Origin of the sequence: Psychrobacillus faecigallinarum (assembly GCF_014836595.1) — a bacterium.
GTDB classification, from domain to species: Bacteria; Bacillota; Bacilli; order Bacillales_A; family Planococcaceae; genus Psychrobacillus; species Psychrobacillus faecigallinarum.
In genome coordinates this window covers 807,399-922,741 of the sequence record NZ_JACSQO010000001.1, presented here as the reverse complement: position 1 = coordinate 922,741, position 115,343 = coordinate 807,399, and the positions used below count along the sequence as shown (strand labels likewise).

Here is a 115,343-nt window from a genome sequence, read left to right as displayed (position 1 = left end):
CAATTTCTCGATACTTCACTGGTAAGCAAAGAATTTTTTCAGAAATCAATTGTTTATCTTCTAAACTGATGATTTCCATTTCAGGCGATTTATTTGTACTCTTTGTTTTTGAAAAAAATTCTGTCAGGACGATATTTCTAAAAGACCAACTTCTTAACTTATCCTTACACAAGTTCACCGTGATTCTGTATAACCATGTCTTATAAGAAGACTCATAACGAAAGTTGTCTAGGTTTTCGTAACATTTTATAAATACTTCTTGTGCAATATCTTCAGCGAGTTGCTTCTGCTTCATATAAGTGAATGCTAAACGAGCTACATTTTCACCAAATTCATTCATTAACCATTCAAGTTTTTCCTCACTACTTATGTCCCTTCTGTCTTCCACTTTTATATCTTCTTTTTGAACCATCCTCTACACCCTTTCAATTGTTAGACGAAGCAAGTTCTATTTGGTTGTAAGAAATTTACCACAGAGTTTTGTTTTTTAGCTGGTTATTATTTAATATTAAATGATTATTTTTATTCAACTAAAGTAATGAAGGATTATCTAGTGTTTTATTGAACTTAATAACAGAGGCGGAGGCAAGTCTAAAAACTGTTGCCAGAAAGGAAACTAATAATGAAAAAGGTTGAAATTGATAATATCATTGGTAAATTTAAAAATGAAAATATAAAGATGGAAGGTATTACAGAACTAGGTGAGGGAGCTTGGCATAAGGTCTACAGGGTAGAGAGGAAAAACGAGGATGACCTTGTACTAAGGGTTAGGAAAAAGATAGCTTATGGGGAAATTCAAGCTTTTAAGGATATTGACTTGATTACTGAATATGAATCTGCAAAGGCTTATTACTTACAAGCAAATCAGTGTATGGATTCAATAAGTCCTTCTTTCTATGAATATTACATGGATGACTCCTTAGTTTTTAACATTGAAAGTTATATGGGTGGTGAAAAAACTTTTAAGAGCCTTGAACTTTCTGAAGCATTTGAAGTAGGAGAGAAAATCGGAAACTTTCTTAAAATAATGCACGGAAAAAATCCTGATTTAAATGGGTACGGCAATCTTGAATGGAATGGTGAGCGTCTTGAAGGAGAGTTACAACAAGAAGTAAGTCAAATTTGGCAAATGGATAATGACTTTTATATAAGAATATTAAACAAGTTGAAAGATACCAATTTATCATATAATCGCGATAAAGTTGGAAATATGATACTAAAATTAATAGAAGATAGAAGGAAATGCCCACAAAAGATATCTCTGGTCAACCAAGATGTAACACCAGAGAATCTTATATTTAATATAGATAACCTTTCTATTATTGATCCATATCCAAGATTAGATTTTGATATGAAATATGCTGGTTTTTTCGTTTTTTGTTATAACTTCCTTCTTCCAGCCTATTCAAATACGGATAGATATAAAAAACACTCTTATAATCAGTATTCAAATATATTGACACGTATTGCAGAAGGTTTTATTGAAGGCTATATAGAGGGCAATGATTATTTTTATAAGAATTTATTGGATGAATACATCTTGTGGATATTATTAGAGGCTTATGAGCACTATGAGGTATTAAATGAAGATGTCTTAAATTCTAAGGTGAGGCAACAAATGGGCGATGAAGAGATGATTAAGAATAGATTAGCACTATGCTTAAAGGAATTAGAAAATGCAGCATCTGATAATGCTTTTCCTTATTTAAATTACAAGATGGAATAGTTATGTTATCGCTAACGAATGAAGAATAAGAATAAATAATGCAAACTTTTTCACCTGCACACTCGTCTAATGTGCGAAAAGGGGGGAAGACGGTGGAAGAATTATTTGTAGCAGATGCTAAATCAACGAATTATGAGCAGCTTATCGATGAATTGATGAACACATATGGTCAAGATATATTGCAGCTAGTATATGCTTATGTACATAATGAAGCTCTGGCAGAGGATTTAACGCAAGAAATTTTTGTGAAGTGCTTCAAGGGGCTACCAACCTATACTGGGCGGTCATCCATTAAAACATGGCTGTGGCGTATTGCCATCAATCATGCCAAGGACTATTTAAAAAGCTGGTACAACCAGAACGTAAAGGTAACAGAAGATGCTATTTTAAGTAGAGCAACTATATCTTCAAGTGTTGAACAAGTCATTGTACAACAGGACGAGGATACAGAACTTACAGAGGCTGTTATGAACTTACCTATAAAATATCGTGAAGTGATCTTTTTATTTTATTTTGAAGAATTATCTATTAAGGAAATTGCAGCCGTCTTACAATGTAACGAAAATACAATTAAAACAAGGCTACGCAAAGGTAAATTATTATTAAAGGGTATATTGGAGGGGTCTGAATGGAAGAGAGATTAAAAGGATTAAAAAAAGCCATGAAAAATACTACGTTTGAGCGCCTACAATTTTCGGAGGAACTTCAGCAAAAAGTGAACGATCAAATCAGACAAATCTCTCCAGTTGCTTTAACAGAAGTAATATTACCTTTTTTAATAGAGTCAAAGACTGGTAGAGAGCTAGCAGAGATTCTACATATAACGGGAGAAAAATCTATCCTTTCTAATGAGGGCAGCATATATACCCATCTTCATCAGGCAGAACAAAACGGAATAATAGATTCCTTTTGGGCAGAAGACGGTGAAAAATATTATAGATTATCGAAAAAAGGTAAGAAACTATTGCAAAAAGAGTGTCCTTCACCATCTAATCGTTTCTCTCTTAAGCAGTTATTTCTAGAGGTGACCACCGATGAACATTAAGCAATATTTACAGTCGGTTGTAGCCCATATTCGCTCCAAAGAGGCAAAGGTCTATGTGGAAGCAGAGCTAGCTAAACATATGAAACACTCGAAAATGGCTTGGATGACAAAAGGATATACGGAAACAGACGCAGAAGATAAAGCAGCATCAGAAATGGGCAGTCCTATCGAGCTTGGTAAATCATTGAACAAGGTCCACAAGCCTAAAATAGATTGGCTACTCCTGTCTTTATTCATCGGAATATTATTTCTTAGCTTTTTGCCGATTTTAGCTTTAAATCAACCACAGTATGATTACAGATTTGGTCATATGATTCCTTTATTTTTGTCTAATCATATACTTCATATAATTCTTGGATTTGTCGTAGCTATTGTATTGATGTATTTTGATTATCGAAAGTTTGCGCAATGGGGTTATATTTTTTACGGTATAGCTTCTTTATTTATTATATTCTTGTATGTTTTTCACAACACTCAAATAAACGGTGAAGTAATGTTTGAGATAGGTTCATTAAAATTGCAGGTTTGGATGGCTATTCCGCTATACTTCATTGCCTGGTCAGCATTGTTTACTAAAGAAACCTTTGCACTATGGCAAGGGATTGTGTTAGTGTCGCTATCATTCCTTTTATTTAGCTTTATAGCAAATTTGTCGGCATTATTTATTTACAGTGTACTTGTTGGCGTGTTATTTATGTATAGTAAATTTTCTAGAAAGCAAAAAGTTATAGTAGTCGTAGCTGTGGCGACTTTAATCATTAGCTACATAATATTTATGTGGCTCAGCTATCAAAGTGGCATTATAGAGAATTATCAGATTGCACGTTTATTAGGTTATTTAAATCCAATTGCTTATGCTGAAAATGCGGGTTATATGTATGTACTGCTCTCTGATCTTCTACAAGGGGCAAAATGGTTTGGCTCTGGAACTTCCCATACCATTCCGGCAGCTCATACAGATTTGGTATTTGGACATTTAATACAATCTTATGGATTAGCCTTAGCCCTCGGGTTAGTTTTACTATTAAGCTTATTCGTTGTACGCTTTATACGAATCTCTTCTATGACAAAGCATTCCTTTGGTAGACTACTGATTATAGGATGTATTACAATTTTCTCTACACAATTCATATATACTGTTGCGATGACGCTCGGAGTAGTTCCTATTGTATCTTTGTCACTGCCGTTTCTAAGCTACGGATTTATGCCGACCGTTCTCAATTCCTTCTTGTTAGGGTTGGTTCTCAGTGTCTACAGACGCAAAAACTTTATACAGGATGTATCGTTTTCAAAATTAAATGCAAACTAATGACTTGTATAGAACAAGATGACGTGTTATTATATGTAACGTAAGTTTATACATTTCTGCTACATATGCGATTGACATCAATCGGATCGTGTAAGGTATCAGTTTCATAACCAACTCTGTTCCAGATGGTTCAGGGCGAGAGGAGAGATAGAGATGAAAGCAGGAATTCATCCCGATTACAAAGAAGCAACAGTATCATGTTCATGTGGTAACACATTCACAACTGGTTCTGTAAAATCAGACATCAAAGTCGAGTTCTGTAACGAATGTCACCCATTCTATACTGGACGTCAAAAATTCGCAGCTGCGGATGGCCGTGTTGATCGCTTCAACAAAAAATACGGAATTAAAGAAGAAACACAAAACTAATAACAAAATACCTGCAGAGCACCTAGTGCTTTGCAGGTATTTTTGTTTGTGACAATTCGTCTAAAAGAGTTTCAGGTATTCCCCTCGTATGATATAACTAGATAGAAGAAAAATACATAGTCGATAAGTAAGGAGATATATCATGGCTCAACTATTTTTTAAGCATGGCGCAATGAACAGTGGAAAATCAATTGAAATTTTAAAGGTGGCCCATAACTACGAAGAACAAAATAAACCAGTCGTTATTTTCACACCTGGTATCGACACACGTGATGAAGTCGGACACGTCTCTAGTAGAATCGGATTGAAACGAAAAGCTAATGCTATTTTTGATGACACGGACCTATTTGAATTAGTAAAAGAAATTGATCCAAAACCGTATTGTGTGCTAATTGATGAAGTGCAATTCTTAAAAAAAGAGCATGTTCTTCAGCTTACGCAAATAGTAGATGAGCTTGATATTCCGGTCATGGGCTTTGGTTTAAAAAATGACTTCCAAAACGAAATGTTTGAAGGAAGCAAATATATGTTGATCTATGCCGATAAAATCGAAGAAATGAAAACAATATGCTGGTTCTGCCATCGTAAAGCAATTATGAATCTGAGAGTAGACGAGAATGGTCACCCAGTATACACAGGTGAACAAATTCAAATCGGAGGCAATGACTCCTATTATCCGGTTTGCCGTAAATGCCATGCTAATCCTCCGCTAACTCATTGAAGTGCGTGATTAAGTAAGTAGGTATTTCATTTGAAAGCCGGGGAACCTTGCGGAGATGGCGACGAACCTTGCGGAGTTCAGCCAGATCCTTGCAGAGACGGAGACAAACCTTGCGGAAATGGTCCAGAACCTTGCAGAGAGGGTTTATTTAAACCTAAGATTGGTAAATGAGTGGGAAGCGAGCGAAATTGCATCTTCGCGAGCCTTTTAATAAATAGCGCAGTCATCTATTCACTCGTTAGCTTAAAAGCTCTTAGTATGCAGTTGAAGCAAAACAGAAAAAGTAGCAAGGACTGTACTTTTTCTTTATAATAGTACTATTAGACACATAAATGAACGAGGTGAGCTCGATGTTTGATCGATTACAATCGGTAGAAGACCGTTATAATAATTTAAATGAATTGCTTAGTGATCCAGATGTTGTCAATGACACAAATAAGCTAAGAGACTATTCAAGAGAGCAGTCGAATTTGCAGCCAACAGTGGATGCTTATCGAGAGTATAAGGAAGTAAAAAGCCAATACCAAGATGCAAAGCAAATGCTTGATGAAAAGCTTGATGCTGACATGCGTGAGATGGTAAAGGAAGAGGTAAGTGAGCTAGAAGGCCAAATCGCTGAGCTAGAAGAACGCTTGCGTATTTTATTGATACCAAAAGATCCGAATGATGACAAAAACGTTATTATGGAAATTCGTGGAGCAGCTGGTGGTGACGAAGCTGCACTATTTGCAGGTAACTTGTTCCGAATGTATAGCCGTTTTGCGGAGACGCAAGGCTGGAAGATCGATATTATGGAATCCTCGCCTACAGGTCTAGGTGGATTTAAAGAGATTATCTTCATGATTAATGGTAACAATGCCTTTTCTAAGATGAAATATGAAAATGGTGCACATCGTGTGCAACGTGTTCCGGAAACGGAGTCAGGTGGACGTATTCATACTTCAACTGCAACGGTTGCAGTACTTCCGGAAGCTGAAGAAGTAGACGTGGATATTCACGAAAAGGATGTTCGAGTAGATACTTTTGCATCTTCAGGTGCCGGTGGACAATCGGTTAACACAACGATGTCGGCCGTTCGTATGACTCATTTACCTACAGGTATTACTGTTTCAATGCAGGATGAAAAATCTCAAATTAAAAACAGAGAAAAAGCAATGAAAATTCTTCGTGCTCGTGTTGCGGACAAGTTCCGTCAAGAGGCACAAGCGGAGTATGATGCAGTTCGTAAGTCTGCAGTAGGTACCGGAGACCGCTCAGAGCGAATTCGTACTTACAATTATCCACAAAATCGAGTGACTGATCATCGTATCGGTTTGACTATTCAAAAGCTGGACCAAATTTTAGAGGGCAAGCTGAACGAAGTCATTGATGCGCTAATTTTAGAAGATCAAGCAGAAAAACTAGAAAGAATGAATGATACGAATGTCTAAGACAATCTATGAGGCCCTAAATCGGGCTTCTTCTTTTTTAGGGGAAAATAATCGTGAAAAAGAAGTAGCCCGCTATCTATTACAATTTGTCCTTGGAAAAAATTATTCGCAGCTTATAATGGCTATGTATGAGGAGATATCCACAGAAGATTTTAATACTTTCTGGAGCTATGTAGAGGAGCATACGACGGGAAGACCCTTTCAATATATTATTGGTCAGGAAACTTTTTACGACCGAGAGTTTTTAGTAAATGAGTCTGTTTTGATTCCTCGCCCAGAAACGGAAGAATTAATAGAAGAAGTAAAAAAACGCGCATCCGTAATATTTAGAGATGGGGATCCCCTGCATATAGCAGATATAGGAACAGGGAGCGGAGCAATAGCTGTAACTATTCAAAAAGAAATACCTCATTCTCTAGTAACAGCAACCGATATTTCTGAAAAGGCGCTAGAGGTTGCAAGTCATAACGCTAGGCGACTTGAGGCAACTATTAATTTCAAGCACGGAGATTTATTGCAGCCGATTATGGATGAAAAGTGGGACATAGTGTTATCTAATCCTCCTTATATTGGGCATGATGAAGCTCCATCCTTATCAGATACAGTCATCGATTTCGAGCCACATTTAGCTTTGTTTGCTGAGGAGGATGGATTACAGCTTTATCGAAAAATGGCTGTAAATCTCCCAAGTTTGATGAAAATACCAAGTTTAATAGGTTTTGAGATTGGCTATGAACAAGGAGAGGCAGTAGCAAATATGCTTCAAAAGGCTTTTCCTAATGGGAAGGTAGAGATTGTTAAGGATATCAATGGAAAAAATCGTTTTGTTTTTTGTACAAATGCTGAATAAGATATGAATCTATTGGTAACAATGTTCCTAAGGGAGGAATGTTATATGTTACCAGATTACGAGATAAAAAGAGCAACCTCAGTAGGACAAAAAATTGACGCAACAATTCTATTTGTATGGATGCTATTAGTCATTCAAACATTTTTGTTTTTGTTTATCCACGATACAGAACAAACTGAAGCGATGCGCTTTCGCTTAGTTGCAAATAGTAATACTGTCTACGATCAACAGGTAAAGAAAGAAGTACAGGAAATAATAGCTCCAATGCTTATCAATTACGAGATGAACCCAGAACAAACATATACAGAACTTGAGAAAACTGTGGAAAGCCTATCAACAAGCTTCCAAGAAAAGATGACAATTACTAAGGGGCAAACAATGTTCCCTCCTAAGGAATGGGAGAGTGGAATTGCTGCTCAAACCAATGTGGAGGCGATTGTCATTTCAATTGGAAGTGGTAGAGGAGACAATTGGTGGTGTGGTTTGTTTCCAAAGGCTTGTTATAAAGAAGAAGTAAAAGAGGAAAAGCCTAAGTTTTTTGTATGGGAATGGTTAAAAAAGAAATTTTCCACATAGTTTTCCACAATAATCTGAAAGTTATCAACATTTTGTGGATAAGAATGGAAGAAGGGAGAGATTATGCATGGATACAAAAATTTTAGCTGTGGGTAACTTATCCACAGAAGAAGCAACTTATGCACAAGCTGTTCAATTATTAGAGTCTGGCGAAGTTGTCGCTTTCCCAACTGAAACGGTATACGGCCTAGGAGCAGTTGCTACAAATGAAAAAGCGGTAGCAAAAATATTCGAAGCAAAGGGAAGACCACAGGATAACCCACTTATTGTTCATATTGGCTCTAATGAAGAAATTCATGAGTTTATTTCAGATATACCGAAAATAGCACAGAAGTGCATGGACTCATTTTGGCCAGGACCATTGACGCTGATATTACCATTAAAGCCAGGTATATTAGCGAACAATGTTAGTGCAGGGTTGAATACAGTTGGAGTAAGAATGCCTAATCATCCTGTAGCTTTAAAACTATTAAGACAACTAAAGCATCCGGTTGCCGCTCCAAGTGCCAATAGAAGTGGAAAACCAAGTCCGACGAAAGCAAATCATGTATTACACGATTTAAACGGAAGAATTCCTTCCATAATTGATGGTGGAGTAACAGGAATGGGATTAGAATCAACAGTATTAGATTGTACTAGTGAAATTCCAACTATCTTGCGCCCAGGTGGGGTTACGAAGGAAATGCTTGAGCAAGTCATTGGCCCTGTTAATGAAGCAAAGCTGACAGATCGAGCGGAAGCACCAAGAGCGCCAGGGATGAAGTATGCTCACTATGCACCAAATGCTCCTGTTTTTTTAATAGATGCGTCGTTAAATTCTATTCGTAAAGCTATTGAAAGCATACATAGAGAACAAAAAAAAGCGGCTCTAATTGCAACAGAGCAGTTCCAGTTGCCAGAGGCTGACTATTATTTCACATTAGGAAACGACGGCCAAATAGATGAAGCTGCTCATTTGTTGTATCAGGCGCTTAGAAGTTGTGACGATACGGATGCGGATATAGTACTCGTTCCAGTATTTCCGAAAACAGGAGTTGGAGCGGCGATTATGAATCGTTTAGAAAAAGCCGCAAATGGCAAATGGTATTTGGGAAATGACTAAGAAAAGCAAAAAAGACTTTTAAGTGCCATTTCTTATTACAGATACTAGAGAAAATTTAAGAGGACGATCTTGGCGTAAGTCAGGATCAGGCTTCTTCCTTAATTTTTGGTATCCTAAATTATTACCTTATAGATATTCTGGATTAATCGTATATTACATTTTTTCCTTGTTCACTTAACTTTTTTAATGATGTAAGCATATGATTTACTTCTTCGTCGGAATGTCTTTCCCATGAACTTAATTCAGCGATTATTTTCAAAGGAGATTTAGAACGATAAGAACGTGTTGGGTTTCCAGGAAATCTTTTGTCAGTTAAGTTCGGATCATTTTCAAAAAAACCTAATGGTTCTACAATATAAATTCTTTCTTTTGATTTAGATCTTGCTAATTCGGCACCCCATTTAGCAGCATCTAAGGTTGCAGTAAAATAAATATAGTTAGATTTTTTATCTTGGTAATTTGATAAGTGTTGGGCTTCTAATAAATCTCCAATTTTTAGTTCTGCTTTAGTACCATGAAAAAAAGGACCGTTATCTAGGATATCTGTTTTGTCATTCATATACTTATACACTCCTTATATTTTTAGATTTGGAATACTAGTATAGTATGGGGATTATAAAAAGAGTAGTCTATATTTAACCTGTAAGTAATGGTATAATGTAAGTAGAAAGAATGATATTGAACGACAATTACCTTTTTACCTTTTAATTAGCAATCATTTTTTTTGTGAAAAATAATACTTAAGCTTACAGTGCTGTAGCTATACAAGACCATCAACTTGATGGTCTATTTTTACGTCCAAAAACATCAATTAGATATCGGTGGTCCATTGTGTGAAATGTTACACTTAAATTAACGAAGCAGCTTAGAAGGAACTATTCGATGGAACAGAGAACATTACTTAAGATAAAAAGTCTTGCGGAGGAGACAATGAAAAAAACTCTGATTTTTATACTCTTATGTGTATCAATGGTACTTACATCTTGTGTTGGACCATATACATCGACAACGTCTTATTTGAAAATCATGGAAAAAGGTCACTCGGACAATTAGTGGATAAAAGCTTATGACCCGAATAATGACACAGAAGAAGATGCTTTTAAAATCGTTGTAAATGAAGAGATGGCTTGGAATCTAATGGAGGAAAATAAAGAATATTTTACAACTTATTCGAAAGAGGGAAATCATCCTTGGATTTTAGACCAAATAGAAGACATAAAAATTGAACCCCAAAAATGAGAAGAGAATGGTAGTTTTTATTTCGCCTTAGACTCATTATGTGTACTAGAAAGAAAGGCGCAAAAAAATTACGCCTGTAACTCAAATAGTAAAGAAGATTTTTTACTGTTCTGGGTGAAGAATATTGCAGGCACTTAACCAATTTCCAGAAGGATCTTTAAATCCAAAACCTCCAAATTCGCCTTGTAAATTTAAAGGACCAACTTCAACTTGTTTTCCTTCAAGCCACTCATATAATTCTTTTAAGGAAGGAGTATAAAAGTCAATTACGCTATGAACGATATTAGTATTTGTATTTCTGAATGATAATCCATTAATTTCTTCCGTTTCAACCAAAAAAATCGTTGGAACTCCTTTTGATTTCATAGTAAGCATAGCATTTTTTTCTCCTTGAAAGTGGACTTCGGCACCAAGGATATCGATATAAAACGCTATAGATTCTTCTAAATTAGTAACAGGTATTTCCATTGTTGCAATATGTGAAATTAAATTAGTCATAGTAGCCTCCTATGTTTTGTTTACACATATATTTTTCTACACTCAATTAAGAAATCCCTCTTAAGTTTCAAGCCTTTTATTGAACAAACGTTGCAGGATAATTGAATAAAGAAGATTGAAAGGAAAGTAATTCACAAAAAAATGGAGGTATAAAAGGTGGACATATTACTCTGGATATCTATTGGTTTCATAATAATCGGATTTGTTGTTCTCACTTCTATGAAAAAAGGTATGGAAAGTAAGCTCGATTTTATAACAGCAAATAGGGAAGAAGAGGAAAGTTTAACAAAATCTAAATCCATCATTTGGTGGATAGTGAGCACCACAGCTTGGGGAATAGTGAGTATGATCCTTATTGTTTGGTGGTTTCATAATCACTTTGGATAACTGTTGGTTCAATTGTACTTGCAAACGGGTAGCTTTACTTCAAGAAGGAGTAAAGCCTTTTTGCTGCCTTTTGAGGTGACTTTTTCATATTGAACTAACGACGTAGGTTAGTTGAAGAAGAGAGCTCTATACTATAATTGAAAAATGAATGAAAAGCCAAAGGGGGATGACAGCTTGAATATGCAATTTTTAAGTTTTTCTGAAAGACCATTTAAAGGCACTGAACTTATGATGCTCTATAAAAATGCAGGTTGGTGGGAAGAAAGAAATGAGCAAGATATTGAAGAAATGCTAAAACAAAATATATCAATTGGTGCGTGGATTGACGATAATCTTATTGGGTTCGCAAGAGCGATTTCAGACAATAAATTTAGGGCATACATTGAAGATGTAGTTATACATAATGAATTTCAACATACAGGTATAGGAACGAAACTTGTATCAAAATTGTTGGACGAACTCACTCATATTGATGTTATTAGCCTATTTTGTGGAGAAGATTTAATTTCGTTTTACGAGAAAAATAACTTTAAGTTCAGTAAGTCTCAATATGTATTGCATAGAAAATGAAAAATTTCTTCTTGAACAAACAGGTGCATTAGTGAAAGATCGTTGGGCTGCTTAGGCGGCTCTTTTTTTATTAAACTAAAGGTGCAGCAGGTTAGTTGAAGAAATAAAGAGCCTTTTAATTTGAAACAATTATAGATTCGGAACGTACTACCGTTAAGGGGGTGTCGTGATGGTAAAAAGTAATAATAAAGCAAAATTCATTACTTTATTTAGCTTAATGTTGTTCATATCAGGGTTTATGTTAGCTGCTTGTTCTCAGGAAGAGACAGAAGACGCAAATAAAGAAGTAATTAAAAAAGTTCTTGAACATCAATTTACTGGTCCTGATGAGAAGTTTGTAGAGCTAGTATGGAATCCTGAATATAAGGCTGTTGTGAATAATAAAGAAGAGAACAAAGAGTTAGATAAGTATGTAGAAGAGAATACGGTCCTTACTTTATAGATTCTTATATTAGCTCTTTCCTAGCTGCATCTGGGACCACATATCCAATTGTTGCTCACCTCTCAGGACACAAGTTAAGTCTAAATATTTAAAAAGATTTATTTAAATAAATTTAAAGTTAAATAGAAAGATTATGATTGTTGATGAAACTTGTCTTTTATTGAACTGTTGTTTTCGGATAGTTCCAAATCCTTTATTTTTTGTGCTTCCGGTAAATATATTGTAGTAGGTGTTAACTGGAATGCGAAGTTGATTGGGGTGGAAGTAGAGCCTTCTGAATTACTTGAAGAATTGGAAGAAATATGTGGAAAATAAGCTTATTGAACGAACGGGTGCTTTACATAAGGAGAAGAGCCTTATTCTTCTTAAACTAACGCAGCAGTAAGAATAACAGAGAGGTTATTTAATGTAAGATGTAATAAGCCTAATAGATACAAGTAAAATAAGCGTTGATGAATCAGATATAAAGGCAACAGAAGATAAGTTAGATGCAGTCTTCCTAGAGCAATAGAAGGAACTTTTCAAGTTAATCAATAATGCCGAAATAGGTGAATGGACACTTTATCCTATCAAAGACCATAGAAATTCAAAATAGACTTGGGATACTTTAAAACCGAGAAAAGGACTGTAAAAAAAATATGGTTACTGGGGACCAAACATGACGGTTGAGTATATTAATTTTAGTAAAAGAAAGTAGGTAAATATGAAGTATTTAAAAATAGTCTTCATAATATATACAGTAATTTGTATTATCGATGCTTTGCTATTATATAAAAAATATAGTAGAGTCCAAAAATCTCAAGAGGACATGGAACAGTTGAAAAAAACCATAAAAAGAAATTTTTTATTTTTAGTAATCTTTTTATTAATGGGGTTTATACTAATAACCCTTCGCTAATAGTGGTGGTATTTCTTATTTGTTAAAAAATTAATTTGATTCATAATGAAGCTTATAGTAATCTTATTTTTTTTGAATAATTTCCAGATATTTAGAGGGTTGTTAGATATATCATACAGTTATTCCATTAATATTATTTTTAAATTATTTATAGATATATATGACAGCAGAGTTTTAAATACGTTATTTAGAGTTTGCTTTGGATTGTTTTTTCTATTCGTAATTTGGCTTGTTCAACCTAATAGAAATAATGTGGACTATAAGATTAAAAGAGATTAATGAGGATTAATATTGTTTTATTACGTTAACATGGAACTTTGTTATTAAAGTAATGGGTGATTTACCTCAAGAAGGAGTAAAACTTTTTTCTTATTGAACCAATGCGGCAGAATAGTGAAAACTTGAATAATTATAAACAATAAGCCTGTATCTATGATTGTTTGGTAATCTAAGATACAGGTTTTGTATTTCAGTTATAATTGTAGGCATGCATTTCTATGAATATTATAAAGAAAAATTAAATATTAAACGTCGATTAGAATAGAATCTGTCTTCAATATTAAATATTTTTAAGAAATTGAACCTATTATGAATTGATAATCGTCTAATAGCAGAATTTGAAGTAGGTTGAAAGGGGGGAGTAAATTGGACAGAGAAGAAAAAGATTACATATTAGAAAAAATGATGATTGAATATGGTAATGAGTTGGTACGATTGGCATTTTCTTATGTGAAAGATACAGAGACAGCTAAGGATATGGTTCAAAATACGTTCATCAAATGCTACAAAAACCTTGATTCGTTTCGATTTGACGCACAAATAAAAACATGGCTATTTCGTATAACAATTAACGAATGTAAGGATCACTTAAAAAGTTGGAATTACAAAATGGTACAGGTAAAAAGTTTTATTAATGTAACAGCAAAGTCGATATTACCATCAACAGAAAAAACAGTTATTGATAAATACAATAATGAAGAAATAAAAGATACTATTTTTTCTCTACCAAAAGTGTATCTAGAAGTCGTTTATCTATACTATTATGATTCATTTACGACGGAGGAAATTGCCGAAGTTTTAGATATTCCAGTGAATACAGTGAAAACTCGATTGAGAAGAGCAAAACAAAGGCTAGAGTCGATGATAAAGGAGGCGGAACTAAATGGCAGATAAACGATTAAGAGATAGATTTTATAATGCGTCAGATCAAGAACTAAGGTTTACGAAAGAAGATCGTAATGAAGTATTTGAACAAATTCATAAACTGGAGAAGAATCATCATGAACAAAAGAAGTTTCATGTTTCTTCTAAAAAAATTGTTCCATTTACAGTTTCCTTATTATTGATAGGCTTGAGTATGTTCTTGTTTCTTCCATCGATTCTATCTGGAAACTTCAATAAAGAATCTAACAGCAGTAATGCAAGTGAATCAGTATTCCAGGAAGATGAGTTATTAACCACTCTATTTACGGTGAAAGATGACAATCTTAGAATTCCTCTTAACCTTTTACTTACTTATAGTAAAGATAAAAAGACGATGAAAGTTCTATCTATCCCTCGTGATACTTATGCTCCGATAGTGGATAAGAATGATGGGACTACTTCATATGATAAATTGACATTTGCTTATGCCTACGGTTCGGGAGGGGCTGAAAATGTAAGAACAACAGTTTCTAAGTTATTTGATTTACCCATCGATTATTATGCTGTTATGGATCTAGAAACTCTTTCAACGTTGATTGACTCAGTGAATGGTATAGAATACTATTTGGAAGAAGATATTCAAGTAAGAGCTATATCTAGAGTGTCATTTGAATTCGAAAAGGGGACGAATCGTTTGAATGGAGAAGAGGTTGTGGCATTAATGATGGCTGCTACAGTAGGAAAATTGGGTGAAGAAAACCAGTTAAACCTAATGAATGCGTTTATAAATCAAACATTAAACGTATTACCACAAACACAATTAAAACAATTTGCTACTAAAATAGAAGGCAATATTCCAATTGAACAATTGTTAGAGAATAAAATGGAATCTGACTTGATACAATCGGTATCATTAATCGATGGAATGAAAGATGTAATGATAGATGAGGCTTACTATATTAAATTTGAAAAAGATTTTTTAAATTCTATTTCAAAAGAGTTAACCACATTTAACTAAAAAAATTTTGGTGTATTTAGTAATTACTTACAGATGTAATTTTGTACTAAGAGAATTTAAAGGTGTATTAATTAAATGTAGATTAACGCACTTTTTAAGAGTGATGTTCAACTAAAGGGTGCTTTACTTCAAGAAGGAATTGAATAGAGGTAGAAAAGTTGAGGAGAAAGCAAATACTCTATTACCTGTTTTGGAACAGTTTTGTGATTGGGGAGAAAAAAACCGCAATAATTAACATGGAGTTAAACAAGTAGCTGTCTGTAAGGATAGCTTTTTCTTAGAACCAATGCCGCAGGTTAGTTTAATAAGTTATGTAGTGGAAACTTTATTGGTTGGTTTAACGTATTTATTACAAAGAGTTTAAATTTTTAGGTAATTAAAACGAAAAGGAGGGTGGCTTTGGAGCATAATAAATCAAATGTTGAGTATAAGAAAAAGAAACTTAATAAATTGTTAAAGATATTCATAATGATTGGTTTGTTAATTGTTGGACTTATCGGATATGGAGTTTATTGGGCTTTCTTTGATATGAATAGGTTGCCGACAGGAGAATATCTAACTGAAGAGATATCACCTGATGGAAAGTATACATTAAAAGCATATGTCATCAATGGTGGGGCAACAACATCATATTCTGTTCGTGGTGAGTTGGTATTTAATATTAAAGATAAAAAAACTAAAAATATCTATTGGAACAATCGAGAAGACACCGCTACTATTTCTTGGATGGACAATAACACAGTAGAAATTAATGGACATACGTTAGATGTGAAAAGGGATAAATTTGATTTTAGGAATCAATAATAACTCCCTTTCTAATCCAACTAACGAGAAGCTTTAGTTAACAAGGGGCTACCTGTAAGGGTAGCTTTTTCTTGTTGAACTAAAATCAAGAAAAAAATATATTGACGTTCGGAGGGGGCACTTTGTCAACAGAACGAGAAGCAATGATTAGATCCTTGAAACAACAAGTTACTCAACGTTACGAGAACGAGGTTTTAAGGGTTCTTTTCCTCACTTTTATAGGAAGTCAGAAATGGAGTACATATCCGAACTGGTGGAACAGCTAGATTAATTCACTGCTTGTTCAACTACCGTGTGCTTAGTTCAAGAAGGAGTAAAGATTTTTTCTTCTTAAACTAAAGGTGCAGTTTTAGTCTAAGATTTCGCTTTGAATATGGTAAAATATAGTTTATATTTCATTACTTGGGGATAGGGGATGTAATATGAATAAGACGGTTGAAGCTTTTAAAAATATGTTCTTGGATTTAGTTTCGATGGGTAAAGGCTTAGTATATGGATTTGTAATGATTGGATTGTTGATTTTAATTGGTGGTGCTTTATTATACGGTATTCTGTTTCTAAGAAATCTTATGTTTTAAACATTGTTTATGAATTTGAAATTAATTTCCTTGTTCAAAGAGGTGCTTAAGCAAAATATGGCCGTCGCATTTCGAAGGTATATTTTTATGTCCAAAACATTAAGTGGATCCCAGATAGCATTGTGAAATGTTACGTTAAAACTAACGGTGTAGGTTAGTTGAAGTACAATCTATAACTTTAGTACGTATTATGCATCTAATTTTTTAAAGGGGTTGTTATTGTGAAAAATAAAATCACAATAAGCTTTTTCAAACTTGCGAACAGAATAGCGTACAATGGACGGTCTTATCCGTCTATATTTATAGTAAAAGCCTCATTACTAAATAAAATTAGTAATGAGGCTTTAAGCTTAAAAAATACTATTTTTCTTCGATATAAGTCAGTGTTTTTCCAGTCAGTCCAAATAATATAGTCAAGATCGGACTAAGCAAGCAGAAAAATGCAAATGGTAAGTAGTCGAGTGTTGTAACAGCCAATACATTCGTAATGAAAATTCCACATACACTCCATGGTACAAGGGGGTTTACAACCGTACCAGCATCTTCCATTACGCGTGCTAAGTTTTTATTCGCTAAACCAACTTTTTTAAATTGTGCTTGGAATGCTTCTCCAGTCAATAAAATTGATAAGTACTGCTCTCCGATAAGTGTATTCACCCCAATTGCGGTAAAAGCAGTTGCTGCAATAACAGAACTAACTTTCTTTAGTGAACTTTCCACTTTCATCAGTAAGCTTTGAACTATGCCGAGTGTAAACAAAAGTCCACCCATACTTAAGGCAAGAAGAACAAGCCCAATCGTAAACATCATGCTATTAATGCCTCCCCTAGAAAGTAAGGAGTCTATTGCTTCAATACCTGTGCTAGATGTAAAACCATAAAATAGTATATTCAATACTTCACTAAAACTAATAAAGTGATGGAAATAGGAAATAAGTATAGCAACAACTGATGTTAAAGCTAAAGATAATATAGCAGGCACTTTCTTAATGGAAAGTATAACGAGTAAAACAAGGGGGATTAATGTATACCAATGAATCATCCCTGTTTGGAGTAGTCCTGCTTGAAATTCATTTAGTTGCTCGAGCTCTTGAAATTCTTTGTTTGGCGATAAAATTCCATATCCAATTAGCGAAATAAAGAATGCTGGGATCGTTGTCCATCCCATATTCCGAATATGTTCAAATAAATCTACCTGAACGATAGCAGATGCAAGATTTGTAGTATCTGACAGTGGAGACATTTTGTCTCCGAAAAAAGCTCCTGAAACAATGGCTCCAGCTGTAATAGCTAAAGAGATATCCATAGCACTAGCCATTCCAATAAAAGCAACACCTATTGTAGCTACTGTTGTTAGGGAACTTCCTATCGATAAACCAACGATACAAGTTACTAGAAATACAATAGCATAAAAAAAGTGTGGCGTAATAAATTGAAAGCCTAAGTGAATAAGTGTTGGAATCGTACCACCCATCATTAAGCTACTTACTAATATACCAATAAAGAAAAAGATGAAAATTGCGCCAAGGCCCGCTTTGGCACCATCTACTAGTCCTTCTTCTAGTTTATTGTAAGGTACTTTCTTCATAAGACCATAAGTTATAAGTAATAGAACTGCCAGTAAGATAGGCATATGAGGAACTGAATCAAATTTTATGATACAAAGCGCCATTATAGCGATAATCATAGTACTAAGTAGTGCCGCCTCCGCAAATGAGGGGGAGATTGTGGAACGAATACGAAACATTGTAAATCCTCCTAATAATAGTTTTTAGGAATGAAAAAAAACCTTCCAATCCCTATAGCTAGGGACGAAGGAAATCTCCGCGGTACCACCCTATTTGTCGAACAATTTGTATGTTCAACCACTTCATTAAAAACGAGTTTACTTGATTGTTGTAATTCATCTATCATGTTTACCTGAACTTTCACCAACCGTTCAGTCTCTTTGTGCTGGGTACATGCAGATTACTAGGACAATCACTCGTACATATTATGCTTTCGCGATTCAACGCTTTCAATCACTAAAGTAATTAGAATTTTATCATGTTTTACCGCACTGTCAAGAGGTATTATTTAAAATGTAGTGAGTTTCCTAGCTAACTGGAAAAAGGAAGTTGTTTTAGTTTTTATACTTATATGTTAATAACGGTTGTAAACTATTTTATTGTTTATCAACTGAAAATGGCTTTTTTTCTCCGACTTTTATTTTTTGGAATGGTCTATTAGCTGCCTTTGCGTATGATTTTTTGTTATCGTATTTTAAAATAGATAAAGTAATCTTATATTAAATATTAAGAGAATGGGGGAATTCAATTGAGTATTAAAGAAATAACGATAGTAAATAGAGAAAAGGTTGTTTCATTTTTTAAGGAGCATTGGGGAAGCACTGAAATGGTAATTTCAACAGGTGTTTATCAATGTGATACATTGGATGGTTTCATTTTTGAGGGAACTAATCAGATTATTGGTTTGGTTACTTATGTCATTAAAGATAATGAAATGGAGATTATTTCGTTAGATAGTCTCCAAGAAGGGAAAGGTATTGGATCTTCATTAATGAAAAGTGTTGAATACATAGCAAAGCAGAAAAAAATACAAGTAGTAAGTTTAGTAACAACAAATGATAATTTGAACGCTTTAAAATTTTATCAAAAAAGAGGTTACAGAATAACGTCTGTTATTCCTAACGGTGTAATCAAGGCACGAAGCTTAAAACCTTCAATACCTTTAATAGGACATGAAGGGATTCCATTAAATGATGAATTAATATTAAAGAAAATATTGTAGTTACATAAAAATTATTGAGGATTGCTTATTTATGGGATTTCTTCTTTGACTAACGGAGCTTTAGTAAAAAAGGGACATTGGAGAAAAATGAGCTTGTAGATTCATTTTCCTGCTCATTTTTTATATGTATTTATAAATAACCTATGCATCAAGACATAAATTACTTATGATTACAGCGACAGGTGGCGACTCCAGTGGGATAAGTGAGTCAGATAAGACAACACAAACGACGCGCAAGCGGCGGTGGTGGCTTATCGCTAACCCCACGGAAAGCGTCCATCCAAAGCGGAAATCTGCCATCTATTGTCCATATTTTTACGTAAAACAATTATATAGATAGAAATATATCCTTCTTTAAAAAAGGTTGTCTATAATTTGTATTCTCTTCCCTTTTTTTGCATACATTTAATTATGCAAATAGACGGGAGAGATTTTTTTGTGGACAGAAATAATAGCAGGACTCTTAATGTCGGTCGATGTACTTATCTTATTTTCTCTTGTATCATATAGAAAACAGGTTTTGACTCTTGCGGCTTGGGTGGCATCATTACATATGCTCTTCCCCTTAATAGGATATTATGCAGGTGTTTTAGTACAAACCTACTTACAGCAGGCAAGTCCTTATTTGTCAGGGGTTCTTCTTTCGTTGGTTGGACTTCAAATGGTACTATCCAAATCACCAAAAGAAACTCCGATCATGCCCCCCTTCGTATTAGCGATAGTGGCAAGTCTAGATACCTTTTCTGTGAGTATTTCATTTGGTATGCTTCAAGTGGAAAAGCTAATCTTTATACTAAGCTCTGGATTCTTCGCATTTGTCGGCGTAATAATTGCCCAGAAGATTATATTTAAAAAGACAGTGATGAACAGAGGAATCATTATGAAGCTTGCAGGTGTAGTTCTATTAACAATGGGCCTATTAACACTTCAAAACATACAATAATATCAAAGTATATTCGTAATCCAATATATAATAGAGACGAGGAATGATCGCAGTGAATATTTTATTTGTTTGTACTGGTAATACATGTAGAAGTCCCATGGCAGAGGCTATTTTAAAATCTAAAAATCTAAAAAACATACAAGTTCAATCCGCAGGTATTTATGCTTCGGACGGCGAGAACATGTCCGCTAACAGTCGTAAAGTACTAGAAAATAAAGGAGTTCCTTTTGCTCATAAGTCTTCATCTTTACAGCCGTCTACGGTTGAGTGGGCAGATCTTATATTAACGATGACTGCTGCGCATAAGCAAGCTATTATTTATGCCTTTCCAGAAGCAATTTCTAAGGTTTATATGTATAAAGAATTTGCAACTCCGGACGATATACAGGATGTAATGGATCCTTTTGGTGGGAATATAGGTATATATGAACAAACATTTGAAGAACTAAATGTATTAACAGAGGAACTAGTGAAGAGACTATAGGGGGAAAAGGGATGAAAGAAAAGAGAAAGAGGAACGCTTTTGGCATTCAAAAGAAAATTGTTCTATTTGTAACGGTACTTGCTTTAATTACTTACTCTACAAGTGCATTCTTTATTAATTATGTACAGCCTTATTTGCAATCCTTAGACATTAATATTGGAACAATTCAATTTGAAATTCTTACATATGCGTTAGGAATTTTTTGGTCAGGCCTTTTAGCTTATTTTTTCAGTGGACTTATTATCAAACCCTTATTTAATCTAGAAAAGGTTGCCACTCTTGCTTCAGAAGGAAAAATAGGAGTCGATGTGGAAGTACCAAACTCAAAAGATGAAATACAATCAGTTGCTATAGCTTTTCAAACGATGCTAGAAAACCTGCGAGAAATGGTTCAAAGTATCGAAAAGAATTTTGATAAAACAAATAAAAGTGTGCAAAAGCTTTCTGAGGAATCGTCAGTTGCCTCTGAACAAGCGGAGGCCATTGCCTCCACAATTGCTCAAATTTCTGAGGGAGCAGAGCAATCGGCAATAGCAGTCCAAGAAACTGCAGAGTCTGTCGAGGATGTTCGAGTGCTAGCATCCGAGGTAAACAAGCGTGCAGAAAAATCTTCTATACATTCAAAAGAAATGATCACAGAGCTTTCGGAGACAACAGAAGTCATACAATCACTTGTCAGTGGAATCCAAAAGATTGCAACAGGAAGTGAGTCAGCTTTAGGTAATGTCCACCAGCTGGAAGAGAATGCTGGGAAGGTGGAAAGTATTATTCAATTAGTTGGGGATATAGCAGCCCAAACTAATCTACTTGCTTTAAATGCTTCTATAGAAGCTGCTCGTGCAGGTGAGCATGGTAAGGGCTTCGCTGTAGTAGCAGAGGAAGTTCGTAAGCTAGCCGATGAGAGTGCGAAGGCTGTTCAAGGAATTTCAGAACTAATATTAGCAATCCAAACGGATGTTAAAACGGTCGTACAGCAAATGACTAACCAAGTTAGCTTTGCTGTTAGTGAAGCAAAACGAGTATCTGAGACAAACGCAGCAGTCGAAGGAATGTCTATAAAAATTCATGAAATGGCTGAGTCAGTAGTCGAGATTTCATCATTAGTTGAAAAACAGCTGACTAATATTGAAAGCACTGCTCGCCAATCACAGGATGTTGCAGCTATTGCGGAGGAGACATCAGCTGGTGCTGAGGAAGTAAGAAGTGCTACAGATGAACAAGCCCGTTCAATAGAAGAAATTGATATTTTAGCAGCTGACTTGAAGCATCAATCGGAAGATTTATTCAAGGTAATCTCTCAATTTGACCGCTCTTCCAAATAATTCATATCAAAAAGGTATGTTAAAAAAACAGATACAACTCATACTATATGAGTTGTATTTTTTTGCTCAAAAAGATGTTATGATTGGGTTGAGTACTAAACAGAAAAGAGGGAACAAGATGAAAATTGCAATTTCTTCTGATCACGGAGGGAATAATCTTCGGAAAGAAATTATTCAGCAGCTTGAAGAACTCGGTCTTTCCTATAAGGACTTTGGTCCACAAACGAATGATTCTGTTGACTATCCAGATTATGCGGCACCAGTAACAGAGGGTGTAGCTAGTGGGGAATATGATCGCGGAATTTTAATTTGTGGAACAGGTATTGGGATGTCCATTGCTGCTAATAAAATGAAGGGCATTCGCTGTGCATTAGTGCATGATGTTTTTTCTGCTAAAGCTACACGATGCCATAACGACTCAAATGTTCTCGCTATGGGAGAACGAGTGATTGGTCCAGGACTTGCCAGAGAAATCGTAGCTACTTGGTTAGCTCAAGAATTTGAAGGTGGCCGTCACGAACGACGTATTGAAAAAATTTCAGCATTAGAAAAATAAGCTTGAATAGAGGGATTTCAGATGGAAGCAAAAAATTTGTGGCAACAACAAATGGAACAGCTTCTCCTGGAAGTAGAGCAGCAAATTACTTTTTCTAAGGATGATTTGTTTGTCGTTGGCTGCTCTACCTCTGAAGTCATTGGGGAAAAGATAGGAACTGCTGGCGGTTTAGAAGTGGCTGAGGTTTTATATGAACCAATTAAGGCTTTTGCTGAACGAAATAAAATCCATCTTGCCTTTCAAGGCTGTGAGCACATCAACCGTGCTCTAACGATGGAAAGAAAAACGCAGCAGCTCTATAGACTGCCAGAGGTTTCTGTTATCCCAGTAGTTCGCGCAGGGGGTTCCATGTCTGCATATGCGTACACACAGCTTGAAGAGCCTGTAGTAGTAGAAAGCGTTCAAGCCAAGGCAGGGATTGATATTGGTCAAACTATGATTGGTATGCAGCTACAACCCGTTGCTGTACCATTACGTGTATCTATCAAGAAGGTTGGAGAAGCGATTATTACCATTGCAACAACCCGTCCAAAGCTAATTGGTGGGGCAAGGGCATTTTACGGATGATATTAGAGGAGGAACTAGTAGTGGAAAAAATTCAATCACAAGATCCAGCGGTATTTGAGGCAATGTTAGCGGAGAAAAAACGTCAACAATCAAATATTGAACTAATTGCGTCAGAAAATTTTGTTTCAGAGGCTGTAATGGAAGCTCAGGGCTCTGTTCTTACAAATAAATATGCAGAGGGCTATCCGGGCAAACGTTATTACGGTGGCTGTGAGCATGTAGATGTAGTAGAAGATATTGCTCGTGATCGTTTGAAAGAAATTTTTGGGGCAGAGCATGCAAATGTACAACCACATTCTGGTTCCCAAGCGAACATGGCGGTTTATATGACTGCTCTTCAACCAGGTGACACTATTCTAGGTATGAACTTATCTCATGGTGGACATTTAACACATGGCTCTCCTGTTAACTTTAGTGGTATTCAATATAACTTTATTGAATATGGAGTAAATAAAGAAACCGAAATGATAGATTATGAGGAAGTTCGCTCAATAGCTTTAGAGCATAAGCCTAAAATGATTGTTGCTGGGGCAAGTGCTTACTCACGTACAATCGATTTCGCTAAATTCCGTGAAATTGCAGACGAGATTGGAGCTTATTTATTCGTAGATATGGCTCATATTGCAGGTCTAGTTGCCGCTGGTCTTCATCCAAATCCAGTGCCACACGCACACTTTGTAACTTCTACAACACATAAAACTTTACGTGGCCCACGTGGTGGTATGATTTTAACTACAGAAGAATTTGCGAAGAAAGTTGATAAAACAATTTTCCCTGGTATCCAAGGCGGACCGCTAATGCACGTAATCGCTGCAAAAGCAGTTGCTTTTGGAGAAGCTCTTCAACCGGAATTCAAAGAATACCAAAAGCAAGTTGTAGCTAATGCTAAAACTCTAGCAGATAGTTTAACAGAAGAAGGTCTACGTATTGTATCTGGTGGTACAGACAACCATGTAATGCTATTAGATGTATCTGCTTTAGGACTAACTGGTAAAGTAGCAGAACATGTACTAGACGAGGTTGGTATTACTGCAAACAAAAATACTATTCCTTTTGATACTTCTAGCCCATTCATCACTTCTGGAGTACGTATTGGTACACCAGCTGTAACTTCAAGAGGTTTTGCTGAGCAAGAAATGAAGGAAATCGCTTCTATTATTGCTAAACTATTAAAAAATCACGAGGATGCTTCAGTAATTGCTGAAGCAAAAGAAAGAGTACAAGCTCTAACTGGTAAATTCCCTCTATATAATTAATTGATAATAGGGAGGCTTATGACAACATCATAAGTCTCCTTTAACTATGATTAAATAGGTTGCGCATAAGATTGTTTGATTTTATCCCAAAAGCAAATATATTCCTGCTAATCGCTTGAACCAAAGGACAACCTAAGGCTGTTGTTTCTATAAATGAAATAGACGAAATATTAAGTCCCTAGGATTAGTGGTATGATGTGTATCGTTTTTGGTATAATGACAAAGATGTAAAAACAACAAAAGGAGAGATGTTAAATGGCTAAAGTATACGTATTTGATCATCCACTGATTCAACATAAACTTACATATATCCGTGATGTGAAAACTGGTACAAAAGAATTTCGTGAGCTTGTAGATGAGGTTGCTACATTGATGGCCTTTGAAATTACGCGTGACCTTCCTTTAGAGGAAGTAGAAGTAGAGACTCCTGTTCAACTTACGAAATCTAAAGTAATTGCAGGAAAGAAATTGGGACTAGTTCCAATCCTTCGTGCAGGTATTGGAATGATTGATGGCATGTTAAATCTTATTCCAGCTGCAAAAGTAGGTCACATCGGACTTTATCGTGATCCAGAAACATTGAAGCCAGTCGAATACTACGTTAAGCTTCCTGCAGATGTTGCTGATCGTGACTTTATCTTAGTAGACCCAATGTTAGCAACTGGAGGCTCTGCAATAGAAGCAGTTAACTCTCTGAAAAAACGCGGTGCAATGAGCATTAAGTTCATGTGTCTTATTGCTGCTCCAGAAGGCGTAAAAGCACTTCAAGATGCTCACCCAGATGTTGATATTTATATTGCAGCACTAGATGAGAAACTTAATGATCATGGCTATATCGTGCCTGGTCTTGGAGACGCAGGAGATCGCTTGTTTGGAACAAAGTAAAATTGAATCTTTCTAAAAGATATTCGGTTGTTTAAGCAAAGGTAGCAATCAGCTGACTTTTCCTTTTTATAAGGGCATGTCAACTTATTATACAGATGGAAGATAAGACTGTGAAAATGTGTCTAAACGGATGATAAGTTTTAAAATTAATGAATGAAATTAATTATGAAGAATAAGTTTCTACAATATTCTTTAAAATTTGTCGATAAATTGTCAATCTAATCATCTACGTGAAGTTTTTCACTGATAGCAATTGACATCAAATAGCCCCTATTGTATGCTTACTTAGGATAATCATGATAGGGGTTTCATGCGTGGAACACTTGATGTATCAACTTTCTACTAGATTCACAGTTTTTACTTATTTCAAGGAAAACGTGAGGATACTTTTATGCGTCATTTTGACGTCCGTTACAAGGGATAGCTCATTATTCAGCGATTCTCTCACAGCTTGTCGGTTCTATAATGATAGGTATTCACAAAAAGTGGATTGATCATACTTTTGGAACCACTCCAATCTTTTAGTAAATTGTCTACTGCCTGCTTTGCGCATTGACAATCCTTACTACCATTCGAAAATATGATTCAGGAGATTAGACCAATGCTAGAAATGCAACGTATTTTTACGAGGCAAAAGAAGTGCATATTTTTTTTGCTTGCGTTATGTGTGTTAGGGTGGGCATTTACGCCGTATTCTTCCATTTTTGCAGGCTTAGCAGTAGGTTCCATATTCGGTCTGTATAATTTCTGGATACTAGTACGTAGAATGGAGAAATTTGATCGTGTGATGATGGGTGAAAAAGGTCGAGCACGCTTAGGGACAAGCTTTAGATTTGCCTCTGGTATTGCTGCCGTTGCTATTGCACTTCTTTTCCCAGATGAAATTCATCTTATCAGCACGGTTATCGGATTAATGATTCCCTATGTTCTACTTATTGTGGAACGCATTTTGTTAGTTAGAAATCAGCCATGAGTATGTGAAAGAGAGGTGAAAGAATCGTGGGACACTCAAATCCAGAGTTTGTGCTTTGGGGTATGACAGGGAACTGGTCAAACATCCTTATGTTGTTTGTAACTTCTCTAGTTGTTTTCTTAATTGCATTTATTGCAACTAGAAACTTGAAGCTTAAACCAACGGGTATGCAAAACTTCATGGAGTGGATTATGGACTTCGTGAAAGGAATTATCAAAAGTAATCTCGACTGGAAAACAGGCGGTAGATTCCATATTCTAGGGATTACATTAATTATGTTTATCGCGATAGCCAATTTGCTTGGACTTCCGTTTTCAATTTCGTATGACGGAGTACTTTGGTGGAAATCACCAACTGCGGATCCAACAATTGCAATGACACTATCAGTGATGATTATCGTTTTAACTCACTATTACGGTATTAAGATGAAAGGTTTCAAACAGTACAATATTGATACCTACTTAAAACCGATGCCGGTATTATTCCCACTTAAAATTATAGAAGAATTCGCAAATACGTTGACACTTGGTCTTCGTCTTTACGGAAATATCTATGCAGGGGAAGTATTATTAGGTCTTATTGCAGGCTTAGCAACAGCGAGCTGGTTTGGCTTTGTTGGTGCAATTATCCCAGCAATGGCTTGGCAAGGATTCTCTATCTTTATCGGTGGAATCCAAGCGTTCATTTTCGTTATGTTAACAATGGTTTATATGTCACATAAAGTGTCAGCAGACCATTAATATAACTGTTTAGGAAACTAAGCAGAAAAAATAAAAACAACATTCCAAGGAGGAAATTAAACAATGGTAGGTTCAGTTGGTCTTTTAGCAGCAGCTATAGCAGTTGGTTTAGGTGCACTTGGTGCAGGTATTGGTAATGGTCTAATCGTTTCAAAAACAGTAGAAGGTATTGCTCGTCAACCAGAAGCACGTGGAGCTTTACAAACAGTTATGTTCATCGGGGTAGCGTTAGTTGAAGCCGTGCCGATTATCGCAGTAGTTATCGCGTTCATCGTATTAAACCAATAGTATGTATAAATAAAGTCAATAATGGCGGAAACTAACTCCGCCATTCTCTTTATGAATAAAACCTGAATTAGAAAATAATAAACAAAAGTTTAAACATTATATAAGTAAGATCTCTTAATAGCGTTTGAAAGGAGTGAAACAATCGTGTCTTTTGAATACCTCGCACTTGGTGCTGGTGAGACCCATAATGGGTTAAATGTTTTGGATATTGGAGCTACATTATTCTTCTTCATCTTACTGATGATCTTATTGAAGAAAGTGGCTTGGGGTCCTTTAATGGGGATTATGACACAGCGTGAAGAGTTGATCGCGAGTGAAATCGAAGCAGCAGAAACTAGCCGCCAAGAATCTCAACGTTTACTTGAAGAACAACGTGACTTACTAAAAGAAGCACGCACAGAAGCGTTAGCGATTGTAGAAAATGCGAAGAAGCAAGGGGAAGCATCACGTGAAGAAATTATCACAACTGCTCGCTCTGAAGCTGCGCGTTTAAAAGAATCTGCTATTCGTGAAATCGATACAGAAAAAGAAAGAGCGATTGCAGCGGTACGAGAAGAAGTCGTTTCACTATCAGTACTTGCAGCAGCTAAAGTTCTTGAAAAAGAAGTTTCGGAAGAAGATAACCGTGCGCTGATCGAGGCAACGATTGCGAAGGCAGGCGAAGTTAATTGAGTAATTCAACTGCAGCAAAACGCTATGCCATCGCGTTGTTCGAACTAGCACAACAAAAAAATGAACTTCAATCGGTTGAAAATGATTTACGTGAGCTTAATGTTGTATGGAAAGGCAATAAGGATTTGAAAACATTGTTTACTTCTCCTAAGCTTTCTTTAGACAAGAAAAAAGCGCTAATCCGAGAAATCTTCTCAAACGCTAATCCAATCGTTATCAATACACTACTAGTGCTTATTGATAAGAAAAGATTACATGAAGTCACTGATATTATTTCAGAGTATATGGCACTTTCCAATGAAGCACAAGGTGTTGCAGAAGCGAAGGTCTATACAACACGCGAATTAACAGAAGCAGAACGTGCAAACGTTTCATCTGTATTTGCAAAAAATGTAGGGAAACAATCTTTACGCATTCAAAACATCGTAGATCCATCAATTATTGGTGGTATCCGCGTTCAAATCGGAAACCGCATTTACGACAGCACTCTTAGCTCTAAGCTAGATCGCTTAAAACGTAACTTGATCGGTTAATATTATGAATTATGAGAGGTGACATACATGAGCATCAAAGCTGAAGAAATCAGTGTCTTGATTAAACAGCAGATTGAGAATTATGAATCTGAGATGAAAGTTAGCGACGTTGGTACGGTTATTACAATTGGTGACGGTATCGCGCGTGCTCATGGCCTCGACAACGTCATGGCTGGAGAGCTTTTAGAATTCTCAACTGGTGTGTTAGGTATGGCACAAAACTTGGAAGCGAATAACGTTGGTATCGTTATCCTTGGACCATACACAGACATCAAAGAAGGCGATGAAGTACGTCGTACAGGCCGTATTATGGAAGTTCCTGTTGGTAAAGAATTGATTGGCCGCGTAGTCAATCCACTTGGCCAACCAGTTGACGGACAAGGTCCTATCGCAACTACAAAATCTCGTCCAATCGAAAGTCCTGCACAAGGGGTTATGGCACGTAAATCTGTTCATGAACCACTTCAAACAGGTATTAAAGCGATTGACGCTCTTGTACCAATCGGGCGTGGACAACGTGAGTTAATCATCGGTGACCGCCAAACAGGTAAAACATCTGTTGCGATTGATACAATCCTTAACCAAGCAGACCAAGATATGATTTGTATCTACGTAGCAATCGGTCAAAAAGAATCGACTGTTCGTAATGTAGTAGAAACACTTCGTAAAAAAGGTGCTTTAGATTACACAATCGTTGTAACTGCATCTGCATCTGCTCCAGCTCCATTATTATACTTAGCTCCTTATGCTGGTGTAACAATGGCAGAAGAATTTATGTTCGAAGGTAAGCACGTATTAATCGTTTATGATGATTTATCTAAACAAGCTGCTGCATACCGTGAACTTTCATTACTTCTTAAACGTCCTCCAGGTCGTGAAGCATATCCAGGGGATGTATTCTACTTACACAGCCGTCTACTTGAGCGTGCTGCGAAGTTAAATGAAACATTAGGTGCAGGTTCAATCACTGCATTACCATTCGTTGAAACACAAGCTGGAGATATCTCTGCTTACATTCCAACAAACGTAATTTCTATTACGGATGGTCAAATCTTCTTACAATCTGATTTATTCTTCTCTGGTGTACGTCCAGCGATCAATGCTGGTTTATCCGTATCACGCGTAGGTGGATCAGCTCAAATTAAAGCAATGAAAAAAGTTGCCGGTACACTTCGTCTTGACTTAGCTGCATACCGTGAGCTTGAAGCATTCTCTCAATTTGGATCAGATTTAGATGCTGCAACACAAGCTAAACTTAATCGTGGTGTACGTACAGTAGAAGTATTAAAACAAGACTTGAACTCTCCTATTAAAGTAGAAAAACAAGTTATTATTTTATACGCTCTAACACGTGGCCATTTAGATGATATTCCAGTTAAAGATATTTCTCGTTTTGAGGCTGAACTTAGTAGCTGGTTAGATTCAAACCACACAAACGTTTTAGATCATATTCGCACGACAAAAGATCTTCCTTCAGAAGAGGATTTAAACAATGCAATCTCTGCATTCAAGAAAACTTTTGCTATATCTGAATAATATCTTTGTCTAAGTGAAAAAAACAATAAGGTGGTGAAATACCAGTGGCATCTTTACGCGACATTAAAAATAAAATTACGTCAACTAAGAAAACAAGTCAGATAACAAAAGCTATGCAAATGGTTTCTGCTTCTAAATTGAACCGTGCGGAGGAAAATGCGAAAGCATACGTTCCTTACATGTCTAAAATGCAAGAGGTAGTAGGCTCCATTGCTTCAGGAACAAGTGATAGTGGACATCCAATGTTAACTCATCGACCTGTAAAGAAAACTGCATATATCGTCATTACTTCTGATCGTGGTTTAGCAGGGGCATATAACAGTAATGTTATACGTGCTGTTGCGAATGCTATTACTGAACGCCATGCTTCAAAGGATGAGTATGTAATTTTTGCAATTGGACGCATGGGACGTGACTTCTTCGTAAAACGTGGTTCAAACGTAATTGGAGAAGTGATAGGGTTACCAGACCAACCTTCTTTTTCGCATGTTAAAGAAATAGCGCGCAAAGCTGTTGGTATGTTCACGGATGGTACATATGATGAACTTTATATGTACTATAACCACTTTGTAAGTGCCATCTCCAGTGAGGTAACTGAGAAAAAGGTGCTACCGCTTACGGATATTGCAGCAGAAACTACAGGCTCAACTGCTTCTTATGAATTCGAACCTTCTAGTGAGGCGATTTTAGAAGTACTTCTTCCACAATATGCGGAAAGCCTAATTTTTGGTGCATTACTCGACGGTAAAGCAAGTGAACATGCTTCGCGTATGTCTGCTATGAAATCTGCAACAGACAACGCAACTGATTTGATTAGTAACTTAACGTTAGTATATAACCGAGCACGTCAAGCTGCGATTACGCAAGAAATTACGGAAATTGTCGGCGGTGCATCGGCTCTAGAATAGGTAAAGAAAGAAAGTAAGACAGGAGGGAACAGTAGTGAACAAAGGACAAGTACTACAAGTAATGGGTCCAGTTGTTGACGTTAAGTTTGACAACGGCCACTTACCAGCTATCTATAATGCATTAACTGTAGCGATTGAACGTCCAAATGAAGCTCCTACTACATTAACTTTAGAAGTAGCTTTACACTTAGGTGATGACTCAGTTCGTACAATTGCGATGTCATCTACTGATGGACTTAAACGTGGTGCAGAGGTATTAGATGCTGGCGCAGCAATTTCTGTTCCAGTTGGTAACGTAACTTTAGGACGTGTATTCAACGTTCTTGGTGAAGTAATTGACTTAGGAGAAGAAATTTCTACTGCTGAGCGTCGTGACCCAATTCACCGTCAAGCACCAACATTTGAAAACCTTTCAACTGAAGTTGAAATTCTTGAAACAGGTATCAAAGTAGTAGACCTTTTAGCTCCATACATTAAAGGTGGTAAAATCGGTCTGTTCGGTGGTGCCGGAGTAGGGAAAACAGTTCTTATCCAAGAACTTATCAATAACATTGCTCAAGAGCATGGCGGTATCTCAGTATTCGCTGGTGTTGGAGAGCGTACGCGTGAAGGAAATGACTTATTCCACGAGATGAGCGATTCTGGCGTTATTAAGAAAACAGCAATGGTATTCGGTCAAATGAATGAGCCACCAGGAGCACGTATGCGTGTTGCACTAACTGGTCTTACAATGGCTGAATATTTCCGTGATGAACAAGGTGCAGACGTACTTTTATTCATCGATAATATCTTCCGTTTCACACAAGCAGGTTCTGAGGTATCAGCACTTTTAGGCCGTATGCCTTCAGCAGCTGGTTACCAACCAACACTTGCTACAGAAATGGGTGCACTTCAAGAGCGTATCACGTCAACTAATACAGGTTCTGTTACATCTATCCAAGCGATCTATGTACCAGCCGATGACTATACGGATCCAGCTCCTGCAACAACATTCGCTCACTTAGATGCAACAACAAACTTAGAGCGTAAATTATCTGAGATGGGTATCTATCCAGCGGTAGATCCATTAGCTTCTTCTTCTCGTGCGCTTTCTCCTGAAGTAGTAGGACAAGAGCATTACGAAGTAGCACGTCAAGTACAATATACTTTACAACGCTACAGAGAGCTTCAAGATATTATTGCGATCCTAGGTATGGATGAATTAGGAGACGAGGATAAGGTTGTAGTTAACCGTGCTCGCCGTATTCAGTTCTACCTATCTCAAAACTTCCATGTTGCTGAACAATTTACAGGTCAAAAAGGTTCTTATGTTCCTGTTAAAGAAACTGTTGAAGGCTTCAAACAGATTCTTGAAGGAAAATATGACCATTTACCAGAGGATGCATTCCGTTTAGTTGGACGTATCGAAGAAGTTGTGGAAAAAGCGAAAAGCATGGGCGTAGAAGTATAATAAATCGGACCTGGAGGTAAAAATATGAAGACAGTTTCAGTCAATATTGTCACTCCCGACGGCCCGGTATACGATTCTGAAATAGACATGATTATCGCTAAAACAGCATCGGGTGAAATCGGTATTTTACCTGGCCATATTCCAATGGTTGCACCACTTGAAATTGGTTCGGTTAAATTGAAAAAAGATGGTAAATCAGAATTTGTAGCAGTGAGTGGCGGATTTATTGAGGTTCGTCCTGAAAAGGTTACAATCTTGGCTCAATCCGCTGAAATTGCTTCAAGTATAGATTTAGCTCGTGCTCAAGAAGCGAAGAAACGTGCAGAAGAACTACTTCAAAGTAAACAAGAATCAGTTGATTTTAATCGTGCTGAACTTGCTTTGAAGAGAGCGCTTAATCGTATCAACGCTTATGAGGGTAGATTATAATTGTTTTTTTGATAAAACGGGCAGAGATTATTTCTGTCCGTTTTTTCTTTCTTGACTGTTAAGAATGTACTTGCTTTGCTAAGTGTTTTTCCTAATTTGAGGGTCTTTAAACTTTATGGTCAGATTTGGGAGCTTTGAATTTCTTGCTATAAAAAGTGGGAGATTTTACAGTAATTTGACGAGGGTATTTTTGAAACGACAAAAACATAAACATGTTAATTGTTTTGTTGAGCAGTACATCTTCTAGGAAGGCTTTCGTTTTTAAAAACTGGAGGGAAAATAATGGGTCTTTTGACTTCAGAGCAAGCTGTTATCGCTATATTAGCTAATATCTTTTTTATCGGTATTTCTTTTTATGCATTACAAGCTCTTATGGTGGACAAATTTATTAAAAAGAATCATGTATTTCAAGCCCAGCTTTTCTTTATTTTGGTAAGTATTATGTTAGGCTCGACAGTAGCTAATTTCTTTTTAAATTTAACTTCCTGGTCTAACCAATTACAGTACTTATTTTAGTAGAAGATCCTGCATGCTCATGCAAATTATGGACAAGTTTGTATGAGCATGTAGAATCTCCTCATATTTCCTGGGAAATATGCTGTCGAATATGTTTATTACATAACATGTGGGGTAATTTATAAATATCTACACGAAAAGACTGGGTATTACGTATAATAGACTAAGAAAATTTACCAAAAGAGGACAAGAAAATAGGGTTTTCGGTGCTTGTATATAGTCGAAATACGTTGTATGATGATATTGTTTTGAAATAACAAAAAACAACACCATACATATTTCTTTTATATATTAGCTTAAGAGGATTATGAACGCGGAGGGAACTAAGTGGATAAAATTGTTGTTAAAGGCGGCCAAAGGTTAAAAGGTAACGTACGGGTCGAGGGTGCTAAAAATGCAGTATTACCTGTACTTGCAGCAGCTTTGCTCGCGACAAAAGGGAAAAATGTGATTAAAGATGTACCAACACTTGCAGATGTTTTGACGATAAATGAAGTATTAAAAAGTTTAAATACAGAAATCAAATATAGCCCAGAGCACAACGAAGTAATTATTGACTCACAGCAAAGACTATCAAGTGAAGCACAATTCGAATATGTGCGCAAAATGAGAGCGTCAATCCTTGTTATGGGTCCAATTCTTGCGCGCAATGGTTTTGCTCGAGTAGCTCTTCCTGGGGGCTGTGCTATTGGTTCAAGACCTATTGACCAACATTTAAAGGGCTTTGAAGCAATGGGTGCAGAGATTTCATTTGGTCATGGATTTGTAGAAGCGAAAACCGTTGGACGTTTAAAAGGTGCTAAAATTTATTTAGATGTACCTAGTGTGGGCGCTACAGAAAATATTATGACTGCAGCAGCTTTAGCTGAAGGAACAACGATTATCGAAAATGCTGCTAAAGAACCGGAAATCGTAGACTTAGCAAACTTTATCAATGAAATGGGCGGTAAAGTAAAAGGTGCTGGTACTGATACTATTCGTATCGAGGGAGTCGAAGAACTTCATGGCACTGAGCATCACATTATTCCAGATCGTATTGAAGCTGGTACTTTCATGGTTGCAGCAGCCATCACAAAAGGCGATGTATTAATTGAAAATGCAGTACCAGAGCATATGACAGCTCTAATATCTAAAATGCAAGAGATGGGTGTGGAAATTACTGAAGAGAACCAAGGGCTACGTGTGCGTTCTAAAGGAAACTTGAAATCAGTAGACATCAAAACTATGCCACATCCAGGTTTTCCTACAGATATGCAATCGCAAATGATGGCATTGATGATGACAGCCTATGGTACCGGTATCATTACGGAAACTGTATTTGAGAACAGATTTATGCATGTGGAAGAGTTTAGACGTATGAACGGAAACATGAAAATCGAAGGTCGCTCTGTCATGATGGATTCCCCATCTAACCTTCAAGGTGCAGAGGTAGCAGCTACAGATCTTCGTGCAGCGGCAGCTCTAATCATTGCAGGTCTAGTTGCAGAAGGCGTAACTCGTGTAACTGAACTTTACCATTTAGATCGTGGATACGTTGATTTTGACAAAAAGCTAGCAGCTTTAGGTGCAGACATCGAACGTATTGGAACAGAAAACACAGAAAAAGCAGTTCAACTCGTTTAATAATATATGTAAAGCACAATACACCTATTCGTGTATTGTGCTTTTTTTGATGTAATTTTTCACGCTGTTTTTAGGCGTTTTAAGAGTGAAAATTAACATTTTAGTATAAATGCTCATCTATAAGATTAAATAGCCTCTAAGGGGCTAAAATAGTGTATAAAGGCTACTTAAATATAAAGATTCAAATAGATTCTTATAGCATTCCATAAATTTAATAAGAATTCATGTCCATATACTATTGGTTAAATGGATGATTTCAGAAATGATAGAGTATAAACACTTTCCTATTACTCATCTGTATGACAAGAGATAGATCAAGCAGCTTTTCTATAGCTTGTCCGTCATTAGATTCTTTGTAGCTGCATATATTACCCCTATGAAACAAAACATTCTCTTAGTAATCGTATGCATCTGCCTTATGTTATTACCTTTTTTATTGATCAAAGACAGAGTGAAAGAAAAAGCTGCACCAGAAGTCGTACCGGAAACTGAAGTTGACTGTCCAATAGAAATTGAGGTGAAAGGGGTAAAGGAAAAAATTCCTCTAGAAACGTATGTATTAGGAGTAGTTGCCGCTGAAATGCCAATCACATTCCATGAAGAAGCATTGAAGGCGCAGTCTATTGCTGCTAGGACCTATGTTTTAAGAGAAACCGATTACGGAGCAAAGTCAATCGACAAGACGGTACAGAAGCAAGTGTATGTTGGTCCAGAGGAGAGAAAAAAGCGTTGGGGTGCGTCCTTTGAGGAATACGAAAAGAAGCTTCAAAAAATCGTAGCTTCTACAGAGGGAGAAATTATTATTTATAAGGATCAGTTAATCACTGCAATGTTTTTTTCAACAAGCAATGGGCAAACAGAAAGCGCGGAGAATTATAGCGGATATGCAATTCCCTATTTAGTATCAGTGCCGAGTGAAAAGGAAGAGCAATTCTCAAATAAAATGAAACAGAAATTTGAATTTACGAGTAAAGAATGGTCGGACACGTTTAAGATGAAGTGGTCTAATAATATTGGGGGTACTGTCAAAATAGCACGGACAGACTCCAATCGAGTAAAGTCAGTAGAAATGAACGGCAAAAGTTGGACAGGCAGAGAAATTAGAACTTTACTTGGATTACCCTCTACTGATTTTTCAATAGCTTTTCAAAATGATAAAGTTGTAGTGGAAACTATTGGATATGGGCACGGAGTAGGAATGAGCCAGTATGGAGCTGAGGTAATGGCTAACAATTCTGCGAAGGCTCATGATATTTTATTGCATTATTATACAGGAACCGAAATAAAAAGTTTTTCTCCATGTTTAAAATCTCCTTAATATGCCAACAATGCAATTAGAGGTGATGAAAATGAGAGAAGAACAATCTAAAAAGCCTTCTCAGAAGAAGAGTAACAGCCCGAAAAAACCTTGGTTTTGGCCACTAGTATATGCAGGTTTTTCGGTAGCATTTGTTGGAATGATTTGGGGTTATAATGTATATGTCAGCGATGATTCTGCAGAAGAATCCGAGTGGACCGATGCAAGTAATCCAGACAAAGTAACAATTGAAACGAACGCTAAAGCAGAATCTATGAAATACCCTTTCAAAGAAGCTATGCTAGATAACGTTGAAATTGTTCAGCACTACTATGATATGGAAGCAGACGAAGCGACTCGTGAGAAATCTCTACTTGTTTTTGATCAAACTTACGTAGCTAGCACAGGAGTTTCCCTAACCATGAAGAACGAGCCATTTGAAGTTGTTGCAGCATTAAGCGGAAAAGTAGAAGAAGTAAATCTTGATCCATTTGTAGGTGACGAAATCGTAATCTCTCATGCAAATGGTATGCTAACAAAATATCGCTCTGTCACTGGCATTCTAGTAAAAGCAGGAGATGTAGTGGAACAAGGACAATCCCTTGCAACTGCAGCGGAAAATGAGTGGAATCCTACTGCTGGAATCCATCTTCAATTCGAAGTATTAGAAAACGGAGTCCTTGTAAATCCGGAATCATATCTAGCATTTTAATTCATATTAGCCCTTCGCTATGCATAAAGTGGTGAAAAGTGTTCCTTTACTAACGAAAGGAAGAGTTGGTGCACGAAACGATTCGTCATAGATGCATACGTTTGGGTGAAATGGTAATTGAAACAAAGAAAACAGTTCGCGCTATTGCGAGCAAAACAGGTCATTCCAAAAGCACCGTACACAAAGACTTAACCGAAAGACTCCACCTTGTGGATCCTGTGCTGGCTAAGGAAGTCAAAGAAATCCTTGCTTACCATAAGTCAGTCAGACACCTACGAGGCGGAGAAGCTACGAAGCAAAAATGGAGGACCAAAAAGGAAGATAGGTAAGGTCGTGAAATATATTATTTCACGGCCTTTTCTTATATCCGAAATAATTCGTTGTCTGAGTAGTATGAGTAAGTCTTTACAGAATATACATAGGTCAATAAAAATAAATTAGCATCAGGAAAAGTCCATTTTAAAAGAGAGAGCGCAAGGAGGAAGGGCATTCTAATAACAGGAGAGCCTGCAACAGATTCTTTGACTTAAAAGTTGTATACTCTAAAAAGTATGAAACACTGCTTGTATAACGAAGTCCAACGTTCGGATCCCTAGGGAGTGAACTATTGCTAGGAAAGCTCTTATGGACAATTAATCCCCTTACATATGGTAACTAATTGTGGTACTTGAAAAAAATCCGTAGCTCAGGAATAGTCTTTCAAGAACACACAAATAATTCGTAACTATCAACTGAAATACTATATCTTTCAAACAGACAGCTTCCTTCTCAACTTCACCTCTAAAGTCACAACATAAAAATGAGCGTACTGACCTATAGAAGAATCGGGATAATAGTTTATAATTCGTCAAAAATTTCTAATTTCTTCATAATTTTTTCCAAAATACTCTTCAAAAAAACTGTTTTTATGACAAAACTATGATAAAATTAGAAGTTAGATACATTACGGAGTTTACAAACAAAAGTTATAGCAAGGAAGGGGAAACACTGGTAATGTTTGCAAAGGATATAGGAATAGATTTAGGAACAGCAAATGTATTGATTCACGTGAAGGGAAAAGGGATTGTGTTAAACGAACCTTCAGTGGTCGCTTTAGATAGAAATACGAATAAAGTACTAGCAGTCGGAGAAGAAGCTCGACAAATGCTAGGTAGAACCCCAGGAAATATAGTGGCTATTCGCCCGTTAAAAGATGGAGTAATTGCGGATTTTGATGTGACAGAAGCTATGCTTAAGCATTTCATTAATAAATTAAACGTAAAGGGATTCTTATCGAAGCCACGAATTTTAATTTGCTGTCCGACAAACATTACAAGTGTGGAGCAAAAGGCCATTCGAGAAGCTGCGGAGAAATCTGGTGGTAAAAAGGTTTATTTAGAAGAAGAACCTAAAGTTGCAGCAATCGGAGCAGGGATGGATATCTTCCAACCAAGCGGGAATATGGTTGTAGACATAGGTGGGGGCACAACTGATGTTGCTGTTCTATCTATGGGTGATATAGTTACCTCGGAGTCTATTAAGGTAGCAGGAGATGTGTTTGATAACGATATTCTTCAATATATCAAAAAAGAGTACAAGCTTCTAATCGGTGAACGAACAGCTGAGAATATAAAGATTGAGATTGGAACTGTTTTTCCAAACAGTCGTCATGAAGAGATGGATATCCGCGGGCGAGACATGGTTTCAGGTCTGCCAAGAACGATTACTATTAAATCTGATGAAATCGAACACGCGTTAAGAGAGTCTGTATCTGTCATAGTACAAGCTGCCAAAAATGTGTTAGAAAAAACACCGCCTGAGTTGTCCGCAGATATTATTGACCGTGGCGTTATTATCACTGGTGGCGGTGCGCTACTACATGGTATGGATAGTCTGTTGATGGAAGAATTAAAGGTTCCTGTGTTTATTGCGGAACAACCGATGGATTGTGTGGCTATTGGCACTGGAATTATGCTAGATAATATCGATAAAATAAGTAGAAGATAAGAGTGGAGGCTTCATCATGTTTCGTGGATTTAATACTGTAGCATCTGGGATGATTGCTCAACAGCGTAGAACCGAGCTGCTAACTAATAATATGGCTAATGCGAATACACCAGGCTTTAAGGCTGATCAGTCTACCATTCGTTCTTTTCCAGATATGCTGATGTCACGTCTAGGGCCAGCTAAAATTCCTACGGAGAATCCGATCAGTGGGAAAAAACTGTCAACTGTCGGTGGAATTAGTACAGGCGTTTATATGTCAGAAACCGTTGCTCTGCAAACACAGGGGCAGCTTCAGCAAACAGGCTTGAACACTGATATAGCTTTAATCGATGGAGTACTTCCAGTGGATGCAGAATCAGGGCAATCAGGTGCGCTATTTTTCCGTTTAGAACACCCAACTGAGGGAGAAGCATATACACGTAACGGAAACTTCACATTGGACGCTTCAGGTTTTTTAACGAATGCAAGTGGACTATATGTTTTAGATGATGCAGGCCAACGTATTCAATTGCAAAATGATGATTTCCGTGTAGGGGATAATGGCCAAGTTTTTGTGGATGACGTAGCGGTGGCTCAGCTAGGGGTTTCATATGCTGCTAATCCGGATCGTTTATTGAAGCAGGATAATGGTTTATATAGAACGGAAGATGGCACGGAGCTACCATCCGCGTATAATACTGGTGATGTGAGCTTTGCTACGCAACAGGGCTATATTGAAGGATCAAATGTAGACAGTGCGAAAACAATGACAGAGCTTATGTCAGCATATAGAACATTTGAAGCCAATCAAAAAATTCTACAAGCATACGATCAGAGCATGCAGAAAGCTGTCAACGAGGTTGGTCGTGTTAACTAATAACCAAGGAGGTGTGGTTGAATGTTACGCACAATGATAACAGCAACAAACACAATGTCCCAATTGCAAAATCAACTGGATATTATAGGGAATAATCTTTCCAATTCAAATACCCATGGATATAAGTCAAAAGAAGTAAAATTCCAAGAATTACTTTATCAGCAATTTAATAACGATAAATTAGATAAAACAGAGAGACAATCACCTGTTGGGATACGCTATGGAGTGGGAGCAGCACTTGCACAGTCTCAAATGAACTGGAAGCAAGGGAGCATCCAGTCTACTGGCAGAGATCTAGACTTTGCTTTTCAGGAGCCTAAGCAATATTTTCAAATCATTATGCCCGACGGACAAAATGGAGAAAAAACTGCATACACTCGTCAAGGAGCTTTCTATGTTTCTCCAATAGAAAATGGACAAATGATGCTTGTTAACGGAGATGGTTATCCTGTTTCCGACTCACAGGGACAGGCTATTACGATTCCTGAGGGAGCTTCTAGCTTTTCTGTAAATGAAAGAGGAGTGCTAACTGCAACATATCCTGATGGTACTACAGCACAAAGAGAGTTAGCTGTTTCCGTTTTGCAAAAGCCACAATTCATGGAACACTTGTCTGCGACATATATTGTAATGCCCGAGAATTTAGATGAGTTAGGTGCAAATGCTGAGGATGTAATGACCGACCTTCAAGGAGCAGACAGAGAAGAAATTTCCTTGAGCAATCAGGTTTTAGAAATGTCTAATGTAGATGTTTCCAAAGAAATGACCGATTTAATGACAACGCAGCGTCAGTATCAGTTTAGTGCTCGTTCTATTACAATCGCCGATCAAATGATGGGCTTGATCAATGGAATTCGCTAGTAAGGAGTTATTTTAATGACGGAAGAAGTAAAGGCTTCTAGCCGACAACAGCGTAGGTTAGAAAAAGTACAAGAAGAAGTAAATAAGAAAGAAACGGTAGACAATACTAAACCAACCAAGTGGGTACAAATTCGTATGTTTCCTATATGGCTGCGTATACTAATTGTTATTGCTCTTTTTTGCATATCTGCAATAGCTGGACTAATGATTGGCTATGGGGTTATAGGTGATGGTGAGCCGAAGGATGCGCTAAAATGGGAAACGTACCAACATATAATTGATATAAAAGACGGTAAATAATTGGAGGACGATTCCATGCTAACAACGGAGCAATTACAAGCTATTTTGCCTCATCGATATCCATTTTTAATGGTTGATCGTATTCTAGAAATTGAAGAAGGTAAACGAGCAGTTGGATTAAAAAATGTAACAATTAATGAAGAATTTTTTAATGGTCACTTTCCTGGCTATCCAGTAATGCCGGGCGTTCTTATTGTGGAAGCGTTGGCTCAAGTAGGAGCAGTGGCTGTGCTTCAAATTCCCGAAAATAAAGGAAGACTTGCTTTTTTTACAGGAATTGATAACTGTCGATTTAAAAAACAGGTCAAACCAGGAGACCAGCTTAAACTGGAAGTTGAGCTTACTAAGCTCCGCGGACCAATGGGCAAAGGACATGGCATAGCTACTGTCGATGGAGAGCTTGTTTGTGAAACAGATATCCTGTTTGCATTAGGTCCAGTTGCAAATAACGACTAATAAATAGTATTATTCCACTTCTTTTAAAGTATATGCGAGTATGCTGAGCATTGAAAAAAGAGGTAATAATGCCATAGGATAGTTCCTTCTTTTCTTGGATAACCTATCGTAAGTCACGTGAAGAGTGTGATGACGATATCAAGAAAGGAGGAATTTTTATGTTGAAAAAAGTCGTTCCTACTGTGGCATTATGTTCGCTTTTACTCGTTGGATGTAATAATGATGAAGCAGTACCTTCAAACAATGAAACACCAATGGGGGAATTAAACAACGGTAATCGTGTAATTACTCCATCTCCTGATGAGAACACTGGTAATAACGGAGCTGGAACTACTAATGGTGGTATGAATGAAGGCACAAACGGTAAGAATGATATGAATGGTCTTAACGATGATCTGAACAATGGTCTTAACAATGGTGATAATAATGATTTAAATGGAAATATGGATCATTCAAACATGGATGAACGTACATTTGTAGATGAGCCAGAGGTTAATGGAAATAAAGATAAATAGTCCCTTTCTGTAACTTATGGAGCGTTTTTAAATTTGAAATGGTTGATCAAACAAAAAATAGGCAACTTCTTGTATTGTAAACAAGAAGTTGCCTATTTCTTTAGGTATTAGTCAGTATGCCTATATCAATTTTCTTTGTCTTTCTTTAAGGAAGGACGCGTTTTCATATCCTTTTCGAATTGTGTTAACAATTCTTCTCCGATTAATCCATCCTCAATAAGTTCAGCAAGTAACGATTCAGCGTATTTTCTACGTGCACGCTTTAATGTTCCGCGAAGTAATACGGAAAGATGATCTCCTATTTTCTTAACGGAGTAGGTTGCCACTTCAAAATGTGCAGGCTCATTCTCGGGGTAAGAGATAACGACCTTAGCATTAAATAATTCATTGGATGTTTTTAATTCATTAAAGAAATCCTCATGCTTTTGATCAATAAATAATTCTAAAATCCAAGAACGACTTGTGTTTTCTTGATTAATTACTATGCCATCCTCTAGTAAAATCGGCATTTCATCATTATTACGGATAAGGGACACGGAAATCATTTTAAATGTTTTCATATACAATCCACCTTTTAGTAGGACTAATTAATCTTCATTATAGCATAGGGATTCTATGGAAAAAAATAATTGTGAAGATGCCAATTTCTTATTTTTGATTTTAATGAATGCGGTAAGGCGAGGAATATTCTTGAAAGCAAATAACATTATTTCATTTTGACCCGGGAAAACGACCCAAAATGAAATAACTGCGCTTTGCCAACAAATTTTCAAAGGCTTATGATATGGCTAATGAAAGGGAGGTGACAGATTGAATACAGTTTCGATAATTGGAAGAATGACGAAGGCTCCACAGCTGAAGCACTTATCTGAGGGGAGAGTGCAAACAGGATTTGTTGTTGCAGTGAGTAAGGGCTATAAGAGCGAAGAAGCTAATTTCGTGCTTTGCACAATTTGGGGGAAACTAGCTGAAACCACGGTAAAGTACTGTGGAAAGGGCTCTTTAGTAGGAATCACTGGCCGCTTGAACACAAGATCTTATGAAAAAGGGGAAGGCATAAGAGTATTTGTAACAGAGGTTATTGTGGAGGATATCAGATTTTTAGCTACCAAAAGTCGCGACGAAACCGAACAAACTAGAGAGGAAAATAAGCAAGTAGAAAGTGATTTTGAATTTCCAGCAGAACAAATAAAAAAACTTCCAGTGTAAAATTTTGAATGGCCGCAACCATCCAAATGAAACAAGAGAGAAAAAACCTGACCAGAATATGGCCAGGTTTTTGTTAACAAGATATCAGTTAGATTGAAAGAGTAAGCAAATCCTTTAGATCTGCATCCGACATTTCTGTAATCCATTGACTAGAGTGGATCAGTTCTTCAGACAATGCTTGCTTCTGTTCAAGAAGTTTGTCTATTTTTTCTTCAATTGTACCGATAGTTATGAACTTATGGACATGGACGAAATTAGTTTGACCGATACGATAAGCTCTGTCAGTTGCCTGGTTTTCGACTGCCGGGTTCCACCATCTATCCGCATGCAGCACGTGGCTTGCGGCAGTAAGGTTCAAACCAGTTCCACCAGCCTTTAAGGAAAGAAGGAATACAGGGAATTCCTTTGCCTGAAACGCCTCTACTAAATGGTCACGCTGATTTTTTGGCATGCTTCCTGTCAAGAAAGGAGCATCTATATCGAACAGCTCAGTTAGGCAATGCTGCAGCAAATGACCCATTCCGATATACTGTGTAAATATCAGACATTGCTCACCACGAGCAGCAATTTCTCCAGCGAGTGTCACAATACGAGCAAGCTTCTCAGAGCGTTCAAGCATATCTTCTGCATCATCAAATGGCTCCTTCAGATAAAGGGCCGGGTGATTACATAGTTGTTTTAGCTTGCTAAGCATTTTGAGAATAAGCCCCTTTTTCTCAAAGCCGGTTAGTGTATCAAGCTTGCTAACGGTTTCTTGAATAAGGGATTCATATAACGCTGCTTGCTCGGTAGTTAAACCACAATACTCGCGTTGCTCCAATTTTTCTGGAAGGTTTAACAACAATTCTGGATCCTGCTTGGTTCTTCTTAATAAGAACGGCTGAATTTTGACCCGGAGTTTATGCTTAACCGAGTCAGAGTTATCTCGCTCAATCGGCGCGATATAATTTTCCTGGAATTTACGGAAGGAACCCAAATAACCTTTATGAATAAAGTCGAAGATAGACCAAAGCTCGGATAATCTATTTTCAACCGGTGTTCCAGTTAAAGCAATATGATGCTTGCCTGTAAGCTTGCGAATCGCACGAGATTGCTTTGTATGCATATTTTTAATGTTTTGAGCCTCATCGAGAGTTATACTAGCCCATTCTAAATCCTCTAATGCTTCAATGTCCTGCATTGCTGTACCAAAGGTTGTGATTACTACGTCAGCTTCTTTATCAATTTCTCGGGTTCGCGCTGTGCCATAATGTGTTTGGACATTTAAAGAAGGAGCAAATTTAGCCAGCTCTTTCTGCCAGTTTCCAAGCACGGAGGTTGGACAAATGATCAAAGAAGGCGTTGTTTGTTCACCGCTTTCATGGACATGAAGTAGATATGCGATTAATTGGACTGTCTTACCAAGACCCATATCATCAGCTAAGCAGGAGCCAAATTTTTCATTTCGCATAAATACAAGCCAGTCTAAGCCCAGCTGCTGATATGGTCGAAGAGTCGTCAACAGATTGGATGAGACCTCCACAGTGGGATAACCTTTTTTCTCAGACAGCTGTTCCATCAATACTTTAAGAGATTGCTGCATTTCAAATTGGAATAATGGATCCTCATCAGATTGCTCATCATCATCGATAGCTAAAGCAATTTCCTCCGGGATTTCTCGGAATAAAAGCTCCTTCACAGTCCAATTTTCATCCTCGGACTGCTTCATCAGTTCTCGAATTTGATGCATCCACGCAGCATCTATTCGGAACCACTCATTGCCTGCCTGTATATATGATCGATTTTCAGTGACCATTTTTTGAAAATCCTCTGCAGAGATTTCCTGTCCGTTTAGAGAAAAACTCCAGTTAAATTGCAGGATTTCATTTAAGCCAGCGGCGGTTTTATAAGTATTGGCAGTCTTTGCAACAGTCTTAACACGCATTTTAGATTCTTTCAAGCTCTTCAGCCAAGATGGCAGAACAACCTCGAAACCAAGAGCCTGCAGTTTGATCAGGTCATCACGTAAAAAACGTCGCACTTCTTCATCGGTTAATGGAGAGGAGAAGAAGGTCGACAGTTCTACGGCATCTATCGAGGAGACTAGGGAAAAGATTTTTGCCTGAGTTTCTTCGATATAGGTGTTATATTCATTCCATTTATCAGGAAGAGCCTGCTTAATAGGCAATACTTTTTTTCGGAAGGATGGCGTCCAGTATACACTGCTTTTTTTCCCGCGAACGACTGTTTCTAATAACCAGGTGTCATCAAATTCATCCGGCTCGGACAGGCGCAATGCTACTAACAGATTTGGATGGGTCGATTGCGATTTTAGGGGCCAGCCGCCTTGTTGAAAGAAAGGAATGAGGGCGGGTAGGTCCTCCATTGTAAGCCCTGCCTGAAAAAGCTTTTGCTTGATAGCATTTTCAACTAGCTGCTTTCCTTTGTCCTCTATGGGAGCAGACAACTCTAAATTGTCTTCCTGTAATTCGACTGTCTTCCAAAGATCAGGTGAATTCCAAACACTTCCTGCTTCTTTAAAGGTTTTAAGCCATTGAAGCGAGGGCTCGGTAGCACCAGAGAATGTGATGAAGGGATGAGCTTCAGATGAAAAGAGTTCAATGACTTCTACTGGAGAAGCTATTAATACGTCATCCTCAACTTGTGCGTTAAGACCAAAAAAGCTTTCTCTATGATTTAAGTAGAGCGTCTCCACCCATTTTTCGATAGGCGCATCATTACATGATAGAAGAAAGCTTCCATTTGCTGCTTGATCGATATACAGGGAAAATTCTTTTGTAATAGATAAAGGTTTATTCATAATGGCAGGTTTCCTTTCTCTATTTCTTGTTGTAAGGCACGAAGACGGCGATACTTTTCACGAATACTTTCCACATAAGCATTCCAGTAATCAATTTCGTTTGCTTTCTTCGCAACCTGTTTCATTTTCTTCCAAATACGAACAGCTTGCTTATAGCTATATCTGTTTTTTTCTTGGATAAACTTCATGGCATAATGGTGGTAAAGCGGAAGAAGGACCTCTGGTGCCTCATCCTTCACTATAGATAATCCACAGGACTCAGCATATTCAAGAGATGAGTTGGCAGATTGGTGCAATGCCATCCATTCCCTATAACGTTTTTGTTCGATTAGTAAGTTGGAGTATGATTGGATTCCATATAAACCGAATGATTGATACAGTTTTTCCAGTTCCTCCGTTTTTAAACTTACTTGGTTGAATAGCAATTCTAATCTTCTAATGAGCATGACTCGAGAAGGGTTTTGCATGACTTCATTTAAATAATAAGAAATGTGAGGTAGTAATTTTCTAGCTAGCTCGTTAACTAATTCCTTGTTGGAGGAATGAATGGCCTTTTCACAAACCTCCACCCACTCCAAGAGCTGATCCTTCTCCATATGCTCAGCAGAATCTAATAGCTCATCCATCATCGATAAGGTGAGGTAAAAGTATGGAAGTACCATATTTAACGGGATTCCGTCCTCTTCAATGGTCAGCTCTTGAAGATATTTGACTTCCTGCATTCGTGCTGCTTTATCTGTTACTAAAGCTTCCCAGCAGGCTAAATATACGTGTTTCCGATAACGAACAAGGCCTTCCTCTTCAAAGTAAAAGGACCGTACGTTTTCCATCATTTGATCGAAAAAGGGATCAGCTGCAAACATTTTAGGCTTTGCAGCAAGCTGGGACAGGCTATCATCAATATCCTCTATATAATCATTTAAAAACTGGTAAACGCGATTACGCATATTAGTATCGTTGTATTCAATTAAATAAGGCCATGCGCGTGTTAGTATGGCCAGATTGACATATACATCAAAGATAGGTTGCCATTCTCGTTCAAATGGTCGAGATTTACGAACCTGGGCCTTCAAGTCATGAATAGCAAATTCTAAAAGATAAAAGCTTGTTGGCGGATAGCTGGAGATAAACTTTCTAAAAAAGTTATCCACTAGCATATCCCAGCTTTTGGGACTACGTTCATCTCGAAGTAAAGATAGCTGTAGGTGGTCTATGTTAGCTTTCCACTCCGAGATCCAAGTGGATAGGGAGTTGTTTTGTTGATATAAATAAAAAACTGCTGCGACGATATGTCTACATGGCTTCTGCATTTGGCAAGGGCAATGGATCAGGTCAACCATTGGCAAGTATCGTACCTCGATGTTAGTTACATCTCTAACCACAAAATCAATTCGATTGTCCTTTAGTGAATAATTTGCAATTGAAACCGCGCCATTACGCACAAAAAAGGTCGCTCTTCGAACGAGCTCCTCATCTTCCGTAACAGTAGGGTTAAGTTTCTCTTCAATCGTCCGCATGGACGCATCTATATATTGGTTATAATGATTGGCTAATTTTTGATACGAAGTTAGGTTCAAACAAATCTCTCCTAATGAAAAAAGGCTTTCCTTCCATTATACGTTTAATCCTGCTCGAATAAAAGCCAGAGGAGTGTAAAAGTGATTCACTAAAATAAAAAGCCTTACCTATGCTGATCATAAGTAAGGATTTTAATCTTTTTTTAATAAGCCTTTTATGTATCGTTTAAGTTCCTTTTCCTCTTTGGAAACGGATTTAATATCCATTACAAGAAGACGAAACTCTTTATAGGATGCAAGTGGGGTAACATATTCCTCCTGAAATGCTTCTATATACTTTGATCGACTTTCACGCGCCTCCAAGCCAGGATTCTTACTTTTAGAAGGCTTATCCTCCAGCATATTTAGAAAATAGTCATTCGAGATCGCATACACCTCTTTAATTTTCATAAGTAAGTCAATGGGAATGGCTAAGTCACCCTTTTCGTATTTAGACAAAACTGAATGGTCAATGCCTATTCTTCTCGCTGCTTCCATTTGAGTAATATCTAATTGTTCTCGATAAGCACGGAGATGCTCGTAAAATGCCATAAAATTACCTCCTTTACAATGCAACAAGAATATCGAAAAGATAGGATTAAACTGTAATAATCGCCAAATTGGAGATATTTATTAAAAGAGCGGTTAAATATAGTATATAAAGCTTATAGGACAATTTACATAAGAAAGGAGTGGGGAGTAGTAGAAAGAATTCAATTGCATATACCTTTTTTATTAGAATCTCTGGACATTTATTCGAAAAATGGATTCAATCATGTCAAGGTAATAGGAGTAAAGGCGCGGAACATAAAATACATTGTGGAAAGTCCTATAAACAATTTAAAGCACATACCGTTAATCGCATCAGAGTACTACAGCATATACGATCTACAGCTTGATTTTGAAAAAAATATGCTTCAATTTTATATTAAAAGCGTGAGAGAAGCATCGAAGGAAGAAATCCTGCAAAGTGTGTTTGAAGCCATTTTAGTAGAATACAGTCCTAAAAAATACGGTTTCTTTACAAGTCCAAGAGAAAAAGGAAGAGCAGAAAGTGCATTGCAATTTAAATAGAAATATTTTAATGGCGAATGCATATTGCGTTCGCTTTTTTGGATTTTAAGAAAGTATATTCTCTTTTTTGATTATTTGTCTATCTTGAAGGGTATTTTCTCATAAGAAAAAAATAGAAAGCTCGACTATAGAACCGGAACTTGGCTCCCTCTCCTATAGTGGAAATTAACTATCATTTATTCTAAGATTCGCTGTTTTAAATTTGAATAGAGAAGCCTATACCTACAAGGATATGAATGCGTTTTTTTGGATAAATACACTACACGAAAAATGTAGAATATGATATACTAATATAAATCAGAAAATTCAAAAAGGACAGGAGGGGATATGGAATGTTACTTGTACAATTAATGAAGCCTTTTTATACTCAGCTCGAGGGAGATAGGATAAAGCTTGTATTTGCCTATCAATACTTTTCCTTGCGCAAGGACGACGAGCTATTTGATTTTATTCCTGTAGAAGGAAAAGAGATAATAGTCAACGCTAACTCGTTACAAGTCGAAAACCTGTCCGAGGTATTTGTCTTTCAAAAAGGAAACCGATTTATACGACTTCCTTTATACCAACTCCTACTAGTCTCTGATATTCATGTGCATTTACAAACAATTATTAATTCAAACAATAATGTAGAAGAATCTAGCTCGATGCTATTGGAAGGAACAAAAGAGATTATTAAACAATTGGAAAAAGAGAATTTTGAACGTATGATAGATTATGCATTACTTCATAAAGACGCAGCACTATTCAAAGAACTACAACAATATAAAGACACATACGGAGGACACCATGTGGACTAATTTTTCAACATAAAAAACACCTTACGAAAAGATTATTTCGAAGGTGTTTTTTATATGAACAAAAAGTTAAAAGGAAGTAAAATAGTAAAGGAAAAAGATAAACGCACTTGAGCCGAGCACCCCAAACAAAATATCCTCCCAACTGAAACCAAATTTAGTCATTTTCATGCCTACCCTCACCTCTTTTCTGTTTAATAGATAAGTCGGAATTAAGTCTATATTAGCTGTAATAAAAAAATAATTTATCTATTGATATTTTTGTGGGATGAGTCGATATAAAGGTTAAATAGATGGGGTGGGGGTGGAGAGATGCTAGGCAAGTGGAATGCGACTGGTTTGAATATTCTTCGTAATATGAATAACCAATGGGCAATTGCTAATCGGTCGATGGAACGGCTTTCTTCTGGCTATCGTATTAACCGTGCAGCGGATGATCCTGCGGGTTTAGCGATTTCTGAAAAGATGCGAGCTCAGATTAGAGGCCTTGGGCAGGCAGCACGTAATATTCAGGATGGTATATCATTGTTGCAGACGGCGGAAGGTGCACTAAATGAAACGCACGCTATTTTGCAACGGATGAGGGAATTGGGTGTGCAGGCGGCTAATGATACGCTGACGGACAATGACCGTGATTTGCTTAATATCGAGTTTGAGGAATTGAAGAAAGAAGTAAATCGAATTTCTAAGGATACTAATTTCAATACAAAGACATTATTGGATGGCACTCAAACCTCCATCAAAATTCAGGCAGGTGCAAACTCAGGGCAATCTATCGAGCTTAACATTGGGAATATGTCTGGTGATAGCATAGGGTTAAAAGATCTCTCGATATCAACAAGAGAGAAAGCAGATGCTGCGATAGCTGGCATGGATGAAGCCATTAAGCAGGTGTCTCGAGAGCGTTCCAAAATGGGTGCCTATACTAATAGGCTGGAGCACGCTTATAATAACGCAGTTAATATGGAAGAGAACTTAACAGCTGCTGAATCTCGCATAAGAGATGCTGATATAGCTAAAGAGATGATGACACTCGCTAAAGCAAATATTTTAATGCAGGCTGGTCAATATGTTTTAAGCTTGCATATACAGCAGGCTCAATCCGTATTACAGCTACTAAAAAGTTAACTCATTCTAACAATCGTGAATTGAAATTTTCACGGTTGTTTTATTTTGCTGAGTAGTTAAATGCATTTATGTTGTAATAAAATTGAATTTTTATATTGCCAAATATATAAACTTTTTAGCATTTCATATTTTTTTAAGTTAAGATAGGTTTATAGCATATGGGAAGTGGGAATTAGTTATGAAGAAAGTCTCTGGATTAACTACATTTTTATTAATAATAGGACTGCTGTTTGCTCCTATTTTAACATTGGCTGCCCCTATTGATGAGGTCAGGCAAGTAATAGAAGAAAATTATAAAGGGGAGCTTCCAACCAATTTAATGGAACTAAGCTCTATTGATGCTATCATCGAGCAGCTCGACCCTTACTCAACCTATTTTACAAAGGAAGAGTTTAAGAGATATACAGACTCTATTAATAATACAACAACAGGTATTGGGGTTGTTATAGAAGAACACGAGATGGGTATCCAAGTAGTGAGCACATTTGAAGGAACTGCAGCAATGGAAGCTGGAATTGAATCAGGAGATATTATTATATCTATAGACGGGACATCGACTGAGAAAATGTCTGTGCAGCAGGCTTCTACCCTGATCACTGGAAAGGCTGATACAAAGGTTAACATAGAAGTTTTGAAATCAACGGGCCAAAAGAAAACATACATATTAACGAGAAAAAACTTTAGTGTCCCGGTAGTTACACACAAGCTTTTAAATGAGGGTGTAGGTTATATTGGTGTCAATTCCTTTTCTGAGGATGGTGCCTCCCTGGTAATTTCGGCAAAGGAGGAGCTAGCGAGGAAAGGTGCAACCTCCTATATTTTAGACCTTCGTAACAATGGCGGAGGTTTTGTTAAAACCGCAGAGGAGCTAATTGGTTTATTTCCGAACAGTCCATACGCGTATATGCTTATGATGAAAAATCAGGTTGGTCTTGTTGAATCTATTCCGCAAAAGGCATTGTTTCCAAAGGATACAAAGGTGCTTGTGAATGGATATAGCGCGAGCGCATCTGAAATGACTGCGGCAGCGCTCTTGGACCAGAAGTCAGCCAAGCTTTATGGTCAAAAGACTTATGGGAAAGGCTCCATGCAATCGTTCTATCCGTTAACGGACGGCTCCTATTTGAAGCTGACAATCGCGGAGTTTGCAGGTCCTAAAGGCAGCTCTGTGAATAAAACCGGAGTGAAGCCTCAAGTAGTTACTGAAGAAGGTATGGAGCTAGAAAAAGCACATTTAGACGCAATTCTTGAAAATTATCAAACATATAAGAAAATGCCGGCCATAAAAAACGTGATGACCAATAAACAATTTACTATTACATTTTCTAAAACGATTCAACTCAATGACAAAGAGAGAGTTGAATTGATTAAATTGGGTGAGACAGAGGGAACTCCAGTCACAATAGAGCAAAAGTCAGCAAAACAATTAAAAGTCATACCAAAAGCAGCATTAGAAAGAGGAGCAGCATACCTCCTACTCATCCACCCAACCTTCCAGTCAAACAAAGACACTAAGATGGAAAAAGGTGCATATGTCGAGGTGACTGTTCAACCATAAAGGGGGAACACCTAGTGTTTTTTGAATTTAGATTTTGGAAATATCTTTTTCATCAACAAGAATTAGCAATGTCATTAAAGGATTCGACCATGCGCGACTTTAAAGGACGCGTATGGTTCGTTGTATTATGCGGGGTGCTTCTGTTTGCACTTCGAGACGTTTGGGGAATGCATACAGAAGGACTTACCTCCCTATTTGCAAAAGGATTTGGAGAAACATATGTGATTGCTAGAATCGTTTCCCTTATAGGAGCTATTCTTTGGTCGCTTATCTATATCGCATTTTATTTTTTCGGGATTTCATACATACTTCATAAACTAACGAACGTAGACTTAGCAAAGATTGCTGTGTTACAGCTTTTTGTAGTGAGTCTGCTGTTAATGGAAAAAGCATTTGTTTTTATTTTATATTCATTAGTTGGATATACAACAGACTTTTCGGTCCTATCATTTGGTCCGATGGCAGCCTTATTTTTAAGCAATAAGTTTTTTATATACTTTTTTAATGAATTAAGCCTAGTTACAGGTTTAATTGTTGCTCTTCAATATCAGTTTCTACGTATCTACACAGACTTGTCGGGTCGTAATCTAATAATTATTTTAATAGCAATCCCGGTAGTGCTGGCTTTGCTAGTTGCAGGGTTCGAGATCCTTCCTATTGAAAAATGGATAGAAGGGGGGCAAGCAGCATGAACAAGTGGCTAGTAATCGGAATTTCTATCATTGTATCTACCTTTGTTGCGGCTAATGCAATTCTACTGTTCTCGGATAAGAGTGAAATTGCGAGATCGTATTATTTAAAGGATCACGAGAGAGTGAACACGAATACATATGCTAAAGAATTAGAGAAAGAATCCGTTGTTGTACCTACAGATGAAATAACCGTGACAGTCGATGCTGAACAAGTAAGTAACATCATGGTAAAAGAAGGAGAAGAAATAGCAGCAGATTCGGAGCTTGCACAATTAAAGCAAGACTCCGCTGAAGAGCAACGAGCGATTTGGGAAACAGAAATACAGGCTTATATGCAGGAGCAAAGCCAGCTGCAACAAATTATTGGAAACCTTGAGTCGGAGAAATCTAGCTCCCAGGGCAGTTACTCTGATACAGACACAACTACTAGCAATGAAGGCAACGACGTCACAGATGTGAATGTGCAAGTGGATGTTCAGCTTAAACAAGACGGAAGCTATGCCCAAGCTATTGCCGCAGCAGAGCAAAAGCTAGCTGATATAGAGCGCCAAATGCAAATCATTAACGCACAGCTCAGTCAGGAGACAGGAGCAGTCTCAGTCCTTAGCCCAATTGCAGGAACCATTGCATCTGTTGAAAATCTAGACGGTAAATACAATATAAACATCTATTCACAGGAGAAGTCGCTACTTACCTTCGTTCCTGAAAAGGAATGGCATGAGTTAGAAAAGGATCAGCCAGTTCGAAACTACTCCTCACATAGTGAAACTGTGGTAGAAGGTGGCATTATAACGAAAAATCAAGTCCCGACTAACAGTTCTCCATGGCTGTCGGCCTACAAGCAATTCGACTCAAAAGCTGAGGAGCCACTATATGGGGTCATGATCCAACCAACTGGAGAGCCGGTAAATCTGCCATTTGCCGCAAATATGAACTCCGTTATTACAACTGCTCAAACAGACAATGCAGTAAAAATAAAATCTGATTGGCTGTTAAACCCTTCAAAGGAAAAAGCAGAGCTCTACATATTAACTGAAGAAGGAAAAATTGCCCGAACAAAAGTAACCATACCCTTCTATCTAGATAACTTTGCTATTCTTTCGGGACTTGAAAGTGGAATGATTGTCCTAGAAAAGGAGCCAAAAACAGATAAGGCACCAGCATTCCTACCATTTCCATTAGAATCACCATCCTGGAACAGTATAAAAGCAGTCAGCTGGAAAGATTATCTTAAATACCTAACGTACAAATAACTATATAGCAGTTAACTAAACAATTAAGAGGATATGATGTTCATTAGGGCATATATTCTCTTTTTTGTATTTTACAGTGTTTTAAAATGGTAGCTCGAAATAGGAAAACAAGGGCGGTCAATTGTAATAAGGAATATATTCAATCTAGTTGTACGCTTTCCACTGAGGGAGCGTTAAGTCATCACAACAGTCGCTTTCGCATCGTGTTCATGACACACACTAGAGTGCTTTATTCGTCTTGTAAAATACTTATAAAGTATTACACGATTTAAAGAAAGTTGCGTATTTGCTAGAAAATATGTAAGCAATGCTTAGCTGAATAAAGATTTGGAGGAAATCACTTGGAAAATGAGAAATGGGAAAAGCAAATGATAGAAGAATACGGCTGGTATATGGATATTATTTACGCTGAAGAATATGACCAAATTCACTCTAATTATCATACTCATGGAGTGAAAGAGAATTTTAATCATATTGATTTTCAAATGGTGCTTAATATTGACCCAGAAGTTGCAAATGGTATTTTCTTCAATTTAATAGAGGACATCCGAAATGGGAAAATATTTGAGGAAGACAAAAAATATTCCGACATCATAGAGGGCTATAGAGTGGAATTTAAACAGTATAGAGAAATGGGACGGGATGTGTTAAGAGTCCTTTTGCCTGATGAAGGTGGAGTGTTGCCAACTGAAGAGAACTGTCACGAATTTTATAAAAGTCAGCTAGATGATTATGATTTTGATAGCGATGTTTAATATGGAAGAACGATAAGTGTTAAAAACACTTACCAACGCTTATGGCAGATGTAGTCATTAATAATAATGACAACTTTTATATAGAGGGTAGAGAGGGTATAACATATTGTTTTATAGTTATGTCTTTTCTTATTTTGTTCCGGCTGGCGAAAACCCGAATACATATAGGATGATTCTCTTAACATATTACCATTATTTCGATATACTAAGGTTTAACCTAAATGAAAGCAAGGCGAATAACTATATGAACCAGTGGAAAATATACGGTATGCTCGTATTTGTAATGTTAATATGGGGAGTTAATCTACCAATGCTGAAGTATTTAATAGCAGAGGTTTCACCGGTAACCCTCACTGCCTTCCGTATTTTGACAGCTGGTATAACAGTATTTCTAATTTTGTGGAAAATGAAATTAATCCGAAAGCCGTCTAAGCAGGAATGGAAGTATATAGCGATTGGGTCACTGACGAACGTAGTGGGTCATCATTATTTTTTAAATATGGGGCTATCGATTACAAGTGGCACGCACGGTGGATTGATTCTTGGAACAGGTCCAATGCTAACAGCTATAGCGGGGGCATTTATCTTAAGATACTTTCCTTCTAAAATACAATGGCTTGGAGTTATTTTTGGGACAATCGGAGTAAGTCTCTCAGTGGCTGGGGGCAGTGATATTGGTAGTTCCGGTCTAGGAGATTTCTTTGTATTTCTTGCTATAATCGCACAGGTAATGAGTTATATGGTCATCAGCAAGGCCGCTAGAACATTGGATCCTAGACTGCTGACAGCTTATATGCTAGTAATTGGTTCGCTAATTCTAATCATAATTAGCTTTATCCAAGAGCCGAATGCGATCACTCAATTTGCAGAAATGGATTTAAAGTTCTGGGCAATTTTCTTCGCCTCTGCAATCTTCAGTACTGCAATTGGTCATATGCTATACAATTATGCAGTCGGCAAAGCAGGAGCAACCAAATCCGCCATTTTTATGAACCTGAACACCGTATTCTCGCTAATCTTCTCTGTCATTTTCTTAGGAGAAGTACTAGGGTGGAATCACCTTGCTAGCCTAATATTCATCATAGCCGGAGTAATCCTCGGTTCAGGAGCAGCAGAAGATCTATGGAAAAAGCATAAAACCAAAAAAGCAGCTACCTGAGGGTAGCTGCTTTTTTGATTACAGCTTTATGTCAGGTGCCTGGCACCCGTAATGTAGTAGTAACAATATTACAAGTGCCAGGCACCTGTAACAAAATAAAAAAGTTAAAAAAATTTTTTAAATCGACCCCCATAAAAAATGTTCATCGTTCGAATAACTAGGTGTCCGCATAAGAAACGCTGGGCAAATTCTATTCGAGGTGATCAAATGCAGAAATGGAAGAAGACTGGAGTAGCTGTATTAGTAGCTACTTTGACAGTATCAGGGGCAGGTTATGCGTGGGCTAGTGGAAATTATGACACGGTCAGCATCAATGATGTATACAAAAACAACAACGAATCAACAGAAACAACTCAAACAACGACAACACCAGAAACAACAAAAGCTGTCGCAGAATCAACAAAAACAACTACTACTGCAACACCAGCAACAAATTTAGATATTCCAGTGGAAGTGTCGACGGAAAAGCTAGTTGGATTGATGAAGGCTTACGAAAATGCTGGCAGCACAGAAGCAAAAGCAGCAATCTTAAACGTGATTAATCGAGTTATTGCAGAGTATGAAACTACTCAAAAAGATATCTATAAAGAGAAAGCGCCAGAGCTTACGGCTGCAATCGATCGATTAATCGTGTTGTTCAAAACTTATCAGCAAGCTCCTAGTGCAGACACAAAAGCAGCAATTATCACACAAGTTAAAGCAGTGATTACTGAGCTTCAAAATTATTTAAATAAACAAGAAGAGCCTAAAGAAGACAAACCTGTCATTGTCCCTCCGGTAAACGATAAACCTAACAAAGACAAGGAACAGGACAAAGCAGAAAAAGAAAAGAAAAAAGCTGAGCTAGAAAAGAAAAAAGCAGAAGAAAAAGCAGCTAAGGAAGCAGCAAAAGCAGAAGCTGAGGCAAAAAGAGCAGCAGAAAAAGCTGCAAAAGAAGCAAAACGCGAAGCTGAAAAAGCAGCGAAGCAAGCGGAAATAGAAGCAGCGAAAAAAGCAAAAGCAGCAGAAATTGCAGCAAAAAAAGCACTACAGGAACAAAAAGTGACTGATAAAAAAGCAGAAAAGCAACATAAGCATCCACATGGGAAAGACGACAAACAACATAATCATAATCATGGCCCAAATCACAACCATGACAAGCACAACAAACATGATAATAACAACAACAAACACAACGACAAAAATGATAGAAATTAATCATATTTCATAATACCGCTTTTCATTTCCCGAATAGACAGCTACAATACAAGTTTATACGGAGCTTATGAGAACGGAGGGTATGTATGCTTTTGTCCATTATTCAGGGCCTATTCAAAACAAAACAGAATAAAAGAAAGCTAGGTTCAGGGACAATAGCTGGCGAAGAGGAGGCAATCAATGACCTCCTTTTAGCCAATACCTCCTTTATAAAGAAGACAGCAGCATATATTTGTAAGCGACCAATCGATGAGCAGGATGAAGAATATAGTATCGCGCTTAATGGCTTTCACGAAGCAGTACTTGCTTACAACCCAAAAGAAAATGCATCACTACAAACACTTGCTCATCTAATCATTAAAAGGCGGCTCGTTGACTTTATTCGAAAAGAAGCTGCCCGTAAGGAAAAGGTGCTCTTACTCCATACTGGGGCATCTGACGAAAGCGTAGACGAGCAACATTTTATATGGAATGAGCAATCGATTGAATCATATACGGAAGAACAATTGACGGAGGCTAGGAGAGAGGAACTGATTCGATACGGAGAGCTGCTTGCGGAATATAATTTATCCTTTAATGAATTAACCGTGGCTGCACCAAAGCATAAGGATGCAAGGAAGACTGCCTTTTTAGTGGCACAAATTATCTCCGAATCAGAGGAACTCTATCAATCCTTTATCAAGCACAAACGGCTTCCGCTCAAAGATATCGAAGCACTGGTTGATGTATCACGCAAAACATTAGAACGGCATCGCAAATACATGATTGCTGTAATATTGTTGCTAAACAGTGACTTCGTTTATATAAAAGATTATGTGAAAGGAGAAATCATATGATGCGCACGTATAGAGGCGTTGTCTGCGAAAAGAAAGACACCTACTATGTCTTTCTTACAGGCGAAGGCGAATTTCTGCGTGGTACCCCATTGGTTGATGACCCAGTGATTGGTGCCGAGGTAGAATTTCAAGTGCTAGAAGCAAGTGCTCCATTTTTACTGACACAAATAAAGCCAAAGATTCTAGCACCAGTGCTTGTAGCGGCAGTTGTTCTCATTTTCTTTGTCGCATCATTGATTCCTCAGCAAAACAGTGCTTATGCGTATGTACAACTTGAAGGGGAAAGGGCTGTCGAAATCGGTGTAGATGAGGAAGGGAAGGTATTTTCTCTCCGTTCCTTAGATGACGACACCCCCCTCGACGTTACAGGGTGGGAGGATCTAACGCTAGCTGCTGTCTTAGTCCACGCAGTGAAGCATGTAGGAGCCAAACAGGATGAACTTGTAATCACCACAGTGTATGAGAAAGAAGCTAACCCAGAAGTGAAATCTCAGGTAGAACAAGCGGTGAAGGAAGTACAGGCTGTACAAACAGAGCAAAAAGTGGATGTGAAGGAAAGCTCTACAGAGGAACGTAAAAGAGCGAACGAAGAAAAAACCTCCATTCAAAAGTACAAACAAAAAGAACAAAAGCCAGTGAAAGAAAACAAAACAGGCAAAGAACAACAAAGCAACACAAGTGTAGATAAACCAAATAACACAAGTGTAGATCAACCAAATAACTCAGTCGTAAAACCAGTCGTTCCATCTCATGCTCCAGCTGCTACTGACAAGCGGGAGAAGGAGAAAAAGGAACAACCGAACAAAGATATAAAAGAACAAAAAAATAAATCTCATAATCCCGAAAACAAACCGAACCCTAACCAGTCGAAAGAAAAGAAAGAATATCAAAACAAACATCAACAACCCCAGTCTAATAAACATGATCAGCCAAAAGGCAAGGATCAGAATAACCGAAATAATAATTCGCAGAATAACAAGCCAGACGGCAATAATGGCAATAAAGGTAACAATAATAAAGACAACCATCATGGTAACCAAAAAGATAATAATAATGAGAACAAACAACAACATGAGCATAGATAAAAAAGAAGACCCAGAAATTTTTCTGGGTCTTCTTCTCTTTTTATGACAATGATTGATTATTACAAGTGCCTGGCACCTGTAATAATCGTTTTGTGATAATAATAAGATGTTTTTCATATATATCCATGATGGTTTGGCAAAAATAGAATAGGCTTGAGCTATATTCTCCTTGAACATAAGACATTATGTTCAAGGAGATTTTTGTTGGAAAAATTATGGATTTGACCATTGTTTTAAAGGTTAATAAAAATATTTTTCCTAAAAAGGTAATATACTTTGAATTTGAACATATATTAATTCTAGTCCAAACGATATAGGATATTTTTCATGAGCATCATTTTTTAGATTGAATTAAGTGCTTGAGGATATAATTCGAACTTTTTCGTTAGAAAGAGAGACAAATTCATGTTTTAACAAAATATATTTAAGAAAGATATTAGAGAAAGAAAGCTGAAATCTTCTTACATGAAAGGAGCGACTGTTAAAAAGTATGTAATTATAACAACAACAACAATAGAAAAATACTTTCATCAAAAATATGTTTGGGGGGAATGGTACACATGAGGAGAACTGGGATGAAAGTGCTCATAACAGGGGGCTATGGTTTTATTGGATCACATGTAGCAGAAAGATTTTTTAATGAGGGCCATGAAGTGTTCATTATTGATAATTTGTCCTCTGGAAAAAAAGAAAATGTTACCTTTAAGCATGAGCATTACCGAGTGTCGGTGATAGATTCTAGCTGTGAACAAGTTTTTCAAGCGTATAACTTTGATATAGTCGTTCATTTAGCCGCCCAAGTTAGCGTAGCCAAATCCATAATAAATCCAAGGCTAGATACAGAGATTAATACAGTAGGTCTAGTGAATATGCTATCTTTATCGCAAAAGTATAACGTCAAGAAGTTTATTTTTGCCTCCTCTGCAGCAGTTTATGGAATGAACGAGAAAATTCCTCTAACAGAAGACATCCCATGTAGTCCTATCTCTCCGTATGGCATAAGCAAATGGATTGGGGAATCCTATTGTCAAAAATGGAAGGAACTATACGGGTTAGATAGTGTCGTACTTCGATTTTCAAATGTGTATGGACCACGCCAAAGTAATGAAGGAGAGGGCGGAGTAGTATCTATATTTTTAGACAGGCTATTAAAAGAAAAACCTCTAGAAGTATTTGGTGATGGGGAGCAAACTAGAGATTTTATCTATGTAGCAGATGTAGCAGATGCTATATATAAAGCTTCCTATTCTAACCTAACCGGAATTTATAATCTCTCCACCCAAAGTGAGTGTAATTTAAAGAATCTCATAAAACTAATGGCAAATATACACGGGGATCTTCAAGTTACCTATTCAACAGCCAAACAAGGCGACATTTATAAATCCAATCTAAGCAACCAAAAGTTGAGAGAAACTCTTAACTGGAGCCCTGCCTTTGGAATGGAAAAAGGTATAGAACAAACTTATAACTGGCTAGTGGAAACAATAACAGAAAAAGAAGAACGAACAATCCTAAACCCAGTCTTAATATAAGATGAGTTCAATGTGGATGTGATGTTATATGTTACAGGTGCCAGGCACCCGTAACATACTAAAAAACGAAAACTAACAAAGAAAATCTGATCGGAGCTGTACAAACAGCTGCTTTGATCGGATTTTCTTTTTACTACGCTATATTACAGGTGCCAGGCACCTGTAATAAAGCACCTATAATAAAATACATCAAAAACAAATAAAAATACAGTTGACTTTATAATTATGCATAGTTATAATATTTTTAACAAATGGTAAGAGGTGGGTATATGAAGGTAGGAATTATAGGAGCAACGGGCTACGGTGGACTTGAGTTAATACGGCTTTTACATAATCATCCTGAAGTGCAAGGTATTGATCTATTTTCTTCATCGGAAGAGGGTATGCATTTTTCGCATAAATATTCATTTTTAATGAATATTTTCGATCAACCATTATTAAAAATCGAGACTGATAGATTAGCAGAGTATGATGTATTGTTCACGAGCACTCCCTCAGGGGTTTCCTCTGAGCTATTGCCAGCACTGATTGGAACGAAGCCAAAACTAATCGACCTATCCGGTGACTTTCGTCTGAAGGATCTTCCTACATACGAGCAGTGGTACAAAAAGGATCCAGCTCCGGCTGATGCAGTTGAAAAAAGTGTATATGGCTTAACGGAATGGAATACTCCTGCTATCGCCAAAGCACAGCTCATTGCTAACCCGGGATGTTACCCAACTGCCGTCCTGCTTTCCTTGCTACCGCTTATCAAAGAAAACCTGATCGACGCAAGCCATCTCGTCATTGATGCTAAAAGTGGTATCTCTGGAGCAGGCAACAAGCCGAGCCAGATGACACATTACAGTGAGACAAACGAAAATACAGCAATATACAAGCTTCACGAGCACCAGCATATTCCGGAAATCGAACAGGCAATTCAAATGTTTGCGAACCAGTCGACGCCAATTACCTTCACGACTCACCTTGTTCCGATGACAAGAGGAATTCTTGCAACGAGCTATGCACCAGTGAACGAAGGGGTCACAGAAGCTGATCTAGTGAACACGTTACAGGAAACATACGCAAACCAATCATTTGTCCGAATAATAAAAGACATGAATAAATTCGGCACAAACCAGGTATACGGCTCCAACTATTGTGATATTCATGTAAAGGTAGACCCGCGTACTAACAGAGCGACTATTGTTTCGGTTATCGACAACCTAGTCAAAGGTGCTGCAGGGCAGGCCGTTCAAAATATGAATGTCCAATTCAATCTTAAACAAACGACGGGTCTCTCACTCGTGCCATTATTCATTTAAAAGGAGGAAACCACATGTTAACAGAAACGATGACGATGAAGCGCATTACGTACAAAAACATCGCTTCACCAAAAGGTTTCAAGGCGACCGGCATCCACTGCGGCGTTAAGCACAAGAAAAAAGACTTAGCTCTACTGACAAGTGAAGTGCCCGCAAGCGTTGCCGGGGTTTTCTCCACAAATGCAGTTCAAGGGGCTCCACTTGTCGTAACGAAGGAAGTTGTCTACACCACACAGAAAATGCAGGCACTAATCGTGAGCTCTGGCATTGCGAACTCCTGCACAGGGAAGCAGGGCTTAATCGATGCCTACACAATGCAGGAAAAAACAGCAGAAAAGCTTGGTATCGCTCCAGGATTAGTCGGCGTTGCCTCAACAGGTGTCATCGGTGAAATGATGAAAATGGAGCCAGTCCTATCGGGAATAAAAAAACTGGAGCCAACCGACGAGTTAGAAGGAGCCATCAACTTCTCCCAAGCAATCATGACAACAGACACTGTTACAAAGGATACTTCCTATAAAACAGTTATCGATGGCAAGGAAGTCATTATCGCAGGAACTGCCAAGGGCTCCGGTATGATCGAGCCAAACATGGCAACAATGTTCGCCTTCATAACAACCGATGCCAGCATCGAATCAAACTATTTGCAGTCAGCATTAAAATCCATCACTGATGTGACCTTCAATGCAATTACTGTAGACGGCGACACGTCCACGAATGACATGGTAGTAGTGATGGCAAATGGCTTAGCAGAAAACAATCCGTTGACTCCATTACATCCAGACTGGGATAACTTTGTGCAAACACTCCATACCGTTTCATTGGATTTAGCTAAAATGATTGCAAAAGATGGCGAAGGAGCAACAAAGCTCATTGAAGTTGAGGTGCGAGGGGCTCTTAGCGATGAAGAGGCACGAAAAATTGCCAAGACTGTCGTAGGCTCACCACTTGTGAAAACTGCTGTTTTTGGTAGCGATGCAAACTGGGGGAGGGTTATATGTGCGGTCGGCTACAGCGGCGCAACAATAGATCCGAACGCCATTAAAATTTCTATTGGACCAACGCCGGTTGTAGAGAACGGAGAACCAGTCTTATTTTCCGAGGAAGAGACGATGCTGTATTTGAAGCAGGCTGAAGTAAAATTCTTAATAGAGCTCAACCAAGGGAATGGCCAAGGAACTGCATGGGGGTGTGATTTGACTTATGACTACGTCCAAATCAATGCAACCTATCGTTCCTAATCGCATCGTCATCAAGCTCGGTGGCAGTATGCTCGAGGGCTTGAACGAAGAATTCTTTGCAAACTTTAAAAAGCTACAAGCCGAGGGCCATGAAATAATTATTGTCCACGGTGGTGGTCCGGCTATCAACAAATCGCTAGCTGATCATGGAGTAACATCCACAACAATCAATGGTTTTCGTGTAACATCTGAGGAAGCGGTAGATATCGTACAATGTACACTAGTCGGTAAAGTCAATCCATCTCTAGTGCTCCAGTTAAACCAAAACGGAATTGCAGCACTAGGCATGAGCGGATATGACGGTAACTTATTGGAATGCGACTTCTTAGACAAGGGAGTTTACGGTTTTGTCGGGGAAATAAAAAAGGTGAACACTGCTATCCTAGATATACAACTCGTCAACGGCATCACACCAGTCATTTCCTGTATCGGCTGCCTACCTGACAGCACTCCGCTCAATATAAACGCTGACACAGTTGCAAGCAAAATAGCTCTGGCAATAAAAGCAGAATGTCTGCTGCTAGTAACGGACACACCAGGTATTAAGATAAACGGAGAAATCCAAGAGGTTGTCCAAACATCCTCTATCAAGGAGTGGATCGAATCCGAAGACATATATGGTGGCATGATTCCAAAAGTGAATGCAGCCATGGATTGCCTTAAGGAAGGGATCCCATCTGTGAAAATTGTAGATGAGCAGCTGCACGGCACAACCATTGTACATCAGGAGGTTTACGTATGAGTTCTTTATTTCCAAACTACGCTCGACGGCCTGTCCATTTAATAGAAGGAAAAGGCACAATCGTCAAGGACGAACAGGGTAAAAGCTACTTGGATTTCACTAGCGGGATCGCCGTACTCAGTCTAGGGCACGCGCATACTGCCATTGTAAAAGCACTCCAAGAGCAAAGCGAAAGGCTATGGCATACATCTAATTTATTCGAAAGTCCAAAGCAGGAGCAGCTTGCAAATATTTTAATAGAAGAAACTCATTTCGCCCATGCTTTTTTCTGTAACAGTGGAGCAGAGGCAAATGAAGCAGCGATCAAGCTTGCGCGTAAGCATACAGGCAAGCACGTCATCATTACCTTTGAAAATTCCTTCCACGGTAGAACGTTTGGAACAATGTCCGCTACTGGTCAGGAAAAGGTACGTCAAGGATTTGGTCCGGTACTGGAAACCTTCCGTACTGTTCCCTTCAATGATGTAGAGAAGCTAGAAGCGGCAATTGATGACGAGGTCGGTGCCATCATGCTTGAGGTTATCCAAGGAGAAGGCGGTGTCAACAAAGTAACGCCTGAGTTTGCCGAAGCCATCTCTAGCATATGCGAATCCAAGGGTATCCTACTAATTGTCGACGAGGTACAAACCGGCATCGGCCGAACTGGTACGCGCTACGCCTACGAGCAAACCGTCTTAAAGCCAGATATTATGACACTCGCAAAAGGACTTGGCGGCGGCTTTCCAATTGGGGCAATGCTAGGAACAAGCGAACTAGGAGAAACATTCGGTCCTGGAACACACGGTACCACATTCGGGGGCAATCCACTTGCAGTCAGAGTTGCCCAGGCTGTATTAGAACATGTCTTTGTCTCAGACTTTCTAGACGAAGTCAATAAAAAATCCGAGTACTTCGTGCATAAACTAAACGAGGCACTCCCATCCTATAAGGTAGTTGGTGCCGGCTTATTACTAGGACTTGTCTGTGAAGACGAAGCGGCACCATACATAACCGAAGCTGAAAAGGCAGGACTTCTATTAGTAGGAGCAGGACCAAATGTCATCCGCCTACTGCCGCCACTAACTGTTACTCGTGATGAAATAGATCAAGCAGTAGACATACTGCGCACAATCTTAAACTAAATAAACTTGAATTAAAGCGCTCAGCGAATCGCTATTCACAAAACATGAACCCCTCTCTATTAGATGAGGGTTCTTTTTGTTTTTAGATTAGTTTATTAACAAAGATTTTGTTGCTGCATTCGAGCAAGTCTAAACAGTTTTTTGCTTCCGTTGGAATTTAAGTTCGCAATGAGTTTGAACCACTTTAACAAACTCTAGTGGTTTTTCTTTTATATAGAAGTAACTCAATATAACACTAGTATTACAGGTGTCTGACACTTGTAATAATTAGCAGTTTCCAAGGAGAACATTATATAAGTATAGAGAAATCTCTTTGAAACTTTCCATATAGATAAATCATTGTTCCTATTATAAATGGACTAGTGTTTCAAGTTATTTACAGGAGTTTTACACTCGAAAAAGAGATATTACAATGAAAAATGGCTCGTCATTAGATTTATAAGGTAATATATGAGTTCAATCGGACTAGGTTGCTAGAGTCATATAAATACCATTCTAATATAAGAATTCTTGGTTGGATCTGCTAGAAAAGAAGAAAGAGTGAAGATGTGTATCTATTATATAGAAGGAAAAGACAATGAAAAAGCATCGACCCAGTGGAGAGTCGATGCTAATTTGAAAATCAATTTATATAAGCCAGATAAAATAAGAAAAGAAGCATCCGAAGTTCAGATGCTTCTTTTCTTGAGCGATAAAACGAAGGAAGTAGAAGGCTGCACACTAATGAATGTACAAACAAGTTTACGGCGTTACACATCTATAAGTAACCTTCTATACTGTACATCATAACATATATTTGGAAAAATGCACGCCTTTTTCTAAAAAATATAAAATAATTTTTTTAATCAGACTTATCCTAATAAAAGTAAAATCATATAAATCTATTAAACTTAAGAGTATTAAGAAAATTTTCTAAAAAAGACTAGCATAAATGGTAATATTACTGTATTATGGAAAGTGTAATGTAGTCACTGGTGCTTTCATAACATCATTCTTTAAAAAAACTGGTAAACTTTCTAGTTTATTGGTTGATTTTAGTATAAGAGTTGGGTATACTCATATATTGTTAGGGTGATGATAATGGACGCGATCAGGCGACCGCTTTTACACACTATAAAAAATGCAACACACAAGCGAAGGGAGATCACAAGTTTATGAAGAAAAAAGCTATCAAAATTGCAGCTTCAACTGCAGTAGCAGCTTCAGCATTCGTTGCAGCAGCACCAGCACAACAAGCTGACGCAGCAACAAACGTAAATCAATTATTAACAGACGCACAAAACGCAGGTACAGTATTAAAATGGGCTATCTCAGTAGAAGGTTCAGCTGACTACAAGACACAACCATTTACACAATACAACGCTGCTAAAAAAGCAATTGCAGCAGCAGAATCAGCTGCAGCAAAACTTTCAGCATCTGAAAAATTAAGTGCAGACGCTAAACTTGTAGAACCAAAATTACAAGTTAAACGTGCTGGAGCTTACATCGATGCAATCACATCAAGTGTAAAAATTAAAGATTTAACTGCTGGCTTAGATGCTGCTATTAAATCTAATGACATCGAAAAAGTAGAAACTGCTTACCACAAAGCAACTGGTGAATACCGTAAACAAGCGGCTCTATTAGACCGTGTTTATGGACAATCAACTCGTGACGGTATCCGTAACGAAGTTAAACCAGCTATTGAAAAATTAGTAGCTTCAGTAAAAAATGAAGTAACTGTAAATATGCTAGCTAAATCAGCATCTGCTAATACTAAAGCTGGTAAATTAGAAGAAGCTGCTCAAAATCTAACAGATGCACAAGCAATTCTTGATGCTAACGTTCTTAAATGGGAAACTTCTTTACAAAAATCAGTTGATGATGCAGCAACTGCTATGCCACTACAAGTTCTTTCTGTAGCACGTGTTGACGCTAACACTGTAACAGTAAAATTCTCAAAAGCAACTCCAGACGTTCTAGCTGCTGGTCAGTTTACTTTTGATAATGGATTAAATGTTCATAGTGCTACTGTTTCTGCAGACAAAAAGACAGTTACATTAACTACTTCTACTTTAGAAGGTGGTAAAACTTATAACTTATCATACCAAGGTGTAGCTACTGGGAAAGCAGTTGTAGTTCCTACAACACCAATAGACGATAGCTTTGTAGTAGATCAAAAAGATACAGCTTATTTAGATTTAGGGCAAACAAGAGCTTATACAGTATCTGTAAAAAATACAGATGGTAAACCTTTCAATGGTCCTGCAACAATTGATCTGTTTCAATTTGATGGCACAACAGCAAGTTCTGAAGTTGAGATTGTTACTGTAGATGGTAAAACACAAGGTGTTACTGCTGCTCAATGGACTGGAGATATTGTAAACGGTAAAGTAATATTTGTTGTAAAAGCTACAAGTGCTCAAGTTACTGCTGGCACTTCAACATATGCTCTACCTGTAATCACTCTTGGAACAGACACTGGAAATGGTTCTACTCCTGATCCATTAGAAGCTGGGGACACTTATTTCGTAGCGGAAGCACCTAATGGAAGCGTAGCTCTAAATTTTGATTCTTCTAATGGTGGTACTGATAAATTACATGCACACAACAAAACTGACAACTATTTTGTTGCTGGTGATGCAGTAGATGCACAAAGTGATTTAGCGACTTTATTCAAATATAACTATGATGCAAATGATATTTATGTAAATGGCACATTAGATGCATTTAAAAACGCTTTATCGTCTGGAGATGCTGTATCAATTTCTTATAACGATAAACCATCAAATGCTTCTACATTTAATATTACAAGTGATCTAACTGTATCAACACTTACATTTACTAACCCAACTCGTGAAGTATCAACTGAAGGTTCGACTTTCCGTTTTGAAGGTACAGGAACACCTAATTTCAAAGTTGAATTATTCCGTGATGTAAATGCAGATGGAGAACTTAGCGCAGCAGAACTTGCAAGCAATAAAGTAGGTGCTACTGCTACAGTATCATCAACTGGTAGATGGTCAATTGACGCAGGTAATATTTCAGCTGGTTCAAATGACTATATTGCAGTACAATATATTTCTGGATCTTCAGTAACTAAAGAAATAGCTAATGGTGCTAATACAGAAGCGACTAACAATAATGTTTCAGCTACTGCAACAGCAACTAATGGTAAACTTCATACTGTACACCGTGGAACTTTCAATCCTAGCCTTGTTACACTAAACGATGTAGACGCTAGTGCTGGAATTTCTACTGGAGATACAATTGATTTTACATTCAATGGTACTTATGCTCACGCACTTGGATCATTTAAAACTGGTACTATTACTTTAGAACAAAATTTCAAAAAATTAGTAGTTAACGTTAAGAAAATTGATTCAAATACAGTTGAAGTTACTGGTCTTTCTGGAGCTATTCCAACTGGATTTGATGTAGATGTAAAAACTGTTCCTACAAAACTTCAGTCAACAACTGGTATTATTAACCAAGATAAATTACAGTTAAAACCAAGCGCTACTTCAGCTCAAAATACTGTAAACTAAGTTTAGACATTGTTATAAAGTTAAGATTAACACTCAGTAGGCATAGCTTACTGGGTGTTTTTTGTTGAGTTAGCCATAGAACCAAACGTGGGTTGCAGGTTACCAACCTTATGACAGCAAAGGGCTAGCTAAGAGCAAGATTATTCTTGGGAAAATAAAGCCAAAAGTAAAAATCAAAATTTACTTGCTTAAAATTTGCAATATTATTTGTTTTCCAAGGCTAGTCATATACTTTACTCAGTATTCTTTATTTTAAAAAATGATTCGATTGTTATTGATTTTTTATAAATATAATGAAAATTTCTAAATTAAAGTTATAATATAATTAATAGTAATTTTGTTATCAATTGGTAGTATTATTTCGAAATGTGAAATTAGGTAATTAATAAAATATTGGAGGACTAGCCATGACTAATAGAACTAATAAAATAACATTAGCTACTGCAATAGCATTATCTTCATTTGTAGCAATCGCGCCTACCCAAGCAAACGCAGCAGACAACATCGATCAATTAATGACTAACGTCCAAAATTCAAGTACTGTCTTGAAATGGGCAATTTCCATAGAAGGTTCAGCTGATGGGGTAACTCAGCCATGGAGTCAATATAATGAAGCGAAAGATGCTATCACTAAGGCAGAGACTGCAATGAAAAAACTTAGCTTTTCTGATCAATTAAAGTATGATGCTAGATTAACAGAAGCTAAAACCCAATTAAAAAGAGCACAGGGATATTTAGATGCAATAACGGCAAGTACCAAAATTAAGGAAAAAACAAGCGCGCTCTCTGCAGCTTCTTCTGCAAATAACTTAGATTTAGTAGAAAAATCTTATCATGAAATGACTGCTGAGTTTCGGAAGCAGACAATTTTATTAGATCGTGTGTATGGACAATCTACGCGTGATAAGATTCGAAGTGTGGTAAAGGGCCCTGCTGAAAAGTTAATTAATGATTTAAAGAATGATGTGACTGTTCATATGTTAACAAAAGGTGCGATGGAAGATATTAGAATATCTAAACAAGCAGAAGCATCTAGAAAAATATATGAAGCACAAGCTATATTAGATGCTAACAATCTCAAGTGGGAGAGCACCCTTCAAAGAAGCTTAACAACCGTAGCTACTTCCTTGCCTGTGGAAATAACATCTATTACGAGAGTAAATAATACAACACTTAATTTGAAATTAAATAGGGCTGTGTCATCAGTGAAAGTTTCAGAATTTACTGTAGATAATTCTTTGTCAATTACTAATGCAACATTAAGCAATGATGGATTATCAGTGACGCTAACTACCTCAGCACAAACTCCAAGTGTCAAATACTCATTAAAATATAAAGGAAGCTCGGTAAGTTTCACTGTACCCGGTTCTATAATTCCTATACAAATGGGTAATTCTACAACACAGCATAGAGATACTTCAGAAGTGCTTGCTTTAAGTGGTACTTTCAGTGGTTACGGATATAATACAGTAAGAGTGGATATTCCAGCGGGTATGAAAATATTAACAATCAATGGTATAGAAAATAATATTACGGGGGCTAAAAACGTAAACGTGGTCCCAGACAAAAATGGTACAGTTAATATTACTTTTACTGCAAGCAATGTAAATACTCCAGTATTGGATAAAATTATTACCTTTAATAGATTGGAAAATAATAGAGTCGCAGATACACAGACTTCCCCAACATTAAATTTTTATGCCCCTGCTAAGACAGGAACTATTTCTAGTAAGAAAGTTCATTATGTTGACTTCTATAATAATTATTTTGTAACTTCAGATGGCTTTAAATATATTCTAAAAGGTAATTCTGATACTTATAAGAATGAAGGGATAGCAGTTTCAGTAGATACTTTTAAAGCAGCTTTAGGTGTAGAAGATACTATTACAGGCACTTACCAAACAACTTCTTCATCGGCATTTAATATTTCAGAAAATTATTTCTCTGTACCATTAATAGTTGATTCTAAGTTTGCTTATAAGTCCGGTAATGCTTATAGGATGATTGGAAATCAAATAGAGTTAAATGGTACTGGTCAACCGAATTACGAGGTGTTTTTCTTTAAAACTACAGGAGCATATCTTGGTAAAGTAAAAATGGGATCTGCGGGAACTTGGAAATATAAAACATCCGTTGATCAAAATGCTGTTACTGATATCTATATGGTACAACAACCTGCTGGTAAAGTAACACCTGCATTTAATAGTGGAAATGTATTCCGAGTAGCTGAAGGAGCATTTGATTTACAATCTATTAATGTTATTAAATCAGTGGAAGAAAAAGATTTATCTAATGATGAAGTTGAATTTGAAATAGTGCCATTCAAACGTTCAAATACAGTTGTTTATAGAGATATCGCAGTACTAGGAAACTCTGCTTTTATAACACTAAAAGACGAAGATGGCACAACCGTGCAATACATCAATAACGAAAAGGGGAATTTATTCTCTAAAACTACTAATGGTTTTAAAGTGAAATTCGGACCTACAGTGGATGACAAGTTAGCTGGAAAGATTACTGAAGAAGGAACAGAACCTGGTTTGTCGGGTCCTCTAGAAGTAATAGCTGTTGATGGAGTAACCAATGCCTATGGATTTAATATAAACCTAGTTTCCAAATTACTAATAACTAAATATTAATTATCTTTAATCCTCCAAAGAAAATTATTCTTTGGAGGATTTTTATGTCCAAGTGGTAATTACTTTTTAACACTTGGACATATCTATATACCTCCATGAATATATTGTTGGTAATACAAATTTCCGATATGGACAAGTTGCCATAGGAAAATGGGGGGAAGAAAAATGGGGAGAAAGCGGTTGGGATTTATTAGCTTGTTTATGGTACTTGCACTTGTTCTGTCTGGCTGTAATTGGTGGAAGCAATCGGATTCCAAAGGAGGTTCGGGGGAGGTAGTTGTTGGTTTGGTGTCGGAGCCAGATTCTGTTGATATTCATCGAACATCGTCGACAGGAGAGGCGAATACTCCTTTGTATGATACCTTACTGAAGCTTGATGATGAGGGGAATATCGTCCCAAGTCTAATCACTGATTATGAGATTGTAGGGGATGGGAAAGAGGTAATCTTTAATCTGAAAGAGGGAGAGAAGTTCCATTCTGGGAAGCCAGTCAATGCAGAGGCAGTTAAACTATCCTTCGAAAGATTGGTGGAATCGTCTCCTTTTAGTACAAATGCTGGGGACATAGATAGCATAGATGTGCTTAGCGAACACTCCTTCAAGATCACATGGAAGAATCAGTTTGCACCGTTCTTTATTAATGCGACCACTTCCTTTTTGGCACCGATAGACGTTTCTGTTTTAGATGAAAAGGGAGAAGGGTTTGAGAAAAATCCTAGTGGTTCAGGTCCTTTAAAGCTAAGTAAAATTAATCGCGGAGACTCACTGGTGTATGAGCCGTATAAGGATTTTGATTGGAATGATGGCGGTCCAGGATTTGATAGCGTGAAATTTAGATTTATACCGGATGAAGAGACTAGAATTTTAGAGTTTAAGAAAGGTAATGTGGATGTTTTATTGAATGTGCCTTACCAATATATTGAGGATTTAGAGAAGGATTCAGAAGTGACAATAGAACGTGTGCCAGGGGATGTTTTAAGTTACTTAGGCTGGAACAATAAGCTCCCTATTTTCCAAGATAAAAAAGTTAGACAAGCTATTGCAATGGCAATTGATAGAGATTCTATTATAGATAATACATTAAATGGTGAAGCGAAAGCAGTATTTGGACCATTACCGAAGGCTGCATTTGGCTATAGCGAGAAAATTGAAACAATGGCCCACGAGAAATATACAAGAGACACAGAGCAGGCGAAGAAGCTATTAGCGGAAGCTGGCTGGAAAGAGACGAACAAGGATGGAGTGGCGATGAAGGATGGCAAGCCGTTTGCAGTAGATTTATGGGTAGACGATGATCCAGCCAATCAACGAGCGGCTCAGGTCATACAAAATCAACTAATGGAGATTGGTATTAAAATAAACATCTCTGTGAAGGAATCAGCAACTATTATTGAGCAAACACCTAAGGGAGCACATCAAATGTTGCTATGGAGCTTTGGATGGCCGGATGCTGACGTGCTAAACTTCTTGTTATTTGGTAAAGAAAAATCGAAGCGACTTCATTATGAAAATGAAGAGATTTATAGCATTTTGGACAAGGCGGCGATTGAAATGGATCAGGATGCAAGATTAAAGCTGTATGAAGAGGCGATGGAAATGCTAGTGGAGGAATCTCCATTTGTACCGCTATATGTGAAAGAAAATATTACAGCAGTTCGTAATTTTGAAAGCTTTAAGATTCATCCAATCGAGGGCACGATCCAATGGCAGGATGTAAAAGTAAAGGAATAGAAGAAACTTAATCTGCACAAAAGGAGGCGTTTACTTGTCATCCTATCTATTCAAAAGAATCACTACAATGCTTATTACCATTATTGGAGTCTCCATTTTAGTGTTTATGATTATTCATTTAATCCCGGGTAATCCAGTCAATCATATACTAGGTGACTATGCAACACAGGAGTCTATTCAAGAATTAGAATCTAGATTAGGACTAGATAGGCCAATAACCGTTCAATATGTATCCTATATGGCGAATGCAATTCAAGGTGACTTGGGAACTTCTTTTATTACTGGTTATACGGTCGTTGAAGAGATTATGAATCGAATACCAGTGACTGCCCAATTAGCATTCTATAGTATCTTATTTGGTTCGTTTTTAGGGATAGGCATAGGAGTATTAGCTGCTGTCAAAAAGAATACTATATACGATCAGCTTGCAATGACTTTGGCTCTAATTGGTATTTCTGCACCGGGTTTTTGGATTGCTTTGTTTTTAATTCTACTATTTTCTTATCAATTAAGTATTTTTCCAATCTCAGGGTACAGCGGGTTTTATTCGCTTATACTTCCTTCTATCACTTTAGGTTTGGGTACCGCGGGAAGTATTGCAAGAATGACGCGCTCCAGTATGCTAGATGTGATTAAACAGGATTATATACGAACTGCTCGAGCTAAAGGAGCAGGCGCGTATCGGTTAATCTTTCAACATTGTTTGCAAAATGCTGTCATACCGGTTATTACATTAATCGGTATGCAGTTCGGTTATTTGATGGCTGGAGCAGTAGTTACTGAGACTGTATATGCACTGCCAGGCCTCGGCAGTCTAATCGTTTCAGCAATATCTACCCGAGATATTCCAACTGTTCAAGGATTATTGTTATTTATGGGCTCTATTATTATACTTGTTAACTTTGTAGTTGATTTGCTTTATACCAAATTAGATCCTCGTATTCAATACGAATAAAGAGTCGTGTGAGGGGAGAGAGAAAGCTGAAATCAGTAGAAAATTCGACTATTTTAACAGCAGAATCTATTCATAGGAAATCTTCTTTAGCTATTTTTATTCAAAAAATGACGAATAACAAAGGGGCCGTCATTGGCTCCCTCATCTTACTATTTTTCATCATCACTTCAGCGTTTGCTCCATGGTTTGCAACTTATCCTGTAAATGAAATGAACTTTGAGGATAGCCTAAAGGGGCCAAGCGTAGAGCATTGGCTAGGGACAGATGAATTTGGCAGAGATATTTGGACACGCATTCTCTACGGAGGAAGAGTTTCCTTATTGATGGGGTTATTTGCAGTAGTTGTTTCAGGGACGATCGGTGTCATTTTAGGGGTTGTGGCTGGATACTATAGAAAATTAGATATGTATATCATGCAATTTATAGATATTCTAATGGTTTTTCCATCCTTACTGATGGCGATTGCAATAGTTGCAGTTTTAGGGGTAGGTCTAACGAATGCAATGATCGCAGTCGCTATATCGGCTGTTCCCTCCTTTGTAAGAGTAGTCAGGGGAGCAGTTTTAACAATAAGAGAGACGGAATATGTGGAGGCTGCTAGAGCGTTAGGGCTACGGAACTTCAAAATAATATTCAAGCATATACTACCGAATGTCACCTCACCAATCATCATATTAGCTACTTTGGATTTTGGAAGTGCCATCCTCTCCGCCGCATCCTTGAGCTTTTTAGGACTAGGAGCACAACCACCTAATCCAGAGTGGGGAGCGCTAGTCTATGTAGGAAAATCATTTTTAAGTCAAGCATGGTGGATGACCTTGTTTCCCGGACTAGCAATAATGCTAGTAGTACTAGGCTTTAACCTGCTAGGTGACGGTCTAAGAGATGCATTAGATCCAAAATCAAAATAATAATCAAACAAGGAGTGACTCAGGTGAGCTTACAGAAAATAATAGAGTCTTATGTGACGAATATTGAAGCTGACTTTGGAATTTATATTAAGCATCTACAAACAAATGAGGAAGTAAATATACAGGGAGACAAGCTATTTCAAACGGCAAGCGTGATGAAGCTTCCAGTTTTAGCAACCTTATATGAAAAAGCGTATAAAGGTGAGATTAATCTTCAACAACGAATACAGCTGACTGAACAAGACTATGTGCCAGGCTCTGGGGTATTTCAGGAAATGGAGTATGGCATAAAGCCAACGATTAAGGATTTAGCTACGATGATGATCATCGTAAGTGATAATCTTGCCACAGATAAATTATTAAAAATTCTTGGTGGGGTTAACCCAGTGAAAGAAACAATGGACAGATTAGGACTTAATAACATTTATATTAAGCATTCTATTTGGGAGCTTCTAAGCTTAAGTGTAGGGATTCCGTATCAGCCATACAGCTCTGAACTTTTTGATGAAATCATTAGACGCTTGAAGGAACAGGAAATAGATTGGGAAAGTGTCGTGTATCAGCACAATAAGGAGAGCAATGTGAGTTCAGCAAAGGATATGTCTCTTTTACTAGAGTTGTTCGCAAAAGGAGAGTTCGTCTCTACTAAATGTTCAAGAGAGATAATAGATATATTGCATAGACAGCACTACCAGCAACGTATTGGAGGGCTTCTGCCGCGCAATACGCCTGTAGCCAATAAAACTGGTAGTCTTGGAGCTATGTACAATGATGCAGGAGTTGTTTACTTACCTGAAGATAAAGGTCAGTATGTCATTTGTGTCTTCTCTAATGGACATTCCTTAGAATATGAGGGGGACGAGCCCATTGCTCAAATTTCCAAAATAGCATATGAATATTTCTTGGATGGGAGGTAGATTCGTTGACTATCTCACTAGATTTGCTAACAGTGGAGCATGTAAATATATCTTTCAAAAATGATAAATCGCTAAATATACCAGCAGTAAGAGACTTGTCATTTCATATTCAGCAAGGGGAAACAGTTGGCTTAGTTGGAGAATCCGGCTGTGGAAAAAGTGTAACAGCACTTTCATTGATGCAGCTAGTGGAGAAAAATACGAGCTCTATTGAAGGAAACATCGTCTTTGAAGGAGAAAATCTAAATACATTTTCAGAAAAAGAGATGCAGGAGGTTCGTGGAAATAAAATCTCGATGATATTTCAAGAGCCTATGACATCCTTGAATCCAGTCCATAAAATAGGCAAGCAAATTAGTGAGGTTCTTTTTCTACATGGGTTTGCCACGAAAGCTAACAGCAAGGAAAAAACAATTGAGATTCTAAGAAAGGTAGGGATTCCTCGAGCAGAAAGCATTGTAGATGAATATCCCCATCAGCTTTCGGGAGGTATGAGACAAAGGGTGATGATCGCTATGGCGATGGCATGTAACCCTAAACTCCTTATCGCGGACGAGCCTACCACTGCCTTAGATGTAACAATTCAAGCACAAATACTAGATTTGATGAAAAACTTGCAGAAGCAATATCATACGGCAATCTTACTCATCACGCATGATTTAGGGGTCATCTCAGAAATGGCTGATCGGGTCATCGTCATGTATTATGGGCAAATTGTAGAGCAAGCAGATGTTAGAACGATTTTCAAGAATCCAAAGCATCCCTATACAATTGGTTTGTTGAATTCTGTACCGAATATCTATAGTGAGAGTAATGATCGACTCACTCCTATTGAAGGAAATGTCCCAAATATAGGGGTGATAAAGGAAGGCTGTCCATTTCGTTTTAGATGTCAGCAAGTACATGCAAAATGTCATGAGCATAACCCATCCTTATTTAAGCTCGATTCTCAGCTAGTACGTTGCTGGTTATACGAGGAGCAGGGGGTGAAGGTTTGAATAAACCTCTATTAGAAGTTAAAAACCTAAAAACTCACTTTCCTATTAAAAAGCGTTTTCTAAAAAAAGGAAAGCAGTTTGTAAAAGCCGTAGACGGACTCAATTTTTACGTAAACAAAGGAGAAACACTAGGGATAGTAGGAGAGAGTGGCTGTGGGAAATCCACAATGGGCAGAAGTATTCTTCGTCTTATAGAACCTACTGAAGGTAGGATTACCTTTCAAGGAAAGGAAATAACCTCATTAAATGATAAGGACTTAAGAAAAATGAGAGGCGAAATGCAAATAGTATTTCAGGATCCCTATGCCTCCCTTAATCCTAAAATGACAGTTGGTGCTATATTAGGCGAAGCACTTCAGACTCATGGTATCTCCCAAGGATCTAAGGAAAGAACAGAAAAAGTTCAAGAGCTATTAGTGAATGTAGGGCTAAGCCCGATTCACATCGACCGCTACCCACATGAATTTAGTGGCGGTCAAAGACAGCGTATTGGAATTGCCAGGGCTATCGCTGTAAATCCATCCTTAATAATTGCAGACGAACCAGTATCTGCTCTAGATGTATCGGTTCAGGCACAAATCCTCAATCTATTTCAAGACTTAAAGGAGTCTCTAGGACTTACTTATATATTCATCGCTCATGACCTTAGTGTCGTCAAGCATGTCAGCGATAGAATAGGAGTTATGTATTTAGGAAAAATAGTAGAGTTATCTGATAAGAAAGGGTTATTCCAAAATCCACTACACCCTTATACGCAAGCACTCATGTCTGCCGTACCCTCATTAGATCCTGATATAAAAAAGGAAAGAATTATCCTAACTGGTGACGTACCAAGCCCCTCCAACCCACCAAGTGGCTGCACCTTTCATACAAGATGTCCCTATAAACAAAATGTATGTGAAACAGTCATCCCAAAAGAAATCAATGTTGCTGAAGGCAGGTATGTCAGCTGTCATAAGTATGACGATCAATATAGTAAGCAATTCTAATAGTCCCCCTGTTCTCAGAATAGAGAACAGGGGATATTGCTTTAAAGATATAAAATATTGTTTTCAAGACATTTACCGATTGAAGTAACTTTGGCAAGCAGTCCATTTCTTTATTTTTTCGTTCTCCTCTCCAAATTAAACCCGAACCTCTTTTCTCTATTGATTAGAGCTACAGGTGGCGACTCCTGTGGGATGAGTGAGATGATAAGACATCACAAACGACGCGACAGCGACGGTGATGGCTTATCGCTCACCCCACGGAAAGCGCCTACCTAAAGCGGAAATCAAGCATACTTTGCCTCTTTTTTGGTAAGGAAATGGGTTAATTACATAATTACCCCTTTCTAATAAAACACGAACATTTTTCACTCTGTTGATTGAATCGACAGGTGGCGACTCCAGCGGGATGAGTGAGACAGATAAGACATCACAAAACGACGCGACAGCGACGGTGATGGCTTATCGCTCACCCCGCGGAAAGCGCCCACCTAAAGCGGAAATCAATTACTTTATTAATTGTGAAGTATCTAAATATCATTATTTACTCTTCATTTATTCGTGTTCTTTAACATAAATGCTACAAGAATCATAAGAAAGCAGAAACTCATATTTAAAATTTTCCAAACATAGATAGCTAATTTTTCACATTCTAAATCATACAAATAGGGACTAGCACATAGATTAGAAAAGTATCAAATTATAAGTTTGTTACTTCATCTCATAGGAAGGATGCGATCCTCATATTACGACATTAGCTAATGGAAGGTGCAAAATCACACTTTTAAAAGTGAAAAACATTTGTGCTAAAGGGGGATATTAAATGAAGAAAAACCTAGTTAATAAGTTTTTTAGAGTATTTTTGGTACTAGCTATGGTCTTGACGATGTTCAGTCCAATGATGACTGCATCGGCAAACGGTGCGATAAAGCAGTTTAAACCAAATACTACTAGTGAAAGCACAATGCAGTTAAAATCAGCAATCGCTGAGCAAACAAGTTTGGGGAATGGTGGACCGAAGCTTCACAAAGACTTACAGAAACTATCAGGTAATCAGGAAGTTGCAGTTATCATACATCTATCCGAGAAACCTGTTGCTCTTGAAAAAGGTATTAGTGAACTAAAGGGAAAATCACTCTCTGCTTCTCAAGAAAATAGTATAAGAAATAAGGTGAAAGCTCAACAAACAGCAGTAAAAAAAGAAATTAGCATTAAAAAGATTACTATGAAGCAAGGATATACATTCGATACTGTTTTGAACGGTTTTGCAGCGGTTGTCAAAGCGGATGACCTTCCAAAACTATTAGATGTTAAAGGCGTGACACTAGTGGAGCCTGATGCAATCGTTTACGCATCAGAAGAACCACAAAAAACGAAGCCTGTTAAATCTACTGTCACTAAAAAAGAAGAAAAATTAGATGCAAAGATGAATACAAGTATTTCATTCCTAGGCATTGAAAGACTATGGAATGAGGGAATAGAAGGGCAAGGCATTAAGGTTGCAGTATTGGATACAGGTATTGATGCTGATCATCCAGAATTTGCAGGTATCTATAAGGGTGGTAAGAATTTCATTCCTAATTCATCTACCTATACTAGAGCTCGTGCGGATAATGACGCATCGGAAACTTCACCGGCAGAACGTCCTGCAGGAACTCCAGAATTTAATGCGAAAGGAGATGCATTCTATACTTCTCATGGTACGCATGTAGCGGGTACCATCGCAGCAATAGGCGCGAATGAATACGGCATTAAAGGGATTGCTCCAAAAGTGGACCTTTACGCTTACCGCGTACTAGGTGCTTACGGCAGTGGATCTTCCTCTGGTATTGTAAAAGCTATTGATACGGCAGTAATAGAAGGAATGGATGTTATTAACCTTTCACTTGGTGGAGGGGCTAACTCAGAAACGGATAGCGGATCCTTTGCAATCAATAATGCGATGATGGCTGGTACTATTTCTGTCATTGCAACAGGTAATTCAGGTCCAAATCGTGGGACAATGGGTACTCCTGCGACATCCCGTTTAGGAATTGCTGTTGGTAACACTACTAATCCTGAAGTCATGCATAACGGAAAAGTAAATGTTACGGTTGGCGAATATAAACTTACGAAACAATTACAATTGATGGGAACTACTTTTGGTACGGATGTTTCCACTCAGCTTCAAGGCGAATTTGACTTAGTCGCTGTTCCTGGTAACGGTGAAGCTAAGGATTATAACGGGCTTGATGTACAAGGAAAAGTTGTAGTGGTTTCTCGTGGTGCGATCGCTTTTGTTGATAAAATTGCACATGCAAAGTCAAATGGTGCAGCAGCAGCCATTATTCATAACTTTGCTGGTGGCTCAAATGCACCAAATGCCTCTGGAACATTCTTAGGAGATTCATTTGAATTTATCCCAACGTTTGATATGTCTCAAACTGACGGGGATGCAATTCGTGCAGCATTAGTAAATGGCGCAGGGAAGGTTTCATTCGGGGACTTTGGCTCTGCACAAACTACTGGAGATGAAGTAAATAGCTCTAGCTCACGTGGACCTTCTACACCAAATTTTGATATTAAGCCAGATGTAAGTGCACCTGGAACTAATATAATGTCAGCAATTCCTATGTATAAAGCAGATTTCCCAGATGTAGTATATGGAGAAGCGTATGACCGCAAAACGGGAACGTCCATGGCTACGCCACATATCGCAGGGATTGCGGCGCTTGTTAAACAAGCAAATCCGACATGGAATGCTTTCGATGTAAAGGTTGCTCTTTCAAATACGGCTAAAATCTTGAACACTACTAACTATGATGTGTTCGCTCAAGGTGCTGGTCGAGTAGACGCATATAGTGCTGCTCATCCGAATGTACTTGCCTATGCAATCGATCAAGCTGTTTTAGATGCAAGTGGAGCAACTGTTGAAAACTTGAAGGGAACTGTAACTTTCGGTCCGCAGTCTTTGAAGGATAAAAACATTTCTGTCACAAAACAAATTAGAGTAAAAGATTTAAAGGGTCAAGGTGGAAATTATAATGTAACAGTTGATGTGACCAAAAAGTTTGGTGATGCCAAAGTGACTGTTGATAAGCCTTCATTTACATTGGCTGGAGAGCAGGTATTAAATGTTACATTGACTGCTTCTAAAGCAACAGCTCCAAATGGCTCTGAAATTCTAGGTTATATCCGTATTAACGGTGGAGGTTCAGAGGTTTCATTGCCATTCGCCGCAGACTTCTCTGGAGTGACTGCTACCGAAATTAGAAATATGGCCATATCAGGAACTGATCTATCCTTTAATGGAGATGGTGTGAAGGATTCAGCCGAGCTTACATTTACTTTGACTGGGAACGTGACAACGAACTATATCGAGCTTTGGGATATCATGGATCCTGAAGGTGGAGAATATGGTGATGGTTACATTGGTTATTTACATGCAGGTTCTTCACTTGCAGCAGGCTCATGGAGACTACCGGTTGATGGAGAGTATCAACCATGGAGTGGTGCACCTGCAACAACAATTCCAGATGGTCTTTATACAATTGACTTTAATGCTATTGCAGCATCAGGAGCTGTAAGTGCTTATGTTGGTCCTGTCGTTGTAAAAACAACAAAACCTGAAATCACGGGCTCTGTGAAGGATGGAGTGGCAACAGGGAAAGTAACAGACAAATATATAACGTATAACGAAGAATTATATTTGTATGGACTAGAATATGATTTGAATGAAAAACTAAAAGCTTCCTATATTGCAACTGTAAACGGTGTGCCAGCGGAACCTGTGAAATTCAATTTGGCACAGGACGGAGCATTTACGTTCCCAGTAACAGCTGAAACTGATTCTATTAAGGTTGTTGTGAACGATGCAGCAGGTAATGTAGGGGAAGCATTGATATATGAAAGCGAAGATCCAGAACCAGAGCCAGTCGTAACACTTTCTGTTAACCCGACTGAACTTACTTTAGAAACTGGAAAAACAGCTAAGCTTTCTGTTACGGAAACTTCAACGCCAGCTGAAGGTGCAGCGACAACTAAAGATGTTACTGAAGCAGCTACTTACGCTGTAGCGGACGAAAGTGTTGTAAAAGTTTCTAAAGGATTAGTAACTGCAGTAGGTAAGGGATCCTCAACGATCATTATTACTCATGGTAAAAATACATTGACTGTCAATGTGACTGTAAAAGATTCCGTTGTTATAGTACCTGGAGTGAAGCTAGTTGCAAACAAAACACAAGTTGACTTGGAGCCTAAAAAAGAAGCACAGCTAACTATTAAAGAGGTAACAACAACATCGGATGGTAAAACAAAAACACAGGATGTAACGAAAGCTGCCACTTACAAAGTAGCAGACAGTAAAGTTGCATCAGTAAAAAATGGTTTAATCACTGCTAAAAATGCAGGAAGTACAACAATTACCGTTAAATATGGCAAAAGCGAATTGACGATTAATGTGAATGTTATAGAACCAGTCGTAACATTGACTGCTAACAAAACTGAGCTTGCTTTGGAGCCAGGAAAAGAAGCACAGCTTACGATCAAAGAAGTAACAACTGGAGCAGACGGAAAAACAAAACAGGTTGATGTAACGAAGGCTGCAACATACAAAGTAGCAGATAGTAAAGTAGTTTCTGCAAAGAATGGTTTAGTAATAGCGAAAAAAGCAGGTAGCACAACAATCACTGTTAAATACGGTAAAAATGAATTAACTGTAAATGTAACTGTTACAGAACCAGGAGTAACGTTAACTTCAAACAAAACACAGGTAGACCTGGAGCCAGGTAAGGAAGCGCAGCTGGTTATTAAAGAAGTAACAACAGGCGCTGACGGAAAAACAAAACAAGTTGATGTAACAAAATCTGCAACCTATAAAGTAGCAAATAGCAAAGTGGCTTCCGTGAGCAATGGTTTAATCACAGCGAAAAGTGCAGGTGACACAACAATCACAGTTAAATACGGTAAAAATGAATTAACAGTAAATGTGACTGTTACAGAACCAATCGTTACACTTACTACTAATACAACAGAAGTGAATCTGGAGCCAGGCAAAGAATCACAGCTAAAAATTAAAGAAGTAACAACTTCAGGTGGTAAAACAAAAGAGACAGACGTAACTAGCTTTGCAACATATAAAGTAGCAAATAACAAGGTTGCAACTGTAAGTGGCGGTCTAGTAAAAGCTAAAGGTGTCGGTAATACAACTATTACGGTTAAATACGGTAAAAATGAATTAACTGTAAATGTAACGGTCACAGAACCGGAAGTAACATTAAGCATAGACAAAACGGAAATTAGCCTTGAACCAGGAAAAGAAGCGAAACTGAAAGTGAAGGAAGTAACAACAACAGCAGATGGAAAAACAACTGAAAGAGATGTCACTGCAAACGCAACTTATAAAGTAGCAGATAGTAAAGTTGCCTCTGTAAGCAGTGGTTTAGTAAGAGCAAAAGCTGCCGGAAATACAACCATTACTGTTAAATATGGCAAAAACGAATTAACGGTAAGCGTGACGGTCGCAGAACCAGAAGTTACACTAAGCGTAGACAGCAGCCAAATCAATTTGGAGCCAGGAAAAGAAGCGCAGCTGACCGTTAAAGAAGTAACGACAACAGCAGATGGAAAAATAACAGAAAGAAATATTACGACGTCCGCAACCTATAAAGTAGCAGATAGTAAAGTGGCTTCTGTAACTAGTGGATTAGTAAGAGCAAAAGCTACAGGTGACACAACCATCACTGTTAAATACGGTAAAAATGAGCTAACAGTAAATGTTTCTGTTTCAGCTCCAGAAGTGACAATAACTGCAGATCAAACACAAATTGACTTGAAGCCTGGAAAAGAGAAACAACTGAGAATTACAGAAGTAACGACAACAGCAGATGGAAAAACAACAGAAAGAGATATTACGATAGCAGCTACGTATAAAGTAGAAAATACTAAAGTAGCCTCTGTTAGCAATGGTTTAGTGAGAGCAAAAAGCCTAGGAGAAACAATCATTACCGTTAAATATGGCAAGAAGGAAATTACAATTGCTGTTACCGTTTCAGATATAGGGAAATCCGGGAATGATGTAATAGAGAATGAGTTACATGCCACTGAACTTCCTTTACCTTTGACAGAAGTAACACTTGCTAACTAATAAAAGATGAAAAGAAGTAGCCAGATTCTGGCTACTTCTTTTTTGGGAGCAGAAAATGCAGCTTTTTATAGAAAGATTTCTTATTTATGACCGTTCGCGGAGATTTATGACCGGATAGAAATTTTTATGACCGGATAGCTCGGCTTTATGACCGGATAGAATTTTTTATGACCGGATAGCCCAATTTTATGACCGTTCACCATTTTCTATATCTTTAAGGTTTGAAAATTTGAAAAGAAGTAGCCAATGAGAAATCATCTGGCTACTTCTTGTTTTGGATCAGAAAATGCAGCTTATTATAGATAGATTTCTTATTTATGACCGTTCGTGGAGATTTATGACCGGATAGAATTTTTTATGACCGGATAGCCCGACTTTATGACCGGATAGAATTTTTTATGACCGGATAGCCCAATTTTATGACCGTTCACCATTTTTCTATATTTTTAAGGTTTTAAAACTTTGAAAGAAGTAGCCAATGAGAAATCATCTGGCTACTTCTTATTTTGGAGCAGAAAATGCAGCTTTTTATAGAGAGATTTCTTATTTATGACCGTTCGCGGAGATTTATGACCGGATAGAAATTTTTATGACCGGATAGAATTTTTTATGACCGGATAGCCCAATTTTATGACCGTTCACCATTTTTCTATATCTTTAAGGTTTTAAAAGTTTGAAAGAAGTAGCCAATGAGAAATCATCTGGCTACTTCTTATTTTGGAGCAGAAAATGCAGCTTTTTATAGATAGATTTCTTATTTATGACCGTTCGCGGAAATTTATGACCGGATAGCTCGACTTTATGACCGGATAGAATTTTTTATGACCGGATAGCCCAATTTTATGACCGTTCACCATTTTTAAGGTTTTGAATGAGAAGTAGCCAGCGAGAAAGTGGCCACTTCTTTCTGATTAACAGTCCTATTAACGTCATGTCATTATATAGAATTATAAGATACTATAAAATTATATATTTCAGAAAAGTCAATTAAAGGGAGGGTTAAAAATGAACGAGGGTGCAAAAATTGGGGTTGCTAGTAACACTAAGGTCGGTAGAAAGAGTATTTTTAGTTATTTGGGTCCGGCATTAATTACCTCTGCGTTAGTTTTAGGGCCGGGGAGTGTGACTTTGTCCTCGAAGATTGGGGCTATTTATGGCTCGCAGCTCGTATGGACATTAGTTTTAGCGGTTGTGTTGATGATGGTGTACACGGAGATGAGTACGCGGATTGGAATTGCTGCAAAGGCTAGCTTCATAGGGGTTATGAAGGAAAAATGGGGGTTTTGGTCAGGGCTGCTTATTGGGATTGGCGCATTTTTGGTAACGGCTTCGTTCCAGGCGGGGAATGCGATTGGAACTGGTCTTGCTATTTCCACGGTGACTAATATGAAGCCGACTGTTTGGATCATCGTATTTACGCTTATTTCTATTGGGCTATTGTTTGCGAAGCAGTTCTATCAAATACTTGAGAAGCTTATGCTTGTTTTGGTAGTTGTGATGCTATTGGCATTCCTTATTACAGTCATTTTAGTGAAGCCATCGATCGTTGACATTTTTCAAGGGTTTATTCCTGTGATTCCTGATGGAAGTATGGGATTGATTATTGCCTTATTTGCAACAAGTTTTTCCATAGTTGGTGCATTGTATCAATCGTACTTGGTTAAAGAAAAGGGTTGGACGCTTACAGACGCAGCCAGCGGAAAGAAGGAGTCTTTCTTAGGTATTTTCCTGCTTGGATTTATTTCTTTTTTAATCATGATTACAGCTGCCACTATCTTAAAACCACAGGGCCTAGTCGTGGATAATGCAACGGAAATGGGCTTGGCATTAGAGCCTTTATTCGGTAGCTGGTCAACTTTCGTATTTATGCTTGGGCTGTTTGGTGCTTCGTTTTCCTCGCTTATGGGAAATGCGACGATTGGCGGTTCGTTGCTGGCAGATGGATTTGGGCTAGGAAGTAACCTTTCTAATATGAAAGTAAAGCTTCTCATTATTTTAGTGATTTTGTTTGGTTCGGTTATTGGAATTGTATTTGGTTCCGCACCGCTCAATTTAATCGTCTTTGCTCAGGCGGTGACGATCTTTGTTGTTCCGTTTATCGCAATCGCAATTTTAGTTGTGGCGAATGACAAGCGAGTGATGGGCGAGTTGAAAAACAAATGGCTAAGCAATGTATTAGGAATCATTGGTTTGCTTGTGTTGATTTATCTTGCATATAACAACGTACAAAATATCTTTTTTACTTAATAGAATGGAGGACAATATGAAAACAGTAGAAGAATTAGAGAACCTGATGACGCAGCCATCTGCTGCATTGATAGATGACTTAGTGAAGCTAGAAGGAAATATTATGGTTTTGGGTATCGGCGGGAAGATGGGCCCGACGCTTGCGATAATGGCAAAGCGAGCGATTGATGCGGCAGGCTTGGATAAGAAGGTGATTGGGGTTTCCAGATTTTCGAATGGCACGCTGAAAGATGAGCTAGAGTCCGCAGGTGTTGAAACGATTGCCTGTGATTTGTTAGATGAGGAGGAGCTAAAAAAGTTACCGGTAGAAAAAAATGTCATTTATATGGCTGGGAATAAATTCGGGACGACTGGTAACGAGCATTTCACATGGGCGATGAATACGTATTTACCAGGTAGAGTAGCAGAACATTTTAAAGGCTCAAATATTGTGGCATTCTCTACGGGAAATGTTTATCCATTAGTTCCTGTTTATGCAAGCGGTTGCGATGAGAATCATCCTGTGGCTCCAGTCGGTGAATACGGTCAATCGTCCTTAGGGAGAGAGCGCGTGTTTACTTATTTCTCACAAAGAGACAATACACCACTTGCTATATTCCGATTGAATTATGCAATTGATATGCGCTACGGGGTTTTATTGGAAATTGCCAAGTCCGTCTTTAATGAAACACCGCTTGACCTTTCCATGGGGCATGTCAATGTGATCTGGCAGGGAGATGCAAATGAGTATGCGATTCGTTCACTTCTTCATGCGAGCTCGCCTCCGTCAATCATCAATGTGACAGGTCCAGAGACGCTTTCAGTTCGCTGGCTGGCAAAAGAGTTTGGGCGCTTGTTCGATAAGAACCCTGTGTTTGTTGGGGAGGAGCAAGAAAATGCATTACTCAACAATGCGAGTAAAGCTCATCAGCTATTTGGTTATCCACGCGTTTCTATTAGAGAAATGATTGAATGGATAGCTGACTGGGTGGCTAATGATGGAGAGACCATTAATAAGCCGACCCACTTCCAGGAGAGGAAGGGTGAATTTTAAATGGCACTAACTGACGAGCTGAAGCAGCATTTACACGATGGAGCTTTCATACCTGCTCATCCACTGGCAATCACACAGGATAAACAGCTAGATGAAGAGGCTCAGCGCCGATTAACTCGATATTATATCGAGGCAGGTGTTGGAGGAGTGGCGGTTGGTGTCCATACGACGCAATTTGAAATTCGTGATCCACAATTTAATTTGTATGAAACGGTATTGAAGCTTGCGATGGAGGAAATCGAAAAGGCAAAAATTGATCGACCATTCCTCAAAATTGCAGGAGCTTGTGGGAAAACAGAGCAGGCAATAGAAGAGGCAAATACTGCTAAAAATCTTGGCTATGATATGGTATTATTAAGTAACGGCGGATTAAATGAATATTCAGAAAATGAATTGATTGAGCGCACAATGTCAGTGTCAGATATCATCCCAGTTTTCGGATTTTATCTGCAGCCAGCTGTAGGAGGACGTGTATTTAGCTACGATTTTTGGGAGCAGTTCGCAGCTATCGACAATGTGTTCGGTATTAAGATGGCACCATTTGACCGTTATTTGACGTTAGATGTTATTCGTGCGGTAAACGCCTCTCCTAGAAGAGATGAAATTGCACTGTACACAGGTAATGACGACAATATAGTGACTGACCTATTTACAGAGTATGAAGCAGAAGTGAATGGTCAGAAAGCATCGAAACAAATTGTCGGTGGCTTGCTCGGTCATTGGTCTGTCTGGACACATAAGGCAGTAGAGCTTTTTGAACAAATAAAAGAAGCGAGAGCAAATGAACAAATTGATAAAAAGTGGTTCTCCATCGCTCAACAAGTGACGGATGCTAATGCAGCATTCTTTGATTCTAAGCATGATTTTAAGGGGAGCATTGCTGGCATCAATGAAGTGCTCAGAAGACAGGGGCTTATGAAGGGAAATTGGTGCCTGATGGACCATGAAGTGCTAAGTGATGGGCAGCTAGAGGAAATAGACCGTGTTTATGCTGCTTATCCAGAGCTGAATGATGATTCTTTTGTAAAAGAGTTTTTGGAAAAGGAAAGCGCAGTGCCTAGACTCTCTTGAAATATATGTCTAGGTAAGGAAGAGGATATCGCAGGAAAAGAAACAGCATTCTACAGACACATCAAAAGGTGTGTCTTTCTTCTATTCCAAGGGGGTGGGTTTTGTGGAAACTAGTATTAGAGTAGGTGTTATAGGGCCACAGTGGATTCGAGAAACAATGGTGAGATGCTTTGGACTTTTTCCGAATATCCAACCGATTTTTAGTTTATCGGATGAAATAGTAGATGCTAGGCAATTAACAACGGAGCTTATCGATCATGTAGATTGTTTGTTTTATTCGGGAAGAATTCCATATTTAGTTTCGAAGGATGAAATCCCTATAGAGGTTCCAGCTTTTTATATACCTTTGAAGGGAGCAGGACTTTATCAAGCACTTTATAAGCTGAAGAGCAAAAAGAGTCTATCGAATATTAGTCTAGATGGTATTCAGAACAATTACATGGAAATAGTGAAAAATAATTTAGAAGAAACGTTTACCTATCAAAGCTTTCAAGAAATCGTCTATATGGAAAACAAAGAAGATGTAGTAACCTTCCATGAAAAGAATGTGTTGGACAACCCCGATACAGTAGTGATTACTAGCTTAAAGCTAGTAAGTGAACAGCTGACAAGTATGAATATTGTAAATGAGTGGCTGAAGCCAACAGATCAGGATATTATTGTGGCAATCGAGCGAATGCTGCTTGCGACCAATCAACGAAAGCAAAAGGAAATGCAAATTATTATAGGTAGGATCTTTATAGAAAGTTCCGGGGATGTCCATGAATTTATGACGGAGCAGCAGGTACATAAACGAAGTCATGCTATTCACCGTATGCTGCTTCAATTTGCAGAGCAAATAAACGGGTATCTCGTTGCACTCAGCAGCAGTGAGTATATATTCGTTACCAATCGAGGCATTTTTGAAAGAATTACAGAGGGTTACAAATACTTGCCAATTGTCGATGAGATGAAGAAAAAGCTAGAGGTATCTCTATCAATTGGTGTAGGTTTTGGCTTCTCAGCTTTAGAGGCTGGCTCGCATGCCAGGGTTGCTCTCATTCAGGCACAGGAAAACGGAGGGGGCTGCTGCTTCATCGTCCGTGAAGATCGCAGTGTTTTCGGTCCAATTGATTTAATCGTACCAATGAAATACCCACTCACAGTGACCGATCAGTTACTGATCAGTAAAGCAGAATTTGTTGGCATGAGTGCTGCAAATATAGAAAAAACGATGGCTGTTATCAAGCGAAAACAAAAGAATGAATTCACAGCACATGAATTAGCAACTATCCTTAGCATCACACCAAGAAGTGCACATCGAATCATTCAATCCTGGTTAGACGCTGAGCTGATCAAAATCATAGGGATGGAGAAAATTTCAAGGCGAGGCAGACCGAGACAGGTATTTGCAATTATTATGAACGAGGAATAGGAGGAGCTCTATGAAAATAGGATTAATAGGTCTAGACACCTCTCACAGTGAAATATTCACGAGATTATTAAATGACCTGGACGATACGTACCACGTGAAAGGTGCTAAAATCACCCATGCCATTCCGACCTTCTCAGAGGATTTACCAATCAGCTCCAACAGATTCCCTGATTACTACCAAATTGTTATAAAAAAATACGGAGTAGCAGAGGTAGAGACAGTCGAGGAAATAATGAATGAAGTAGACGCAATCATAATTGGAACAGTTGACGGAAGAAACCATCTGGACTGGTTCAAACAGGTTGTGACCTATCGTAAGCCAGTTTTCATCGATAAGCCAGTCGTCATGAGCAGTGAGGAAATGGCTGAGGTCATGGGCCTGAGTAAAAAAAATGGAACACCGGTCATGAGCTCATCCGCTTTACGTTTTTCTGAATCAGTCATGGCTGTTAATAGGAAAGGGAATTGGAGTAGCGGCTATTTCTACGGTCCTACCCCAATGCAGGAGCAAATGCCCGGCTACTTTTGGTATGGCATTCATTTAGTAGAAATGGCTGTCACGCTTTTTGGAACAGGTGTTGAAAAAGTACAGGTCGAGTACAAGTACGATTGTCATCAGGTTCATCTGACATATAAGGATGGTCGACATCTCTTAATTCGCGGAGAATCAGAATGGCATGGCCGATTCGGAGCGGTACTTCATTCTGCAGACGATGTTCAGACGTTAAAGCTTTGGGAAGAAGAGAAACCCTTTTACGCAGGACTCGTTGAGCATATTGTAGAATTTTTTGAAACTGGGAAGGGGGCAGTTTCTTTAGAAGAAACAGCTGCGATTGTTAGGATTATTGAAGAGATTAATAAGGGGTTATAAGAGGGGGGTACCATTGAGCTAGGGCTTGAATGGTACTATTTTTATGGGGCTGAGACGTTATAGCTTCCAAACAAAAAGCCCTATGCCTTCAACTGGCACAGGGATTAACTCAAAGCAGTTTACTCCACAATCTTCCCATCAAAAGCAGCTTGATAGATCGCAGAAATTTCTTCATGTCCTAGCTCCATCGGACTTCGAGCTAATATACGCTTCTGTTTCAATGCATCCTCAGTTAAACTTTCCAAGGCACTGTCTGGAATGTCGAAGCCTTGTAAGTTAGAAGGGATTCCAACATCTTCTACTAATCTTTTTAACTCAGCGACACATTTATAGGATGCTTCCTCCTGTGATAGATTAGCAGAGCTGAAGCCCATTACATCGTATATGTCCTTCATGCGTTTTTCGCAGCTTTTACGTATGTATCCCATGACGTAAGGGAGAAGCACAGCATTGGAATCTCCGTGTGCGATATGGAACTGCCCGCCAAGCGGGTAAGCGAGTGCATGTACTCCAGCAACTCCTGCATTGAAGAAGGCAAGGCCAGCTAAATAGCTGCCGTAGCTCATATCTGTACGAGCTTGTTTATCATCACCATTCGATACAGCAGTGCGAATAGAATTGCTGATCAACCGAATTGCCTGTAGCGCTAATGCATCCGACACAGGACTTGCATTCTTAGAGATATACGCCTCAACGGCATGTGTCAGTGCATCTACTCCCGTTGCAGCAGTTACCTTCGGAGGCAAGGAAATTGTTAATGCTGGATCTACAATTGCCACGTCCGCCAATAAATAATCATGCGTCACCACGTCTTTTGTAGTTTCCAAGGACAACACCGAGATGTTTGTAACCTCTGATCCAGTACCAGAAGTGGTAGGGATTAAAATAGTTGGTAAACCTTTATGGGTAATATGCTTCGTTCCAGTTAGGTTCAAATAATCTGCCACATTACCATCATGAGAAGCTAGCACTCCTGCAAGCTTGGATAAATCCAAAGCACTACCACCACCGACGCCAATTACCATATCAAAGGCATGTTCACGTGTATAGGAAACAAGTTTTTCGCCGATTGCTAGAGGTGGCTCTGGCACTACATCTGTATATATTTGAACGTTGTAGCCAGCATTCTCTAGTGGCTCCGAGACTTTATTAGTCAATCTGATATCCTTTAAAAAAGGGTCTGTGACGATTAATATTTTCTTCACTTCAAAGCGTTTCACTTCAGCTAGAAGATGGGAAAGTGAATCCCATCCTGTATAGCTGATTGGTGTAAACGTAATTTTTTCTGACATATTGCACACTCCTTACTGATTATTCCATACAACAAGCTTTGTTTCAGTCATTTCATGGATTGCATATTTTATGCCTTCCTTGCCAGTTCCGCTGTCCTTCACACCACCATATGGCATTTGGTCTACACGATAGGTAGGAATGTCATTAATCATTACGCCGCCAACCTCTAAAAGCTTCGAGGCTTTAAATGCAGTTTGAATATCGTTAGTAAAAATCCCAGCCTGTAGTCCGAAGTCCGAGTGGTTGATGGCTTCAATTCCCTCTTCAATAGAAGATATGCGACTCACCCCAACAATCGGTGCGAAAACCTCCTGACAGGAAACCTTTGAGATAGCATTTACATTTTTTAAAATAGTAGGCTGAAACACATCGTTTTCAATCTTACCGCCAGTGATGATTTCAGCACCATGCTCTACAGCTTCCTCGACCCATTCCAAAGCTCGCTCCGATTCGCTAGCAGCAATCATTGCAGAAATGTCAGTCGACTCATCGAATGGACTACCGACAACAAGCTTCTTCGTCATCTCACTAAATTGGTCGATAAACTCATCGAAAATCTCATCCATTACATACGTACGTTGTAACGAAATACAAACCTGCCCCTGGTTAGAGAAGGCACCCATCACACATTTCGGTACAATTTTAGATAAATCTACATTTTTATCGATGATTAAACCTGCGTTAGACCCAAGCTCAAGCGCCACCTTTTTTAAGCCTGCCTTATTACGAATGCCCTTACCTACTGCAGGACTACCAGTGAAAGTAATCATCTTCACCTTGTCGCTTTCAACTAAAGCATCGCCAACCTCGCGACCGCTACCAGTCACTACATTAAAAGCACCTTTTGGAAGTGCCGTTTGCTCGATCAATTCTGCTAAAAATAAAGCAGAAAGAGGAGTCTGTGAAGCAGGCTTCAATACAATCGTATTTCCTGCTGCAATAGCAGGTCCGACTTTATGTGCTACTAGATTTTGTGGGAAGTTAAAGGGAGTAATTGCTCCGATTACACCGATAGGCTCCTCGATTGTATAGCCAAATCGATCAGCGCCATTTTTTGCAGCATCCATCGGAATCATTTCTCCAGTTAAACGCTTAGCTTCCTCTGCAGCAAATTTATACGTTTCAATCGTCCGATCGATTTCTCCATACGCATATTTCAAAGGCTTTGAAGCCTCTAAGGAAATAATCTTTGCAGCTTCCTCACGATGAATTATAAATAGCTGTGTAATCTGTTCCAAAATAGCAGAGCGTTCGAATGCTGTTAAAGCAGCCATTTTCTCACGTGCACCGTACGCCACTTCAATTGCTTCATCCACTTCCTCACGAGTTGCCTGAGGTATTTTCGCTATAAGCTCTTTCGTATGAGGGGAGTACAGCTCCGCATATTTCTCTGAAGATTTCCATTCACCATTTACAAAATATTTTCTTTCCATTTGAATCATCCTTTCGTTGTGTGAGAGCCATACAAAGCTCTGGGTAACAATATATTACCACTTGCTCGTCTTAATTTCTTATGATAGGACTGATAGCAACTTTATATGATGAATTTTATCCTGTCTGGGATTGTACAAATTTTAATTAAAGATTTACAATGTTTACGTATTCATAACTTCATAAAAAGAAATGTATACGCATTCATTTTACTATAAAATAAAAACAAACTCTTTAAGTTTGTTTTACTTTTTGAGATGTGGTGCTTCTTGGAAATATCTTAACAGGTTCTGTTATTTTAACGCAACTATTATTTTTGTTTTCAATCATATCTATTAGTTTTTGTATTGCTAGGTGACCCAAATTCCTACCTGAAATGCTGCCTACCGTAGTGAGTTGAATAGAACCATGAGAGCTAAGATCTACATTGTCAATTCCAATGATGCTAACATCCTTTGGCACCTCTAAGCCCATACTAATAGCATTATCCATTACATTAAGAGCGAGAGAATCACTGCCAGCACAAATTGCAGAAGGAGGATTTTTTAGGTTCATCAATTGGTGGAAGGATGCCGAAATATCGGTACTTGTTGTATCAGTGTTAAATATATATTCTGGTTTTAAGCCAATTCGCTCATCTTTTAATGCTTGACTGAATCCTTGGAAACGATGATAGAAGGTGCTAAAATTTTGTGGGCCTCCAACCCAGGCGATTAGTTCATGTCCTTGGTCAATCATATGTTTTGCAGACAAATAACCAGCCTCATAATTATCAATTTCTACAAAGTACTCATTGTTTTGATGCTTGCGATTATAGGTGATAAAGGGAACATTCATCCGCTTCAATTTTTCAAAAATAGGATCGTCATTTAAAATACAGGAGAGAATGATTCCATCCACCTTATGTTCCAAAGCAATCGTATATGCGTCATTTAGTTTATGATCGTTTACAAACTGTACTTGAATTCGATAATCCATCTGACTTGCATAATTGACAATAGCGGTCGTAGTATCCACAAAAAATGGATTATGCAATGGACCAGATAATAGAGCGATCGTTCTGGATTTGTTTTGAACTAAAGAACGTGCCTGAGCATTTGGAATGTAATTTAAATCGTTGATTGCTCTCTGAACTTTTTCAAGTGTTGGCTTCTTAACTAAATCAGGAGTATTAAGGACACGAGAAACCGTAGCCTGCGATACTCCTGCTAGTTTAGCCACATCTTTAGATGATACCAATGGGATTACCTCCAAATAGAATATTTTCTTATTCTGAGTAAATTATACAATCATTATCTACTTTTCTCACTATTTTATCTTAAAATCCATTAGACAGAGATTTGAAAAAATATAAAATGGTTGGTAGGAATTTTTTTAAGTTTACGATGATATAATATAAAAATTCAGAATATGTTGACAACAGACAAAAGAGAAAGTATATTTATTCGTGCAAACGTAAAAGTAAAAATGTAAACGTATTCATTTATTAAAAATAACATAGAAAGGACCAAAAGTGATAGGTAAAATTTTAGATTAAACTGTTTTTACTTGGTGGATGTTTAAAGTAAGACTGCGTTTTTAGTAGCAAGAAAATTAAAAAGAAGGTGATATAGTGAGCGAACTAGTTAAAGTTACTGTAAGTGACAAAGTTGCCATCATAACTATTGATAACCCTCCTGTAAATGTATTAAGCAGTAAGGTAGCACAGGGGTTGTTAGAGACATTTAGACGGATGGAGGAAGATAAAGATATAAGGGCCATTGTATTAACTGGGGCAGGACAAAAGGCATTTATGGCAGGGGCAGATATTAAAGAATTTCCTACTTGGCTTGGTCGAAATGACATGGTGGAGCATGTCGAACTGAATCATCAAGTCTTTCAATATATTGAGAGATTGGTGAAGCCTACCATTGCTATGCTGAACGGTCTCACGTTGGGGGGAGGCTGTGAACTAGCGTTAAGCTGCGACTTTAGAATAGCAGAGGAGCATGTGAAGATTGGTTTACCAGAGATTAATCTAGGGATTTTACCCGGTGGAGGAGGAACTCAAAGATTACCAAAGCTAATAGGAATTTCGAAAGCGAAAGAGTTAATGTTCTTTGGAGATAGCATTAGTGCTGATGAAGCATTATCAATAGGCTTAGTGAATAAGGTGACAACATCAGGAACTGGTATGGCAGTTGCATTGGAATGGGCAACGAAGCTTGCAGAGAAATCGTTAAACTCTATTAAAAATATAAAAGAATCTATGGAGTGTGGCTATGAAATTTCTTTTGCTGCGGGAATCCAAAAGGAAACCGAACTTTTTTGTAAAACTTTTCATCATGTTGACGCCTATGAAGGAATAAATGCTTTTATAGAAAAGAGAAAGCCAGTCTTTAAGAATTAAAAAATTGGATTAGGATAGGGAGATGTAGGATGAGTGTATTTATGTTGTTGATTGGTTTAGCGATTCTAATCTATATGACCGTAAAGGGTATAAATATAATTATCAGTGCGGTTACAGCAAGTGCATTTGTTGCATTAACTTCTGGACAAGACATTATTGAAGCTATGACAGGTACGTATATGCAGGGCTTTACTGGTTACTTTGCTACGTACTTTTTATTGTTCCTGCTAGGGGCAATTTTTGGAAAGGTTATGGCAGAAACAGGAGCTGCAGAGGCCATTGCTGAATGGGTTATGAAAATTATTGGACCTAAAGGTGCTGTCATGGCAGTCGTGTTAGCCTGTGCCATCATGACCTATGGAGGGGTATCTTTATTTGTAGTAGGCTTTGCTGTTTATCCGCTTGCAGTTTCTTTGTTTAGAAATGCAAATTTACCAAGAAGATTTATACCAGCGGCATTAGTTTTCGGTTCTGTTACTTTTACAATGTTCTTGCCTGGATCACCTGAAATTCAAAACATTATGCCAACAGAATTTTTTGGAACAACCCCTTATTCAGGTTTTTGGATTGGTATGATTGCATCTGCATTTAACTTTATATTAGGCACTTTTTTCCTTCATTTACTGATTAGAAATGCAGTTAAAAGAGGAGAAAAATTTGAAAAATATGACTCAGATATTGAGACCGACGAAGAAAATAAAAAGAAATTACCCCATATCGTGGTTGCATTGTTACCGATAATTGTAGTAGTAGGTGGAATGGTTACGTATTCACAATTATTTAATGCCAATACTGCTGCCATTTTAGCACTTTTAGGTGCGATTATCGTTGCATGTCTGACTATGTTCAAATTCATCACTGGCTTTTGGGATGTTTTAGGAAAAGGCTCCAACGATGCAATAGTAGCTATCTGTAATACAAGTGCTGTTATCGCATTCGGTAAGGTCGCAGCTTTGACTACAGGATTCACACAAATTGTTGAAACCGTATTAGAAATCCCTGGTCCACCACTGTTAAGTATGGCAATTTGTATCAATCTTATAGCTGGATTAACAGGTTCCGCATCTGGTGGTTTAGGAATTTCACTTCCTATTTTAGCTCCAATTTATTTAAATATGGGCGTAGATCCAGGTGCATTACACAGAGTATCCGTAATGTCATCTGATGGCTTGGCATCGTTACCACACAACGGTTATATTGTTACGACTATTCGTAATATCAGTCATGAAACCTTTAAACGGGCATATCCTGCGGTAGCTCTGATGGCCGTAGTGCTCACAATGTGTGCAACTGCATTAGCTGTAATCTTATTTACTATTTTCACATAAATGCTAGTTTACTAACAAAATGAGGTGACCTGATGGAAAAAGTATATATAGTATCTGCACAAAGAACAGCTGTAGGAAGATTTGGGGGAAGTTTAAAACAATTTAGCTCTTCAGAATTATGCGCAGAAGTGATAAAAGCAATGGTCAAGGATTTGAAAGTCCCATTAGAGAAAATAGATGAAATCATTATTGGCAATGTTTATCAAGCTGGAGGGAAAGCCAACCCGGCGAGGCAAGCTGCCTTAAAGGGTGGCTTGCCTACTTCCATTCCAGCAATGACTATCAACAAGCAATGTGCCTCTGGTATGCGTTCTGTTTCCTTAGCCTATCAGCAAATAAAGGCCGGAGATGGGAATCTAATCATTGCCGGTGGAACAGAAAGTATGAGCAATGTTCCTTATATATCGAAGGAGAGTAGATGGGGAAAGAAATTAGGGGCCATTCAGCTAGAAGATAGTTTGCTACATGATGGATTAGTTTGCTCAAGTGAAAACTATCATATGGGAGTAACTGCCGAAAATGTGGCGGAACAATATAATATTTCTCGTCAACAACAGGATGAGTATGCTTTACGTAGTCAAACAAAAGCAGCTAAGGCCATTGCTAATGGTGTATTTGAAAAGGAAATTGTACCAATTGTAACAAAAAAAGAAGAATTCAAAGTGGATGAACATCCACGGGCTACAACAATAGATGCATTACAGAATCTATCAGCTGCCTTTAAGGAAGATGGGACTGTCACAGCAGGAAATGCATCTGGGTTAAATGATGGTGCCTCTGTGATACTTATTGCTTCGGAGAGATTGGTTATAGAATATGGGTTAACTCCTTTAGCAGAGATAATTTCTGTTGCTTCTGCTGGGGTAGACCCAAGGGTGATGGGAATTGGACCAGTTCCAGCAACAAGGCTTGCACTAGAAAAAGCAGGCATGGAAATAGAGGATATAGATCTTATCGAGCTAAATGAAGCTTTCGCAGCACAAGCACTTGCTGTGATAGAGGAACTAAATATTAACGAAAGTATTGTCAATGTAAATGGCGGCGCCATAGCACTAGGACATCCAGTAGGAAGCTCGGGATCTAGAATTATAGTTTCATTAGTACATGAATTAATCAGAAGTAACAAAAAATATGGTCTGGCAACATTATGTATCGGTGGTGGTCAGGGTGCATCGGTAATAGTAAAAAACGTCCAATTCCAAGATTAATATATAGAAATGAGGCGAAGCAACATGGAAAAGAAAGTAATGATAGTGGGGGCAGGTCTGATGGGTAGTGGAATTGCCCAGATTTTTGCATTAGCAGGTTTGCCAGTAGTATTAACAGACCGCTCAGAGGAAGATTTAACAAGAGGGAAAAATTTTATAAATAAAAGCATTCAATCAATGTTAAAAAGAGAAAAGTATACCCCTACGGATGAACAAAGAATTAATGATTCTATACTTTTTTCAACTAATATTCAAGATGGAAAAGATGTGGATTTAGTTATTGAAGCAGTTCCTGAAAGATTAGACTTAAAGCAACAGGTGTTTAGGCAACTCGATGAGATCGTTCAACCTAATGCTATATTAGCAAGCAACACGTCATCATTATCCATTGCGGCAATTGGTTCTGTAACAAATCGCCCAGAAAAAGTAGTAGGTATGCATTTTTTTAGCCCAGTACCAATTATGAAACTATTAGAAATTATTACCTCAATAGAAACTTCAGAAGATACCCTTGTAAGGGTGAGGGAATACGGAAACCTTATCAATAAAGAAACGGTCATTGCTCAGGATTATCCTGGATTCATCGTCAATCGAATTTTACTACCAATGATGAATGAGGCATCATTTCTAGTAATGGAGGGTACAGATCCGGAGGAGGTAGATCGAGGTCTGAAGTTAGGGGCAAACCATCCTATCGGACCTTTACGCTTGGCAGATGAATGTGGATTAGACACAACACTGTATGCACTGGAAAGCCTGTATGAGGGCTTCGGAGATTCCAAGTATCGTCCATGTCCATTACTCAAGAGAATGGTGGAAGCCGGAAAGCTCGGGAAGAAATCAGGTAAAGGTTTTTATGACTATAACTAGATGGAAAAACAAACAGGTCAACTAAAAATAACAGAAAACCATCTTTTACTCCCTATGATTTGGGAAGGAAATTTAAATATTCATTCCAATATGCCTTTAATGGAAAATTCTCGTTTCAAAAGTGTTATTTTACATGGTGACACAATCTTTACTCTAGCAATATCATTGATAGAAAAGCAGGAAATCCCTTTTACTAAAATTCATGAATTTACTAGTTACTATAAAAAAAGTATCACAGTGGGTGACGAAATTTATGTAGTTTACAGACTAAGAGGCGAAGTATTAAGGTTCTCTGTGTATAAAAAAGAAGATGAGCTAGTCATGGAAGGATCTTTAATCTATTTCTGTGAAGAAAGGATGTTAGAGATTTGAATTTTATTAATCAAGTCAAAACACCTATTCATCGAACTATATACAAAACAGATGTAGAACTTTTTCAAATGATGCTAAACGAGCAAAAATCAAATCTAAAATATTATATAGACAACCGTCAGCTTGTGATGGTCGCGATTGGAATTTTAAACAGGACATTCAACTTGGAAGATTATCTAGTAGCAGTTGTAGGACAAAATTGGAGATTTAGAAAAGGCGTAAAAGTTGGAGAAACTATCTCAGTAGATTATCAAATTTGTGAAAATAATACCCTCACTAAAAAAAGTTGTATCTATGATATTCATATCGAGGTTCTTGCAGATGATCATCCAGTGGCAGAAGGAATCTGGTCGATTATGTTGAACAGTAAATTATAGGAAGGGAGATATTGTAATGTATCAAACAATTGTAGAACCACGAGTTTCTGAAACGGATGGCGTAGGGCATATTAATAACACCACAGTACCTGTCTGGCTTGAAGGTGGTAGAAACAAACTTTTCTCTTTGTTCATGCCAGACCTTAGCTTTAGTAATTGGAAAATGATTATCCTAAAAACAACTGTAGAGTACAAGGCACAAATCTACTTTGGTACTAGCGTAGAAATAAAATGCTGGGTAAAACGCATCGGCAACACTAGTCTAGAACTATATGAAGAAATATGGCAAGGAAATAAGCTAACTGTTCAAGCAAATACGATATACGTTAACTATAATGTCCAAGAGAACAAAAGTGAGATTATCCCCGATCATATAAGAGAAGAACTGGAGAGGCATTTGTATATTGAACAATAGATTAAAGGAGGGATCAAATGGGAACGAAAGTTATATATAAAGTGGAAAATAATATTGCGAGAATTACACTTAATCGCCCGGAAGCCTTGAATGCATTAGATAATGATATGGTTGCAGATCTTATTCATTATCTAAATCAAACTAAAAAAGATGATGAAGTGCGTGTCATTATAATAGAGGGGTTGGGAAAGGCATTTTGTGCAGGGGATGACCTAGTTGATATGGGAACAGAAAAAAATCCAAATCCTACGGACAAATTAACAGAGTACTCGGATGGATATCCTGCAGTAGTTTTAGCTATGAAAAACTTAGAGAAGCCGATTATAGTGAAGGCACATAAATACGCATTAGGAGCCGGTTTTGAAATTGCGTTGGCAGCAGACTTTATCATTGCTTCGAATGAGACTAAGTTTGGACTGCCTTTCGTTTTAAGAGGGATATCTGCAGGTACATATCTTTTGCAAAAACGTATAGGATATCATCGAGCTGCACGTTATCTCTTTTTAGGAGAAATGTTCGGAACAAATGAGGCAAGTGAGTGGGGACTACTGTATAAGCAAGTGGAACAAGATAAACTGGAGGAAGTGGTTGAGGACTTGGCAATTCATTTAACTAGTAGTGCTACAAGAGCAATTGGCCTAATGAAAAAGGCAATGCACAATAGCGATGGGATGACGATAGAAAATGCATTCCAAGTACAGACTTATTCAACACTAGCCTCTTATTATACAGTCGATTATGCAGAGGGCAAGCAGGCCTTTATTGAAAAACGTTCTTCAAATTTTAAAGGAAAGTGAGGGATTATTATGCATTTAGCTCTACAAAATAAGCCAATCCATTCGTATATTGAACAGCATGCTCAAACAACTCCTGAGAAAACAGCGATTAACTTTTATGGAAGGCAAATATCATATGGGGAACTCTGGGGTTCGATTAAACGTGTAGCAAGCTTTCTGACTGACAAGGGTATTCAAAAAGGGGATACCGTCGCTCTTTTCCTTCAAAATTGTCCGCAGTACGTGATTGCTTTTTTTGCTATTCAAAAAATAGGGGCAATAGTAGGACCATGTAATCCCATGTTCAAAGAGTGGGAGCTAAAATATCAGCTTAATGACTTGGAAGCCAAAGCTATATTTACTACTCCGGATTTATATGAAGTTTTTCAAAAAATAGAGAGTGAAACGAAAGTAGAAAGTAAAATAGTAACAAACTATAAGGATTATTTGCCAGAAAACCCTTACCCGGCATTTCCAGAAAAAGTGCTCGAAAACCGATGGGAGGACACCTATGACTGGATGACAATATTGCAAAATGACCAGTACAGCAATGATATTAATACAAACATTAATATGGCAGAAGATGTTAGTCTGATCATTTATACATCTGGTACTACCGGTTCTCCAAAGGGAGCAATGCTTACATTTCAAAACTCAGAATTCCAAGCAGCTTGTGTAGCCAAGAACTTTGGATTCACTAAAGAAGATACCTATATTAGTGTTATGCCAATCTTTCATATAGCAGGGAAATTGGTCGGTCTACTAAGTGCAATGGAAGTAGGAGCGTCAGTTGTGCTGCTTACACGCTTCGATCCAAAGGGAATGCTCCAGGCATTCCAGCAATATAATGCTACGGTATTATATACGACTACCCCTATGAACATACAAATGATGAGAGAACCTTCTATCCAAAATATTGATTTTAGTAAACTTAAAATAGATATAGTAACTAGCTTTGGTGTTCAATTGTCTCAAGAGATATCAGATGAATGGAAATCTATAACTGGTAAGCCGCTAATGGAATTTGCTTATGGCATGAGTGAAACTCATACTGGCAATACGATGACTCCACCAGGTGACATTCGATATGGCTCAGTTGGAAAGCCTACATTTGATACTGACGTGAAAGTGGTAGATTTTGAAAATTATCATTTAGAAATGGCCATTGGGGAACAAGGAATGATTCTTGTAAAGGGACCAAGTGTCTTCAAAGGCTATAAAGGAAGAAACGAGGAGACACAAAAATCTTTTTTCCACGATTACTTTGTAACAGGTGATATTGGGAAGTTTGATGAAGACGGTTTTCTCTATTTTCTTGGAAGAGTAAAAGAAATGATAAAATGCTCCGGCTACAGTGTATATCCAGAGGAAGTAGAAAAAATGCTTTCACAACATGAAAAAATTAACCAAGTAGCAGTAATTGGCATTCCCGATCCAATAAGAGGAGAGTCAGTCAAGGCCTTTGTTGTCCTAGAAGAAGGATCAATCGCAACAGAAAATGAAATTATTGAATGGGCAAAAGAAAGAATGTCTGCCTACAAATATCCACGAGAAGTAGAATTTATAGAGGAACTTCCAAAAACAAGCTCTGGCAAAATATTGAGGCGAATGTTAAAAAAGGAAACAGTTTAACCTTATTAGAGAGCTGGGTATGATAAAAAACTCTTTATCTTTAATTAGGTAGAGAGTTTTTTAATAACTGGAGTAAAGGGCGTGTAGAAAATATTAAAGGACCATAGTTAGGCCCTGGTTTTATGCATGTTATGATATTGATGATGGTACTTTGGCTGCTTTATTGTAGTTATCAAATTTTTATTTACTTAATATGGCCTTGCTTATTTATTAACTGCCCCACATGAACCATCCTGCCACCGGCTATAACCTTTGGAGCAACAAATGCAGTATTAATCTTGTTTAAGCTATTTTTATCTAAAGCTAAAAGTGTATTTGTCACTTATTTTTCCTGCAACCCTAAAAAGTACTTGTGGAACGACACATCATTGAAAGCTGAACCCCATCCAAACGCTCTAGCTGGTTTCGGTGTTTGTTTAATTATTAATCTTAGAAAAAACTATTATAGGAATATGCATTCTATTAAATACAATAATAGGATTATTTGTATTGTCTTAGAATCATTCATGATATAATGTCTGCATTGTTGGAATTTTGAAATGAGTTTCTAAATCTTAGTGACCATTGCAAGTGCTAAAAAAGACTGTGCCGTATAACTGGCTTTCACGATAACCTGTGGGCTGGTTACGACAATCCCGGGCTAGTTTACGACAATCCAAGCCTAGTTTACGACAATAGGTCGCTACTTTACTACAATCAAGCGTTACTTTACGACAATCGGCATCCTGCTCCACTCCGCGAGCAAGATTTACGACAATCCCGGCTCAGTTTACGACAATAGGTCGCTAGTTTACTACAATCCAGCGTTACTTTACGACAATCGGCATCCTGCTCCACTCTACGAGCAAGATTTACGACAATCCCGGCTCAGTTTACGACAATAGGTCGCTAGTTTACTACAATCAAGCGGTACTTTACGACAATCGGCATCCTGCTCCACTCCACGAGCAAGATTTACGACAATCCAGGGCTAGTTTACGACAATCCAGGGCTAGTTTACGACAATAGGTCGCTAGTTTACTACAATCCAGCATTACTTTACGACAATCGCCATCCTGCTCCACTCCGCGAGCAAGATTTATGACAATCCCTCGACCGCTCTATATATTTAGCGAGCTATTGGAGTCTTTTAGCCATTTGAATTGCGAGAGAGATATTTCATGGAACACCAGTTAACTATACAAGGTTGGAACAAAACTCTCTGCCTTAACTGAGGTAGAGAGTTTTTTTTGAAAGGGTATGGTCTTAAACGACTCTAATTTCTTAGAAGCATGTAGCGATTCAGCTAACAAATCACAATCCCAATAACAGGAGGACAAACATGGTACACATTCTTTACATAGAAGATGAAGTGGATATAGGAAACTGGGTGAGAAAGGATTTAACAGAAAGAGGGTATGAGGTGACATGGCTGAAATCTGGACAGGATGCTGAAAAGTATATTTCAAGTGTGGATATGGCAATTTTGGATGTGATGATTCCAGGGTTAGATGGCTTTTCAATTGGGAGGCGTATTAAAAAGGAAAAGGGAGACCTGCCTATTTTAATGCTCTCTGCGAGGACTGCGGTGGAGGATAAAATAGAGGGGCTAAATTTTGCAGATGATTATTTAACAAAACCGTTTCATCCAGATGAGCTTGCAGCTCGTGTAGAAGTATTGCTACGGAGATACCAAAAGAATGACGATATATTAAAGCTTCAGCATCTGATGATCTATACAAAGGACATGAGAATAGTAGACGGTGAAAAAGATGAGGAAATCCAATTAACCGGCAAGCAATATCATCTTTTGCAGTACTTCGTTCGTCATTTGAATCAAATATTAACAAAGGAACAGCTGTATGAGGGAGTGTGGGGAGAGCGTTATATCGAAGGAGATAAGACGTTGATGGTTCATATTCGTTATTTACGAGAGAGAATTGAAAGGGACCCAGCAAAACCATCAATTATTGAAACCATTCGCGGAATTGGGTATAGGGTAAAAATATGAAGAGGTTTTTCCGGTCCTTACTAGCGAAGTATATGTTTCTGATTCTATTAGCAATGTCTATTGTTCAAGTTTCCTATTTAATTATTGCTTTATTTGTATTTGGTGTTTCTAGTAACACGCAGGGTGACACTTTAAACAACCATACTATAGAGGAAGGTGACGTAGAGGAAAAATGGCATCAAGAAGCAAATGGTATGCAAGTTGTGACTTCTGAAACAATAGAAGAGCATTTTACTAAGTGGAAGCAGCAACATCCAAAAGCATCAATGTTCTGGGTGGATGGTCAAGGGACGCTCGCTAATCAAGTGAACGTAAAGGAGCAGTTGCCTGCCGAGTGGTCGGCAGTATATACAGCAAAATTTATAAAACAGCACTATGGAGGGGACCCATTTACAGTTATTGCGTTTGTTGGACAAGATGAAATGAATGGTTTCATTGTACTGGAGATGCCTAGGTCAGAGTTTGATCCACCTCTTAAAAATATTTATGATGAATATGGACTTATTTTTGTATCTGGTGTTATTTTTATTATTTTTCTGTTTTTATTAGTATCCTTTTTATTCTTTAGGAGTATTAGAAAACGGTTATTGCAATTGCAAGAGGCAATGGAAATACGGGATGTGGACGGGCTACCGATTGAGATTACGGTGAAAAAGAAGGACGAAATTGGACAGCTTGAAAAAACGTTCAATCAAATGGTATTTGAGCTAAGGGAAAGCAAACAGAGCGAGCAGAAAGAGGAACAGCTACGTCGAGAGCTAATCGCTAATCTTTCTCATGATCTTCGTACACCTTTAACAAAGGTAAGGGCTCAAACTTATTCCATTGCTAAAGAAGATTTATCGGAGGAAGGTCAAAAAGCGATAGAATCCTTGGAAGCCTCTGTTGTAAATATTGACAGACTGATTGAAAACTTGATGTCATACACGTTACTAATGGCTAGTAAATATAAATTTGAAACAAAGGATATTGATGTTATTCGTTATGTACGTGAATGTTTAGCTTTATGGTACCCTGTCTTTGAAAAGGAAGAGTTTAAATTTGAAGTCAATTTGACTCCGTTCGAACAAAATAAGTGGAAAATCGACCCTATTTGGTTAGGAAGTATAATAGATAATTTATTGCAAAACGTGCTTCGCCATGCAAAAAGCGGAGGATATATTTGTGTTAAAACCGAATCTACAAATCTATACGATGCTATTGTAATTTCAGACAAAGGAAACGGGATGAAAAATGAATCCGATGAAGCAGGTGCAGGAATAGGCTTGTCTATTGTTGATATGATGGTAAAGGGTATGAAGCTAGATTGGGATATTGAGTCAAGTGAAGCGGGAACAACCATTAAATTAAAGAAATACAAATAATGGTGTATTTGAAGGGGCATCCTTTCAAATACACTTTTTTTAAACAAAATTTAAACTTGCCCCTTACCTAGTTTTAATATTCTATCTCTAAGATAGAAAATGAGGTGAGGGAAATGGAATATGTAGTGCATACAAACAATTTATCCAAACGTTTTGGTAAGGAAAATGCCGTAGTAGGATTGGATATGAAAATACGTAAAGGAGAAATATACGGATTTTTAGGACCTAATGGAGCAGGAAAGACAACAACCATCCGAATGCTTTTAGGTTTGATGAAATCAACATCCGGTACGATTCAAATCTTTGAAAAGGATTTAAAAAGAGAAAGAATAGACATTTTAAAAAGAGTGGGCTCCCTAGTAGAGAATCCATCCTACTATCCCCATTTAACTGCTTATGAAAATTTAGAGGCATTAAGAAAGATTTTAGGTGTTCCAAAAACAAGAATTCACGAGGTGTTAGAAATTGTTCGGTTATCCGAAGTAGCGAATAAAAAGGTAAAAGGATTTTCACTAGGAATGAAACAACGATTAGGGATTGCAGCTTCCCTATTAAACAATCCGGAGTTACTAATCTTAGATGAGCCGACCAACGGGCTAGACCCATCCGGCATTATTGAGATTCGTAATCTAATTAAACAGTTACCCGCCGAAACAGGTATGACCATCTTGATCTCCAGTCACTTATTATCGGAAATCGATCAAATGGCGACAACAGTCGGAATAGTTACGAAAGGAAAAATGATTTACCAGGATTCCATCGAAGCTTTGCGCAAGTACGCACAGCAGAAGATTCTATTAAAGGTTAGTGATAGTGAGCAAGCGTGGCGCTCATTATTAGGAAATGGAATAAAAGCTGAGTGGCAGGATGGCATCATTTTATTGTCGGAACATTCAAATGAAGGAGTGGCAAAAGCAGTCTTTACGCTCGTTCAAGGGGGCTATTCAATTTACCGTGTAGAAGAGGAAAAAAGATCACTGGAAGATACTTTCCTTCAAATGACTACAGAGGAGAAGGTAGTATGATTGGGAAACTTTTACTGGCGGATTTTTTGAAAATAAAACGTAAAGGATTATGGTTTCTAGCGTTTTTAGGCCCTTTCGGAGTTATTGCCTTGCAGATGGTTAACTATGGAGTCAGAAAAGATTACTTATTACAGCAGAGTGAGGATGATTGGGGATATTATTTTATGAATGTACATTCTTTTACCCCTCTTGCACTTGTATTAGGAATTGCCATATTAACTTCTTTTATAGCGAGTATAGAAAATGAAACAAATGCTTGGAAGCAACTGATTTCGTTGCCTGTTTCCAAAATGGGTGTGTATTTATCGAAATTTACTGTACTTGCAAGCTTACTATTTGTGTCTTCTCTTTTACTATTAGTATTTTCACTTTGTTATGGAGTTTTACTAAATTTAGGAAATGATATTCCTTACTTGGAGTTATTGAAATATAGCTTCTATCCTTATTTTGCAGCCTTGCCAATACTTGCGTTGCAACTCTGGATTGCATCCGTGAGCCAAAACCAAGGGATTCCGATTACGACCGGGGTCTTAGGTGTGATTTTTGCCTTTTCCGCTTTTGTTTTACCTGATTGGATGATATGGAAGTGGCCATCTTTAATGAACGAATGGGATGAGCCGTTGATCAATGTGCTGCTTGGGATTGGAGTAGGTATTGTATTGTATATCGTTGGAATGCTCGACTTTATGAGAAGGGATGTGAAATAAATGATCTCAATTCTACAATCAGAATGGTTTAAGTTTCGACATTCAAAGATTATGTTCATAATATTTACCGTACCAATTATAGGTATTTTTCTTGGATTAACAAGCAGGTTTTCCAATGAAGATATGGAGATTAATGAATGGTATTTATCATTACTGTCCATGAATTTATCCTATGCTTTACTATTTTTACCCTTGATAACAGGAGTTTTAGCAAGTGCCATTTGCAGATATGAACATCAGGCAGGTGGCTGGAAACAGCTTCTAGCATTACCTGTAACGCGGGGAAGAGTATTTACGGCGAAGTATTTATTGTTGATGCTGCTTGTATTGGTTGTACAAATATTATTTTTTGCTGCTCTATACATAGTAGGGATGGTAAAAGGCTTCACCGATCCTTTCCCAATGGGGATAGTGTGGAAATGTTTGGTTGGGGGATGGGTAGCGACATTGCCATTAGTTGCTCTGCAGTTATGGATGTCTATACTATTCAAGAGCTTTGCAGCGCCTTTTGCTGTTAACGTTATCCTGACATTGCCTACAATACTTGTTGTAAACTCAGAGCGTTTAGGTTCTTTCTATCCTTGGGCACAGCCTTTTTTGATGATGTATATCGGTGGTGAGACTGGCGATACATTTTTCGTTCCTTGGGATCAGTTATTAACCGTTGTAGGCGGAAGCTTTATATTATTTTTTGTCGGTGGATATTTATATTTTCAAAGGAAAGCAATTTAAGAAGGAAGTTTAAGGGGATGATGAAAATTAATAATAAGAGTTTTATATTATGTTTGGTAATTTTTATTTCTGTTTTATTGATCGGGTGCAATGGCGAAGCAGTTGACGATGCAGAATCATACATTACCCAAGTGGAGGATATTGACATCCCAGATAATGTGAAGTTAATCGGCTTAGGGGAGGCAACACATGGGAACATTGAATTTCAAAAACTGAAAAAAGATGTATTTGAGGTGTTAATAAAAAATGAAAATGTCCGTGTATTTGTCTTAGAGGGTGATTTCGGAGGTGGACAGCAAATAAATCAATTCATTTTAAATGGAAATGGCACAGCTGAAGAGGCAGTAAACACGCTAGACTATAGTATTTATAAAACGGAGCAAATGGTCAATCTTGTACAATGGATGCATGATTATAACGCGACAGCGAGCGAGGAAGAGAAGGTTTATTTTTATGGTAATGACATGCAACGCTATGACTATAGTAAAAAAGGCGTGCTCGAATACTACAAAGCCGTAAACCCAGATTTGTTCAAAAATTATGACTCAAAGTTGGAGATCGTCACCAATGAGAAAATGCGTGAGTTAACGAAGGAGCAATTGCACGATATCAATGAAACAGTTGAAAATATCATTTTAGACTTACAATCAAATAAAGCAGCTTATGTAGAACAATCTTCCGAGGAATCCCATGTCTTTGCCCTACAAAATGCGCAAATTTTGAAGCAGCGTACGCAATTGTTTTTGAATGAAGGAGAATACACGCAGCTTCGCGATCAATATTTAACGGACAACTTACAATGGATTATTGATTATGAAGCAGCACGAGGAAACGAAAAAGTATTTATCAATGGTCATAATGGACATATTGAAAAAACATCAGCATCTTTAGCTGGCTATAAGTCGATGGGAAATTATTTAGATGAACGATACGGTGAAGAGTATTTTGCAATAGGTAGCGACTTTATCAAAAGTAAGTTTCAATCGAAAAATGGTAGTGGGGAACGAAAGAATTTTACAGTGAAGAATCACAATGATTTAGTGGATGCCTTCAGTGAGGTGGAATCAAATACTTTCTTTGTGGATTTTGAAAATGCGAGTGAGTCAGATGAGTTATCGGATATAATTTCTTCGGAGCAAAAGATGGCTAATATCGGGGATGACTTTCGTATGTGGTACAAGTTTTTAAAGATGTTTTATACGATTGAAATGACACCGAATGAAGCATATGACGGTATGATTATCGTAAAGGAAGCAACACCGACTAGTGTAAAAGAATAAAAAATAAACGAATCCATTTTGATATTTAGTTATCTAAATGGATTCGTTTTGTTTTTTATAACATATTGGAATATGGGAGTGTATAAGCTATGACTAGGACTTGTTTTTGTTATTAAAACTGAGCTCATTTCAAAATAGCACTTTACTAATAAAATACGAACATTTATCTCTTTGTTGAATGCCACGGAAAGCGTCCGCTGAGAGTGGAAATTTGTGATTTTTCATTCATGTTTTCAATATTAGTAGGATAAATTTCAGCACTTAACTCGGCATTTCGTAATATGCAATAGCATCATTGAAAAGGTAGCATATTTATTATACGCGACGGTCGAAAGTGTAAAACAATCTTTATTCAACGACAACTGAGAAAGCATAGTTTCCGTCTCCTTGCTTCCAATCAGCTGTTATATAGTAGACATATACTCCTTTTTCCTTTGGAGCTACGATTGAATTATCTTTCATTTGAATAGCATTTACATTTTCTTCATCGATCCATTGCTCCACTATTAATGATTCATCGATGGGGTCTTTTCTAAAATCAATTTTAATTTCTTCTCCTGGAGAAACAGATGTGGGCGTATGTTTTTTTGCCATATCTAACGGACTGGTATAAACCATATCAACACACTTGGCTGATATCGGTCCGTTCCAACAATAAGAACCCTGTGTGGTAGAAATTTTTGTTTTTCCAACTGTTACAGTTGGAGAAGGAGGCTCTGAACGAAAAGGCTCAAAAACAAAAAATCCAATAATAATTAGACCGATGATACTTACTGTTAAAATCCTTCTAATGATTATCACCCCTTTATCTACAATAGACGTAGAGATTCGGAATGTGTTACATAAAATGGTAGAACTATATTTTTATCGAAGGTTTAGTGCGTGTTATAAAACTCTTCACCTTATATACACCCCATAGCGCAAAAGTTACGGTTAAGGCGGAAATAGTATATTGTAGGTAGCCCGCCAATTCTAAACCATTTGTTGTTGAGTAAGAATTTGGATTATAAAGCAGTGTTAAAATAACTCCCTGTATTAAATCAGCTACTCCAACTGAGATAAGTACAATGATGAAAATACTAATTATTTTTTTCATTATTCTTCCTCCTATCTATCATACTTACTGATTTTACACGTAAAAAGTTTCAACATTATTCCTGATCGCGCAAATTCGGCTTCTTTAAATAGCTTAGGAATTCAAATTAAAAAAACTGCTGCCTTAGCCGCAGCAGTTTAACTAAATTTTTTCCTCCATCTAATCAGTCCAAATATCTCCGTGCACCTGCATAATTCGTCTTAAAGGTCCCAACATTCATCGACTCAATTTTTACCTTAGAGGAGGAGCTTGGGGCATGAAGCATTTTACCTTCTCCGATGTAAAGACCCACGTGATATACCTTTCCTTTTCCTCGATTACCTGCAAAAAACACTAAATCTCCTGGTTGAAGGTTAGCCTTTGACACAGCTTTCCCTTTTGTTGCTTGAACAAAGGAGTCTCTTGGAATGATGATTCCGTGATTTTTGTAGACAGAGTAGATGATGCCTGAACAATCATATCCAAAGGAGGAGGTGCCACCCCAGAGATATGGGAGGTCTAGGAACATTTTGGCACTATTCAAGATATCCTTTTGATTTGGTTTAGGGATAGATTGATAGTTTTTATATAATTTCGCTTCTTTTTTTTGCATGTACTTCACGCCGTTTTGTGGAGTTTGCACGTGTAACCAATTGCCTTCTTCCTTGATGACTGGAAGGATAGTAGAGTAGCTGAGACTGATGTATTTATTTTTTTTTGCAGTATCGCTATAAAGCATGGTGCTTTTTGCATTTACTACTGCAATGGAGCAATCTGAATAATCCTTAGCTGTTTCTATTATATGTGATTTTGGCACCCAGCCCGGATAGCCTTCCTTTTGGTTAGGAACATATTGGTCCTTTACAGCTATTTTGACCCAGTTGCCACTAGTTTTCAAAATGGTTACTTCATCTCCAAACAATGCTTGGGTGTCGACTCTATTAACCAACCACCATTTTTCCTTTTGACTCATATTTTTTGTCCATTTATGAATGTCTACAGGAGCCGTTATAGACGGTTTATCTACAGTACGATAAGCGTTTGGCAGCTTCCACAGTGTAGTGACCTGAACATTTACTTTCACTATTTTTTTATTGCTAGGTTTCTCACAGGACTTAGTAGGAGGAGCAGCAGGAGTGGGGGTTTTACGTAAATCTGGCTGAAGGCTACGTGCTAACCAAACAGCAAAGTCTCCTCTTGTTACATTTTCTAATGGTCTAAAAGTATTGTCGGAAGAGGTGCTAATGATATTGTGAAATTGCAGTGTTTTTATATCATCCGTCACCCAATATTCCGGTAGTACATCTTTAAAAGTCTTCGGAACAGTTCCAGTCAATCCAAATGCTCGAACAAGAAAAACCGCAGCTTCTCCTCTAGAAAACGGCTGCTCTCTATTAAATGCACCTTCTTCATCGAGGCTCATAATCCCCTTTTCTACTACAGCTGCAATGATTGGATAGCTAGCGTGATCTGAATCTAGATCCGTCACTATTACTTCAAATGGTTTAGTAGTATCAAGGTCAAGTGCTTCGACGAATAATTCAGCAGCCTCTAAGCGAGTCATATCCTTATTTATACCAAAATTACTAGCCGAATTTGCAACAATAATACCTTTTGCAACTAAGAAATCAAAGGCGGCTTTGTCTGGATGGGTATCCACAATGTCCTTATATAGTGCAGCGGCTGATGCGGTAGTGTAAGAGGACAATAGCAGAACAAACAAGGCGACAATCATGATGATTTTCTTCAAATTCTTGCTCCTTTCCTATTAACAACTATATAACCGAATGGTTGTTTATAAATATATTATATGGTTTAAAATGGAAAAATAAAATGCTATTTTATCCCTAAAAAATGAAATTAATAAAATATTATGACTTTAATATACTACTAATTACTAAAAATTAATTTTATAGTTATGAATATATTGAAGGATAAAAATCCTAAAAAAGGAATTTGTGAAATAGATATAATTTACCATAGTTAATTAAATTATCCATATAAATGGTACGAAAATTGTGAATTTATGGGGTTTTTGTTTGAAATTTGTCGAAACGGAGAGTACTATGAAGCTGTTGAAATATATTGGTCATTCTCAACATACTTTACTATTAGATAAGAGGAGGAGTAATATGACAAGGATTTGGAAACAAACGGCAGCAGCAGTATTGTTAACATCTTCAGTTCTATCATTTTCATCCGTGGCTTATGGGAACACATCAAATGTAAATCGATCCATTGAGGTAACAAAAGCTGAATTGAATCGAAGTACGACACATTATGTTTACCCGGCGTTGGAAGACAAATTGGTATCAAGTAACTCACTTAATTCATCGTTAAATAGTGCAAAGAAGAACTACCAACAAACTAGAAATCTGATAGCTTCGTCTACCTATTCTTCTTCACAAAAGCAATCATATCTAAGAGAGTTAGATGCACTGTACGATGAGAAAGTATCAAAAGGAATGGTTCCATATATTGATGCATATAATTACGCGACAAAATATCTTGTACCTATTATGAATAATATTAACAATGCTCAATCTAGGAATGATTTTGCAACAGTTGAAAAAGAATATCATAAATTATCCTATCAGCTAAAAGGTAGAACAGCTATCTTATATAGATTTTCAGGTAAGGCAGCTCGAGATTTATTACTTGAACAGTACAAAAAGCCAGCTGATGCTAAGCGCGCTGAGCTAATGGTTCCTGTAACTATTTATATGAAAACTGTTAAAATTAACGATTTCTTAGCTGCGGGTAAACTTATAGAAGCCCAAGCTGCCTACAATGAAATTAATGTTCTTTTAAGCAGTCTACCATCTTCCACGAACAATCCGTTTATAGCGGCATTATTAGAGGAGGTAGCTAAAGCTAAAAAAGCAATTGATAATGCAGCTAATCCGCTACAACAAGAGATTCTTAACTCTAAAATTGCTAACTTAGTCACAACATTAAATGCAGCTCAAAGTAATATTGCTACGTTAGAATCAACTGGACTGAACGCTGTAACTGTGACAGTTAAGGCTGATGCAAAACCAGAGGATGTAGCGAATTATTTAGGGCAAGAACTTTTTAATAATGTGGTTAGTCAATTGGGAGTAACTCATGTTAATGGTTTCACTCCTCTTTCACCAGAGGGACTGGCTTACGTTAAAGCACTGGTTCCTGGAGCTGACTCATTGGGAGATGTAAAAGGAAAAACAATTTCACTTCCTTTAACAGTAAACAATGGCGTGCCGATGAATGTGGATTTTACCATTACATTTAAATAAGTTACTAATCTATTAGGCCCACCACATATAAAAAGTGGTGGGTTTTTATACATAATGTTGGCACATTATCTACTATTAGAATATTTATCATGCTAAACTAAGGTTACTTTTCGGGAGGGATATATCAATGAAGAAGTTGAAGATTTTTGCTATTATTGTCCTTGTTTTAATTATCGCAGGGGGCAGTTACTTACTGTATACGTTTAAATTTAAGGAATATGATGTTGCAGATGACGAAGTAAAAGAAATTGTAGAAAAAGAACCGTATAAAGTAGAGCTGCCAGGTGGAGTTATTATTTCTATGGATGAAAATGGTGAAGTGATAGAAGAAGAGGGAACAAGTGGAGAAACTGTAGGGAACAATGCTGTCGATGGAAACGGAGAGAGCTCCAATAACGTAACTGGAAATGATGGTACCGATAATTCTTCAGGGACAAGCTCTGGTTCCTCCAATGAAACTACGGTTGCTGCGATTAAAGAAAAATATACACCTGCTTTAGAAGGATTAGAGGATCAAGCAGATACGAAAGTAAATGCCTTGATTGTTAAAGCTAAAAAAGAATACGTAGACAAACAAGCAAATGGCGAAAAAATTAATGTTGGATATTTTTATAACAAATATATGGCTGCTGCAAAGGATTTGGAAGGGAACACAGACAAAGTGTTTGATGCAGTTTTGAATGCCGTCGAAAAAGACTTAGCAGCAAATGGCTTTGATAAGACTGAAGCTAAAGCAATGGAAGAAGAGTATGAAGCAAAAAAGAAAGCCCGACGAGATAGTATATTGAAAAAGGCTTTAGGAAATTAAATTATTGAATAAATATTCATTTAGTTTGCATAAGGATTGTTATCAGTAGTTTTAATAAGTTTGTCTATGATAGAATAATATAAACTTTTTAGCATTGTCTAATTTAGTAATAAAAGATAGAAGGAGTTATCAATTTGAATGGAAGAAACAATAACACTTCAAGATATTTTTAAAACACTTAAAAAGCGATTATCATTAATTATAATATTGACGATAATTGCATTAGCTATCAGTGCGGTAGTGAGCTATTTTGTTATAACTCCTATTTACCAATCGTCAACACAGATCTTAATAAATCAAGAGAAAACAGAGGTAAATACGTTTAGTTCACAGGATATAGAAACCAATCTTCAACTTATTAATACATATAATGTGATT

111 protein-coding genes (2 of these 111 cut by a window edge) are annotated in these 115,343 nt (G+C 37.7%); 96 read left to right on the top strand and 15 right to left on the bottom strand.

Features of this window, described 5'->3' with window-relative positions:
- Positions 1 to 412 carry the 5' portion of a sigma-70 family RNA polymerase sigma factor gene (locus H9650_RS04485; RefSeq protein WP_144539704.1) on the bottom strand. Its footprint begins 143 nt before the window's first position, so only the first 412 of its 555 coding nucleotides appear in the window; its start codon is at positions 410 to 412; its stop codon lies beyond the left edge, outside the window.
- A 210-nt stretch (positions 413 to 622) separates the two neighbouring features.
- On the opposite strand from H9650_RS04485, the gene H9650_RS04480 reads away from it, so the two are divergent.
- From H9650_RS04480 to H9650_RS04435, 10 genes are all read left to right on the top strand, one after another.
- On the top strand, positions 623 to 1,726 hold the full coding sequence (locus H9650_RS04480; protein WP_151111366.1) for a hypothetical protein: 1,104 nt from the start codon (positions 623 to 625) through the stop codon (positions 1,724 to 1,726).
- Positions 1,727 to 1,818: 92 nt separating this feature from the next.
- Positions 1,819 to 2,370: a sigma-70 family RNA polymerase sigma factor gene (locus H9650_RS04475; RefSeq protein ID WP_404814869.1), complete on the top strand. Its 552-nt coding sequence runs from the start codon at positions 1,819 to 1,821 to the stop codon at positions 2,368 to 2,370.
- Complete coding sequence (locus tag H9650_RS04470; protein ID WP_151111362.1) at positions 2,355 to 2,771, top strand: helix-turn-helix transcriptional regulator; 417 nt, start codon at positions 2,355 to 2,357, stop codon at positions 2,769 to 2,771. Before H9650_RS04475 ends, H9650_RS04470 begins: the two co-directional genes overlap by 16 nt.
- On the top strand, positions 2,761 to 4,080 hold the full coding sequence (locus H9650_RS04465; RefSeq protein ID WP_191696664.1) for an FtsW/RodA/SpoVE family cell cycle protein: 1,320 nt from the start codon (positions 2,761 to 2,763) through the stop codon (positions 4,078 to 4,080). Before H9650_RS04470 ends, H9650_RS04465 begins: the two co-directional genes overlap by 11 nt.
- A gap of 153 nt (positions 4,081 to 4,233) precedes the next feature.
- The gene (gene rpmE, locus H9650_RS04460) at positions 4,234 to 4,449 is read left to right on the top strand and encodes a 50S ribosomal protein L31 (RefSeq protein WP_144539694.1); all 216 of its coding nucleotides are present in this window, start codon (positions 4,234 to 4,236) and stop codon (positions 4,447 to 4,449) included.
- A gap of 142 nt (positions 4,450 to 4,591) precedes the next feature.
- Positions 4,592 to 5,170 (top strand): thymidine kinase, encoded by a 579-nt coding sequence (locus H9650_RS04455; RefSeq protein ID WP_191696663.1) that lies wholly within the window; start codon positions 4,592 to 4,594, stop codon positions 5,168 to 5,170.
- 350 nt (positions 5,171 to 5,520) lie between these two features.
- The gene (gene prfA / locus H9650_RS04450) at positions 5,521 to 6,600 is read left to right on the top strand and encodes a peptide chain release factor 1 (RefSeq protein WP_144539690.1); all 1,080 of its coding nucleotides are present in this window, start codon (positions 5,521 to 5,523) and stop codon (positions 6,598 to 6,600) included.
- Complete coding sequence (prmC, locus tag H9650_RS04445; protein WP_318245385.1) at positions 6,593 to 7,450, top strand: peptide chain release factor N(5)-glutamine methyltransferase; 858 nt, start codon at positions 6,593 to 6,595, stop codon at positions 7,448 to 7,450. The genes prfA and prmC overlap by 8 nt, the downstream gene beginning before the upstream one ends.
- 45 nt (positions 7,451 to 7,495) lie before the next feature.
- A complete protein-coding gene (locus H9650_RS04440) occupies positions 7,496 to 8,026 on the top strand; it encodes a stage II sporulation protein R (RefSeq protein ID WP_186318213.1) in 531 nt (176 codons plus the stop codon).
- A 67-nt stretch (positions 8,027 to 8,093) separates the two neighbouring features.
- The gene (locus H9650_RS04435; RefSeq protein WP_191696661.1) at positions 8,094 to 9,128 is read left to right on the top strand and encodes an L-threonylcarbamoyladenylate synthase; all 1,035 of its coding nucleotides are present in this window, start codon (positions 8,094 to 8,096) and stop codon (positions 9,126 to 9,128) included.
- Positions 9,129 to 9,270: 142 nt separating this feature from the next.
- Here H9650_RS04435 and arr read toward each other — a convergent pair whose 3' ends face one another.
- Positions 9,271 to 9,687, bottom strand: coding sequence for an NAD(+)--rifampin ADP-ribosyltransferase (gene arr, locus H9650_RS04430; protein ID WP_191696660.1), 417 nt, complete (start codon positions 9,685 to 9,687; stop codon positions 9,271 to 9,273).
- A gap of 782 nt (positions 9,688 to 10,469) precedes the next feature.
- A complete protein-coding gene (locus H9650_RS04425; RefSeq protein WP_154311481.1) occupies positions 10,470 to 10,865 on the bottom strand; it encodes a VOC family protein in 396 nt (131 codons plus the stop codon).
- A 156-nt stretch (positions 10,866 to 11,021) separates the two neighbouring features.
- Between H9650_RS04425 and H9650_RS04420 the strand changes: the two genes are divergently transcribed.
- The 8 genes from H9650_RS04420 (at position 11,022) to H9650_RS04385 (ending at position 16,705) form a co-directional block, all read left to right on the top strand.
- Entirely contained in the window at positions 11,022 to 11,252 is a 231-nt protein-coding gene (locus H9650_RS04420; RefSeq protein ID WP_191696659.1) for a hypothetical protein, read from the top strand.
- Between the two features lie 180 nt (positions 11,253 to 11,432).
- Complete coding sequence (locus tag H9650_RS04415) at positions 11,433 to 11,822, top strand: GNAT family N-acetyltransferase (protein WP_144540038.1); 390 nt, start codon at positions 11,433 to 11,435, stop codon at positions 11,820 to 11,822.
- A 169-nt stretch (positions 11,823 to 11,991) separates the two neighbouring features.
- A complete protein-coding gene (locus H9650_RS04410; protein ID WP_191696658.1) occupies positions 11,992 to 12,264 on the top strand; it encodes a hypothetical protein in 273 nt (90 codons plus the stop codon).
- A gap of 1,543 nt (positions 12,265 to 13,807) precedes the next feature.
- On the top strand, positions 13,808 to 14,335 hold the full coding sequence (locus tag H9650_RS04405) for a sigma-70 family RNA polymerase sigma factor (protein WP_191696657.1): 528 nt from the start codon (positions 13,808 to 13,810) through the stop codon (positions 14,333 to 14,335).
- Positions 14,325 to 15,323, top strand: coding sequence for an LCP family protein (locus H9650_RS04400; RefSeq protein ID WP_191696656.1), 999 nt, complete (start codon positions 14,325 to 14,327; stop codon positions 15,321 to 15,323). Before H9650_RS04405 ends, H9650_RS04400 begins: the two co-directional genes overlap by 11 nt.
- A 450-nt stretch (positions 15,324 to 15,773) precedes the next feature.
- Entirely contained in the window at positions 15,774 to 16,127 is a 354-nt protein-coding gene (locus H9650_RS04395; protein ID WP_263619329.1) for a DUF5412 domain-containing protein, read from the top strand.
- 122 nt (positions 16,128 to 16,249) lie between these two features.
- Complete coding sequence (locus H9650_RS04390; protein ID WP_191696655.1) at positions 16,250 to 16,393, top strand: hypothetical protein; 144 nt, start codon at positions 16,250 to 16,252, stop codon at positions 16,391 to 16,393.
- Positions 16,394 to 16,549: 156 nt separating this feature from the next.
- Positions 16,550 to 16,705: a hypothetical protein gene (locus H9650_RS04385; protein WP_191696654.1), complete on the top strand. Its 156-nt coding sequence runs from the start codon at positions 16,550 to 16,552 to the stop codon at positions 16,703 to 16,705.
- Between the two features lie 360 nt (positions 16,706 to 17,065).
- On the opposite strand, the gene nhaC is transcribed toward H9650_RS04385, so the two are convergent.
- Positions 17,066 to 18,451: a Na+/H+ antiporter NhaC gene (nhaC, locus tag H9650_RS04380; protein ID WP_191696653.1), complete on the bottom strand. Its 1,386-nt coding sequence runs from the start codon at positions 18,449 to 18,451 to the stop codon at positions 17,066 to 17,068.
- Positions 18,452 to 19,020: 569 nt separating this feature from the next.
- Between nhaC and H9650_RS04375 the strand changes: the two genes are divergently transcribed.
- The 28 genes from H9650_RS04375 to H9650_RS04240 all read left to right on the top strand — a co-directional run bounded on the left by H9650_RS04375 (position 19,021) and on the right by H9650_RS04240 (position 42,158).
- On the top strand, positions 19,021 to 19,494 hold the full coding sequence (locus tag H9650_RS04375) for a GNAT family N-acetyltransferase (RefSeq protein WP_151111305.1): 474 nt from the start codon (positions 19,021 to 19,023) through the stop codon (positions 19,492 to 19,494).
- Between the two features lie 436 nt (positions 19,495 to 19,930).
- On the top strand, positions 19,931 to 20,437 hold the full coding sequence (locus H9650_RS04370) for a manganese efflux pump (protein WP_151111303.1): 507 nt from the start codon (positions 19,931 to 19,933) through the stop codon (positions 20,435 to 20,437).
- Between the two features lie 43 nt (positions 20,438 to 20,480).
- Positions 20,481 to 20,921 carry a low molecular weight protein arginine phosphatase gene (locus tag H9650_RS04365; protein ID WP_225215891.1) on the top strand — a complete coding sequence of 147 codons (441 nt, stop codon included), beginning with the start codon at positions 20,481 to 20,483 and terminating at the stop codon, positions 20,919 to 20,921.
- Positions 20,922 to 20,932: 11 nt separating this feature from the next.
- On the top strand, positions 20,933 to 22,243 hold the full coding sequence (locus tag H9650_RS04360) for a methyl-accepting chemotaxis protein (protein ID WP_154311448.1): 1,311 nt from the start codon (positions 20,933 to 20,935) through the stop codon (positions 22,241 to 22,243).
- 118 nt (positions 22,244 to 22,361) lie between these two features.
- Positions 22,362 to 22,799, top strand: a complete 438-nt coding sequence (gene rpiB, locus H9650_RS04355) for a ribose 5-phosphate isomerase B (RefSeq protein ID WP_144540527.1) — start codon at positions 22,362 to 22,364, stop codon at positions 22,797 to 22,799.
- Positions 22,800 to 22,820: 21 nt separating this feature from the next.
- Positions 22,821 to 23,366 carry a TIGR01440 family protein gene (locus tag H9650_RS04350; protein ID WP_191696652.1) on the top strand — a complete coding sequence of 182 codons (546 nt, stop codon included), beginning with the start codon at positions 22,821 to 22,823 and terminating at the stop codon, positions 23,364 to 23,366.
- Positions 23,367 to 23,386: 20 nt separating this feature from the next.
- On the top strand, positions 23,387 to 24,622 hold the full coding sequence (gene glyA / locus H9650_RS04345) for a serine hydroxymethyltransferase (RefSeq protein WP_191696651.1): 1,236 nt from the start codon (positions 23,387 to 23,389) through the stop codon (positions 24,620 to 24,622).
- Positions 24,623 to 24,877: 255 nt separating this feature from the next.
- Entirely contained in the window at positions 24,878 to 25,507 is a 630-nt protein-coding gene (upp, locus tag H9650_RS04340) for a uracil phosphoribosyltransferase (protein ID WP_144540517.1), read from the top strand.
- A gap of 601 nt (positions 25,508 to 26,108) precedes the next feature.
- On the top strand, positions 26,109 to 26,480 hold the full coding sequence (locus tag H9650_RS04335) for an ATP synthase subunit I (protein ID WP_144540515.1): 372 nt from the start codon (positions 26,109 to 26,111) through the stop codon (positions 26,478 to 26,480).
- Positions 26,481 to 26,506: 26 nt separating this feature from the next.
- A complete protein-coding gene (gene atpB, locus H9650_RS04330) occupies positions 26,507 to 27,220 on the top strand; it encodes a F0F1 ATP synthase subunit A (protein ID WP_144540513.1) in 714 nt (237 codons plus the stop codon).
- A 63-nt stretch (positions 27,221 to 27,283) separates the two neighbouring features.
- Entirely contained in the window at positions 27,284 to 27,508 is a 225-nt protein-coding gene (gene atpE / locus H9650_RS04325) for a F0F1 ATP synthase subunit C (RefSeq protein ID WP_144540512.1), read from the top strand.
- A 144-nt stretch (positions 27,509 to 27,652) separates the two neighbouring features.
- A complete protein-coding gene (atpF, locus tag H9650_RS04320) occupies positions 27,653 to 28,180 on the top strand; it encodes a F0F1 ATP synthase subunit B (protein WP_144540509.1) in 528 nt (175 codons plus the stop codon).
- Positions 28,177 to 28,713, top strand: a complete 537-nt coding sequence (locus H9650_RS04315; protein WP_154311446.1) for a F0F1 ATP synthase subunit delta — start codon at positions 28,177 to 28,179, stop codon at positions 28,711 to 28,713. The genes atpF and H9650_RS04315 overlap by 4 nt, the downstream gene beginning before the upstream one ends.
- A 27-nt stretch (positions 28,714 to 28,740) precedes the next feature.
- A complete protein-coding gene (gene atpA, locus H9650_RS04310) occupies positions 28,741 to 30,249 on the top strand; it encodes a F0F1 ATP synthase subunit alpha (protein WP_144540505.1) in 1,509 nt (502 codons plus the stop codon).
- 44 nt (positions 30,250 to 30,293) lie between these two features.
- Entirely contained in the window at positions 30,294 to 31,157 is an 864-nt protein-coding gene (locus H9650_RS04305) for a F0F1 ATP synthase subunit gamma (protein WP_144540502.1), read from the top strand.
- A gap of 34 nt (positions 31,158 to 31,191) precedes the next feature.
- The gene (gene atpD / locus H9650_RS04300) at positions 31,192 to 32,607 is read left to right on the top strand and encodes a F0F1 ATP synthase subunit beta (RefSeq protein WP_144540500.1); all 1,416 of its coding nucleotides are present in this window, start codon (positions 31,192 to 31,194) and stop codon (positions 32,605 to 32,607) included.
- A gap of 24 nt (positions 32,608 to 32,631) precedes the next feature.
- On the top strand, positions 32,632 to 33,036 hold the full coding sequence (locus tag H9650_RS04295; protein WP_144540498.1) for a F0F1 ATP synthase subunit epsilon: 405 nt from the start codon (positions 32,632 to 32,634) through the stop codon (positions 33,034 to 33,036).
- A 282-nt stretch (positions 33,037 to 33,318) separates the two neighbouring features.
- Entirely contained in the window at positions 33,319 to 33,552 is a 234-nt protein-coding gene (locus H9650_RS04290; protein WP_144540496.1) for a DUF1146 family protein, read from the top strand.
- 327 nt (positions 33,553 to 33,879) lie between these two features.
- Positions 33,880 to 35,175: a UDP-N-acetylglucosamine 1-carboxyvinyltransferase gene (murA, locus tag H9650_RS04285; RefSeq protein WP_144540493.1), complete on the top strand. Its 1,296-nt coding sequence runs from the start codon at positions 33,880 to 33,882 to the stop codon at positions 35,173 to 35,175.
- Between the two features lie 418 nt (positions 35,176 to 35,593).
- Positions 35,594 to 36,493 carry a stage II sporulation protein D gene (gene spoIID / locus H9650_RS04280; RefSeq protein WP_191696650.1) on the top strand — a complete coding sequence of 300 codons (900 nt, stop codon included), beginning with the start codon at positions 35,594 to 35,596 and terminating at the stop codon, positions 36,491 to 36,493.
- Between the two features lie 31 nt (positions 36,494 to 36,524).
- Positions 36,525 to 37,184: a M23 family metallopeptidase gene (locus tag H9650_RS04275; protein ID WP_144540591.1), complete on the top strand. Its 660-nt coding sequence runs from the start codon at positions 36,525 to 36,527 to the stop codon at positions 37,182 to 37,184.
- A 68-nt stretch (positions 37,185 to 37,252) separates the two neighbouring features.
- Positions 37,253 to 37,513, top strand: a complete 261-nt coding sequence (locus H9650_RS04270; protein ID WP_144540588.1) for a sporulation transcriptional regulator SpoIIID — start codon at positions 37,253 to 37,255, stop codon at positions 37,511 to 37,513.
- Positions 37,514 to 38,177: 664 nt separating this feature from the next.
- A complete protein-coding gene (gene mreB, locus H9650_RS04265) occupies positions 38,178 to 39,170 on the top strand; it encodes a rod shape-determining protein (RefSeq protein WP_151113772.1) in 993 nt (330 codons plus the stop codon).
- Between the two features lie 16 nt (positions 39,171 to 39,186).
- The gene (locus H9650_RS04260; protein ID WP_191696649.1) at positions 39,187 to 40,026 is read left to right on the top strand and encodes a flagellar hook-basal body protein; all 840 of its coding nucleotides are present in this window, start codon (positions 39,187 to 39,189) and stop codon (positions 40,024 to 40,026) included.
- Between the two features lie 21 nt (positions 40,027 to 40,047).
- Complete coding sequence (locus H9650_RS04255; RefSeq protein WP_144540487.1) at positions 40,048 to 40,887, top strand: flagellar hook-basal body protein; 840 nt, start codon at positions 40,048 to 40,050, stop codon at positions 40,885 to 40,887.
- Positions 40,888 to 40,902: 15 nt separating this feature from the next.
- A complete protein-coding gene (locus H9650_RS04250) occupies positions 40,903 to 41,187 on the top strand; it encodes a DNA-directed RNA polymerase subunit beta (RefSeq protein WP_151111291.1) in 285 nt (94 codons plus the stop codon).
- A 15-nt stretch (positions 41,188 to 41,202) separates the two neighbouring features.
- The gene (gene fabZ / locus H9650_RS04245; protein WP_154311442.1) at positions 41,203 to 41,643 is read left to right on the top strand and encodes a 3-hydroxyacyl-ACP dehydratase FabZ; all 441 of its coding nucleotides are present in this window, start codon (positions 41,203 to 41,205) and stop codon (positions 41,641 to 41,643) included.
- A 158-nt stretch (positions 41,644 to 41,801) separates the two neighbouring features.
- A complete protein-coding gene (locus tag H9650_RS04240) occupies positions 41,802 to 42,158 on the top strand; it encodes a hypothetical protein (RefSeq protein ID WP_151111287.1) in 357 nt (118 codons plus the stop codon).
- Between the two features lie 125 nt (positions 42,159 to 42,283).
- Here the strand turns inward: H9650_RS04240 and H9650_RS04235 are convergent, their stop codons facing one another.
- Positions 42,284 to 42,718, bottom strand: a complete 435-nt coding sequence (locus H9650_RS04235; protein WP_144540478.1) for a YwpF family protein — start codon at positions 42,716 to 42,718, stop codon at positions 42,284 to 42,286.
- 250 nt (positions 42,719 to 42,968) lie between these two features.
- Here H9650_RS04235 and H9650_RS04230 point away from each other — a divergent pair, with 250 nt between their 5' ends.
- Positions 42,969 to 43,367, top strand: coding sequence for a single-stranded DNA-binding protein (locus H9650_RS04230; RefSeq protein ID WP_144540476.1), 399 nt, complete (start codon positions 42,969 to 42,971; stop codon positions 43,365 to 43,367).
- Between the two features lie 88 nt (positions 43,368 to 43,455).
- On the opposite strand, the gene H9650_RS04225 is transcribed toward H9650_RS04230, so the two are convergent.
- From H9650_RS04225 to H9650_RS04215, 3 genes are all read right to left on the bottom strand, one after another.
- Positions 43,456 to 46,167, bottom strand: coding sequence for a DEAD/DEAH box helicase (locus H9650_RS04225; protein WP_191696648.1), 2,712 nt, complete (start codon positions 46,165 to 46,167; stop codon positions 43,456 to 43,458).
- Positions 46,164 to 47,744 carry a hypothetical protein gene (locus tag H9650_RS04220; protein WP_191696647.1) on the bottom strand — a complete coding sequence of 527 codons (1,581 nt, stop codon included), beginning with the start codon at positions 47,742 to 47,744 and terminating at the stop codon, positions 46,164 to 46,166. The genes H9650_RS04225 and H9650_RS04220 overlap by 4 nt, the downstream gene beginning before the upstream one ends.
- 132 nt (positions 47,745 to 47,876) lie before the next feature.
- On the bottom strand, positions 47,877 to 48,275 hold the full coding sequence (locus H9650_RS04215) for a helix-turn-helix domain-containing protein (RefSeq protein ID WP_191696646.1): 399 nt from the start codon (positions 48,273 to 48,275) through the stop codon (positions 47,877 to 47,879).
- Between the two features lie 165 nt (positions 48,276 to 48,440).
- On the opposite strand from H9650_RS04215, the gene H9650_RS04210 reads away from it, so the two are divergent.
- The 31 genes from H9650_RS04210 (at position 48,441) to H9650_RS04060 (ending at position 90,618) form a co-directional block, all read left to right on the top strand.
- Positions 48,441 to 48,797, top strand: a complete 357-nt coding sequence (locus H9650_RS04210; RefSeq protein WP_191696645.1) for a hypothetical protein — start codon at positions 48,441 to 48,443, stop codon at positions 48,795 to 48,797.
- Positions 48,798 to 49,129: 332 nt separating this feature from the next.
- The gene (locus H9650_RS04205) at positions 49,130 to 49,594 is read left to right on the top strand and encodes a transcriptional regulator (RefSeq protein ID WP_144540466.1); all 465 of its coding nucleotides are present in this window, start codon (positions 49,130 to 49,132) and stop codon (positions 49,592 to 49,594) included.
- 309 nt (positions 49,595 to 49,903) lie between these two features.
- Complete coding sequence (locus tag H9650_RS04200) at positions 49,904 to 50,719, top strand: flagellin N-terminal helical domain-containing protein (protein WP_154312350.1); 816 nt, start codon at positions 49,904 to 49,906, stop codon at positions 50,717 to 50,719.
- 178 nt (positions 50,720 to 50,897) lie between these two features.
- Complete coding sequence (locus tag H9650_RS04195) at positions 50,898 to 52,277, top strand: S41 family peptidase (protein WP_191696644.1); 1,380 nt, start codon at positions 50,898 to 50,900, stop codon at positions 52,275 to 52,277.
- A 14-nt stretch (positions 52,278 to 52,291) separates the two neighbouring features.
- Complete coding sequence (locus tag H9650_RS04190) at positions 52,292 to 52,969, top strand: hypothetical protein (protein ID WP_144540459.1); 678 nt, start codon at positions 52,292 to 52,294, stop codon at positions 52,967 to 52,969.
- A complete protein-coding gene (locus tag H9650_RS04185; protein WP_191696643.1) occupies positions 52,966 to 54,222 on the top strand; it encodes an efflux RND transporter periplasmic adaptor subunit in 1,257 nt (418 codons plus the stop codon). Before H9650_RS04190 ends, H9650_RS04185 begins: the two co-directional genes overlap by 4 nt.
- A gap of 341 nt (positions 54,223 to 54,563) precedes the next feature.
- The gene (locus tag H9650_RS04180) at positions 54,564 to 54,977 is read left to right on the top strand and encodes a DUF4262 domain-containing protein (protein WP_225215888.1); all 414 of its coding nucleotides are present in this window, start codon (positions 54,564 to 54,566) and stop codon (positions 54,975 to 54,977) included.
- 244 nt (positions 54,978 to 55,221) lie between these two features.
- On the top strand, positions 55,222 to 56,136 hold the full coding sequence (locus tag H9650_RS04175) for a DMT family transporter (RefSeq protein WP_191696642.1): 915 nt from the start codon (positions 55,222 to 55,224) through the stop codon (positions 56,134 to 56,136).
- Positions 56,137 to 56,343: 207 nt separating this feature from the next.
- Entirely contained in the window at positions 56,344 to 57,333 is a 990-nt protein-coding gene (locus H9650_RS04170) for a hypothetical protein (protein WP_191696641.1), read from the top strand.
- A gap of 86 nt (positions 57,334 to 57,419) precedes the next feature.
- Positions 57,420 to 58,169, top strand: a complete 750-nt coding sequence (gene sigI, locus H9650_RS04165) for an RNA polymerase sigma-I factor (RefSeq protein ID WP_191696640.1) — start codon at positions 57,420 to 57,422, stop codon at positions 58,167 to 58,169.
- Entirely contained in the window at positions 58,166 to 59,254 is a 1,089-nt protein-coding gene (locus H9650_RS04160; protein WP_191696639.1) for an anti-sigma factor domain-containing protein, read from the top strand. The genes sigI and H9650_RS04160 overlap by 4 nt, the downstream gene beginning before the upstream one ends.
- Before the next feature lie 575 nt (positions 59,255 to 59,829).
- Positions 59,830 to 60,786, top strand: coding sequence for an NAD-dependent epimerase/dehydratase family protein (locus H9650_RS04155; protein WP_191696638.1), 957 nt, complete (start codon positions 59,830 to 59,832; stop codon positions 60,784 to 60,786).
- 269 nt (positions 60,787 to 61,055) lie between these two features.
- Positions 61,056 to 62,090, top strand: coding sequence for an N-acetyl-gamma-glutamyl-phosphate reductase (argC, locus tag H9650_RS04150; RefSeq protein WP_191696637.1), 1,035 nt, complete (start codon positions 61,056 to 61,058; stop codon positions 62,088 to 62,090).
- Positions 62,091 to 62,104: 14 nt separating this feature from the next.
- On the top strand, positions 62,105 to 63,331 hold the full coding sequence (gene argJ / locus H9650_RS04145) for a bifunctional glutamate N-acetyltransferase/amino-acid acetyltransferase ArgJ (protein WP_191696636.1): 1,227 nt from the start codon (positions 62,105 to 62,107) through the stop codon (positions 63,329 to 63,331).
- Positions 63,294 to 64,073 (top strand): acetylglutamate kinase, encoded by a 780-nt coding sequence (gene argB, locus H9650_RS04140; protein WP_191696635.1) that lies wholly within the window; start codon positions 63,294 to 63,296, stop codon positions 64,071 to 64,073. Before argJ ends, argB begins: the two co-directional genes overlap by 38 nt.
- A complete protein-coding gene (locus H9650_RS04135; RefSeq protein ID WP_191696634.1) occupies positions 64,070 to 65,194 on the top strand; it encodes an acetylornithine transaminase in 1,125 nt (374 codons plus the stop codon). The genes argB and H9650_RS04135 overlap by 4 nt, the downstream gene beginning before the upstream one ends.
- 546 nt (positions 65,195 to 65,740) lie before the next feature.
- A complete protein-coding gene (locus tag H9650_RS04130; RefSeq protein WP_191696633.1) occupies positions 65,741 to 65,983 on the top strand; it encodes a hypothetical protein in 243 nt (80 codons plus the stop codon).
- Between the two features lie 365 nt (positions 65,984 to 66,348).
- A complete protein-coding gene (locus H9650_RS04125; RefSeq protein WP_191696632.1) occupies positions 66,349 to 68,721 on the top strand; it encodes a hypothetical protein in 2,373 nt (790 codons plus the stop codon).
- A gap of 407 nt (positions 68,722 to 69,128) precedes the next feature.
- Positions 69,129 to 71,360, top strand: a complete 2,232-nt coding sequence (locus H9650_RS04120; protein WP_191696631.1) for a hypothetical protein — start codon at positions 69,129 to 69,131, stop codon at positions 71,358 to 71,360.
- Positions 71,361 to 71,525: 165 nt separating this feature from the next.
- On the top strand, positions 71,526 to 73,091 hold the full coding sequence (locus H9650_RS04115; protein ID WP_191696630.1) for an ABC transporter substrate-binding protein: 1,566 nt from the start codon (positions 71,526 to 71,528) through the stop codon (positions 73,089 to 73,091).
- A 34-nt stretch (positions 73,092 to 73,125) separates the two neighbouring features.
- Positions 73,126 to 74,046, top strand: a complete 921-nt coding sequence (locus H9650_RS04110; RefSeq protein WP_191696629.1) for an ABC transporter permease — start codon at positions 73,126 to 73,128, stop codon at positions 74,044 to 74,046.
- A 68-nt stretch (positions 74,047 to 74,114) separates the two neighbouring features.
- Positions 74,115 to 74,957, top strand: coding sequence for an ABC transporter permease (locus tag H9650_RS04105; RefSeq protein ID WP_404814873.1), 843 nt, complete (start codon positions 74,115 to 74,117; stop codon positions 74,955 to 74,957).
- A gap of 23 nt (positions 74,958 to 74,980) precedes the next feature.
- Positions 74,981 to 75,874: a serine hydrolase gene (locus H9650_RS04100; RefSeq protein WP_191696628.1), complete on the top strand. Its 894-nt coding sequence runs from the start codon at positions 74,981 to 74,983 to the stop codon at positions 75,872 to 75,874.
- A gap of 11 nt (positions 75,875 to 75,885) precedes the next feature.
- Positions 75,886 to 76,872: an ABC transporter ATP-binding protein gene (locus H9650_RS04095; protein ID WP_191696707.1), complete on the top strand. Its 987-nt coding sequence runs from the start codon at positions 75,886 to 75,888 to the stop codon at positions 76,870 to 76,872.
- On the top strand, positions 76,869 to 77,861 hold the full coding sequence (locus tag H9650_RS04090) for an ABC transporter ATP-binding protein (protein ID WP_144540428.1): 993 nt from the start codon (positions 76,869 to 76,871) through the stop codon (positions 77,859 to 77,861). Before H9650_RS04095 ends, H9650_RS04090 begins: the two co-directional genes overlap by 4 nt.
- Positions 77,862 to 78,681: 820 nt before the next feature.
- Positions 78,682 to 83,982, top strand: a complete 5,301-nt coding sequence (locus H9650_RS04085; RefSeq protein WP_191696627.1) for a S8 family serine peptidase — start codon at positions 78,682 to 78,684, stop codon at positions 83,980 to 83,982.
- A 1,005-nt stretch (positions 83,983 to 84,987) separates the two neighbouring features.
- Positions 84,988 to 86,229: an Nramp family divalent metal transporter gene (locus H9650_RS04080; RefSeq protein ID WP_191696626.1), complete on the top strand. Its 1,242-nt coding sequence runs from the start codon at positions 84,988 to 84,990 to the stop codon at positions 86,227 to 86,229.
- 16 nt (positions 86,230 to 86,245) lie between these two features.
- On the top strand, positions 86,246 to 87,262 hold the full coding sequence (locus H9650_RS04075; protein WP_191696625.1) for an NAD-dependent epimerase/dehydratase family protein: 1,017 nt from the start codon (positions 86,246 to 86,248) through the stop codon (positions 87,260 to 87,262).
- Positions 87,263 to 88,333 (top strand): dihydrodipicolinate synthase family protein, encoded by a 1,071-nt coding sequence (locus tag H9650_RS04070; protein ID WP_191696624.1) that lies wholly within the window; start codon positions 87,263 to 87,265, stop codon positions 88,331 to 88,333.
- A gap of 103 nt (positions 88,334 to 88,436) precedes the next feature.
- Entirely contained in the window at positions 88,437 to 89,747 is a 1,311-nt protein-coding gene (locus H9650_RS04065; RefSeq protein WP_151111234.1) for a GGDEF domain-containing protein, read from the top strand.
- Between the two features lie 10 nt (positions 89,748 to 89,757).
- Complete coding sequence (locus H9650_RS04060; RefSeq protein WP_154311415.1) at positions 89,758 to 90,618, top strand: Gfo/Idh/MocA family oxidoreductase; 861 nt, start codon at positions 89,758 to 89,760, stop codon at positions 90,616 to 90,618.
- Between the two features lie 119 nt (positions 90,619 to 90,737).
- Here H9650_RS04060 and H9650_RS04055 read toward each other — a convergent pair whose 3' ends face one another.
- From H9650_RS04055 to H9650_RS04045, 3 genes are all read right to left on the bottom strand, one after another.
- Positions 90,738 to 91,910: an iron-containing alcohol dehydrogenase gene (locus tag H9650_RS04055; protein ID WP_191696623.1), complete on the bottom strand. Its 1,173-nt coding sequence runs from the start codon at positions 91,908 to 91,910 to the stop codon at positions 90,738 to 90,740.
- 12 nt (positions 91,911 to 91,922) lie between these two features.
- Entirely contained in the window at positions 91,923 to 93,344 is a 1,422-nt protein-coding gene (locus H9650_RS04050; RefSeq protein ID WP_154311413.1) for an aldehyde dehydrogenase family protein, read from the bottom strand.
- Between the two features lie 232 nt (positions 93,345 to 93,576).
- Positions 93,577 to 94,581, bottom strand: coding sequence for a LacI family DNA-binding transcriptional regulator (locus H9650_RS04045; protein ID WP_144540412.1), 1,005 nt, complete (start codon positions 94,579 to 94,581; stop codon positions 93,577 to 93,579).
- A 373-nt stretch (positions 94,582 to 94,954) separates the two neighbouring features.
- Here H9650_RS04045 and H9650_RS04040 point away from each other — a divergent pair, with 373 nt between their 5' ends.
- From H9650_RS04040 to H9650_RS04000, 9 genes are read left to right on the top strand one after another with little or no spacing between them, the layout of a single operon-like run.
- Positions 94,955 to 95,731 carry an enoyl-CoA hydratase/isomerase family protein gene (locus H9650_RS04040; protein WP_313955914.1) on the top strand — a complete coding sequence of 259 codons (777 nt, stop codon included), beginning with the start codon at positions 94,955 to 94,957 and terminating at the stop codon, positions 95,729 to 95,731.
- A 29-nt stretch (positions 95,732 to 95,760) separates the two neighbouring features.
- Entirely contained in the window at positions 95,761 to 97,059 is a 1,299-nt protein-coding gene (locus tag H9650_RS04035) for a GntP family permease (protein ID WP_144540408.1), read from the top strand.
- A 32-nt stretch (positions 97,060 to 97,091) separates the two neighbouring features.
- Positions 97,092 to 98,267, top strand: a complete 1,176-nt coding sequence (locus H9650_RS04030; RefSeq protein WP_144540406.1) for a thiolase family protein — start codon at positions 97,092 to 97,094, stop codon at positions 98,265 to 98,267.
- 24 nt (positions 98,268 to 98,291) lie between these two features.
- On the top strand, positions 98,292 to 99,137 hold the full coding sequence (locus H9650_RS04025) for a 3-hydroxyacyl-CoA dehydrogenase family protein (protein WP_144540404.1): 846 nt from the start codon (positions 98,292 to 98,294) through the stop codon (positions 99,135 to 99,137).
- Positions 99,138 to 99,509, top strand: coding sequence for a hypothetical protein (locus H9650_RS04020; RefSeq protein WP_144540402.1), 372 nt, complete (start codon positions 99,138 to 99,140; stop codon positions 99,507 to 99,509). It abuts the gene before it with no gap.
- Positions 99,506 to 99,886, top strand: a complete 381-nt coding sequence (locus tag H9650_RS04015; protein WP_144540400.1) for a hotdog family protein — start codon at positions 99,506 to 99,508, stop codon at positions 99,884 to 99,886. Before H9650_RS04020 ends, H9650_RS04015 begins: the two co-directional genes overlap by 4 nt.
- Positions 99,887 to 99,902: 16 nt before the next feature.
- Positions 99,903 to 100,301 carry an acyl-CoA thioesterase gene (locus H9650_RS04010; RefSeq protein ID WP_144540398.1) on the top strand — a complete coding sequence of 133 codons (399 nt, stop codon included), beginning with the start codon at positions 99,903 to 99,905 and terminating at the stop codon, positions 100,299 to 100,301.
- 17 nt (positions 100,302 to 100,318) lie between these two features.
- Entirely contained in the window at positions 100,319 to 101,098 is a 780-nt protein-coding gene (locus H9650_RS04005; protein WP_144540396.1) for an enoyl-CoA hydratase/isomerase family protein, read from the top strand.
- 9 nt (positions 101,099 to 101,107) lie between these two features.
- Positions 101,108 to 102,709: a class I adenylate-forming enzyme family protein gene (locus H9650_RS04000; protein ID WP_154311411.1), complete on the top strand. Its 1,602-nt coding sequence runs from the start codon at positions 101,108 to 101,110 to the stop codon at positions 102,707 to 102,709.
- A gap of 184 nt (positions 102,710 to 102,893) precedes the next feature.
- Here H9650_RS04000 and H9650_RS03995 read toward each other — a convergent pair whose 3' ends face one another.
- Complete coding sequence (locus H9650_RS03995; RefSeq protein ID WP_191696622.1) at positions 102,894 to 103,031, bottom strand: hypothetical protein; 138 nt, start codon at positions 103,029 to 103,031, stop codon at positions 102,894 to 102,896.
- 999 nt (positions 103,032 to 104,030) lie between these two features.
- On the opposite strand from H9650_RS03995, the gene H9650_RS03990 reads away from it, so the two are divergent.
- The 6 genes from H9650_RS03990 (at position 104,031) to H9650_RS03965 (ending at position 109,807) form a co-directional block, all read left to right on the top strand.
- Positions 104,031 to 104,699: a response regulator transcription factor gene (locus H9650_RS03990; protein WP_191696621.1), complete on the top strand. Its 669-nt coding sequence runs from the start codon at positions 104,031 to 104,033 to the stop codon at positions 104,697 to 104,699.
- On the top strand, positions 104,696 to 106,063 hold the full coding sequence (locus H9650_RS03985) for a sensor histidine kinase (RefSeq protein ID WP_191696620.1): 1,368 nt from the start codon (positions 104,696 to 104,698) through the stop codon (positions 106,061 to 106,063). Before H9650_RS03990 ends, H9650_RS03985 begins: the two co-directional genes overlap by 4 nt.
- Positions 106,064 to 106,176: 113 nt before the next feature.
- Positions 106,177 to 107,088 carry an ABC transporter ATP-binding protein gene (locus H9650_RS03980; protein WP_191696619.1) on the top strand — a complete coding sequence of 304 codons (912 nt, stop codon included), beginning with the start codon at positions 106,177 to 106,179 and terminating at the stop codon, positions 107,086 to 107,088.
- A complete protein-coding gene (locus tag H9650_RS03975) occupies positions 107,085 to 107,795 on the top strand; it encodes an ABC transporter permease (protein WP_151111208.1) in 711 nt (236 codons plus the stop codon). The genes H9650_RS03980 and H9650_RS03975 overlap by 4 nt, the downstream gene beginning before the upstream one ends.
- Complete coding sequence (locus H9650_RS03970; RefSeq protein ID WP_191696618.1) at positions 107,796 to 108,527, top strand: ABC transporter permease; 732 nt, start codon at positions 107,796 to 107,798, stop codon at positions 108,525 to 108,527.
- 17 nt (positions 108,528 to 108,544) lie between these two features.
- Positions 108,545 to 109,807, top strand: a complete 1,263-nt coding sequence (locus H9650_RS03965; protein ID WP_225215887.1) for an erythromycin esterase family protein — start codon at positions 108,545 to 108,547, stop codon at positions 109,805 to 109,807.
- A 348-nt stretch (positions 109,808 to 110,155) separates the two neighbouring features.
- On the opposite strand, the gene H9650_RS03960 is transcribed toward H9650_RS03965, so the two are convergent.
- The 3 genes from H9650_RS03960 to H9650_RS03950 form a co-directional block, all read right to left on the bottom strand.
- Positions 110,156 to 110,608: a hypothetical protein gene (locus H9650_RS03960; RefSeq protein ID WP_144540382.1), complete on the bottom strand. Its 453-nt coding sequence runs from the start codon at positions 110,606 to 110,608 to the stop codon at positions 110,156 to 110,158.
- A gap of 55 nt (positions 110,609 to 110,663) precedes the next feature.
- A complete protein-coding gene (locus H9650_RS03955) occupies positions 110,664 to 110,903 on the bottom strand; it encodes a hypothetical protein (protein ID WP_191696617.1) in 240 nt (79 codons plus the stop codon).
- A gap of 163 nt (positions 110,904 to 111,066) precedes the next feature.
- Entirely contained in the window at positions 111,067 to 112,632 is a 1,566-nt protein-coding gene (locus tag H9650_RS03950) for an NlpC/P60 family protein (protein WP_191696616.1), read from the bottom strand.
- 382 nt (positions 112,633 to 113,014) lie between these two features.
- Here H9650_RS03950 and H9650_RS03945 point away from each other — a divergent pair, with 382 nt between their 5' ends.
- The 3 genes from H9650_RS03945 to H9650_RS03935 all read left to right on the top strand — a co-directional run.
- A complete protein-coding gene (locus H9650_RS03945; protein ID WP_191696615.1) occupies positions 113,015 to 114,157 on the top strand; it encodes a hypothetical protein in 1,143 nt (380 codons plus the stop codon).
- A gap of 127 nt (positions 114,158 to 114,284) precedes the next feature.
- Complete coding sequence (locus tag H9650_RS03940; protein WP_191696614.1) at positions 114,285 to 114,965, top strand: hypothetical protein; 681 nt, start codon at positions 114,285 to 114,287, stop codon at positions 114,963 to 114,965.
- Between the two features lie 138 nt (positions 114,966 to 115,103).
- Positions 115,104 to 115,343 carry the 5' portion of a YveK family protein gene (locus H9650_RS03935; protein WP_144540371.1) on the top strand. The gene runs 489 nt beyond the window's last position, so 240 of the gene's 729 nt are visible here — the first part of the coding sequence; it begins with the start codon at positions 115,104 to 115,106; its stop codon lies beyond the right edge, outside the window.

What these genes read in the sequence shown, in the direction of transcription:
- H9650_RS04400 (WP_191696656.1), top strand. Translation starts at nt 14,325, where the DNA reads ATGGCAGATAAACGATTAAGAGATAGATTTTATAATGCGTCAGATCAA.
- H9650_RS03990 (WP_191696621.1), top strand. Translation starts at nt 104,031, where the DNA reads ATGGTACACATTCTTTACATAGAAGATGAAGTGGATATAGGAAACTGG.
- sigI (WP_191696640.1), top strand. Translation starts at nt 57,420, where the DNA reads ATGCTTTTGTCCATTATTCAGGGCCTATTCAAAACAAAACAGAATAAA.
- H9650_RS03985 (WP_191696620.1), top strand. Translation starts at nt 104,696, where the DNA reads ATGAAGAGGTTTTTCCGGTCCTTACTAGCGAAGTATATGTTTCTGATT.
- arr (WP_191696660.1), bottom strand. Translation starts at nt 9,687, where the DNA reads ATGAATGACAAAACAGATATCCTAGATAACGGTCCTTTTTTTCATGGT.
- argC (WP_191696637.1), top strand. Translation starts at nt 61,056, where the DNA reads ATGAAGGTAGGAATTATAGGAGCAACGGGCTACGGTGGACTTGAGTTA.
- rpmE (WP_144539694.1), top strand. Translation starts at nt 4,234, where the DNA reads ATGAAAGCAGGAATTCATCCCGATTACAAAGAAGCAACAGTATCATGT.
- H9650_RS04250 (WP_151111291.1), top strand. Translation starts at nt 40,903, where the DNA reads ATGACGGAAGAAGTAAAGGCTTCTAGCCGACAACAGCGTAGGTTAGAA.
- H9650_RS03955 (WP_191696617.1), bottom strand. Translation starts at nt 110,903, where the DNA reads ATGAAAAAAATAATTAGTATTTTCATCATTGTACTTATCTCAGTTGGA.
- H9650_RS04440 (WP_186318213.1), top strand. Translation starts at nt 7,496, where the DNA reads ATGTTACCAGATTACGAGATAAAAAGAGCAACCTCAGTAGGACAAAAA.
- H9650_RS04385 (WP_191696654.1), top strand. Translation starts at nt 16,550, where the DNA reads ATGAATAAGACGGTTGAAGCTTTTAAAAATATGTTCTTGGATTTAGTT.
- H9650_RS04050 (WP_154311413.1), bottom strand. Translation starts at nt 93,344, where the DNA reads ATGGAAAGAAAATATTTTGTAAATGGTGAATGGAAATCTTCAGAGAAA.
- H9650_RS04255 (WP_144540487.1), top strand. Translation starts at nt 40,048, where the DNA reads ATGTTACGCACAATGATAACAGCAACAAACACAATGTCCCAATTGCAA.
- H9650_RS04260 (WP_191696649.1), top strand. Translation starts at nt 39,187, where the DNA reads ATGTTTCGTGGATTTAATACTGTAGCATCTGGGATGATTGCTCAACAG.
- prmC (WP_318245385.1), top strand. Translation starts at nt 6,593, where the DNA reads ATGTCTAAGACAATCTATGAGGCCCTAAATCGGGCTTCTTCTTTTTTA.
- argB (WP_191696635.1), top strand. Translation starts at nt 63,294, where the DNA reads ATGACTACGTCCAAATCAATGCAACCTATCGTTCCTAATCGCATCGTC.
- H9650_RS04275 (WP_144540591.1), top strand. Translation starts at nt 36,525, where the DNA reads ATGAGAGAAGAACAATCTAAAAAGCCTTCTCAGAAGAAGAGTAACAGC.
- upp (WP_144540517.1), top strand. Translation starts at nt 24,878, where the DNA reads ATGGCTAAAGTATACGTATTTGATCATCCACTGATTCAACATAAACTT.
- H9650_RS04155 (WP_191696638.1), top strand. Translation starts at nt 59,830, where the DNA reads ATGAAAGTGCTCATAACAGGGGGCTATGGTTTTATTGGATCACATGTA.
- H9650_RS04480 (WP_151111366.1), top strand. Translation starts at nt 623, where the DNA reads ATGAAAAAGGTTGAAATTGATAATATCATTGGTAAATTTAAAAATGAA.
- H9650_RS04185 (WP_191696643.1), top strand. Translation starts at nt 52,966, where the DNA reads ATGAACAAGTGGCTAGTAATCGGAATTTCTATCATTGTATCTACCTTT.
- H9650_RS04160 (WP_191696639.1), top strand. Translation starts at nt 58,166, where the DNA reads ATGATGCGCACGTATAGAGGCGTTGTCTGCGAAAAGAAAGACACCTAC.
- argJ (WP_191696636.1), top strand. Translation starts at nt 62,105, where the DNA reads ATGTTAACAGAAACGATGACGATGAAGCGCATTACGTACAAAAACATC.
- H9650_RS04115 (WP_191696630.1), top strand. Translation starts at nt 71,526, where the DNA reads ATGGGGAGAAAGCGGTTGGGATTTATTAGCTTGTTTATGGTACTTGCA.
- H9650_RS04470 (WP_151111362.1), top strand. Translation starts at nt 2,355, where the DNA reads ATGGAAGAGAGATTAAAAGGATTAAAAAAAGCCATGAAAAATACTACG.
- H9650_RS04215 (WP_191696646.1), bottom strand. Translation starts at nt 48,275, where the DNA reads ATGGCATTTTACGAGCATCTCCGTGCTTATCGAGAACAATTAGATATT.
- H9650_RS04135 (WP_191696634.1), top strand. Translation starts at nt 64,070, where the DNA reads ATGAGTTCTTTATTTCCAAACTACGCTCGACGGCCTGTCCATTTAATA.
- H9650_RS04425 (WP_154311481.1), bottom strand. Translation starts at nt 10,865, where the DNA reads ATGACTAATTTAATTTCACATATTGCAACAATGGAAATACCTGTTACT.
- H9650_RS04025 (WP_144540404.1), top strand. Translation starts at nt 98,292, where the DNA reads ATGGAAAAGAAAGTAATGATAGTGGGGGCAGGTCTGATGGGTAGTGGA.
- H9650_RS04055 (WP_191696623.1), bottom strand. Translation starts at nt 91,910, where the DNA reads ATGTCAGAAAAAATTACGTTTACACCAATCAGCTATACAGGATGGGAT.
- nhaC (WP_191696653.1), bottom strand. Translation starts at nt 18,451, where the DNA reads ATGTTTCGTATTCGTTCCACAATCTCCCCCTCATTTGCGGAGGCGGCA.
- H9650_RS03940 (WP_191696614.1), top strand. Translation starts at nt 114,285, where the DNA reads ATGAAGAAGTTGAAGATTTTTGCTATTATTGTCCTTGTTTTAATTATC.
- H9650_RS04010 (WP_144540398.1), top strand. Translation starts at nt 99,903, where the DNA reads ATGTATCAAACAATTGTAGAACCACGAGTTTCTGAAACGGATGGCGTA.
- H9650_RS04410 (WP_191696658.1), top strand. Translation starts at nt 11,992, where the DNA reads ATGGTAAAAAGTAATAATAAAGCAAAATTCATTACTTTATTTAGCTTA.
- H9650_RS04360 (WP_154311448.1), top strand. Translation starts at nt 20,933, where the DNA reads ATGAAAGAAAAGAGAAAGAGGAACGCTTTTGGCATTCAAAAGAAAATT.
- H9650_RS03975 (WP_151111208.1), top strand. Translation starts at nt 107,085, where the DNA reads ATGATTGGGAAACTTTTACTGGCGGATTTTTTGAAAATAAAACGTAAA.
- mreB (WP_151113772.1), top strand. Translation starts at nt 38,178, where the DNA reads ATGTTTGCAAAGGATATAGGAATAGATTTAGGAACAGCAAATGTATTG.
- H9650_RS04080 (WP_191696626.1), top strand. Translation starts at nt 84,988, where the DNA reads ATGAACGAGGGTGCAAAAATTGGGGTTGCTAGTAACACTAAGGTCGGT.
- H9650_RS04465 (WP_191696664.1), top strand. Translation starts at nt 2,761, where the DNA reads ATGAACATTAAGCAATATTTACAGTCGGTTGTAGCCCATATTCGCTCC.
- H9650_RS04415 (WP_144540038.1), top strand. Translation starts at nt 11,433, where the DNA reads ATGCAATTTTTAAGTTTTTCTGAAAGACCATTTAAAGGCACTGAACTT.
- prfA (WP_144539690.1), top strand. Translation starts at nt 5,521, where the DNA reads ATGTTTGATCGATTACAATCGGTAGAAGACCGTTATAATAATTTAAAT.
- H9650_RS04225 (WP_191696648.1), bottom strand. Translation starts at nt 46,167, where the DNA reads ATGAATAAACCTTTATCTATTACAAAAGAATTTTCCCTGTATATCGAT.
- H9650_RS04085 (WP_191696627.1), top strand. Translation starts at nt 78,682, where the DNA reads ATGAAGAAAAACCTAGTTAATAAGTTTTTTAGAGTATTTTTGGTACTA.
- H9650_RS04200 (WP_154312350.1), top strand. Translation starts at nt 49,904, where the DNA reads ATGCTAGGCAAGTGGAATGCGACTGGTTTGAATATTCTTCGTAATATG.
- atpA (WP_144540505.1), top strand. Translation starts at nt 28,741, where the DNA reads ATGAGCATCAAAGCTGAAGAAATCAGTGTCTTGATTAAACAGCAGATT.
- rpiB (WP_144540527.1), top strand. Translation starts at nt 22,362, where the DNA reads ATGAAAATTGCAATTTCTTCTGATCACGGAGGGAATAATCTTCGGAAA.
- atpE (WP_144540512.1), top strand. Translation starts at nt 27,284, where the DNA reads ATGGTAGGTTCAGTTGGTCTTTTAGCAGCAGCTATAGCAGTTGGTTTA.
- H9650_RS04205 (WP_144540466.1), top strand. Translation starts at nt 49,130, where the DNA reads ATGTTACTTGTACAATTAATGAAGCCTTTTTATACTCAGCTCGAGGGA.
- H9650_RS04235 (WP_144540478.1), bottom strand. Translation starts at nt 42,718, where the DNA reads ATGAAAACATTTAAAATGATTTCCGTGTCCCTTATCCGTAATAATGAT.
- H9650_RS04075 (WP_191696625.1), top strand. Translation starts at nt 86,246, where the DNA reads ATGAAAACAGTAGAAGAATTAGAGAACCTGATGACGCAGCCATCTGCT.
- H9650_RS04060 (WP_154311415.1), top strand. Translation starts at nt 89,758, where the DNA reads ATGAAAATAGGATTAATAGGTCTAGACACCTCTCACAGTGAAATATTC.
- H9650_RS04130 (WP_191696633.1), top strand. Translation starts at nt 65,741, where the DNA reads ATGTGTATCTATTATATAGAAGGAAAAGACAATGAAAAAGCATCGACC.
- H9650_RS04365 (WP_225215891.1), top strand. Translation starts at nt 20,481, where the DNA reads ATGATCGCAGTGAATATTTTATTTGTTTGTACTGGTAATACATGTAGA.
- H9650_RS04030 (WP_144540406.1), top strand. Translation starts at nt 97,092, where the DNA reads ATGGAAAAAGTATATATAGTATCTGCACAAAGAACAGCTGTAGGAAGA.
- H9650_RS04455 (WP_191696663.1), top strand. Translation starts at nt 4,592, where the DNA reads ATGGCTCAACTATTTTTTAAGCATGGCGCAATGAACAGTGGAAAATCA.
- H9650_RS03965 (WP_225215887.1), top strand. Translation starts at nt 108,545, where the DNA reads ATGATGAAAATTAATAATAAGAGTTTTATATTATGTTTGGTAATTTTT.
- fabZ (WP_154311442.1), top strand. Translation starts at nt 41,203, where the DNA reads ATGCTAACAACGGAGCAATTACAAGCTATTTTGCCTCATCGATATCCA.
- spoIID (WP_191696650.1), top strand. Translation starts at nt 35,594, where the DNA reads ATGTTATTACCTTTTTTATTGATCAAAGACAGAGTGAAAGAAAAAGCT.
- H9650_RS04195 (WP_191696644.1), top strand. Translation starts at nt 50,898, where the DNA reads ATGAAGAAAGTCTCTGGATTAACTACATTTTTATTAATAATAGGACTG.
- H9650_RS04000 (WP_154311411.1), top strand. Translation starts at nt 101,108, where the DNA reads ATGCATTTAGCTCTACAAAATAAGCCAATCCATTCGTATATTGAACAG.
- H9650_RS04120 (WP_191696631.1), top strand. Translation starts at nt 69,129, where the DNA reads ATGACTAATAGAACTAATAAAATAACATTAGCTACTGCAATAGCATTA.
- H9650_RS04125 (WP_191696632.1), top strand. Translation starts at nt 66,349, where the DNA reads ATGAAGAAAAAAGCTATCAAAATTGCAGCTTCAACTGCAGTAGCAGCT.
- H9650_RS04290 (WP_144540496.1), top strand. Translation starts at nt 33,319, where the DNA reads ATGGGTCTTTTGACTTCAGAGCAAGCTGTTATCGCTATATTAGCTAAT.
- H9650_RS04170 (WP_191696641.1), top strand. Translation starts at nt 56,344, where the DNA reads ATGCAGAAATGGAAGAAGACTGGAGTAGCTGTATTAGTAGCTACTTTG.
- H9650_RS03970 (WP_191696618.1), top strand. Translation starts at nt 107,796, where the DNA reads ATGATCTCAATTCTACAATCAGAATGGTTTAAGTTTCGACATTCAAAG.
- H9650_RS03980 (WP_191696619.1), top strand. Translation starts at nt 106,177, where the DNA reads ATGGAATATGTAGTGCATACAAACAATTTATCCAAACGTTTTGGTAAG.
- H9650_RS04005 (WP_144540396.1), top strand. Translation starts at nt 100,319, where the DNA reads ATGGGAACGAAAGTTATATATAAAGTGGAAAATAATATTGCGAGAATT.
- H9650_RS03945 (WP_191696615.1), top strand. Translation starts at nt 113,015, where the DNA reads ATGACAAGGATTTGGAAACAAACGGCAGCAGCAGTATTGTTAACATCT.
- H9650_RS04350 (WP_191696652.1), top strand. Translation starts at nt 22,821, where the DNA reads ATGGAAGCAAAAAATTTGTGGCAACAACAAATGGAACAGCTTCTCCTG.
- H9650_RS04175 (WP_191696642.1), top strand. Translation starts at nt 55,222, where the DNA reads ATGAACCAGTGGAAAATATACGGTATGCTCGTATTTGTAATGTTAATA.
- H9650_RS04435 (WP_191696661.1), top strand. Translation starts at nt 8,094, where the DNA reads ATGGATACAAAAATTTTAGCTGTGGGTAACTTATCCACAGAAGAAGCA.
- H9650_RS04295 (WP_144540498.1), top strand. Translation starts at nt 32,632, where the DNA reads ATGAAGACAGTTTCAGTCAATATTGTCACTCCCGACGGCCCGGTATAC.
- H9650_RS04070 (WP_191696624.1), top strand. Translation starts at nt 87,263, where the DNA reads ATGGCACTAACTGACGAGCTGAAGCAGCATTTACACGATGGAGCTTTC.
- H9650_RS04020 (WP_144540402.1), top strand. Translation starts at nt 99,138, where the DNA reads ATGGAAAAACAAACAGGTCAACTAAAAATAACAGAAAACCATCTTTTA.
- H9650_RS04240 (WP_151111287.1), top strand. Translation starts at nt 41,802, where the DNA reads ATGTTGAAAAAAGTCGTTCCTACTGTGGCATTATGTTCGCTTTTACTC.
- H9650_RS04035 (WP_144540408.1), top strand. Translation starts at nt 95,761, where the DNA reads ATGAGTGTATTTATGTTGTTGATTGGTTTAGCGATTCTAATCTATATG.
- H9650_RS04335 (WP_144540515.1), top strand. Translation starts at nt 26,109, where the DNA reads ATGCTAGAAATGCAACGTATTTTTACGAGGCAAAAGAAGTGCATATTT.